This window comes from Fulvivirga sedimenti (assembly GCF_020328055.1).
The window spans coordinates 288,358-403,700 of sequence record NZ_JAIXNE010000003.1 but is presented as its reverse complement, the minus strand read 5'-3'; the positions used below and the strand labels follow the sequence as shown (position 1 = coordinate 403,700).

The 115,343-nt window shown below is 45.2% G+C and carries 90 protein-coding genes and 1 tRNA gene (2 of these 91 only partly in view); 51 read left to right on the top strand and 40 right to left on the bottom strand.

The genetic code is table 11. The features are described from left to right. From LDX50_RS14045 to LDX50_RS14030, 4 genes are all read left to right on the top strand, one after another. A protein-coding gene (locus LDX50_RS14045; RefSeq protein ID WP_225697933.1) for an FG-GAP-like repeat-containing protein crosses the window boundary here: on the top strand, positions 1–418 show its 3' end. 3,179 nt of this gene lie to the left of the window's left edge; only the last 418 of its 3,597 coding nucleotides appear in the window; the start codon falls outside the window, past its left edge; it ends in the stop codon at positions 416–418. Between the two features lie 125 nt (positions 419–543). Further along, the gene (locus LDX50_RS14040; RefSeq protein WP_225697932.1) at positions 544–999 is read left to right on the top strand and encodes a (2Fe-2S)-binding protein; all 456 of its coding nucleotides are present in this window, start codon (positions 544–546) and stop codon (positions 997–999) included. Positions 1,000–1,031: 32 nt separating this feature from the next. Further along, positions 1,032–3,221, top strand: a complete 2,190-nt coding sequence (locus tag LDX50_RS14035) for a xanthine dehydrogenase family protein molybdopterin-binding subunit (protein WP_225697931.1) — start codon at positions 1,032–1,034, stop codon at positions 3,219–3,221. 130 nt (positions 3,222–3,351) lie between these two features. Then, entirely contained in the window at positions 3,352–5,799 is a 2,448-nt protein-coding gene (locus LDX50_RS14030) for an ABC transporter permease (RefSeq protein WP_225697930.1), read from the top strand. A 2-nt stretch (positions 5,800–5,801) separates the two neighbouring features. Here the strand turns inward: LDX50_RS14030 and LDX50_RS14025 are convergent, their stop codons facing one another. From LDX50_RS14025 to LDX50_RS14005, 5 genes are all read right to left on the bottom strand, one after another. After that, a complete protein-coding gene (locus tag LDX50_RS14025) occupies positions 5,802–6,386 on the bottom strand; it encodes a 1-acyl-sn-glycerol-3-phosphate acyltransferase (RefSeq protein WP_225697929.1) in 585 nt (194 codons plus the stop codon). 55 nt (positions 6,387–6,441) lie between these two features. Next, a complete protein-coding gene (locus LDX50_RS14020; protein WP_225697928.1) occupies positions 6,442–8,373 on the bottom strand; it encodes a BamA/TamA family outer membrane protein in 1,932 nt (643 codons plus the stop codon). Positions 8,374–8,400: 27 nt separating this feature from the next. Then, positions 8,401–10,596, bottom strand: coding sequence for a DUF6851 domain-containing protein (locus tag LDX50_RS14015; protein WP_225697927.1), 2,196 nt, complete (start codon positions 10,594–10,596; stop codon positions 8,401–8,403). An 8-nt stretch (positions 10,597–10,604) separates the two neighbouring features. Beyond that, the gene (locus LDX50_RS14010; RefSeq protein WP_225697926.1) at positions 10,605–11,390 is read right to left on the bottom strand and encodes a hypothetical protein; all 786 of its coding nucleotides are present in this window, start codon (positions 11,388–11,390) and stop codon (positions 10,605–10,607) included. Positions 11,391–11,540: 150 nt separating this feature from the next. Continuing rightward, entirely contained in the window at positions 11,541–12,647 is a 1,107-nt protein-coding gene (locus tag LDX50_RS14005) for a transporter family protein (RefSeq protein WP_225697925.1), read from the bottom strand. Positions 12,648–12,781: 134 nt separating this feature from the next. Between LDX50_RS14005 and LDX50_RS14000 the strand changes: the two genes are divergently transcribed. The 5 genes from LDX50_RS14000 (at position 12,782) to LDX50_RS13980 (ending at position 19,120) form a co-directional block, all read left to right on the top strand. Next, positions 12,782–14,044 carry a sensor histidine kinase gene (locus LDX50_RS14000; RefSeq protein WP_225697924.1) on the top strand — a complete coding sequence of 421 codons (1,263 nt, stop codon included), beginning with the start codon at positions 12,782–12,784 and terminating at the stop codon, positions 14,042–14,044. Beyond that, positions 14,041–14,724, top strand: coding sequence for a response regulator transcription factor (locus LDX50_RS13995; RefSeq protein ID WP_225697923.1), 684 nt, complete (start codon positions 14,041–14,043; stop codon positions 14,722–14,724). Before LDX50_RS14000 ends, LDX50_RS13995 begins: the two co-directional genes overlap by 4 nt. A gap of 306 nt (positions 14,725–15,030) precedes the next feature. Beyond that, the gene (gene galK, locus LDX50_RS13990; RefSeq protein WP_225697922.1) at positions 15,031–16,179 is read left to right on the top strand and encodes a galactokinase; all 1,149 of its coding nucleotides are present in this window, start codon (positions 15,031–15,033) and stop codon (positions 16,177–16,179) included. A 3-nt stretch (positions 16,180–16,182) separates the two neighbouring features. Continuing rightward, positions 16,183–17,226 (top strand): UDP-glucose--hexose-1-phosphate uridylyltransferase, encoded by a 1,044-nt coding sequence (locus LDX50_RS13985; RefSeq protein WP_225697921.1) that lies wholly within the window; start codon positions 16,183–16,185, stop codon positions 17,224–17,226. Positions 17,227–17,308: 82 nt separating this feature from the next. Next, positions 17,309–19,120: a sodium:solute symporter family protein gene (locus LDX50_RS13980; protein WP_225697920.1), complete on the top strand. Its 1,812-nt coding sequence runs from the start codon at positions 17,309–17,311 to the stop codon at positions 19,118–19,120. Positions 19,121–19,146: 26 nt separating this feature from the next. Here the strand turns inward: LDX50_RS13980 and LDX50_RS13975 are convergent, their stop codons facing one another. Beyond that, positions 19,147–19,830: an NUDIX hydrolase gene (locus LDX50_RS13975; protein ID WP_225697919.1), complete on the bottom strand. Its 684-nt coding sequence runs from the start codon at positions 19,828–19,830 to the stop codon at positions 19,147–19,149. A gap of 89 nt (positions 19,831–19,919) precedes the next feature. Here LDX50_RS13975 and LDX50_RS13970 point away from each other — a divergent pair, with 89 nt between their 5' ends. The 4 genes from LDX50_RS13970 to LDX50_RS13955 all read left to right on the top strand — a co-directional run bounded on the left by LDX50_RS13970 (position 19,920) and on the right by LDX50_RS13955 (position 26,971). Next, positions 19,920–21,416: a xylulokinase gene (locus LDX50_RS13970; protein WP_225697918.1), complete on the top strand. Its 1,497-nt coding sequence runs from the start codon at positions 19,920–19,922 to the stop codon at positions 21,414–21,416. Then, a complete protein-coding gene (gene xylA, locus LDX50_RS13965) occupies positions 21,413–22,741 on the top strand; it encodes a xylose isomerase (protein ID WP_225697917.1) in 1,329 nt (442 codons plus the stop codon). The genes LDX50_RS13970 and xylA overlap by 4 nt, the downstream gene beginning before the upstream one ends. A gap of 103 nt (positions 22,742–22,844) precedes the next feature. Then, positions 22,845–25,580 carry a pyruvate, phosphate dikinase gene (ppdK, locus tag LDX50_RS13960; RefSeq protein WP_225697916.1) on the top strand — a complete coding sequence of 912 codons (2,736 nt, stop codon included), beginning with the start codon at positions 22,845–22,847 and terminating at the stop codon, positions 25,578–25,580. Positions 25,581–25,669: 89 nt separating this feature from the next. After that, the gene (locus tag LDX50_RS13955; RefSeq protein WP_225697915.1) at positions 25,670–26,971 is read left to right on the top strand and encodes a M20 family metallopeptidase; all 1,302 of its coding nucleotides are present in this window, start codon (positions 25,670–25,672) and stop codon (positions 26,969–26,971) included. A 24-nt stretch (positions 26,972–26,995) separates the two neighbouring features. Here the strand turns inward: LDX50_RS13955 and trxA are convergent, their stop codons facing one another. Both trxA and LDX50_RS13945 read right to left on the bottom strand, forming a co-directional pair. After that, on the bottom strand, positions 26,996–27,319 hold the full coding sequence (gene trxA, locus LDX50_RS13950; RefSeq protein WP_225697914.1) for a thioredoxin: 324 nt from the start codon (positions 27,317–27,319) through the stop codon (positions 26,996–26,998). Between the two features lies 1 nt (position 27,320). Then, entirely contained in the window at positions 27,321–27,608 is a 288-nt protein-coding gene (locus LDX50_RS13945) for a rhodanese-like domain-containing protein (RefSeq protein ID WP_225697913.1), read from the bottom strand. 121 nt (positions 27,609–27,729) lie between these two features. Here LDX50_RS13945 and LDX50_RS13940 point away from each other — a divergent pair, with 121 nt between their 5' ends. Continuing rightward, positions 27,730–27,897: a hypothetical protein gene (locus tag LDX50_RS13940; protein ID WP_225697912.1), complete on the top strand. Its 168-nt coding sequence runs from the start codon at positions 27,730–27,732 to the stop codon at positions 27,895–27,897. Beyond that, entirely contained in the window at positions 27,857–28,102 is a 246-nt protein-coding gene (locus LDX50_RS13935) for a hypothetical protein (RefSeq protein WP_420828561.1), read from the top strand. Before LDX50_RS13940 ends, LDX50_RS13935 begins: the two co-directional genes overlap by 41 nt. Positions 28,103–28,145: 43 nt before the next feature. Here the strand turns inward: LDX50_RS13935 and LDX50_RS13930 are convergent, their stop codons facing one another. Together LDX50_RS13930 and crtD are read right to left on the bottom strand one after the other, a co-directional pair. Beyond that, positions 28,146–28,814 (bottom strand): carotenoid biosynthesis protein, encoded by a 669-nt coding sequence (locus tag LDX50_RS13930; RefSeq protein WP_225697911.1) that lies wholly within the window; start codon positions 28,812–28,814, stop codon positions 28,146–28,148. After that, positions 28,811–30,280, bottom strand: a complete 1,470-nt coding sequence (gene crtD, locus LDX50_RS13925; RefSeq protein WP_225697910.1) for a 1-hydroxycarotenoid 3,4-desaturase CrtD — start codon at positions 30,278–30,280, stop codon at positions 28,811–28,813. Before crtD ends, LDX50_RS13930 begins: the two co-directional genes overlap by 4 nt. A 120-nt stretch (positions 30,281–30,400) precedes the next feature. Here crtD and LDX50_RS13920 point away from each other — a divergent pair, with 120 nt between their 5' ends. Beyond that, the gene (locus LDX50_RS13920; protein WP_225697909.1) at positions 30,401–32,503 is read left to right on the top strand and encodes a c-type cytochrome; all 2,103 of its coding nucleotides are present in this window, start codon (positions 30,401–30,403) and stop codon (positions 32,501–32,503) included. Positions 32,504–32,507: 4 nt separating this feature from the next. Here LDX50_RS13920 and LDX50_RS13915 read toward each other — a convergent pair whose 3' ends face one another. Beyond that, positions 32,508–32,891 (bottom strand): hypothetical protein, encoded by a 384-nt coding sequence (locus LDX50_RS13915; RefSeq protein WP_225697908.1) that lies wholly within the window; start codon positions 32,889–32,891, stop codon positions 32,508–32,510. 246 nt (positions 32,892–33,137) lie between these two features. Between LDX50_RS13915 and LDX50_RS13910 the strand changes: the two genes are divergently transcribed. From LDX50_RS13910 to LDX50_RS13890, 5 genes are all read left to right on the top strand, one after another. Further along, positions 33,138–34,214: a fatty acid desaturase family protein gene (locus tag LDX50_RS13910; RefSeq protein WP_225697907.1), complete on the top strand. Its 1,077-nt coding sequence runs from the start codon at positions 33,138–33,140 to the stop codon at positions 34,212–34,214. Positions 34,215–34,303: 89 nt separating this feature from the next. Beyond that, positions 34,304–34,840, top strand: coding sequence for a P-loop nucleotide/nucleoside kinase family protein (locus LDX50_RS13905; RefSeq protein ID WP_225697906.1), 537 nt, complete (start codon positions 34,304–34,306; stop codon positions 34,838–34,840). A 12-nt stretch (positions 34,841–34,852) separates the two neighbouring features. Then, the gene (locus LDX50_RS13900; RefSeq protein ID WP_225697905.1) at positions 34,853–35,251 is read left to right on the top strand and encodes a hypothetical protein; all 399 of its coding nucleotides are present in this window, start codon (positions 34,853–34,855) and stop codon (positions 35,249–35,251) included. Between the two features lie 262 nt (positions 35,252–35,513). Next, positions 35,514–36,401: a hypothetical protein gene (locus LDX50_RS13895; protein ID WP_225697904.1), complete on the top strand. Its 888-nt coding sequence runs from the start codon at positions 35,514–35,516 to the stop codon at positions 36,399–36,401. A gap of 60 nt (positions 36,402–36,461) precedes the next feature. After that, positions 36,462–39,341 carry a CHAT domain-containing protein gene (locus LDX50_RS13890; protein ID WP_225697903.1) on the top strand — a complete coding sequence of 960 codons (2,880 nt, stop codon included), beginning with the start codon at positions 36,462–36,464 and terminating at the stop codon, positions 39,339–39,341. Here the strand turns inward: LDX50_RS13890 and LDX50_RS13885 are convergent. From LDX50_RS13885 to LDX50_RS13875, 3 genes are read right to left on the bottom strand one after another with little or no spacing between them, the layout of a single operon-like run. Next, positions 39,338–41,701, bottom strand: coding sequence for an OmpA family protein (locus LDX50_RS13885; RefSeq protein ID WP_225697902.1), 2,364 nt, complete (start codon positions 41,699–41,701; stop codon positions 39,338–39,340). The genes LDX50_RS13890 and LDX50_RS13885 overlap by 4 nt on opposite strands. Continuing rightward, complete coding sequence (locus LDX50_RS13880) at positions 41,698–42,726, bottom strand: PorP/SprF family type IX secretion system membrane protein (RefSeq protein ID WP_225697901.1); 1,029 nt, start codon at positions 42,724–42,726, stop codon at positions 41,698–41,700. Before LDX50_RS13880 ends, LDX50_RS13885 begins: the two co-directional genes overlap by 4 nt. Further along, positions 42,726–43,886: a T9SS type B sorting domain-containing protein gene (locus tag LDX50_RS13875; RefSeq protein WP_225697900.1), complete on the bottom strand. Its 1,161-nt coding sequence runs from the start codon at positions 43,884–43,886 to the stop codon at positions 42,726–42,728. Before LDX50_RS13875 ends, LDX50_RS13880 begins: the two co-directional genes overlap by 1 nt. A gap of 208 nt (positions 43,887–44,094) precedes the next feature. Between LDX50_RS13875 and LDX50_RS13870 the strand changes: the two genes are divergently transcribed. The 4 genes from LDX50_RS13870 (at position 44,095) to LDX50_RS13855 (ending at position 47,715) form a co-directional block, all read left to right on the top strand. After that, positions 44,095–45,891: a hypothetical protein gene (locus LDX50_RS13870; protein WP_225697899.1), complete on the top strand. Its 1,797-nt coding sequence runs from the start codon at positions 44,095–44,097 to the stop codon at positions 45,889–45,891. A gap of 109 nt (positions 45,892–46,000) precedes the next feature. Further along, positions 46,001–46,843, top strand: a complete 843-nt coding sequence (locus LDX50_RS13865; RefSeq protein ID WP_225697898.1) for a VOC family protein — start codon at positions 46,001–46,003, stop codon at positions 46,841–46,843. A gap of 11 nt (positions 46,844–46,854) precedes the next feature. Continuing rightward, positions 46,855–47,037: a hypothetical protein gene (locus tag LDX50_RS13860; RefSeq protein WP_225697897.1), complete on the top strand. Its 183-nt coding sequence runs from the start codon at positions 46,855–46,857 to the stop codon at positions 47,035–47,037. An 84-nt stretch (positions 47,038–47,121) separates the two neighbouring features. Further along, entirely contained in the window at positions 47,122–47,715 is a 594-nt protein-coding gene (locus tag LDX50_RS13855; protein ID WP_225697896.1) for a superoxide dismutase family protein, read from the top strand. Positions 47,716–47,766: 51 nt separating this feature from the next. On the opposite strand, the gene LDX50_RS13850 is transcribed toward LDX50_RS13855, so the two are convergent. The 11 genes from LDX50_RS13850 to pdxH form a co-directional block, all read right to left on the bottom strand. Further along, positions 47,767–48,156 carry a tellurite resistance TerB family protein gene (locus LDX50_RS13850; RefSeq protein ID WP_225697895.1) on the bottom strand — a complete coding sequence of 130 codons (390 nt, stop codon included), beginning with the start codon at positions 48,154–48,156 and terminating at the stop codon, positions 47,767–47,769. Between the two features lie 114 nt (positions 48,157–48,270). Further along, positions 48,271–49,146, bottom strand: a complete 876-nt coding sequence (gene dapA, locus LDX50_RS13845; protein ID WP_338030000.1) for a 4-hydroxy-tetrahydrodipicolinate synthase — start codon at positions 49,144–49,146, stop codon at positions 48,271–48,273. Next, the gene (locus LDX50_RS13840; RefSeq protein WP_225697894.1) at positions 49,143–49,655 is read right to left on the bottom strand and encodes a DUF6913 domain-containing protein; all 513 of its coding nucleotides are present in this window, start codon (positions 49,653–49,655) and stop codon (positions 49,143–49,145) included. The genes dapA and LDX50_RS13840 overlap by 4 nt, the downstream gene beginning before the upstream one ends. A 1-nt stretch (position 49,656) precedes the next feature. Beyond that, complete coding sequence (ligA, locus tag LDX50_RS13835) at positions 49,657–51,672, bottom strand: NAD-dependent DNA ligase LigA (protein WP_225697893.1); 2,016 nt, start codon at positions 51,670–51,672, stop codon at positions 49,657–49,659. Further along, a complete protein-coding gene (locus LDX50_RS13830; protein WP_225697892.1) occupies positions 51,672–53,543 on the bottom strand; it encodes a M1 family metallopeptidase in 1,872 nt (623 codons plus the stop codon). Before LDX50_RS13830 ends, ligA begins: the two co-directional genes overlap by 1 nt. 31 nt (positions 53,544–53,574) lie before the next feature. Continuing rightward, a complete protein-coding gene (gene xseB / locus LDX50_RS13825) occupies positions 53,575–53,781 on the bottom strand; it encodes an exodeoxyribonuclease VII small subunit (RefSeq protein WP_225697891.1) in 207 nt (68 codons plus the stop codon). Beyond that, on the bottom strand, positions 53,774–55,018 hold the full coding sequence (gene xseA, locus LDX50_RS13820) for an exodeoxyribonuclease VII large subunit (protein WP_225697890.1): 1,245 nt from the start codon (positions 55,016–55,018) through the stop codon (positions 53,774–53,776). Before xseA ends, xseB begins: the two co-directional genes overlap by 8 nt. Before the next feature lie 66 nt (positions 55,019–55,084). Beyond that, a complete protein-coding gene (locus tag LDX50_RS13815; RefSeq protein ID WP_225697889.1) occupies positions 55,085–56,008 on the bottom strand; it encodes a universal stress protein in 924 nt (307 codons plus the stop codon). 72 nt (positions 56,009–56,080) lie between these two features. After that, on the bottom strand, positions 56,081–57,163 hold the full coding sequence (locus LDX50_RS13810; protein ID WP_225697888.1) for an aminotransferase class V-fold PLP-dependent enzyme: 1,083 nt from the start codon (positions 57,161–57,163) through the stop codon (positions 56,081–56,083). A 169-nt stretch (positions 57,164–57,332) separates the two neighbouring features. Then, a complete protein-coding gene (locus tag LDX50_RS13805) occupies positions 57,333–58,589 on the bottom strand; it encodes a glycosyltransferase family protein (RefSeq protein WP_225697887.1) in 1,257 nt (418 codons plus the stop codon). Next, a complete protein-coding gene (pdxH, locus tag LDX50_RS13800; RefSeq protein ID WP_225697886.1) occupies positions 58,528–59,172 on the bottom strand; it encodes a pyridoxamine 5'-phosphate oxidase in 645 nt (214 codons plus the stop codon). Before pdxH ends, LDX50_RS13805 begins: the two co-directional genes overlap by 62 nt. A gap of 71 nt (positions 59,173–59,243) precedes the next feature. Here pdxH and LDX50_RS13795 point away from each other — a divergent pair, with 71 nt between their 5' ends. From LDX50_RS13795 to LDX50_RS13755, 9 genes are all read left to right on the top strand, one after another. Then, positions 59,244–59,828, top strand: coding sequence for a MiaE family protein (locus LDX50_RS13795; protein WP_225697885.1), 585 nt, complete (start codon positions 59,244–59,246; stop codon positions 59,826–59,828). Between the two features lies 1 nt (position 59,829). Next, complete coding sequence (locus LDX50_RS13790; protein WP_225697884.1) at positions 59,830–60,405, top strand: YqgE/AlgH family protein; 576 nt, start codon at positions 59,830–59,832, stop codon at positions 60,403–60,405. A gap of 44 nt (positions 60,406–60,449) precedes the next feature. Further along, on the top strand, positions 60,450–62,651 hold the full coding sequence (locus LDX50_RS13785) for a DUF349 domain-containing protein (protein ID WP_225697883.1): 2,202 nt from the start codon (positions 60,450–60,452) through the stop codon (positions 62,649–62,651). A gap of 489 nt (positions 62,652–63,140) precedes the next feature. Then, a complete protein-coding gene (gene nagB / locus LDX50_RS13780) occupies positions 63,141–65,063 on the top strand; it encodes a glucosamine-6-phosphate deaminase (RefSeq protein ID WP_225697882.1) in 1,923 nt (640 codons plus the stop codon). Between the two features lie 113 nt (positions 65,064–65,176). Continuing rightward, positions 65,177–65,249 (top strand) — tRNA-Thr (locus LDX50_RS13775). Between the two features lie 505 nt (positions 65,250–65,754). Beyond that, the gene (locus tag LDX50_RS13770; protein WP_225697881.1) at positions 65,755–67,479 is read left to right on the top strand and encodes a WD40/YVTN/BNR-like repeat-containing protein; all 1,725 of its coding nucleotides are present in this window, start codon (positions 65,755–65,757) and stop codon (positions 67,477–67,479) included. 11 nt (positions 67,480–67,490) lie between these two features. Next, positions 67,491–69,011 carry a WD40/YVTN/BNR-like repeat-containing protein gene (locus LDX50_RS13765; protein ID WP_225697880.1) on the top strand — a complete coding sequence of 507 codons (1,521 nt, stop codon included), beginning with the start codon at positions 67,491–67,493 and terminating at the stop codon, positions 69,009–69,011. An 863-nt stretch (positions 69,012–69,874) separates the two neighbouring features. Beyond that, positions 69,875–71,443, top strand: a complete 1,569-nt coding sequence (locus tag LDX50_RS13760; protein ID WP_225697879.1) for a M20 family peptidase — start codon at positions 69,875–69,877, stop codon at positions 71,441–71,443. 60 nt (positions 71,444–71,503) lie between these two features. Continuing rightward, positions 71,504–72,247 (top strand): hypothetical protein, encoded by a 744-nt coding sequence (locus tag LDX50_RS13755; protein ID WP_225697878.1) that lies wholly within the window; start codon positions 71,504–71,506, stop codon positions 72,245–72,247. Positions 72,248–72,332: 85 nt separating this feature from the next. On the opposite strand, the gene LDX50_RS13750 is transcribed toward LDX50_RS13755, so the two are convergent. After that, complete coding sequence (locus LDX50_RS13750; protein WP_225697877.1) at positions 72,333–74,072, bottom strand: glycoside hydrolase family 9 protein; 1,740 nt, start codon at positions 74,070–74,072, stop codon at positions 72,333–72,335. 120 nt (positions 74,073–74,192) lie between these two features. Here LDX50_RS13750 and LDX50_RS13745 point away from each other — a divergent pair, with 120 nt between their 5' ends. After that, the gene (locus LDX50_RS13745; RefSeq protein ID WP_225697876.1) at positions 74,193–76,418 is read left to right on the top strand and encodes a xanthine dehydrogenase family protein molybdopterin-binding subunit; all 2,226 of its coding nucleotides are present in this window, start codon (positions 74,193–74,195) and stop codon (positions 76,416–76,418) included. 35 nt (positions 76,419–76,453) lie between these two features. On the opposite strand, the gene LDX50_RS13740 is transcribed toward LDX50_RS13745, so the two are convergent. Both LDX50_RS13740 and LDX50_RS13735 read right to left on the bottom strand, forming a co-directional pair. After that, positions 76,454–76,849, bottom strand: coding sequence for a hypothetical protein (locus LDX50_RS13740; RefSeq protein WP_225697875.1), 396 nt, complete (start codon positions 76,847–76,849; stop codon positions 76,454–76,456). Between the two features lie 47 nt (positions 76,850–76,896). Further along, positions 76,897–77,466: an RNA polymerase sigma factor gene (locus LDX50_RS13735; RefSeq protein WP_225697874.1), complete on the bottom strand. Its 570-nt coding sequence runs from the start codon at positions 77,464–77,466 to the stop codon at positions 76,897–76,899. Positions 77,467–77,594: 128 nt separating this feature from the next. Here LDX50_RS13735 and LDX50_RS13730 point away from each other — a divergent pair, with 128 nt between their 5' ends. After that, entirely contained in the window at positions 77,595–78,179 is a 585-nt protein-coding gene (locus LDX50_RS13730; RefSeq protein WP_225697873.1) for a hypothetical protein, read from the top strand. 108 nt (positions 78,180–78,287) lie between these two features. On the opposite strand, the gene LDX50_RS13725 is transcribed toward LDX50_RS13730, so the two are convergent. Continuing rightward, a complete protein-coding gene (locus LDX50_RS13725) occupies positions 78,288–78,752 on the bottom strand; it encodes a hypothetical protein (RefSeq protein WP_225697872.1) in 465 nt (154 codons plus the stop codon). Next, entirely contained in the window at positions 78,739–79,692 is a 954-nt protein-coding gene (locus tag LDX50_RS13720) for a TerC/Alx family metal homeostasis membrane protein (RefSeq protein WP_225697871.1), read from the bottom strand. The genes LDX50_RS13725 and LDX50_RS13720 overlap by 14 nt, the downstream gene beginning before the upstream one ends. A gap of 138 nt (positions 79,693–79,830) precedes the next feature. Between LDX50_RS13720 and LDX50_RS13715 the strand changes: the two genes are divergently transcribed. From LDX50_RS13715 to LDX50_RS13690, 6 genes are all read left to right on the top strand, one after another. After that, the gene (locus LDX50_RS13715) at positions 79,831–80,850 is read left to right on the top strand and encodes an inorganic phosphate transporter (RefSeq protein WP_225697870.1); all 1,020 of its coding nucleotides are present in this window, start codon (positions 79,831–79,833) and stop codon (positions 80,848–80,850) included. Between the two features lie 403 nt (positions 80,851–81,253). Continuing rightward, on the top strand, positions 81,254–81,709 hold the full coding sequence (locus tag LDX50_RS13710) for a (2Fe-2S)-binding protein (RefSeq protein WP_225697869.1): 456 nt from the start codon (positions 81,254–81,256) through the stop codon (positions 81,707–81,709). Between the two features lie 11 nt (positions 81,710–81,720). After that, complete coding sequence (locus LDX50_RS13705) at positions 81,721–83,976, top strand: xanthine dehydrogenase family protein molybdopterin-binding subunit (protein ID WP_225697868.1); 2,256 nt, start codon at positions 81,721–81,723, stop codon at positions 83,974–83,976. 191 nt (positions 83,977–84,167) lie between these two features. Next, positions 84,168–85,280, top strand: a complete 1,113-nt coding sequence (locus LDX50_RS13700; RefSeq protein WP_225697867.1) for a serine hydrolase domain-containing protein — start codon at positions 84,168–84,170, stop codon at positions 85,278–85,280. A gap of 160 nt (positions 85,281–85,440) precedes the next feature. Continuing rightward, positions 85,441–89,622: a hybrid sensor histidine kinase/response regulator transcription factor gene (locus LDX50_RS13695; RefSeq protein ID WP_225697866.1), complete on the top strand. Its 4,182-nt coding sequence runs from the start codon at positions 85,441–85,443 to the stop codon at positions 89,620–89,622. Positions 89,623–89,730: 108 nt separating this feature from the next. Continuing rightward, positions 89,731–90,153 carry a lipocalin family protein gene (locus LDX50_RS13690; RefSeq protein WP_225697865.1) on the top strand — a complete coding sequence of 141 codons (423 nt, stop codon included), beginning with the start codon at positions 89,731–89,733 and terminating at the stop codon, positions 90,151–90,153. Positions 90,154–90,159: 6 nt separating this feature from the next. Here the strand turns inward: LDX50_RS13690 and LDX50_RS13685 are convergent, their stop codons facing one another. Further along, on the bottom strand, positions 90,160–91,230 hold the full coding sequence (locus tag LDX50_RS13685) for a DUF4185 domain-containing protein (RefSeq protein WP_225697864.1): 1,071 nt from the start codon (positions 91,228–91,230) through the stop codon (positions 90,160–90,162). Between the two features lie 11 nt (positions 91,231–91,241). Beyond that, a complete protein-coding gene (locus tag LDX50_RS13680; protein ID WP_225697863.1) occupies positions 91,242–92,078 on the bottom strand; it encodes a hypothetical protein in 837 nt (278 codons plus the stop codon). Between the two features lie 291 nt (positions 92,079–92,369). Here LDX50_RS13680 and LDX50_RS13675 point away from each other — a divergent pair, with 291 nt between their 5' ends. Together LDX50_RS13675 and LDX50_RS13670 are read left to right on the top strand one after the other, a co-directional pair. Further along, on the top strand, positions 92,370–94,088 hold the full coding sequence (locus LDX50_RS13675) for a GMC family oxidoreductase (protein WP_225697862.1): 1,719 nt from the start codon (positions 92,370–92,372) through the stop codon (positions 94,086–94,088). Between the two features lie 4 nt (positions 94,089–94,092). After that, positions 94,093–94,797: a gluconate 2-dehydrogenase subunit 3 family protein gene (locus tag LDX50_RS13670; protein WP_225697861.1), complete on the top strand. Its 705-nt coding sequence runs from the start codon at positions 94,093–94,095 to the stop codon at positions 94,795–94,797. A gap of 42 nt (positions 94,798–94,839) precedes the next feature. Here LDX50_RS13670 and LDX50_RS13665 read toward each other — a convergent pair whose 3' ends face one another. The 8 genes from LDX50_RS13665 to LDX50_RS13630 form a co-directional block, all read right to left on the bottom strand. After that, on the bottom strand, positions 94,840–95,730 hold the full coding sequence (locus LDX50_RS13665) for a dienelactone hydrolase family protein (RefSeq protein WP_225697860.1): 891 nt from the start codon (positions 95,728–95,730) through the stop codon (positions 94,840–94,842). Positions 95,731–95,755: 25 nt separating this feature from the next. Beyond that, on the bottom strand, positions 95,756–96,796 hold the full coding sequence (locus tag LDX50_RS13660; protein ID WP_225697859.1) for an NHL repeat-containing protein: 1,041 nt from the start codon (positions 96,794–96,796) through the stop codon (positions 95,756–95,758). 14 nt (positions 96,797–96,810) lie between these two features. After that, complete coding sequence (locus tag LDX50_RS13655; RefSeq protein ID WP_225697858.1) at positions 96,811–98,244, bottom strand: DUF1501 domain-containing protein; 1,434 nt, start codon at positions 98,242–98,244, stop codon at positions 96,811–96,813. A gap of 6 nt (positions 98,245–98,250) precedes the next feature. Then, positions 98,251–101,304 carry a DUF1553 domain-containing protein gene (locus LDX50_RS13650; protein WP_225697857.1) on the bottom strand — a complete coding sequence of 1,018 codons (3,054 nt, stop codon included), beginning with the start codon at positions 101,302–101,304 and terminating at the stop codon, positions 98,251–98,253. Positions 101,305–101,517: 213 nt separating this feature from the next. Then, entirely contained in the window at positions 101,518–102,060 is a 543-nt protein-coding gene (locus LDX50_RS13645; RefSeq protein WP_225697856.1) for a nuclear transport factor 2 family protein, read from the bottom strand. Between the two features lie 97 nt (positions 102,061–102,157). After that, positions 102,158–103,885: an amidohydrolase gene (locus LDX50_RS13640; protein WP_225697855.1), complete on the bottom strand. Its 1,728-nt coding sequence runs from the start codon at positions 103,883–103,885 to the stop codon at positions 102,158–102,160. Between the two features lie 86 nt (positions 103,886–103,971). Further along, complete coding sequence (locus tag LDX50_RS13635; RefSeq protein ID WP_225697854.1) at positions 103,972–104,265, bottom strand: P-II family nitrogen regulator; 294 nt, start codon at positions 104,263–104,265, stop codon at positions 103,972–103,974. Next, positions 104,262–105,239, bottom strand: a complete 978-nt coding sequence (locus LDX50_RS13630) for a sodium-dependent bicarbonate transport family permease (protein WP_225697853.1) — start codon at positions 105,237–105,239, stop codon at positions 104,262–104,264. The genes LDX50_RS13635 and LDX50_RS13630 overlap by 4 nt, the downstream gene beginning before the upstream one ends. An 83-nt stretch (positions 105,240–105,322) precedes the next feature. Between LDX50_RS13630 and LDX50_RS13625 the strand changes: the two genes are divergently transcribed. The 7 genes from LDX50_RS13625 to LDX50_RS13595 form a co-directional block, all read left to right on the top strand. Beyond that, on the top strand, positions 105,323–106,237 hold the full coding sequence (locus LDX50_RS13625; protein ID WP_225697852.1) for a universal stress protein: 915 nt from the start codon (positions 105,323–105,325) through the stop codon (positions 106,235–106,237). Between the two features lie 100 nt (positions 106,238–106,337). Continuing rightward, complete coding sequence (locus LDX50_RS13620) at positions 106,338–107,021, top strand: TetR/AcrR family transcriptional regulator (protein ID WP_225697851.1); 684 nt, start codon at positions 106,338–106,340, stop codon at positions 107,019–107,021. Positions 107,022–107,026: 5 nt separating this feature from the next. Beyond that, positions 107,027–109,207: a peptidase domain-containing ABC transporter gene (locus tag LDX50_RS13615; RefSeq protein WP_225697850.1), complete on the top strand. Its 2,181-nt coding sequence runs from the start codon at positions 107,027–107,029 to the stop codon at positions 109,205–109,207. Positions 109,208–109,210: 3 nt separating this feature from the next. Next, a complete protein-coding gene (locus LDX50_RS13610; RefSeq protein ID WP_225697849.1) occupies positions 109,211–110,599 on the top strand; it encodes an HlyD family secretion protein in 1,389 nt (462 codons plus the stop codon). Beyond that, entirely contained in the window at positions 110,596–112,020 is a 1,425-nt protein-coding gene (locus LDX50_RS13605; protein ID WP_225697848.1) for a TolC family protein, read from the top strand. The genes LDX50_RS13610 and LDX50_RS13605 overlap by 4 nt, the downstream gene beginning before the upstream one ends. Before the next feature lie 73 nt (positions 112,021–112,093). Then, positions 112,094–113,665, top strand: coding sequence for a glycosyltransferase family 39 protein (locus tag LDX50_RS13600; RefSeq protein ID WP_225697847.1), 1,572 nt, complete (start codon positions 112,094–112,096; stop codon positions 113,663–113,665). A 73-nt stretch (positions 113,666–113,738) separates the two neighbouring features. Beyond that, positions 113,739–115,343, top strand: partial view of a S41 family peptidase gene (locus LDX50_RS13595; RefSeq protein WP_225697846.1) — the start only. It continues 1,650 nt past the right edge of the window; only the first 1,605 of its 3,255 coding nucleotides appear in the window; the start codon lies at positions 113,739–113,741; its stop codon lies beyond the right edge, outside the window.

The following is a 115,343-nucleotide window of genomic DNA, read 5'->3' as shown; positions in this document are numbered from 1 at the left end:
GGCCCGGTATCGGGATGCATCAGATCAAAGCAGTATGTCCAGGATTTGGGGCGGCATTCATCCTCCGGAGGATGATATTCCGGGCCGGCGTATTGGAATAGAAATTGGAAAGCAGGCAGTTGACCTGGCCAATAGTATCTTTAACGGGGAGGTTATTACTTCATTGGAAGAACAGGGCTCGTCGGAAGTAATTATCTTTCCCAATCCTTTGCAGGGAAACAAGAAACTGAGTATCAGGAAACCCTCCGGTTACTCGAAGATGACTTTGCTGGATCTGACGGGCCGGCACATTTTTGAAGAATTTCTGGGCACTGAAAATGAAGTAAAGGTGAATATTCCTGTTATTTCTCCCGGGGTATATCTGATATTGATTTCAGGCAGTTGGGGTTCTGAAACACATCGACTCCTGGTGAGGTGATCAGCCTGGCCTGCCAGAACAGCCTTCATTATTGAAATAGGCGGGGTATATATTGCTTTTATGGCTAAAAGTCATGAACTTTAATAGAACTCAATCTTTTAATTTTTCTAATAAATCTCTCCATTATGGCAAATTATACCTTAAATGTAAATGGTAAGAGTCAGTCTGTCGAGGCTGATCCAACCACTCCGATCCTATGGGTATTGCGCGACAATCTCAGGTTGGTGGGCACAAAATTCGGTTGTGGAATTGCGCAATGCGGAGCATGTACCATTCATTTGGATGGAGCCGCTGTTCGATCTTGCTCACTTCCCATATCTGCTGTGGGAGATAAGAAAATCACGACTATCGAGGGACTGTCTGAAGATGGATCCCATCCATTGCAACAGGCATGGCTCGAACATGACGTGCCGCAATGCGGATACTGCCAGGTCGGACAGATCATGAATGCAGCCGCGCTACTCGAACGAAATCCGACACCCTCCGACACGGAGATTGAGGCGGCAATGGCGGGAAATATCTGCAGATGTGGTACTTACGTCCGAATTAAAGCTGCCATTAAAACCGCTTCCAATTCCTGATTTTTCATACTTCTCACTCAACAAACCTGATCATGATCAAAGAAAAAAATAAACTGGACAGAAGAACCTTTCTGAAAGCGTCGGCGATGGCAGGCGGAGGTATGATGATTACATTCAACTGGTTAACGGCTTGTAAGCCTACCCCGGAACAGGTTGCATCATTGCCAAAGGATTGGTTTGACATTAACGCTTATCTGAAAATAGCTGATAACGGACTTGTAACCATATTCTCTCCGAATCCGGAAATTGGACAGAATGTTAAGACATCCATGCCGATGATTATTGCGGAGGAGCTCGACGTAGACTGGGATGATGTGGTGGTGGAACAGGCTGGGCTGGATGTCTCTAAATTCACCCGGCAGCTCGCAGGAGGAAGTCAGTCAATACGTTTTGGATGGCAAAGTTTGCGGATGGCAGGAGCTACTGCCCGCCGTATGCTTATGGACGCAGCTGCTCAAAAGTGGCAGGTTCCCGTTTCGGAGATCAAGACATCAAAGGGTAAACTCATGCACGGGGAGAAGGAGTTGTCCTATGGTGAAGTTGCGTCGGTGGCAGGAACATTGACGGTTCCCGAGGATGTTAAGCTGAAGGATCCAAAGGATTTCAAAATTATTGGGACTTCGCGTAAAAATGTGGACGCACCAAAGATCGTCACAGGACAGCCATTGTATGGTATTGATACCTACAAGGAGGGTATGCTCATGGCGATGATCATACATCCGCCTGCATTTGGAATGAAGATAAAATCTGTGAATGCTGAAAAAGCAAAGGCTATGCCTGGTATCAGGGATGTATTTACAATTAATGCCCGTCCTGAAGGTGCAGAGTTCCAATGGTCTGACGTAAATGCCTTCCCTGAATTGGTGGTTGTTGCGGGGGATGCTACCTGGCAGGTGATGCAAGCCAAAAAAGCGGTTGAAGTTGAATGGGAGAGGACCTCACCTGCTGAAGATACCTCAGGCCATGAAGAAGGACTGTCGAAATTAGTTTCCAATCCGGCAGACGAACCCCAAAGAAAAGACGGCGATCCGGAGGGTGCCTTTAAACGTGCAGCCAAGGTTATCGAACGTACGTATACTGCTCCGTTCCTTGCTCACAATACCATGGAGCCGATGAATTTCTTCGCGGACGTACGGGATGGTAAAGCTGAATTACTTGGCCCGATACAAACGCCGGAATACCTCAGTAAAACGGTTTCTTCAATTCTCAATATTCCGGAAGATAATATTTCCATTATGATGACCCGTCAGGGAGGTGGCTTTGGCCGCAGACTGTATGGAAACTTCGGTGTTGAAGCGGCAGTAATTTCGCATAAATTACAGGCTCCTGTGAAGTTATTATACACCCGTGAGGATGATATGACACAGGGCACCTATCGTCCTGCTTACAAAATTCTCTACAGGGCTGCTCTTGATGAGAATAATAATCTCATTGGATTTCATGCCCGTGGTGCAGGAGTTCAGGGAGGTCCGCTCTTTCCAAACCGTTATCCGGCTGGTGCTGTTGACAATTATATTTGTGAAAACCTCAACCTGGAATCAAATATTTCAACGGGTGCATGGCGTGCGCCCCAATCAAACTTTGTGGCAGGCGCTGAGCAGTCTTTTCTCGATGAGGTCGCTGAAGCGGCAGGAAAAGACCCGATTGCATTCCGACTGGAACTCTTCGATCGTGCAATCAGCAATCCTGTTGGAGAGAATAATGATTATGACGCCGAACGTTATGCCGGTGTGCTGAAACTTGTTCGGGAGAAGTCGGGATGGGGTAAGGAAACACCCGGGGTGTACAGGGGTGTTGCCGCATATTACTGTCATAATTCCTATGTGGCCCAGGTGCTGGATATTGTGCTTGATAATGGTCAGCCTCGTGTGAAAAAGGTATGGTGTGCAGTTGATTGTGGAATTGTTGTGAATCCCGATGCCGCAAGAAACCAGGTGGAAGGAGGTATCATTGATGGTATCGGTCATGCCATGTACAGCGCCATGACCTTCCAGAACGGTGAACCGAGGTCCAATAACTTTAATAGCTACCGGCTCATCCGTCATAACGAAGCACCGCTTGCGGTTGAAACTTTCTTCGTAGATAATGGAATTGATCCTACCGGCCTTGGTGAACCATCACTGCCTCCAGTTATGGGCGCACTGGCAAATGCCATGGCCAGACTCACAGGTGAGCGATTGTATGATCAGCCGTTTGTAAGTCATACGATGAAAATGGGCTAGCCTAACCTGGATAAACAGATTTAAAAAGAGCTGCAATCGCGGCTCTTTTTTTGTTTAACATCTTTTAACAGGAAAAATTTATAGAGCAGGAACCATTTTTGTATAATTGATAGGTCAAACTCAAAAAACAATGCTCAAACATATCATTAAGATTTCTCTTCGAAACCTTTCCCGAACCAGGTTATATTCATTTATCAATATTCTCGGACTTACCCTGGGAATTGCCTGCGCGATCCTGATCATTTTCTTTGTAAAGGATGAACTCACATTTGATCGGTTTCATAGTAAGAAGGAACGCTTGTTCCGTCTTTTTTATGAAGCCGAAAGAATAGATGGGACCTTGAATAAAAGCCCGATGGTACCTATCATCATGGGTGATGAAATTCTGGCTAATTACCCGGAAGCAGAGGCAAAAACAATTTGGTTTGAATTTAACAGTCAGGTTGAAGAAGGCGGCGATACATTTGAGGAGTCACTTCATATGGTTGACTCATCCTTCCTTTCGATGTTTGATTTTAAAGTGATTTCGGGCACCGCAAAAGGGGCGCTGGATGAGCCTGGTGATCTTGTGATCACAAAATCCATGGCTCTCAAAATTTTTGGAAAAGTGGAGGTGGCCGGAAATTCGTTAGCGATCGTCATCGGTCCGGGTAAAAAAGAGTTTATTGTCTCCGCGGTAGTCGAGGATGCGCCGTCCAACTCCTCATTTCATTTCAATTTCTTACTGAATACCAGTCATGCGAAAGATATTATGCCGGAGGAGATGATGAATTCATGGAATTTTGTAGCCTCGGAGACGTATGTACTGCTTCAATCGGAGGCTGAGATGGAAAGCCTTGCTGCCAAGTTACCCGCCTTGGTGGAACGGGCTATTGGAGATGATCTGGAAGGGCGGACTTTCACCATAGGATTACAGTCCATTGGCGATATGCACCTGGATACCGATATGCCCAGCGGTCTCGCTCCTGTTAGTGACCCCAAGTATACATTGATTTTATCTGCGATATGTTTCCTGATACTGGTGATGGCTTGTATTAATTTCATGAATCTTTCACTCGGAAGATCCTTTGGAAGGGCACGTGAAATCGGAGTGAAGAAAGTAGTGGGTGTGCATCGAAGCCAATTGGTTTCTCAATTTCTGGGAGAGGCTATTATCCTTAGCTTGATTTCTTTGGCGATCGCACTGATTGCCGCTTATTTTGCACTGCCATTCTTTAACCAGCTTTCAGGGAAGGAGCTGTCATTCAATCTGAATATTGATGAAATTTTACTTTTTACAGGGCTTGCCATTTTGGTTGGAATTTTAGCAGGTGCTTATCCGGCTATGGTTGTTTCAGGATTTAAACCTGTTAATATTCTGAAAGGCAATTTAATGGTTGGGCAGGGGCGCCAGAATGTGCGAAAGGGTCTTATAACACTTCAATTGATCCTGTCAGTATTTCTCATCACGACGGTTCTTTTCATGAAGAATCAGCTGAATTATCTGCAGTCAAAAAACCTTGGATTCAATCGTGAGCAAGTTGTTGTTCTACCAATAACCGTTAACGATACACGTGGTTTCATGGATGTGATCAGCAAGGGGTGGGATAAGGCTAAAAGAGGTCAGCGTACATTCAAAGGACTATCCACCGTTGAAAGCGTCGGAATTAGCTGTCAGAATTTCGAGGAAGGCACATGGATGGAAGGCAGCTATGTAGACGCGCAGGAAAGCATGCACAGATTCTTTTTTAATGTTGTGGATCCATCTTTCATCGAGACACTTGAGATGGAAATGGTAGCGGGCAGGAATTTTCGGGAGGAGGATCAGGCTGATGAACGACGATCTGTAATCGTGAACGAGGCTTTTGTGAAGGAGTTCAATCTAACGGACCCTGTGGGTAAGAGAATTCCACATGAAGAATTTCAGGATCATGAAATCATTGGCGTTGTTAAGGATTTTAATTTTGCTTCTCTTCACAATAAGGTAGGGCCGCTGGCCCTGGTGATTAACCCGCAGATTTTGCTTGAGGGGATCCATGGCCTGAGCATTCACTCATCCGTTGCACCAAGATTAATGGTGAGGCTTCGTGCCGGACAGACTGCGGATGGATTAGCCGACATCAGGGAAACGTGGAATGAGCTTTTTCCGGAAGACCCAATAAATCTGACTTTTCTGGATGATACAATCCAGGCCCAGTATGAGCGGGAAGGTAATCTGAATACTATTATAGTTACAGCAACGATTATTTCTGTATTGATCGGCTCACTCGGGCTGTTTGGATTGGCTGTTTTGACAATGAATGCCCGCAGAAAGGAAATAGGTATACGCAAGGTGCTTGGAGCGGGGATCGGAAATATGGTTATCGAACTCAGTAAGTCCTATTTGTTGCTGGTTATTATCGCCACATTACTGTCAATTCCGCTGACCTATTATTTTGTAAGCTCCTGGCTGGACAACTTTGAGTTTAAGATTCCCATTGATGGATTTACCTACCTGGGTGGAGGGCTCATACTGTTTGGCGTGGCCTTCATGATCCTTGTATTTCAATCGGCACGGGTTCTCAGGGATAATCCGATTGAAGCGCTCAGATCAGAATAAAGTTACCTGTAGCGATGGTCGAGCGTGAATTTTTCCGGATGGCGGGGTGATTTATCGGCATAAAAATCCATTATGATCCTCATGTCTTCTTCAATATTGCCTGTTGGCATAAAGCAGAGGCCGATGCCGGCTATTTTATCCCTGTAGTCAAGATAGGACAGGCAGAGAGGTACACCTGCTTTCAATGCTGTATGATAAAATCCTGTTTTCCATTTGGTCACTCTTGAACGTGTTCCTTCTGCGGTGACAAGGACGGCGAGTGGCAGGTTTTCTTCATGGTTAAAAAAATCAGCCATAACCTCTGTCATGCTGGGGCGTTCTTCTCCCGCTTTTCGTGGTGAGCGATCGATCCAGAGGGCACCCATAGAGGAGATCATCGGACCCAACGGAAACCGGTTGAATTCTTTTTTAATTGTGAATCTAACCTTGATTCCAAGCATATCAAGTGCGGCTATTGCATAAATAAAATCCCAGTTGGAGGTATGTGGGGCTGCTAGCATAATGCAATTATGTGCGTCCTTAGGGATGCCCGGGGCCAGCTTCCATCCTTTAATTTTAAACAGGAATCGAAAGAATGCTTTTACCATTGGTTAAGAGGTATTCCGAAAGAAGAATCTATTTATCAGGATTTCAAAATGAATATCATAAAAATTTATAGGCTCGGTATGGTAGCACATCTGGCTTTACAGTTGTATTATAATTGAACCGCAGTCGCTGAGAGACTGACAGGTTGAAGTAAATGGTATTACCATCGGGCGGGGTATTCGTGAAATATTTCACTCCTATTTCGAATGAACTCAGAAAAAGGCCCGGATTGGTAATCCTGAAACCAGTGCCCAGGGCCGGATAAAGTTCTTTATAGGAAGTGGAAACCCTGTCTTCACTTACATAGCCAATATCCAAAGTGAAGAACGGAGCAAACCGGAAGCCATACCAGTACCAGGGGGTGAACCATACGGACTCAAAATTTAAAGCAATTGCCTCATTTCCCTGGGTGTAATAGCCTTTAAGACCACGGATGTAATCCCTGAGACGGGCGGAAACCGGAAGGGAAAGATTGATGCCCCTTATATAGTTAAATCTGGCAAACGACCTGAATGTGGACCGTCGTAATTTAAACAATTGGGTCATGTAGGCGAATTCATTGACCCACATGCCGTCAGAAAATTCTTTGGAGTTGAAGAAAGTCCCCAGTTCACTTCTCAAATATATATATCCAAACTTCAGATAATTGCTCCACTGCCATCGCATGCCTGTATACACCTGGTTTTTGAATTCATCAAAATTCCCTCCCAGGGATGCTCCGATATAGTATCCAACCGGCAGATCTTCTGTGATTCCAATGCTTACCACATTGGTAGTTTTGATGAAATTGGTTTTTCGTATGTCAAATGTTCCAATTAATGTATTCCGATTATAAAAAATTGTATTGCTGTCACTTTCCACCGTGGGTCGATCACTAAAATCTACGTAAACATTCCGCAATGCAATATTGACTGTCTTACGGTCATCACTAAAAGTCTGAAATGCCCGTCCCAAAAATATATCGGCATAATTCAGACTTAAATAATTTTCATAAGTCGAATCTTCGATCGCAAAATTAAAATCCCTCGACAGCGTCGCCAGCTCCAGGGAGCCCGCATATTTTATGACAGGGCTGATGTTGTTCTTTTCTGCTTTTACTGAGTAATATTCACGGATGTAGCTGTTTTCTGCCGTTAATGTCAAATTTGTAAATGTATTCTTGTATGGAGCAGAAACGTATTGAACAACGTAGCCATTTTGTGGCTCGTCATTTTTGTTGCGAATGAATCCTGCCGAGAGTTCATTTCCCGTTCCCAGTATGTTTCGTTGCGAAAGTCCTATTTCAAATTTTGATAAACTCGAAATATCCAGATCCAGTCCCCATGGAAACCGGTCCTGGGTAACGATAATAACATCAACACTACCTTCATTATCGATAGAGGGGAGTACATATATCCGGGCGTCATTGATGTATTCAAATAATCGGAGAATTCGTTCTGAATCGGCCATTCGGAAGGGGTCCAGCAGGTCTCCTTCCGTGAAAAGGACATTGTTTCGCACCAGGCGGGTTCGGGTATCTATATGGGATTCATCGAGCTTGTCAATAAATGAATTCGAGGATTCCCTTAAGGTATCGGTTACACTACCTGTTATGAGCTGCACAGGATAATGACGAATCGAATTAATTCTCATTCCGCGGAAGTCCCTGAAATAGGCCTCCGCGCGCACAGGTTTCGTCTTATCAAGTACATTGTAGGTGGTATCCCTGATGACCAGGTCGTATAATTCACGGGACAGGGCACTTTTCTCCTTGTTATTTCTCAGTTTTTCGTAAAAATTCTGACTTTTAAAGTAGGGGTTAGGCTTGATCCTGTATTTGAAACCTTCTGGAACTATGAAAACCGTATCCCTGTCCGGAATATACACTGAGTCCGGAAGGACCAGGATCTTATTCATGGGTAGTCTGATCGTATCTGCCTGTCCGTAGGAAAAGACAGGAATAAGAGCAAGTGCCCACATCAGTAGGAACAGAATCAGCCTGCACTTCATTTATTCTTATTTCGGATACCGTCCGTATTATTTTACTATCAGTCTGAAAGATGATATTTCACCCCGACTATTACTGACTTGTAAGATATACAATCCCGATGATAAAAATCCCTCAATCGTTAAGGAAGAAACGGGGCTGGGGAACGTTAATTCCCGATGGATTTTGCCTTGTAAATCCATTACTTTTATTTCGGATATGTCGCCGGAGGGGTCAGGCTGAATTCTAACCGGGCTTCCTTCCTTTACCGGATTTGGGAATATTTCAGCGGTTGCGGAAAAAGGTTCGTCCAATGATGTAATGACGGCATTATTGAAAATCTTTTCTGCGGTTTGAAATGCAAGCAAACCTATTTTAATTCCCATTTTCCGCCCTGGAATATCATCCGCAGGTGGATGAATTCCTCCCCATATTCTGGAAAGACTGGTTTGATCGGATGCATCCCTGTAGGTTGCCCATTGAAGAATGACATCTTCACTGGGTCCTTCTTCGAAAACAAGGAATTCATTTTTTCTGGCAATAAATTCACCCATCCCACGAGGGAAATACGGATCCCCTGTAATCATGGTGAGCACTTCGGCTGCAGCCCTTGAATATGTTGAATGGCCTGAAACATAACCCGCAAAAGGCGGGGTAACAAATGTAGGCCGTTGGTAAGGCCACCAGTTTTCAGCCAGAATCCAGTCCACATCTGCGTAATCAACCTCAGGATTTGGAATATAATCTGGCCCCTTCCACGCCATCAACTTGATTTTACCGATATTATTTCCTTGCGGACCAGCCAGCGGATCACCTTCCCGAACAAGTTCGATGTAACCTTCGAGCAATGGAATTCCTGCGGGATGGTAACTGAGGTCACCGGGATCAGTTGATTGGCCTTTATCTGCCATATACCGGATAGCGGAAACCGGACGGATGTAATCATACCAGCCTTTTACACCCCACGCGGCAATGGCACAATCATGCATGGCGCCACCAAGGGTGAAATAGGTTTTTATATCCCATTCCAGGTCATCAAGCAAAGGTCCTTCGCCCTTGAAACGCTTCACCAGTTCTGGCTGATCATTGACATAATTAAGAATCGTGAACCAGTGACCAGGGGGTGTTTCAGAATCCGGTCCATCGGCCCAGAATTCAGCAAGAACACGTGTATAATCTCCACGCTTAACCATCTGAGGCTCATAAGGAGCACCGGTATAAGGATTCACTGCATATCCGGTGCCCGGGTCGCCTCCATTAATCAGGTCGTAATATGCCTGCATTTCTTCCGCGGACGACGGGAGTTGCGTGACATTACCCAGGGACCGCGGAGATATATCCCACATTACCCCATCATTGGGCGTTAAATGAGCCGACCAGATGGCTACAAGCGAAAACCCCCATTGGTATTGTTCGCTGGTTCCTTCACCATCTTCCTGAATGAAAGGCGGAGGCCCGGGATCCATATAGGTCCAATAGGTGTCGCCATCACGCTCATTGAACTTCCTGTCCGAAGTTCCCATGGCAAAGGGTGTTACATTACCCCATTCCGGGCTGAGGAAACTAATTTGTCCTACAGGGATCGGATTTCCGGATTGGTCGATAAAATTATCCAGGAAAAGTGGCTGCCAACGGTTGGGATCAATAATTTGCGGATTTCCGCTGCGTGTTGGGACAAGTGGTGGATTAACAGGTGAGTAGTATTGATTTATGTAGTCAAGCTGTTCATTTGAACCATCCGTCAAGCCGAATGCTATATATTGCGAAGCTATATAATTACCCACCTGTGCCGGGTCGCCCGACCTGTAGTCGGTGCCCGTGACATTCGGATCATAACCCAAATCCATCATGAGTGAGAATGCTTCATTACGGATTTTGATAGACCCGGGTGAGAATTCGAATCTGTGCAGAATTAACCTGTAAACAGCATAACTGATAGCCATTTCCCGATCGTTTTCAATATCTGTGGATACGGGGATTCCCGAATAAACAGAAGTGAAATTACCACGTGTATTCCCAAGAAGCCAGGGCGCCGGCTCGTCGGAATAAACCGTCCAGGCATCATACATAGCGGCAGACACATGGAATAAATTTCTGGCGTGTACGGTTGGGCGTGCGAAGTCATTCCGGATTGCATCCAGCAGAACCTCATTCCATTGACGTGCTATGGAATGTTGTACCTGTGCATTATTCTCAAAGGCGAAGGATACTAAAAATAATATTGTTAGAATTAATGATCTGATCATTGAATTAATTAGTTATCAGGTGCCCCATCCTTAATCCAGCACTCTATTTGGAAAATCTCATCGGGAGTTAAGGGAACATCCGGCGGCATCGATTTATCCAGGATGCTGGCGAGAACTGCCTGTGAATTATCCTGTATGCCCTGCAGCGTTGAGAGATTCGGATTAACCGAACCGTCATGGCAACCGGAAGATGCACAGGATGCACTGGTAATATCATTTATGTCATTGGCGAAGGATATGCCACTCAAAAGATCTACATAAATACCGATGAAGCAATCATTTGCATCGCCTACCCAGATACTGTATGAGCCACTGGCGAGATCATAAAATTCGGGGGAATCCTGGTAGTTGCTGTTTTCTCCAAGTTGGTATTTGTACGGTTCCTTGCCGTTTCTTGCAGTGACGATAATACTTCCATTGGTCTCATTACACCCCGAAGCCGTTGTGAATGCAACAGCACGGATGCCTTCATTGCTTCCAACAAAAGTCTCAACTTCAGCCGTACATCCGTTTTTATCGCGCACGATAATGGTGTAATAATCTGTATTCAGATTTTCAAAGACTCCGGTGGTATTGGATTCTCCAGAATTAATACTGAATGAATATGGTTCAGATCCACCACTTCCAACAACCCGAATTCTTCCGGTTGGTATACCGCAATCGGTGTAATCAACCGCTGTAACCTGGATTTTTAAGCCGGTATCAGCACAGTTCACCTGTACATCGTCACCATCGCCACCACAACGCGTGAATAACAGTAAGGCGACGAATCCAATTGTACAAATACCTTTCATGACCGGGTTACTTTTCTATCACTTACTTCCACGTCTAATTTTCAAAATTACTAAATTCCATGGGCGAATGAAATATGTGCTGGTATTACGATTAGTTTTGGGCAAAAAAAAAGGAACCCTTTCGGGCTCCTCCTTATGAAGAAAGCTATTTTAAATATCTGTTATTCTTTTTCCGGGAATCCGTAAACTGACCCCCACATTGATCAGGTAATCGGCAAAAGCAGCATCACCATTCCTCGGATTTCCCGTTTCATCTTCAATTTCTTTATCGGTAAGGCTTTGCGGACGTTCGCGGCGTACCGCCACTGGTACAGAAAGCATTAAATTCCAGTTTCCGACTGTATAATTAATGCCAGGTTCTACCGACAGGACATTACCGGGTCTTCGGAAACCTTCACTCTTGCCGATTACATCGCTTACAGGAATGCCCTCATATCGAACCCCGGCCTGGAGGCTCATATGTGTTCCTGCCACGAACGATAATCCTGCCTGTACAGAAAACTGATCGGTAACAGACATGATTGCTTCATTTTCAAGCAGCGGACTGAGTGTTTCCCGGAAAGTACGGATACCATTGGTGTTTCTCGGATTGAAAAGGTAAAATCCCGCAGCATAGATGCTAGCCCTGGTATTCAGAACGTAATAGCCCTGACCCTGCAATATTAAACCGAACCCACCGTCACCGGGCTGAATACTTTGATCGACAGGTCGGGTTTCGGGAGAACCGTTCGGACCGACATTATAGAAGATATCCGAAGCATTGTAACTTCCGGTAGGTAATTTAACCCCAAATCCGGCCTGAAGATTAAAACTGCTGTTAATGAACGGATCAATAAGCCAGTAATTTGTATTGATGGTTACATCACCCATACCCCTGGAAAAGGTACTGTAGCGTTCCGATCGGCCATGTTCATATAAAGAAGATCTTGAGTTCAGAACAAGCGGAATGGTTACAGCCACCTGCCAGCGATCTGTGATGCCATAGGAGAGGAAATAATCAAACGAATGTGAATGATTGATCACCTCTGTATTATTCGTTACCCTGTCAGGTTCTTCTTCCGTACCTCTGAAATGCCGGAATGATTTGAAGTATCTGTAATTAAGGCCTGTCTGAAAGTCACCGCGGGTAGACGGATTTGATTGTCCATATGTAGGACTGCAGGTTGAAAAATGTCGTATTGCCACGCACCCCTGAGACCATGATTGGGCAGAGATGAGCACGAGTGAAAGTATAAGAAGGAATAACCTGAGACGCATGGAACGTTATGGATTACGATTATTAGACCAAGTTGAAGAGAATTCTGAAGGCGAAGGGTGAATGATAGGTTAATGTTTCTTAATGAAATGTTAATACCTTGAATAACTCGTGAAATAATTCTTACTTTTCTGTTATGCCGTACAGAATTACACGGGAAAAAAGCTATATCATCATGTTGGTGATCATCCTTTCGTTGGTCGGACTGGGTTTCATCCAGTATTTAATGCTACGCAGCAATCTCACTGTGTCTAAAGAAAAATATGATCAGCGTATAGCGGAAACCCTGGCACTCACGGGTGATGAAATTTACAACAGAACGCCTTTCAGTAATTTATTGTCGGCCATCATACGGCAGGACACGGTTACATTTCCTATTGGGTTGGATTCCCTGAAGTCTGCAGGATCTCAGTTTTACAGAATGTATCTTACTGACAGGCTGACAAGGGCGGGGATCTCCTCAACGTTTGAATTCGCAGTGAAGGATCGAATCAATGGAGATATTTACTTTTCTTCTGAACAATTTGAACAGGGGTTTCAGGAAGAAGGAAATTATAAGATACCTATTGAGGGTATTATCGCCTCAGACTGCCGGTGTGCCCCATATCTGAATATCCGGATCGTTGATTACAACCGGCAATTCTGGAATAACGTTTGGTGGTATGTTATTCCGGCAATAATATTTCTGGTGCTACTCACGGCTGGTTTTGTCTTACTCATTCGTATAGTAAGGGAACAACGATTTTTGAATGAGGTAAAGAACGATTTCATCAATCACCTGACGCACGAAATCAAAACCCCGGTTTTTGCGTCCAGTCTCTCGTTGAAGATACTTGAGCAGAAATCAGGTCCGGATCTGATGCCTTATATCCAAACTGCGCGTACCAAGATAGAATTTGTGAAGATGAATGTCGAAAAAATTCTTGAGTTGGCCTCTCTTGAAAATTCAAACAAGGTGTTGAAGCTGGAAACCATAGAAACAGCAAAGCTCGTCGGGGAATCGGTAAAAAACATTCAGGAGTTAAATCCGGAAAGAGAGTTTATAGTACAAAGTGAATGCGATTGCGAGGTCCTGGCAGATTCATACCATTTGAAGAATGCCGTGATTAATTTGCTTGAGAATGCCATCAAATTTAGTAACGACAGGATTGAAATTGGCTGTGAAGCCGCAGATTCAATGGTCCGGATTTCAATTCGGGATTATGGTGAAGGAATTGATCCTGAATTGCGCGATGATATATTTAAAAAGTTTTTTCGGGCCCGAAATGGAGTTCCGGGATTTGGGATTGGTCTGAGCTACGTAAAACAGGTCGTTTCTATGATGGGAGGGAGCATCAGCATTGAGAGCACGCCAGGCAGAGGAAGTTTATTTACCATTCATATTCCAAAATCCAGATGAATTATCACATTATACTGGTAGAAGATGATAAGGATGTCGGGTATATGTTATCTGAATACCTGAAATTAAAGGATTTTAGTGTGAAATGGGTAAGTCACCCGGATGAGGCGATTGCCTGTATTCGTATGAACCCGGTTCATCTGGCAATTTTGGATGTTACCTTGCCGGTAATGGATGGTTTTGAACTGGCAAAAAGGATACGTGCTGCAAAGCCCGCAATCCCGTTGATTTTTCTGACGGCACGATCGCTGAAGGTGGATGTTTTAAAAGGTTTTAACCAGGGTGCAGATGATTATATTGTAAAGCCGGTCGATGAGGAGGAGCTTGTGGCCAGAATACACGCGGTATTAAAGCGGTATGAAAGGGTTTCAGGAAAAGCGGCAGATCAGATTGAATTCAGGGGTGTATCTCTGAACATAGCACGGCAGGAATTGATGATGGGCAATGAAACCGTAAAGCTCACGGGCCGTGAAGTCCAGCTTCTTGAATTGTTTTTTAAATCCCCCGGAGACCTGGTACTAACCGAAGATATATTACGGTCAATTTGGGGGGAAAATGATTTTTTCAACAGACGCAGTATGGATGTCTTCATTTCCCGTCTTCGAAAAAAACTAAAGCCTGCAAATATCCATATTGAAAACATTCACGGGAAAGGGTTTATCCTGAAGCCTCAGGAGTGATTATTTTCTTGGACATTTCTTGCAGTAGCGCCCCTTTTTCTTGAATTTCTTACAACACTTTTTCATCTCACACTCAGAGGAACACATCAGGTTCTCACGGGAAAAAAAACCTTCAAGGGAAGTATCTTCAGGGAAAAATGTATCGTTCATTTTATTTAGACTAAATCTAAATACAATAATAATTCATATTGCCTGAATCCCGAAATGTTTTTTAAATTATTTCGTTTTATAACCTGCATAGTCTTCCGCTTGCTTTATTTCAGGAAACTTGGCAATATTGGTTTTAATCCAATATAAAAAACTCCCTTGAATATCTCAGATCGAATTGCAGAGGAATACAGGTCCAGGTTTGGCGATTCTTCAATTGTCGTAAGTGCACCAGGACGTATCAATCTGATCGGTGAACACACCGATTACAACAACGGATTTGTATTACCGGCTGCGATACATCAATCCGTTTATATTTGTGCGGGATTTTCTGAAGGAGATGAGTGTACACTCGTTGCGCTCGATCTGGACAAGACATATCAGTTCCGCCTTGGTGAATTCGCTTCTGTGGGCGGATGGCAGGATTATATCCTGGGCGTTCTGCATGAATTTATGCAGAAATTTACCATTGATCGTGGTTTTAGTATGGTGATTTCAGGGGATATTCCGCAGGGGGCTGGATTGTCTTCGTCTGCAGCCCTTGAATGTGCCGGACTGATGGCACTTTCCAATCTTTACCAGGTACAATTAGCACCGCTCACAATGGCCCGGATGGCCCTGAATGCGGAACGTTCCTTCGTTGGGCTTGACTGTGGCATCATGGATCAGTATGCATCCGTTTTCGGGAAAAAGGACCATGTTCTTCTTATCGATTGCATGAATGAAACGCACCGCGAGGTTCCTCTTCAATTACGGGAATACTGCTTGCTTTTGTGTAATTCAAATGTGGCTCATGAGCTGGCTGATTCAGCCTACAATGAACGAAGGAAGCAGTGCAGGAACGGTGTGGACATAGTTCGTAGGGAATTTCCACATGTTACTTCTTTGAGGGAAGTTTCTCTGGAAATGCTTGAACGGACCAAAGGAAATATGGATCCTGTGGTTTACAGGCGGTGCGCGTATGTGATCCGTGAAAATAACCGAGTGCTGCGTGTTGTAGATTACCTGCAGGCCGGAGATCTGCCGGATGTCGGACAGCAAATGTATGAAGCACATGATGATATGAAGGTAAACTATGAAGTCACATGTGATGAAACTGATTTCCTGGTTGAACTGGCTCATTCAAGTGGCAAAGTTTTAGGTGCACGGCAGATGGGAGGTGGTTTTGGCGGATGTACGATCAATATTATTAAGAATGAAGATGTGAATGCCTTTAGCGACCTTGTAATTTCTGAATATGTTAAGAAATTTGGTAAAACGCCCACTTTTATAACCGCAGAGACAACAGATGGCACCCGTGAATTGTAAATTATGAGCCAACTCTTTGAAGAACCCCACCGCAGAAAAAATCCCCTGACTAACGAGTGGGTATTGGTATCACCGCAGCGCATGAAACGCCCGTGGCAAGGACGAACCGAAACAATTGCTGCCCAGGGCCCTGTGGCCTATGACAGCACCTGTTATTTATGTCCCCGAAACACCCGGAACAACGGAGAGATCAATCCCGATTATTCCGGCACCTTTATTTTTGATAATGACTTTCCTGCTCTCCTTAACGGTGGATCGGAGGAGCATTGGTCGGACGGACTTTTAGAAGCCACCGGCAACCCGGGAATATGCCGGGTTATCTGTTTTTCGCCGGACCATAGTAAAACGTTGGCGGATATGTCGGTAAATGAGATCAGGAAGATCGTAACGGCATGGATGACTGAATATAAACAGCTTGCAGCTATTCCTGGCATACGAAATATTCAGATCTTCGAGAATAAAGGTGAAATGCTGGGATGCAGTAATCCACATCCGCACGGTCAAATATGGGCGGAATCTTCGGTGCCCGTTGAAATTGAAAAAAGAATTTTTACCCAGGCGCACTATTATAAGGAGAAGGGGCGCTCCATGCTTTCGGATTATCTTCATACCGAATGGGAGAAGGAAGACCGGATCATAACCAGGAATGAACATTTTACGGCGCTGGTTCCTTTTTGGGCTGTCTGGCCGTACGAGGTAATGATTATTCCCCACAGGCACTTTGCCCGGATCACGGATATGGATGAGGCGGAAGGAGACGCATTTGCCTCAATCCTCCAGGAAACCACTGTGCGCTTTGATAATTTATTCCAGACGTCTTTTCCCTATTCCGCAGGAATGATGAATGCTCCTGTTCGTACTGCAGGCACCGACGGATGGCATTTTCACTTTTCATTTTATCCGCCACTTTTACGTTCCGCAACGGTCAGGAAGTTCATGGTGGGCTATGAAATGTTCGCAAATCCCCAGCGGGATATCACAGCTGAGTATGCCGCACAGGTATTACGGGAGCAATCCACTGTTCATTTTAAAACAAAGTCTGTATAAATAAACAACCACTTGTAAAGCGGCCGGTTTAAATAAGATTAAATATTTATATATTGGGCGAGTTTCATCTTAATATTCACATATGGCATTATCAACGATCGACTGGGTAATTGTAGGAATATTTTTCACAATCGTATTGGGAATCGGATGGGTTGCTTCGCGAAGCGCCGGAAAAAGTACGAGTGAATTCTTTCTGGGAGGCAGGGGCATGCCATGGTGGTTGCTGGGTATTTCGATGGTTGCCTGTACGTTTTCGGCTGATACACCTAACCTTGTGACGGGTATGGTTCGTGAAGATGGTGTAGTTAAGAACTGGGCATGGTGGGCGTTCCTGATCACCGGGATGGTCACGGTATTTATCTATGCCCGTCTCTGGCGGAGATCGAATGTGATGACCGACCTGGAATTCTATGAAATACGCTATGGAGGGAAACTTGCTTCGTTTCTGAGAGGTTTCAGATCCCTTTACCTGGGAATATTATTCAACTGCCTTATTATGGGCTCGGTCACGCTGGCTGCCATTAAGATAGGAGGGGTTATGCTGGGTTTAACGCCTGTAACCGTGGTTGTCGGAGCCTCCATTGTGGTTGTCCTTTATGCGGCCCTGGGAGGAATTAAAGGAGTGATCTGGGCTGATTTCTTTCAGTATGGAATGGCTATGCTGGGTGCGGTGATGGCCGCCGTCGTGGCGATTGAACAGCCGGAGATCGGCAGTCTTGAAGCACTGTTCAATCACCCGAATGTTGCCGGAAAACTCGATATTATGCCTGACTTTTCAGATGCTTCGGTGTATATACCATTATTGATCATTCCAATCGCCGTTCAGTGGTGGGCAGTTTGGTATCCGGGTGCAGAACCAGGCGGAGGTGGCTATATCGCCCAGCGGATGTTGTCGGCTAAGGACGAAAAGAATGCCATCGGAGCCACACTACTATTTAATTTCGCGCATTATGCCTTAAGACCCTGGCCATGGATTATCGTGGCGCTGGCTTCACTGATCATATTTCCTGATCTGGCATCCATTAAGGCTGAATTTCCAAATATCACTGACCAATACCTGGGAAATGACGTAGCCTATCCCGCTATGTTAACAAGACTCGGGCCGGGATGGCTCGGACTGGTGGTGGCTTCTTTAATTGCTGCCTACATGTCAACGATTGGGACTCACCTTAACTGGGGTTCCAGCTATGTGGTGAATGATTTTTATAAAAGATTTGTCAATCCGGAAGCCACTGAAAAGCAAATGGTACGGATGGGAAGGATTTCAACTGTTGTGCTGATGATTATCTCGGCGACATTCTCGCTTACCTTCCTGGAAGATGCGACCCAGGCATTTGATATTCTGCTGCTTTCAGGCGCAGGTACCGGCCTGATCTATATCCTTCGGTGGTTCTGGTGGAGGATAAACGCACTTACAGAAATTGTTGCGATGGTAGTTGCCACACTGATGGCCGTGATCATGGTGCTGGTCGTGGAAGATTCGGCTTTTGAAGGGCAGCTGCTGGATCCGTTTACGATCAAGCTGCTGATCACTGTCGGAGTCGTTACCATCACCTGGCTGCTCACCACGCTCTCTTCTCAACCTGAAAACAAAGAAACCCTTCGGACTTTCTACCGACTTACCCATCCTGGCGGACCGGGCTGGAAGCGTGTAATCGAGGAGGCTAAAGCAGAAGGTATCGAAATCAATCAGGCAGAAGAAGGTAAAGCATGGGAAATGCCCAAGCAGATCCTGTTGGTCTTCCTGGGATGTATCGCCATCTATTCGAGTCTTTTCTGTATTGGAGGCATCATCTACAGTGATTTTTCCAGAGCCGGAATTCTTGGAGTAGTTGCGGCTGTGTCGACGGTCTTCCTCTTTAGAATATTGAGAACGCTGCGACTTTCAAAATAGAGTAGTACAGAAATAGGACCTGCATGCTACAGCATGAAGCTGAACCCGTTCTTGCGGTGGTTTTCATAGATGGTCCTGTCAAAAGAATATAGTTGGGCGGCCCTGTGGGGTACGTCCGACTGTTTTTTTTCTGACTTTACAAGTAGATTCATCCGTTTGATCTTCCGCCTGAAATTGGATTTGTCTAATTGTGTCTGAAGCAGCGCCTCGTAGAGTTTTTGTATATCCAGGAGGGTAAACTCTTCGGGAAGAAGGTTGAAACCGATCGGTTCATGTCGTACTTTCTGCCGGAGATGTTCCTTGGCGGCATTGATGATCTTGCTATGATCATACAGCACACCGGGTAATTGATCTATCGGAAACCAACTCGCTTCCGCAGCGGTAAATCCGGGTATGAGCTCATATTCCTGCGGGTTAACCAATGCGAAATATGCGACGGTGATTACGCGCCTGGCAGGATAGCGGTCTACATCTCCGAAGGCACCCAGCTGTTCGAGGAAAATCTCCCGTATGCCTGTAAGTTCCTTCAATATTCGGTATGCCGCATCATCCAGGCCTTCCGATTCCCAAATCCAGCCTCCCGGAAGCCCCCAGTTACCTTTGCCAATCCCATCGGCATGTTTCACCAGCAACAGCTGTAATTGATCATCCCTGAATCCGAAAATCACACAATCAATGGATACAGTTCCGATAATCGCATGATCAGACATTTTTGAAGATTTCTTTTTAAGATTCACAAATAATACTTAACTTGTAGTCAATATGACCATAAGTTATAGAATTTTCCTAAAGAAAAAAAATGAGTGATCAAAAATACCTTCTTGGCATTGACCTGGGGAGCTCATCAGTAAAGGCATCCCTTGTCGATTTGGCAACAGGGAGTGCAGTCGCCTCCTGTTTCGAGCCTTCTGAAGAGATGCCGATTCATTCACCATCATCGGATTGGGCTGAACAGGACCCTGAGATGTGGTGGCAGAATACGGTTCGGGCTATCAGGAGAGTTACCGCGGGGCATCCGGGCAGTGCAGACCGTATTGAAGGCATTGGTATTTCATATCAGATGCATGGCCTGGTTCTGCTGGATAAAGAGGGCAGGGTTCTTCGTCCGGCCATTATCTGGTGTGACAGCCGGGCAGTAGACGCCGGAGATCAGCTCACAGAACAATTGGAGGAATCCTATTGCTTCGACACTTTGCTCAATGTGCCAGGTAATTTCACTGCATCAAAGCTTAAGTGGGTCATCGAAAATGAACCGGAAATTTTTGATCGTGTACATCGTTTCATGCTTCCGGGAGATTACATTGCGTACCGTCTTACTGGCGAATATTCCACCACATCCACAGGTTTATCGGAGGGCATATTCTGGGACTTTGAATCCTGGCAAATATCAGGACCTGTGCTGGATGTTCTGGGGGTAAAACGCGGGCTTGTGCCGGACCTGGTTCCGGAATTTGGTCTTCAGGGACGCATGGGAGAAAGTGCAGCAAAAGAACTCGGCATGCAGGCCGGTGTTCCCATCGGATATCGTGCAGGTGATCAGCCCAACAACGCGCTTTCATTAAAAGTCTCCGAGGCAGGCCAGGTAGCTGCGACAGCCGGTACTTCCGGGGTTATTTACGCGGTTACAGATATTCCTTCAGGTGACAAGCTTTCAAGGGTAAATACATTTTTACACCCATCCCAGGCAGGCAAAAAATATGGAATCTTATTGTGTGTAAACGGAACCGGGATCGCCTACAACTGGATCAGGCGCATCAGTGCAGATTCTGGCAAACCCTACGACGAACTCAATCAGATGGCGGGAGAAATTAATCCCGGATCCGACGGACTCCAATTCTTTCCATTTGGTAATGGGGCAGAGCGGATGCTATCAAATAGAAAGATGGATGCGGCTCTGCTGGGAATTAATTTTAACCGACATTCAAATGCGCATATTTTCAGGGCAGTTCAGGAGGGTGTTTGTTTCGCAATGTACTACGGTTTTGAGGTCTTGGAGTCACTCGGAAGCAAGCCATCTGTCATTCGAGTTGCAGATGCCAATATGTTCAAGAGCCCGATATTTTGCCAGCTGTTTACCGACCTCACCAATTGTCGTGTGGAGTTGTACGATACTGATGGGGCGCGTGGTGCAGCGTTGGCTGCAGGTGTCGGATTGAAATATTATCCTTCGATGCAGGACATACCTCTAAAACTGAAAAAAACTTATTTACCGAGTGATGCAGGCAGGTCTGAATACCTGAATTTATATCAGGCCTGGAAGAAAATACTTATTGAAAAACTAATAAAAACACTATGAATATTGTAACAGGAGACAAAGAGTACTTCAAAGGTATCGGTAAGATCCAGTTTGAAGGCAAAGATTCAGATAACCCCTTCGCATTTAAGTATTATAATCCATCACAGGTTGTGGCAGGCAAAACGCTCGAGGAGCATTTGCGATTTGCTGTGGCTTACTGGCATACCTTCTGTGGTACGGGAGGGGATCCCTTCGGAGCGCCTACAAAAGACTTTCCCTGGAATGTGGGAAGCGATGCCAATGTGATTGCGCGCCAGAAAATGGATGCTGCTTTCGAATTCATTTCTAAAATTGGCATTCCCTTTTACTGTTTCCATGATTATGACCTGGTGGATGAGGCTTCTACACTGAAGGAGTCAGAAGATCGTCTCGATAAGATCACTGCCTATGCTGCAGAGAAGCAGAAGGAATCCGGTATACGATTGTTGTGGGGAACGGCGAATCTTTTCGGTCATCCGCGATACATGAACGGTGCGGCGAGCAATCCGGATTTTCAGGTTGTTACACACGCCGCCTTCCAGGTACGTAATGCAATAGATGCTACCATCAGGCTGGGTGGCGAGAATTATGTATTCTGGGGTGGACGTGAAGGATATATGAGCCTGCTGAACACAGATATGAAACGGGAAAAGGAGCATATCGCCACTTTCTTTACCAAGGCAAGGGATTACGGACGATCACAGGGATTTAAAGGAACCTTCCTGATTGAGCCAAAACCCATGGAGCCCACCAAGCATCAGTATGATTTTGATGCGGCAACCGTGATCGCATTTTTGCAGGAATTTAATCTGATGGATGACTTCAAACTTAATATTGAAGTGAATCATGCGACCCTGGCCAGCCATACCTTCCAACATGAGTTACAGGTTGCGGCAGATGCAGGGGTACTTGGAAGCATTGATGCAAACCGAGGTGATTATCAGAACGGCTGGGATACCGATCAGTTTCCGGTGAATATATATGAGCTGGTTGAAGCGATGCTGGTTATTTTATCCAGCGGAGGGTTCACCACCGGCGGAATTAATTTTGATGCAAAAACCAGGCGAAATTCCACCGATCTGGAAGATATCTTTCATGCGCATATCGGAGGAATGGATGCATTTGCACGGGCTTTGCTCATTGCAAACCGGATACTGACTGAATCACCCTATCCTTCAATGCTTAAAAATCGGTATGCTTCATTTGATTCCGGTCCGGGAAAGGATTTTGAAAATGGAAACCTCGACCTGAAGCAGCTGGCGAATCTGGCAATGGAAATGGGAGAACCCGCAAAAATCAGCGGTCAGCAGGAGCGCTACGAAAACATTCTGAATCAATATATGTAGGTCAGTTCACCGTACCTCAATTATCAGGTATTTCCATGATGATTGTCACGGCATTTGATACAGGTTTTGGGCAACTTCAACCATACTCAAATGCCCAATTATTATGGAAAAATATGTTTATAAATTCGGAAACGGAACCGCTGACGGTCATTCTGGAATGAAAGACCTGCTGGGCGGCAAGGGAGCAAACCTGGCTGAAATGGCCAGAATTGGAATTCCATTGCCTCCCGGATTTACTATTACCACTGATGTATGCAAGCTCTTCCAGCAAAAAGGGAGGGATGCAATACATGATATGATATTCGATCAGGCCCTTGATGGCCTGCATTTCATCCAGGATGTTATGGGCACTGATTTTGGAAGTAGCGAAAATCCATGTTTGCTATCTGTTAGATCCGGTGCCAAACAATCCATGCCTGGAATGATGGATACGGTTCTTGATATTGGTATGAATGATGAGGCAGTTGAAGGTCTTGCCAAACTCACAGGGAAAGACCACTTCGCATGGGATGCGTACCGACGCCTGATTCAGATGTACGGGGATGTTGTAATGAAGGTGGTAGATGAACACGGTGAAAATCCCTATGAAACCGTTCTTGAGGAACAAAAGCGCAAATACGGAAAGCGTTATGACAAGGATCTCACTGTAGATCAGTTGAAAGAGCTTGTTCAGCTTTACAAGGAGACTACTGAAAAGTATGCCGGCAAACCTTTTCCTCAGAATCCCAAGGATCAGATATGGGGCGCTATAATGGCAGTGTTTGAAAGCTGGAATACACCCCGGGCCATCCATTACCGTGAAATTCATGGTATTTCCAATGAAGGAGGAACCGCGGTGAATGTACAGGCTATGGTGTATGGAAATATGGGTGATGAATCTGCTTCCGGCGTGGCATTTACAAGGAATGCAGCGACGGGAGAAAATGTTTTCAATGGTGAATACCTCATTGATGCCCAGGGTGAAGACGTAGTGGCTGGTATCCGTACCCCGCTTCAGATTACATTGAAAGCCTCAAGGAACTGGGCGAAGTTTGCCCACGTAAGTGAAAAGGAACGCGCCGAAGATTATCCTTCATTGGAAGAATATATGCCTGAAATTTTCCATCAGCTGATGGATATCCGTCAATTGCTGGAAGAGCATTTCAGGGATATGCAGGATGTGGAATTCACCATTCAGGAAGGACGTCTCTGGATGCTTCAGACCAGGACCGGTAAGCGAACCGGCAGTGCCATGCTTAAAATTGCCCGTGACATGCGCGAAGAAGGTCTTATCACCGACGAGGAAGCCTTGTTACGCCTGGATCCTGAAAAACTGAATGAGCTCCTCCACCCGGTATTTGAAGCCGGTGCATTGGATAAGGCTACTGTTATTGCCAATGGTTTGCCTGCATCACCCGGTGCAGCCACAGGAAAGATTGTTTTCTTCCAGGAAGATGTTTTTACCTATGTCGAACGTAAGGAACCCGTGATACTGGTTCGGATCGAGACATCTGCAGATGACCTGAAAGGGATGTACGCAGCGAATGGTATTTTAACAGCACGTGGCGGAATGACAAGCCATGCAGCTGTTGTAGCACGCGGATTGGGTAAATGTTGTATTTCCGGAGCAGGAGCCCTCACGATCGATTACCGAAATAAGACGATGACAGTAGGGGATAAGGTATATAAGGAAGGTGACTATATTTCACTGAATGGTTCTACAGGTAATGTTTATGAAGGTAAAATTGATACCGTTGAACCGGAACTTACAGGCGACTTTGAAGAGTTGATGTCACTTGCCGACAGCCATGCACGTATGAAAGTACGGGCGAATGCTGATACTCCGGATGCCGCTTCAGTTGCACGGCATTTTGGCGCTACTGGAATCGGTCTTTGCAGAACAGAGCATATGTTCTTTGAAGGAGACCGGATTGTAGCGATGCGTGAAATGATACTTGCCAACAATGAAGCGGGACGTGAGAAAGCCCTCAAAAAGCTTCTTCCGATGCAGCGGTTTGATTTTGAGGGTATATTCCGTTCAATGAAAGGGTATCCTGTTACCATTCGTTTATTGGATCCGCCACTCCATGAATTCATTCCATTTGAACTGGAAGAACAGACTGAAGTTGCAAAATCACTGAACGTACCTGTGGAAGAAATCACCCGGAAGGCGGAACAACTTCGTGAAGTGAACCCGATGCTGGGACACCGCGGTTGCCGACTGGGTAATACATTTCCTGAAATAACACGCATGCAGACCCGTGCGATTCTGGAGGCGGCACTGAATATTTCCGCCGAAGGGCTCGAAGTAACTCCGGAGATCATGGTGCCATTGGTAGGTGATTATAAAGAGCTGAAAATGCAGCGGGAAATTATTTTGAATGAAGCCAAAGTTGTTTTTGAAGAAAAACACGCTTCAATCAAATTCTCTATCGGAACAATGATAGAGGTGCCAAGAGCAGCAATTACAGCAGATAAAATCGCGCGTTATGCAGATTTCTTCTCCTTTGGAACGAATGACCTCACTCAGATGACCTTTGGATTCTCCCGTGATGATATGGGAACGTTTGTGCCGGAATATCTGAAGAAGGGATTATTGAAGGAAAGTCCGTTCAATGTGCTTGATAATGAAGGTGTTGGATATTTGGTTAAGACGGCTGTTGACCTGGGTCTGAAGACCAATAAAGAGCTGCATTTGGGTATCTGCGGTGAACACGGAGGTGATCCGTCTTCAATCGAGTTTTGCGACAGGACCGGTTTGGATTATGTGAGTTGTTCTCCATTCCGGGTTCCTATTGCCCGATTAGCCGCAGCACAGGCAAATCTGAAGCATTCTAAAAAAGAACTTCAGGATGCCTGACAAATCAGGGTGAAGTTGGGAAGGGCGCTGAGAGGCGCCCTTTTTTTGTTTCCCCCAGCTGGTGTAAATTCGTGCTTTAAGAAATAACTATGAAGTATTTAATTCTGTCAGTATTCATCCTTTTCAATCATTCAGGCCTTGTCCGTGCCCAACTGACCCGTACGGAAAAAAAGATAGTGCAGGAAGTAAATTCCCTGGCTCCGGAACAGCTGGAACTCCTTAAACGAGTGGTCAACATGAACAGCGGCACGATGAATTTCGATGGCGTGCAGGCGGTTGGCAAGGTGCTAATGGAAGAATTTGAGGCACTTGGATTTGAAACATCCTGGGTTGATGGCCAGGAATTTGGAAGGGCCGGTCATCTTCTTGCAACTCATGAAGGAAAACCGGAAAACCTGAAAGTAATGCTGATAGGTCACCTGGATACAGTTTTTGAGCCGGATCATCCATATCAGTCATATACTATTGACGGAGATTCGGTTATGCGCGGACCGGGTGTGGTGGATATGAAAGGAGGGGATGTAATCATTCTTTATGCCCTGCGGGCGATGCGCGAGGCTGGTGCATTGAAGAATATGAATGTCCGGGTTGTAATGACGGGTGACGAAGAAAAAAGTGGAAGTCCGTTATCGTTGTCGAAGCAGCTCCTGGTTGAGACTGCAGAATGGGCTGATGTCGCTATTGGATTTGAAAACGGGGACAGTAATTTCAAAACGGCAGTTATTTCCAGGAGGGGTTCGATACGATGGAAACTTGAAGTTAATGGAAATGCGGCCCATAGTTCCCAGGTTTTTTCGGAGGAGGTGGGTGCCGGAGCGATCTATGAGGCTTCCCGAATTTTGAAGGCATTTTATGACGAACTTTCCCAGGAGCCCTTATTAACCTTTAATCCTGGTGTAATCCTGGGCGGCACGGCAGTTGAATTTGATAATGGAAAGGACGGTGGTACCGCATACGGTAAATCAAATGTGGTTGCCAGTGAAGTGGTGGTTTCCGGTGATATCCGGGCGGTTTCTCCTGAGCAGCTCGCCATGACCAAAGAAACCATGGAAAGAATCGTTTCATCCCATTTGCCGGGAACGGAGGCTGCGATAACCTTTGAAGAAGGGTATCCGCCATTGCCGCCAACACAGGGAAACAGGGAGTTGCTGGATCTGTACAGTACGGTTTCATCTGATCTTGGTTTGGGGCCGGTTTCGGCTGTAGATCCACTCCGTGCAGGAGCGGCGGATGTTTCATTTACTTCCGGACTTGTGGATGCCGCGATGGATGGGATTGGATTGAGCGGCGGAAATGATCATACCGCCAACGAATATGCCGACCTAAACCGTTTGCCTGATCTAACCAAACGGGCTGCGCTTCTGCTATACCGTTTAAATCAAAAAAAATAAGGCCGGATTACACGGCCTTATCACCTATGCCTTTGCGGGCATGTATTGTTTCAGGATATGCTCAAGTGGGGTTACCTGGACAACCCCTGACTGCCCCCACTTCACTTCTCCCTTCTGAAAGACCATCAATGTGGGTACACCCTGGATTCGGTAGTCCATTGCCAGCTTCCTGTTTTTATCAACATCCACTTTTATAATGACCGCATCTTCCCCGACGCGCGTTTTAAGTTCCTTAAGTATGGGAGCCATCATCTGACACGGTCCGCACCATACGGCCGAAAAATCGACCAGGACAGGTTTTTCAGAGTTGATCAACTCATCAAACGAAGCATTTTTGGTTTCAGCCATTTTAACTTGCCTTTTTTGATAATATATAATTCACATCGGTCCATGAACCGGCATTATAACATTCAATTCCCTGCTGTGAAAGATAATATGCCGCCTGTCCACTCCGGTTGCCGCTTCTGCAGCACAATATTAACGGTTGAGGCATGCTTCTTAGTTCCTCAAGCCGCATGGTTACTTCATTCAAGGGTATATTTATACTGCCCGGTGCGTTTGCGCCATTAAATTCCTGTGGAGTTCTCACGTCAATTACCGGAGCACCATTCAAAATATATTCTTCAATTTTATTCATTTCTATTTCGTTTTTTGAAAACATTTATACAAACTAACGAGGATTTAAGGCACTGGTTTGTAACTCATGTTACACAGTAAGGGCCTGTCTTACCGGAACTTTACATTTAAAATATACTGCTATGAAATCGAAGGTTGTACCCGAAAAAGTCTACGAGGAAATTGCGTCAATGATATCAAGCGAGGAAAGTGTTGTAGGAATTGATGCAAAAAAAACACATATCATAATCATTCATAAACTCCAGGAAATTGAAAAACGACTCGACGCAATCGAAAAAAAGCTATCGTAGTTTACTGATGCCATTGCTGGCCAGCCTGACCCTCGGATTAGCGCCATTTGTGCCTGAACCCCATATTGTGGGCAAAATAAGATGGGTCATGGGCGGGGGAACCGGCATGCAAGCCATGGATTATTTCGATCTTTTACTTCATGGAATGCCCTGGGTTTGGCTGTTTTTAGCCATTGGGATCCGGCTCGGAAAAGTGAAGGGGTAATGAAGTCGGCGTGGTTCACTTCGCCATACCTGAAATGAATTACCTATAGACCGTAATAGAAATAGAAGTACGCGAAGAATAACAGCTGGCAGATGTAAACATGCAAGCTGAAAAGAAAATCACCTTCAATTTTAATGTGCTGGAACACTGTGTGAAGGAAGGCAGCTACTACAAACCATCCAATATAATTACTCAAGGGGGCGATACCTCCTTCAAAAACCCAGAAATCAAATACAGGGGCTGGCACCTCCATGAACAAGTCAAAGAGCACCATTAATCCGGCGCCAATCAGGACCTTTAGCCATTTTGAAACTTTGATCCTGTTGGAAATAACCCCTGTGATCAGTACCAATACTGCCCAGTTAATCCCTATAAAAAACGGGACACCGTCGATTTTCGGGCCGAGATTTTCACCATACTCATAAACGCCGAATAATATTCCATAATGAACCCCGAGCCATTCTGCTATCATTCCTCCGGAAAAAAACATTGTAACGGCGAGAATCTTTTTTCCTGAATCAATAGGGAAGAGCCATGCCAGCAGGCAGAAAATCGCAAAAAGATTTAGAGGCGTTTTTTCAATGAACCAGTTTTGATAACCCAGTGTCACGCCAATCAATGCAGAAATATGAAAAAGATAGACCAGGAAAATACCGATGGTCAGCCTGGGTATTGAAATTAATTCCTGCCGTATTTCGAGTCCCCGGATCATGCGTCTGGTATTAAGTCACTTACAATTTTGGCAGATTGAAGGCACAATGGAATGCCGCCTCCCGGATGAACAGAGCCCCCGCAGAAGTATAAATTTTTCAGTCTTCCTGAAAAGTTCGGATGCCTTAAAAAGGCCGAGAATTTAGAATTGCTTGATGCTCCGTACAGCGATCCCCGATGTGAGCTTGTTCTGCTCTCAATCAGAATCGGATCTAAAATTTCTTCCGTTACCAGGTACTTTTCAATATCCGTTTTTAAAATCCTGTTGATCTTTTGGACAATGCGGTCTCTTGATATCTTTTTGAGTGTTTCCCAATCCTGACCATAATTGGCAGGTGCATTGATCATGACAAACCAATTTTCATTTCCTTCAGGCGCATCATCGGTCTCGTCCTTACTTGTGATATTAATATAAACAGTGGGGTCTTCCGAGAATGTTTTTTCTTTGAACAAGCACCTGAACTCCTCCCGGTAATCTTTACTGAAGAATATATTATGAAGGTCAAGTTCCTTAAATGTTCTGCCGACGCCCCAGTAATAAATCAGGGCAGAGCTGGAGCGTTCCTGCCTGAGAATTTTATCTGAACGTTTCAGATCCTTCAACAAAAGATTGTATGTGGAATAGATGTCCATATTGCAAACCAATAAGTCAGAATAATAACTGCCTTGTTCTGTCTGCACACCATTGGCCACCCCACTTTCATGAAGAATTTTCTTTACAGGTTCATTGAGCCTGAATTGAACTTTTTGATCAATGGCCAGCTGATGCAAGCTTTTGGTAATGGCGTGCATCCCGCCTTTTGGAAGAAAACATCCATAATGCATCTCCAAATGAGGAATCAACGACATAACTCCCGGAGTTTGATACGGTGATGAACCATTGTAGGTGGCGTAGCGATTGAACAGTTGAACCAGCCGGGGGTCGGAAAAATATTTTTTATTGGTCGAGTTTAAAGTTGATGTGATGTCCAGTTTATGACTCTGGATGAGTGACTTTAAGGTGTCGAAGGAGAGGTATGTTGAAGCCTTATGAAGTGATTTTTCGAGAAAAACCGATGTTGTCAGGTCATACTTTTCCTTGGCATTCCTCAGGTAATTCTTTAGCGAAACTTCAGATGTATTAAAAGTTCTTGCTGCTTCGCTGATGAATTTGTTGGTATCAGCATGAACACTGAACGTCGTACCATCTTCCCAGAAATAATTACAGACCACTTCTTTCCTTTTGTAATTAAAAAGGGTTCGGGGATCAATATCATGTAACTCAAACAGTTCGTCAACCAGGTGCGGCATTGTGAAGAGCGAAGGACCGGCGTCCCATCGAAAGCCATCCTTTTCGACTACATGCAGTTTTCCACCGACATATGGATTAGCTTCGAAAACAGTTACATCGTATCCTTTTTTCCTTAATCGCAATGCACTTGCAATTCCCGCTATTCCAGAACCGATGATAATGGCGTTTTTTGACATTTCACATAACCTATATCCTATCAAACATTGACATTGAACTTTTGTTAAACCGGCCGTCGTCTTTCTCAATACCCGGAAAGGATTTTTTGTTTCGAAGCGAATGCTCCTTTATATTGAATTATGAATCGATTCTTGTTGTATTTTCTGCTATGTATTTCGGCCGCGTGTTCCACAAGCCCGTCTGCAAACATCGATTGGACCGTAGCGGGGGGGGATCCCGCACGCACACAGTATAGTGGAGCTATTCAGATCGACACTTCCAATGTAAGCCGCCTGCAGGTAGCGTGGGAATATAAAACGGGCGATGCCAGGGAAGGATCTCAAATACAGTGCAATCCAATTGTACTGGATGGTATTCTGTACGCTACGACACCATCATTGCGTTTGTTTGCGCTGGATGCCTCAAATGGCAAAGAAGTCTGGACGTTCAATCCCAGGGATGTTATTGAAGAATTGCCAGAAGCACTGAATACCAACAGGGGGGTAACCTACTGGACAGACGGAGAAAAGAAACGGCTGTTCTATGCTGTGAGTTCCTATTTACTGTCAGTTGATGCACTCACAGGGTTGCCAGATCGCTCATTTGGCACTGAGGGAAGAATTGATTTGCGCAGTGGGCTTGACCGTGATGCAACATCACTATATGTTACGGCCACTTCTCCCGGGGTTATATATAAGGATCTCTTAATTCTAGGCTCCCGGGTATCTGAGTCGAACCCTGCGGCACCGGGACATATCAGGGCATTTGATGTGCGAACGGGAGAAAGAGTTTGGATTTTTCATACGATTCCCCATCCAGGGGAATATGGTTTTGACACCTGGGACGACAGCACTGCCTATATGCGTGCAGGCGGAGCAAACTCATGGTCGGGCATGAGTCTCGATGAAGGACGGGGAGTGGTTTATGCCTCGACGGGTTCAGCAGCGTTTGACTTTTATGGCGGCGACCGGTTAGGGGACAATTTATTTGCCAATTCTATAATCGCTCTGGATGCAGAAAAAGGCACTTATCGCTGGCATTTTCAGACGATTCACCATGATGTCTGGGATCGCGACCTGCCTGCTCCGCCAGTTCTTGCCACGATACCGGTTGATGGTGTTAACAGGGATGTTGCTATTCAGGCAACAAAGACAGGTTTGATATTTGTTCTCGACAGGGATACCGGAGCGCCCGTATTTCCAGTTGAAGAAATGAAAGTTCCGGTCGATGAACATTTACAGGGGGAGGTACTTTCTGTCACCCAGCCGATCCCACAAAAACCAGAGCCCTTTATGAGGCAACGGATGACTGTTGATGATCTCAACGGCCTTATACCAGATTCCTCATTCAAAGCCCTGAAAGAGCAGTTTATGACGTATAATTCAGGTCACCTGTTTACACCGCCTTCAGAAGAGGGAACTGTTTTTTTTCCGGGTTTGGACGGTGGAGCGGAGTGGGGAGGATCATCTTTTGATGCCGAAAGCAGTATGCTTTTTATTAATGCCAACGAAGTTCCGTGGATTATCACGAATATCAGGAAATCCGGAAATGTTGAAAGTCTTACCAAGGGGCAGGTTATTTACCAGGAGCACTGCCTGTCATGTCATGGTCCTGCGCTGGAAGGGGCTGGGAATTATCCCGGTCTGATTGGATTGAAAAATAAGGCAGATGATCGTACCGTGCGTGAACTGCTGAGAGTAGGCCGCGGCATGATGCCAGCTTTAAGTTTTCTGACTGATGAACAGGTTGATGCAGTAACCGATTATGTGCTGAATTATCGGGAGGGAATTACGGAATTGCCTTCAGATTCTTCCTTTTTCCGGGGATATTCAATCCGGGGCTATGAGAAGCTAACGACTCCAGAAGGGCTTCCTGCCATAAGTCCCCCATGGGGTACGCTCAACGCGATCGATCTGGTCTCTGGAAAAATTCGGTGGAAAGTGCCAATTGGGAAGTACCCGGGGCTTGAAACAGGAGGTATCTTAACCGGAACTGAGAATTACGGAGGACCGGTTGCAACCAAAGGGGGTGTGCTGTTCATTGCGGCTACCCCTGATCAAATGTTTCGGGTTTATCGCAAGAGGGACGGAGCACTATTGTTTGAATCAAAGTTACCTGCAGCGGGTTTTGCCACACCCTCGGTTTATGAAATAAATGGGAAACAGTTTGTGGTAATAGCATGTGGAGGAGGCAAGCTTGGATCTCCATCAGGAGATTACTATGTAGCTTTCGCACTGCCCTAGGACGTTACAGGATTTCTTCGACTTTGTATACAAAATATTTTGTATCACCTAGCCAAAACATCCGAACATACTTTTCTTTATAGTACAATTTAACACGTTTGCCATTTTCGATAGCGCGGTCAATATCTTCACGCACCTGGCTTTGGCCATCACGTACAGTAAATTCCCAGGTTGTGGGTATGACACCATCCCCGGAGCTGGTGAGTCCGCCAATATTCATTTCACCTTCCCAGGTCTTGAAGATGGTTCCTTTCCGGCTCACCTTGATGGGCGTACCCGCACGATATCCATCGCTGTAGTTGGCAAAATAGAGGAAGAGAAATATGAGTAAACCCAGTATTCCAAGAGACACGAAAGTCCATCTGATTATCTTCTTTATTAATTCCATTGGGTGTTCTGAATATTGCCTCCGAAAATACAAAAAATCACGGTATTTATCACTGCAAGTTACCAGACGTACCAAATATTACCGAAATGTCCTCAACAATGGAACGTTTAATCACTACCTTTTGTATCTTAGTCAGTCGGCGGAACGCAGGGTGAGTATTTTTAGCTATGGTCCTCTATTTTCTTCTGCACCTAGTGTGGGCTTAATTTTTTAATAATAGGTAGCCCTGTATTTTATTAAATTTATATGATCGTACGATTCAAAAGATCTGATGAATCTTTTCAGAAAAATCTGCAAAAGGCATTGGACAATCACTTCACATCAACGGGAGTTTCCCGTAAGGGTAATTTTAAGATGTATCTTAAATCATTCCTTTTGCTTACCGCATACATTTTGCCGTTTGTGCTCATACTCACCTTACCAATACCCGTTTTCGTCATGTGGCTGGGATGCGTAATAATGGGTTTTGCCTATGCAGGTCTAGGCATGTCATTGATGCACGATGCCTGCCATGGATCTTTTTCAAAGTACAGGATTGTGAATCAGGTACTTGCGTATTCAATGAATTTCCTCGGGGGTAACCGCTTTAACTGGGTTATTCAGCACAATGTAAAACATCATACATTTACGAATATTCACGGCGCAGATGAAGATCTGGAGAACGGGAATGTAATTAGACTTTCACCGCATGCCAAATGGTATAAATTCCATCGCTTTCAGCACATCTATTCATGGTTCCTCTATACACTTGGTACATTAAGCTGGGTGACGTTCAAGGACTTTAAACAATTGATCAAATTGAATGATGATCCCAGGTATGCGAAAAACCTTAACAGGGAATGGGTCATTCTGATCGTTTCAAAAATTCTCTACTATGCCTACATCATTGGAATACCGGCATTGATCCTGAATATTCCATTCTGGTATCTGATTATCGGATTTGTTACCCTCCATATGGTAGGAGGTTTTGTTTTGAGTGTAACTTTCCAGTTGGCGCACGTGGTTGAAGGTGTTGACCATTCCGAGTCTTCTGAATCTCCCGAGAATTCATGGGCGGAACATCAACTGCGTACCACCTCTAATTTTGCGCGTAAAAATTGGTTTCTTACCTGGTATATGGGAGGCCTGAACTTCCAGGTTGAACATCACCTTTTTCCGCATATCTGTCATATTCACTATCCGGATTTATCGCCGATTGTGGCTGAACAGGCTGGTAAAATGGGAATTCCGTATAATGATCAGCCCGGCTTCAGAAATGCGGTTCGTTCTCATTATTTAACGCTGAAAGAATACGGACGTCGTCCTTCCATGCGTGTCGCCTGAGCTGGTTGATGTCTATCACGTGACCGGCTGACCGTCCTCATAGCTTTCGCCAGACTTTTTGCTGATCTTATAAACAAATCAGCAGGGTCATGGTGATAATTGTATTTGGATTACCAGGAACGGGAAAAGTCAAGTTTGCTCAGCGTCTGGCTCAATACCTACAGTTCGATTTTTTAAACACTGCCGCTATTCGGCGTAAATGGATAGCATCACCTTCGTTCAGTAAAAAAGAAAAGGAGGCAGTCTATTTGAATCTTCTCCAGGAAATGTCTGAACATACCCTTGACAAAAAAAACCTGGTTCTTGAAGGCACCTTTTACCTGAAAAGTATCCGACGGGATTTTCATGACGTGGCAGATATTCTGAATACAGAGGTCTACTGGATTGAAATTGTCTCTGATACGTATAATTCAGGCTGGAACCTGTTCCGGCATGACCCGGCTATTTCAGATAAATTTTCAATTTACCGCACTTTGTTGAGTTCATTTGAACCAATGGATTCAAAACACCTCGTACTGGAATACACCCGCGATAGTCGCCTGAATGATTTGATAAGGCTGACCCTCAAATCTATCCCGGGGCTTATGCAAAATGGAAAATCAAGAATGGCTAATCTCACTATTTAAATTTACGTTGAAATGGACAATACTACGCATCTTAACATGCATCGGGAACATGGAATATGGCAGTCCGATATCAAAATGTGGTCCCACGACCTGAAAATGTGGGAACAGGAAATTGAGTCTCAGGAGCAGGTTTTGCAATTTTTCGAAGAGGCGATTGTACAACATAAAATAGCACTTTTAGATCATGTGAGAGTCCTTGCTGAACACCGGAGTAAGCTGGAAAGACACGAGATTGATATAAGTTTGGTAGGTGAAGGCACAAAACTGGACATCGAACTCGCCCGGGAGCACGAAGATGAATATAAACGACATGAGGAACAGCATAAAGCGCATGAACGCTTAAAAAAGTATCATCATAACCTGATTTCCATCACTAAATCATTAAGAAAGGCACTGGAAAGTCCGGTTTAAACAGGATTTTAATAAGAATACAGTAATAAATGGTTGTTACATGGGTGTTATTTGGTTTAAAAGGCCGGAATTATCCGGCCTTTTTATTTAAATGCCGGAGGAGAAAGGACATGGGGTTTATTTGGTTAAACAATTTAGCAATCAGGAATTTGCGCATAGCTTTGTTTCATTGCCAACTTTAACATAATTCATAATGCCCCGGATGGTAGTTACCTTTTATTCATGAATGGGATATATAGCAGATATAACAAACTATAATGTTATGAAACCACTTTTAACCACATTGATTTTGGTTTTCAGCTTTGTCGCTGGAAACGCTCAAATCAACACTTTTAAGATTCTCGTCCAAAATGGTGAATCGGAGATTCAAATTGGAGAGGTCGTAACTCAATTGAAAAAAGGCATGGTCCTTTCCGGAGATTTCACACTTACCGTAAAAGAAGGCGCCTATCTCGGACTTGTTCATAATAGCGGACATGTGCTGGAAATAAAGGAAAGCGGAAAATATGACGCCAATGATCTGTATGGAAAGATTGAGGTGACTGAGACGAATATGATTGTCACCCGCTATACTGATTTCATTCTAAATCGGGAGATCTCTGAAAAAGCAGCCGGAATAAACTATGAAATCATGCGTGATTTCGAGCCTTTCTCTGACTCAGAGGTGAATCTGTACATCCCCGGAGCCACTGAATTGTATGGGGATAAACTAGCACTGGAATGGGCGAATGAAAGTGAATTTTCGATAATCCGTGTTATGAACATGTTTGAAGAGGTTCTGCTTGAGGAACGTGTGGAAGGACAGCGTACTATGCTGAATCTTGAGAATGAAAACCTCAAAAAAGAAGAAATTTTGCTTGTAAAGGTTTATCAGGATAATGATGTAGAGTCAAAGGCAGTTGCGCTTAAGCGTATTGATCATGAGACCAGGACGCAACATACCCAGAACTTGAATTCTTTAACAAGCAATATTTCAAATAGCGCGCTTCTCGAACTGATCAGTGCTGCTTATTTTGAAGATAATAACTTGTTAGCGGATGCCTTCACCAGTTATGTGAATGCGATGTTACTGGCGCCTAATGTGCCGGATTACCGTTCTGCATACAATGAGTTCCTGATACGTCATAAACTGCTCAAATTAAGGCAGTAGCAGAAGAAAATTGTACACTGATAACCAGCCGGAATAATTCCGGCTGGTATTTTTTGTTTTATGGACCATTCCGTAGTCATACATTTTTTAAAACGGAGCCTGGGAGTTTTTTTGCTTCTCAGTGTAACTCCTTGTTTCGGTCAGGATTGGAAGAAATCCTATACGCTCGCTCATGAAAACTGGGGAGTTTCCTGGGATAACACCATTAAATATCTTGAGGAGGCTGAACAACAGGCAAAAGTCGACCGTGGAATCTTTGATCATGACTATCTTGTCATTCTGAATGATTTAGGAATTGCCTACTATGAGTCGGGTAATTTTAGCAAAGCGCGGACTGTCCTCGAAACATCCGAAGCATTCCGCAGTGAAATCCTTGAACCAACTGATAAGGAAAGGATAATATCACAACTCAATCTCGCTCAACTGTACAGGTATACCGACACGGAAAAGGCGATTATCATCTATGAACGTATTTTAAAAACTGCCGGAGGCTCTTCATCTATAAAAGCGCTTCAGAACCTCTATGACATTTATATTGAGTTGGGCGAACACGATCGGGCACTGACCCTGCTTTCAAATTCAGCTTCGTTAAACAATTCTCAGGAGTTTGACTTTATGATTTTGCTTCTTCAGGCTGACGCCCAAAGAAGAGAAGGGAACTTTCAGGAAACCCTTGACCTTCTGAATTTCGTATCGGTTAGAATGGACAGTATTTCGAATCATTTATTACAGAAATCTGTAGAATCGGCCTACTTCGAACAACTGGGAATGCTCTACATGGAGCGACAGGATTTCACCGAGGCTGAAGCAAGCTTCAAGAAAGTTCTGGAATTAAAGGAATACCTGGGTTTACCAAAGGAAGAGACTGTAAATACCCTGAATAATATCGCCAACCTCTATGAGAAGTTCGGTCTTTATGGTCAGTCATTGTCATATATCGATCTCGCCCTGCAAAACTGTACCCATCATTGTGAACGCCTGCTTCAGAACAAAGCTGCACTGTTTTTAAAAACGGGACAGGTCCTGGAATCGGAGATTATTCTTAATGACCTTTTCAACGACTATTCATTCAAATCACCGAATGAGGAGCTTGTATTTCTTCTGAACTATGCCAATACATTCCGGAATTCTCAGGCTATCGGTTCAAATCCGGCTCTTGACAAAGCTGCTGAGCTGGTGGAAAGAAACGGGGAAGTTTTTTCAGATATGGATCTGGCCAATTTCTATGCGGCAAAAGGGGCCTGGGCGATCTACGAAGGCAACATTGATGAGGCCATCCGATCGCTGGAAATTTCAAAGCAGAAATACGTTACGGTTTATGGCAGTGCTGCACCGCAATTGAGGCAGATTGAAAATAACCTGGGGGTTTGCTATATTCTTTCAGGGAGGTTTGAAGAGGGTTCTGAAAATCTCTTTGCTGCGAGTAATAAGGAAGAACAGCTCATCAGATTCATATTTCCCATGTTGTCACGCTCCGAGCAGACGGTCTTCCTTTCAGAAATGAGGAAAGATTTGGATGTCATTTATTCAGCGATCGCTCCGCTGGCAGGTGAACGAACCGATCTTGCGCATATAATGATCAATAAACAGCTGCTCTATAAGGGCCTCACCCTGGAATCGAAGCGCGGCCTGAAAGAAATCCAAAAATTAGATCAGAATGATAAAACGGCCGGGTTATTAGAAGAATTTCTCGCCATTCGTCAGGAATTGACCAGTTCCTTTACCCGAGGTGGATTCGATGGAGAAATCCAGCAATCAATGATACGTCGTCTTAATGAACTTGAATCTGAGATTGCGAGACATACCGGCCGGCAGCTTTCTGCAACAGCTGATTACAATTCCATACGTTCCGCCCTCGATGATGATGAGGCGGTGGTTGAAATTATCCGATATAAAAATCAGAATTTCAGCCGTTTAAATGGAGAAACAGATAGCATCAATTATGTTGGACTTGTGATAAAACCGTCGTTTGAGGATGGGCCTCAGGTGGTCGAACTGGGATCCGGTGATTATCTGGAAAACCGGCAGCTGAAGTTTTATCTGAATGCCATTAAATATGAGGTCGCAGATACAACTTCCTATACTTATTTCTGGAAGCCATTTGAGTCACTGCTTGAAGGCATAAAGACGGCATACCTTGTTGATGACGGGCTGTATTTTAAGATTAATCCGGAGTCACTTATGAACCCTGAAAACAGTAGTTTTTTGGGCTCAACTATGAGGATTCGCCACTTACATAATGCCGGAGAGATCGTGAAGGTAAAGGCCGGACAAGGGGTATTCAATGGATCGCACCAGGCACTGCTCGTGGGTGATCCCGTTTTAAGTGAATCACAGGGCGATTCGAGATTCGCATCCCTTCCAGGCACACGTGAGGAGATTATACAGATTTCAGGCGCGCTGCAAAAGGAAGGGTGGGGTGTTACCTCTCTCACAGGCACGGAGGCAACGAAAGCCCGACTCTACAGTCAGGAGCCATCTGCATTGATGCATTTCGCGACGCACGGATTCTTTTCGAGAAGGGAAGTTAAACAGCGTCAGGATTTGCCTGACCTGGAATTATTCAGGTCTGGACTGGTTTTAACTGCCACAGATTCCAGGCAGGGAGATCTCCTGACTGCGTTTGAGGTTTCTGATATGGATCTGTCAGCAACAGAGTTGGTGGTATTATCGGCCTGTGAAACCGGTCTGGGAGAGTTGAAAAATGGCGATGGGGTATACGGGTTGCAATACGCATTTTTCGTAGCGGGAGCAGAATCAATGATCATAAGTCTGTGGCAGGTAAGTGATAAGGTCACCAAGGAGTACATGTCAAGTTTTTATGCAAAACTGCTGGCATCTGGAAATAAGAGGATTGCCTATGAATACGCAGTTGATGAAATGAAGAAAAAGTATCAGGCACCAAAATATTGGGCGCCCTTCATATACCTGGGTAATTAATTACAATCGAAAATTTCTGTATTAAGCAGGTTGTTGTCCTTAACAAGGATGGGAATATAGGGTCTGTATCGCTCGCTTTCATCGATACCATTTAATCGGATCAGGGTCTCTTCCTTTAAAGCCCGGGTGAGTTCATCACCATTCATGGCTCTGGTTGTGAAACAGTAATGATAGGTTTCTTCAGGCTTGCTCCCCATACCTGAAATAAGAAATTCCACACGACGATTAAGCTGTCTGCCTTTAGGTGATTCATTGTCGGCAACAGGTTCACGAAACCCCTTCGCCCGGATCATCATGGAAAGAGGGGATACCCCTAACCGGAGAAGGGCATCAAATACAGCCTGTCCGCGTTCTCGTGTAAGCAGCAAATTGTAGGCCTCACTTCCGGTGTTATCTGCATGCGCAACAATTTCCAGTTGAAATCCCGGGTTGTTGTTTAGAAAAACAGCCATCTCCTGTAGTACTCCATAGGATTCATGGCGGATTTCACTTTCAGCCAGATCAAAATAAACCGGAGTGTAGGTATATGACCTGTAATCCGGGATAAATAATGTCTGCACATTCGAGAATTGGATCAGGCCATTGAAGGCAGTATCAATTTCAAGGAGAACGCTTTCATTGCCTGTTAAATGGCTAAAACGGAAATTTCCGGATGAATCGGCAATGGTTAATTGTCGACGTTCGCCACTCAGGTCCGACATATAAATTGTTGGGATGTCATCACAATATTCACAATCCAGTGAGCCCGTTATTTCAAAGTGTCCCTCTTCTTCATGATGGTCGAAGTCAACCTGATAACGTCGGCGGTCCAATGCTGCTAATTCAGCCTTGCGCTCTTTAAGCAATGCATCAACCTGAGCCTGTGACAGATCTTTGAATGTACTGGTGACGCCCGGCTTGCCAAGGGCAATATCATTGATGACCGCCTGCTCTGCAAGAGACAGTTTGCTGAAGTCAACATCACCTGTATTTACGATAGTTGTGATTTCTCCTCCCGGATCAGGTAGAATCACAGATCCACTTAATGCATCGTCACGACTTGCATTATGATTCAATGCAGAAATAAGAGAAGTAAGATATAACCTGGATCGGATTGATGAGCTGTACACATCAAAACCCCCTTCTCCATCTGAACGATTAGATGACCAGAATATATAGGACGATGAGGCATTTGGAAACATATCGTCCCTGCTGGAATTAAAAGGGATTCCCGCATTCACCAATACCGTGTCACCATTGAGTAGTCGACGTGCCATAAATATATCCATTCCGCCGAATCCCTGATGACCATCGGAAGAGAACATCAGAATGTTATTCATTATCGGAAAGGGTGAATTCTCGTTCAGTGAAGTATTAACCTTGTTGCCCAGGTTCATGGCGGGTCCCCAGCCGCTGCCTGATTTAACGGACATCCAGATATCATTGCCGCCCTTACCGCCAGGCCGGTCCGATACGAAGAACAATGTATCCCCTGAAATTGAAATACCCGGCTGTTTACTGTTCCTCCCTGGTAAATTAATATTTTCCGACAATAATTCCGGCTCTGAAAATCTTCCTGATTCCAGATGACTTACGTAAATCTGACAATATGGAGCTTTGTACCCGCAAACGGTAAAGTAGTATGCGCCATCCTCATTACAAAAGCTGCCGCTGCCATCATTAAATTTTGTATTCAGTGCATCGATGAGCTTTGTATCATCAACAATATTGATGGCATTTTCTGACAAAGAGAAATAATAATGATCTGAAAAACCCTCGCCAAATCGCTGATCTCTTGCCTGCCTTTTATGTTCAATCCTTGAACTTGTGATCAGAAGTGCTGAATCGGCTAAGGTCACCGGTGCATAATCATTAAAGGGCGTATTCAGGGGTTCAGCCACTTGGCGGATTTTAAACTTCTCCTTTCCATTATAGGATATGGCCATTTGACTTCCCGCTTTTTCCACCCGGGCCTGTTCAATAAGAGCGGGATAGCGACCGGTTGAATCCCAACGGGCAATAAAGGAATCGAAATATGATATGGATGCGCTGTATTTGCCCGTATATTTCTGCATGAGAGCCAGGTAATATTCGCTAAGCGGGTTGGCATTTTCGTCGAGAAAAAACACCTTCTGATACTGAGCGAGCGCCTTTTCATACTGGAATGTCTGCCGGTAGTTTTCGGCAAGTGAAAATACAGCATCGATGTTGTTCTCATCAAATGTGAGCAATTCGTTCAGGGCATCGATAGCTGCGAAATATTGACCGGAGTTTTCCAATTGCCTGATTTCCTCAAACCGAAGCGCTGTTTGTTGTGCCGCCAGGGTCAGGGGTAATGCAGTTAGCATGCTGATGCATAGAAGTAATCGCGAAAACTTCATATGAGTGGCGTTGAGAAATAAACGGACTGGTGTTTTCGGATAATTCTGTATTGAATGGAAAACTCGTAGCTTCCTGAAGTTCCAAAATACCTTTGGAAAGAGGAAACATTATGATCATAGCTGAAGGCGAGTCGGAAATTCTTGATTTCAGTACCTACATGAACGATGAAAGAATCACTCAGGCGATACCATGCTCCCAGGATTACGGCGGCATTCGAGGCATTGGATGCACTTCCCAGCGAATAGGTCAGGTATCCGCCTGCATTCAGCTGAATGTCTGAAAGCTCATACACCGCCAGAGCACTCGGGGTGAGTTTTGCCTGTGCCGAAATGGGGAAACTAATCCCGCCATGAAAACGAAGGCTGAGTGGCAGATTGTCCTGATCATTGATCAGGGACGTATTCGGTTGATTCAGGTGATAGACTGAAATTCCTGCATAGGACGACCAGGATTTTGTACTATACCGCTGCTGTTGCCGGTAATACCACATCATGCCCGCATTGATTACAGCATAGAACCTTTGGTCCTGCAAATTTCCCGGATCAACCTCAATTGTGGGATCAAACCCGCTGAATGCATTGTACTGCGAACCCCATTGTAAATTTTCAATATTCAATGCATTCCTGTAAACGCCGGCCTGTAATCCAAATGTTAAAATGTTGTTTCCATAGGAGGAGAGGTGATAGTTGAAGGCCCCTGAGAAATTGATTCCGGTATTGGAGAGACTGTTATTTCCTGCCTGATCACTCAGGATTGAAACCCCGATTCCCCCTACATGCTTGCTGCGGCCGCCTGGTTTGATCAATGGGTGCATGTAGGTGATCTGAGCGGTCTGATAGGGGGATTCCAGCTGGTTCCACTGTGCCCTGTAATTCATGCCGATCGTGATATCACTTTCAGATCCCACCAATGCCGGGTTCAGATAGAGCGAGGTGGTATAGTACTGAGAAAATACAGGTGACTGCGCCACTGAGAAATTCAGGGTAAAAAATAAAGGAAACAAAACGATCAGGTATTTCAGCATCAGTTAAGAATTGTTAAAGTCCCTGTTCGTTCTATAACTTCATTGCGGCTGTTCCGCGCCCTTAAGGCATATACATAGGCTCCCTGTGGTAATAAGTCGCCGGTGCGGGCAGATGTTCCGTTCCATCCGTTGAATTGCATTCGGGTGAGGCTTTTGCTTTCGAAAACCTGCATCCCCCGCCGGTCATATACCACGAATGAAAAATCCTCTTCTACAAAGTCGCCGAAAACCTTGATGACCCTGTTATCCTGGTCGGCCGCATTCGGAGAGAGGACGTTGGGAATGTAAAATGCCGTTTCATCGCGTATATTTTCTTCCAGTGTTCCAAGTAGCAGAATATGTTCTGAAACGGGTGCATTAGTAGATATCATTTCGTAGAATGAGCCCGTGAAAAAGTCGAGATCGTCATATAACGTAAAATCACCTGAGTTTCGGTCAAGTCCGATAATAACCGCTGATGATCTGTCCAGCTGATCATCATAAAAAGGCAGGCTTACCTCACTGCCGGCAAATGCATCCCGGTAATTACTTCGCTCCCAGAAAAAGTCCCGGCTAACGCTTGTAACCCCTTGTGGTATGTTACCGGAATAATTAGCCCTGGCCTGCAACACGGTAATGGTATTACCGCCTGTAACATCCAGCAATGATACCGGCAGGTAGGTGCCGGAAATACCCACAGGGAATTCCACCAGGCCACGCCCGCCCCTGTGAAGGGGGCCATTTACAAAACTTCCTGGTGATCCGCCTGAAATCAGGGCATCCGTTTCAGTAAATAACGTGTCGATAGACGAGGTAGTGATTTCCCCATCTGTCAGGAGAAGTTGCCGGCGAACGGGTACTTTGCCGCGAATCAATATACCTGCAGGGTTGCCAACATCCAATATGGAAATGAACTGTCCGTTATGGCGGAATGTCTGCGTTTGAGTGCCATCCAGAACTATGGTGCCCGCCCCTTGATATATGCCGTTGCTGGACCAATTCCGACGCACATGGTAGATTCCCTCATTCTGCAGAAAACCCTCATTTGAAACCGCAGCATCAGCGGTTAATATTCCGTTTTCAGAAATAAATAACACTGAACCGTCCTGTATGGTCTGCGCTGCCGACCGATTGGATTGAATCGTAAAAATGAGTAAAAATAGTGCTGCTCTGAGGTACATAAAAAAATAAATCAATTGCCCGGATTCTCTCCAGTAATCTGAATATTAAATAAATATATTTATTTTTGGTAATAAGACCTTATCATCCGCATGCTTTACGTATGTAATTTTAGATAGTCTATTGCTACAAAAATGTAAGGTCGATTTATCATATTACTGATATTTTTTGGGTGAAATACATTTTTAGAATGCCAACTTAAATGTGGCCATGACATTCAGTACTATTAAAAACTACTTTTTAGCCATTCTCATATTGCTGATCATTCCGTGTGTGATGCCGGAAGTAATGGCGCAGTCTGTCGGTGTCGGAACCACCAATCCCAATTCCAATGCGGCACTGGATGTGGTTGCACCGGGAAACAACCAGGGGGTTTTGCTCCCGAGGCTTACGGGCGGTCAGCGCACGAGCATGAGTTTGGGTTCAACTGAAAGGGGTTTGATTGTGTATGACACTACCGATAACCTTTTCTATTATTGGGATGGCGCACAGTGGATCGCCGGACTAGGGGATTCATCCGGTACATTTCAGAACCTTGCCTTTAATCAGGCAACGGCGCTTCTTTCCATCGAAAACGGTAACAGTGTTGATTTGAGTTCACTGATCAACGACGCGGATTCCGACCCTTCCAATGAATTGATTACAGATGTTCGCCTTAACGGCAACATACTTGAAATAGAAGAAAACGGCCTGATCTATACCCTCGATCTGACGCCCGTAATAAACATTGGCACTGATGACCAGCAGTTAAGCCTGGCTGGAAGTGTGTTAACACTCGAAGACGGTGGGGCTCCGATAGATCTGGCGTCGCTGGGTTATGTCACTACATCGGATGATGCGGATGCCGACCCAACTAATGAAGCGATCACTGATTTTCGCATAACGGCTACCGATATTGAAATCGAGGAAAATGGTGTCCTGGCGGGAAGTATTCCCTTATCAGGATTACCGACGGGCACAGATGATCAGCAGATAAGCCTGGCAGGCAGTGTGTTGACACTCGAAGACGGTGGGGCTCCGATAGATCTGGCGTCGCTGGGTTATGTTACTACATCGGATGATGCGGATGCCGACCCGTCCAATGAGGCGATCACTGATTTTCGCATAACAGCAACTGATATTGAGATCGAGGAAAATGGTGTGCTGGCAGGAAGTATCCCGTTGTCAGGGCTGCCAACCGGAACCGATGATCAGGAGGTAACTGAATTTGTATTAAGCGGCGTAAACAGTTCGATCCTTCAGCTAACCCTTGAGGGGGATGGCACCGGACAGAAAACAGTTGATTTGCACAACATATCATTCCCGGCAGCAAGTGATCTTTCCGGTACTATTGGAACGGCCGTTGTAAAGGACGGGGCGATTAACAGTCAGAAAATTCTGGATGGAAGTATTGAAACTGCAGACATTCAGGACGGTGCGGTTTCCAATGTTAAAATCAGTGATTTGGATCCGTCGAAGCTCAACCAGGCCGGGGCATCCGTTGGAGATCTCCTACGTTGGGATGGTACGCAATGGGCACCTGCCACCACAGCCGTCGTACCCGTAGCAAGCTATTACAGTATTGACCCTTCAGATTTCACAGGCGTTTACAGACAGAATTTTGCCAATTCGGAAAATAATGTGTTGATCTTTGAGAGTGATAATAGTCTTGTCACGATCAAGGATGAGACACTGGGCAGATCCATTTATGCCCCTGTACATTTGCCGCACGGTTCGGTCGTTCAATCCATCACAATGTATTTCATGGATATGCACGGCCCACCCGTTAAATTAGGCCTGTTTGAAAGGTCATTTGGCAGCGGCCAGGTCGATCTTGGCGGCGGTTTAAATGCCAATGAAAATGGGCCTGGAATATTCACTGCCACATTGAACGGACCTTTTGTGATCGACAATCAGAATCATACATATATGATCGGTATCGATTTCAATATAGCAGGAATTACAAATCAGCTAAGTGATGCTGAGCAGGGGATATACGGGATCGTTATCGAATATATTACGCCTTAATTGTTCCAAATTGATCAAATCAAAGGATTTGGTACAAACAAAATTAGCGAAGCTCTGGACATTTGTTCCAATTTTTGTATTATAGGTTGCAATCTACAACCTCTTAATAATGAAATATTTATGTTTGCCGGTAAGCCTGTTCTTCATGATGATACTGGCTTCCTGTTCAGCCGATAATTACCCGCCAATTGTTGATGTTCCTACTTATAATTACCGTTATGGTCAGTTTGTCTGGCATGAACTTGGTACATCCAATGTGGATGCTTCCAGGGAATTTTACGGGCAATTATTCAATTGGGAATTTGAATCAATTCCAACGACCGATGGAAACTATACACTGATCCGGCAGGGAAATAAGTATCTGGGAGGAATGATTGAGACCAAATCTCAACAGAATTTGTGGATAGGAGCGATATCTGTCGAGGATACTGAAAAGGCACTTGATTTTCTTAGCTCTATGGGCGCATCGACCGTCATCGGAACAACCAGAATCACCGGACGTGGAAGCATGGCTTTACTGAAGGATCCACAGGGTGCTGCTGTGAGTATAATTCATTCTTCCGCAGGGGACCCGCCATTGCTGGAAGCAGATGCAAATGAATGGTTATGGATGGAGCTATGGTCTGACCAGCCTGAGTCCTCTGCTGAATTTTACGGTAAGACGTTAGGTTATGATATCACTGAGCAGGTTGCTAATGGAAAACCGTATTGGATCTTCGGTAAGCAGGAACTTAAAATAGCGGGGATAAGTCCGAACCCGATCTCAAATATGACAACACAATGGGTGCCTTATATTAAAGTTACGGATCCGGAGGAAACCGTGAATCGAGCCAAATCACTGGGTGCGACCATTTTGATGGCACCGAATCAGGCAATAAGAAATGGTTCTGTCGCCGTTCTTACCGACCCCAATGGAGCAATTTTCTGTATTCAAAAGTGGCCGTTCAATTAAATTCGATCAAAATGAAAACATTTGTTAAAAAATTATCATTCTGCCTCCTCATGATTGCGGCTATCGGAACACTGGAGAGCTGTTCAAATGCACATTGGGGCACCAGCATGGGAATGAATATGTCTTTCGGTCCTGGTGGACCCAGGGTCACGCCTTCTTTTAATGTGGGGGTGTACAGTGGCGGGCGTTATTGACGGATTAGCTGCGGCACCGCTATTTTTTGGTTAGGCAGTCAGGTATTAGTAATTTTGCGAAAATTAGATAAAGCAAAATTAACTATGAAATACCTATCAAGATCAATCTATGTATTGGGCTTTTTAATTGTCTTTGGTGCATGTTCAACTTCTACAAAGGAAGAGGCGGCAGCTACGGATGATATGACCACAGAATTAGCTGAAGAAATGGAAGTTCCTGCCGCGCCGATGGCGATGGCATCAATGTCACCGGCCAGTGGCAGCAACGTTACTGGTACGATCACTTTCACCCAGACAGGCGACAATACCGTTCAGATGGATATCGAAATCAATCATCTTGTACCAGGCTCACATGCGATACATTTGCATGAAAAGGGTGATTGCAGCGCCGACGATGCCAGTTCAGCCGGAGGTCACTGGAATCCATCCGGTGTGGATCATGGCAACCGTATGGGTGATGGAATGCATCATGCCGGCGACATTATAAACCTTGAAGCCGGAGCAGACAGTACGGCAACAAATTCACTTGAAATTACAGGATGGACGATTGGCGGAGATTCAGCTACCAATATCCTGAATCATGCAGTAATCATTCACGCTGGTGCGGATGATTTTACCTCCCAGCCATCAGGTGCTGCCGGGGGAAGAGTATCCTGCGGAGTGATCCGTGAGCAATAGAGAAGAGCGTAATAATATAAAAACCCGCCATCGAGCGGGTTTTTTTATGGTTTAATGATTAGTAAGTGCACATATTTCATCGATGATGATTTCGGGATCCTTATCTTCCCGGATAAGCTGGAGCATCCTGGCCAGCATATCTGTGATTATCCTGGGATGTATACTCAGTTTTTCAGCCAATTTTCGACATATCAATAGTTCTTCCTGATCAACCCGACCATCGGCAATCATCACCTCAACCAATTCATAGATTTGGAAGATTTTATCCCGATGGGATGCAGGAGCAACAAATTTAATGGTTTCAGCCTCTTCACGTATCTGATGGAGTTCCTCCTGGCTTACGCCTCTGTTTGCGGCAATTGTAGCCAGACGATCCCACTCAGTCTGATCCAGAGTGCCATCTGCTAGTGCTACAGCAATGAGGTTGTTTAAATGACTCATCACCTGTCCGTGCCGATTTGATCTGAATAAATTGAACATTATTACTTCTTTACTGATAAATTCCTATCCTTTCGATGTGGTAACCCACTATTCACTTTAAACGGGATGTTTTCCTTACATTTTATGCAAAATCTCCCGTATACGCGCTTTAAGCGATTCAGAGGCCTCGAATAGCGGTAACCGTACATGAGGTTCACAAATTCCAAGTTCCGATAAAACGAATTTTACTCCCACGGGATTAGATTCTTCATACATAAGAGGGTTCAGGTCCAGCATTTCATATGAAGTTAGTGCTGCTCCCTGTACATTGCCAGCCCGGAATTCAGTCATCATTCTTTGGAATGTATTCGGAATGGCATTTGCCAGAACTGAAATCACTCCTGTACCACCAACACTCATCATGGGAAGCGTTAAAAGATCATCGCCTGAGATAAGAAGAAAGTCTTCCGGTTTATCGCGCGCTATGCGCATCACCTGATCCATATCACCAGCAGCTTCCTTAATACCAATTATGTTCGGGTGATGGGCAAGAATCAGTGTAGATGCTGCTGTTACATTACTGGCAGTCCTTCCGGGAACGTTGTAGAGAATAACTGGGATCGGTGCCTCATTTGCCAGTTGCTCATAATGCGCAACGATTCCCCGTTGTGAAGGCTTATTGTAGTATGGGCTTACAGACAGAAGTGCATCAATTCCACTGAGTTCGGTATTTTTTAATTCTGAAAGGAGTGCAGCCGTGTTGTTTCCTCCCAATCCGTAAACGATGGGTAAGTTTGCCCGGTTGTTTTCCCTGACAAAATTTAATACGGCTGCTTTTTCAGCGGGAGAGAGGGTGGCGGTTTCACCGGTAGTGCCCATTACGACATAATAGTCGACACCATTCGATTGGGTATAATCCATCAGCCTTCCAAGGGCTTCGAAATCAATTTCAAGCGACCTTGTGAAGGGCGTAACCAACGCTACTCCGGTTCCGGATAACCTATTCATCATGAAAGGACTTTTGTATACTTATACATCTCATGAGCAAGACTTTTGTAATTGGGTTGCTGTGGGGCCACCATCAGATCACAGAAAGGCCGGTTGATTTCTTCGAAAAACCCTACGCGGCACTGTGCACGGCTCATCGATAATAAATATCGCATGATTGGGTCTCCCTCGAAATCTACATAAAGAAGGTAATTAAAGGGTTTGTTAACGAAGGTATGCACATCTTCCGAGTTTACATTCCCGAAAAAGCCGATCTCCTTGTCGGTGAAGAAATTATACCGGAATTCGAAGTTCTGAACGTCCTTAGGAAGGAATGACATCACGCTCACTTTTTTACCATCACTCTCAAACTTCTTTGCAAGGTCCTTGATGATGTCATGTTTGGTAAGATCTTCAGCTGTGTAAAGGATGCCAACGTTTTTCGCATCTTCATACAGCACGCTTCCGCGGAAAGCGTTATTGCGTTTTAACTGCGCATTCGTTCTGTACTTTACAAACAAATCTCTGAACATCTTATTGACTGATCATTCCTTCAAAATCAGATTCCGAAATAATTTGAATCCCGAGCTTTTCGGCCTTTTCCTTTTTTGAAGGACCCATATTGTCACCTGCAAGTAAAAAATCCAATTTACCCGAAATAGACGAAAGAACCTTGCCGCCATGAGCAACAATCAATTCTTTAAGTTCATCGCGTTCATGCCTTTCGAATACTCCCGAAATTACAAAAGTTTTTCCTTCCAGTTGATTTCCAAGTTTAATTTCCTCCTTTTCTTCGATAACCATCTGAACACCGGCATTTTTTAATCGATTGATTTCATCAATATGCTGCTCATTTCCAAGGAATTCAATTACGCTATGGGCAATGCGTTCCCCGATTTCCGGAACGGCGATCAGGTCTTCATAGGAAGCGTTCATAAGGGCATCAATTGATTTGAATGCCTGGGCGAGTTTTTCGGCAACCGTTTTTCCCACAAACCGGATTCCCAAACCAAAAAGAACATTCTCAAATGGTACTGATTTTGACTTCTGAATTCCCGTTAACAGGTTGTTTGTGCCCTTTTCCTTAAAACCTTCCAGAGAAATGATATTCTCATAGGTTAGGTCGTACAGATCGGCAGGCGACTTAACAAGATTTTTATCAAATAACATTTCAATCGTTTTTTCTCCAAGGCTGTCGATATCCATGGCTTTGCGCTGGATGAAATGGACTATACGACCTTTTATCTGTGGCGGACAACCGTCCTGGTTCGGACAATAATGAACTGCTTCACCTTCCATTCGTTGCAGTTCTGTGCCACATTCAGGGCAATGGGTAATATAAGTTACGGGTTCGAGGCCTTCCTTTCTTGCCGACAAATCAACCCCGGTTATTTTCGGGATAATCTCGCCGCCTTTTTCAACAAAAACCTGATCTCCTATACGAAGGTCGAGCCGCTCGATTTCATTGGCATTGTGTAAGGAAGCGCGCTTTACAGTTGTGCCTGCCAGGAAGACTGGTTTGAGTTCTGCCACAGGAGTGATTGCGCCTGTTCGGCCAACCTGATATGTTATATCCTTAAGGGTGGTTATGGCATCTTCGGCTTTATACTTGTAAGCGATTGCCCAGCGCGGGCTTTTGGCAGTGAAGCCAAGTTGTTCCTGCTGGTCGAGACGATTTACTTTTACTACGATACCATCTGTTTCCAATGGTAACGAACGACGCTTATCTTCCCATTCTGCGATATAATCAAATACTTCTTCCAGGGTTTTGCACAATCGGTACGTCGGTGAAACGTTGAATCCCAGGCGCTCCAGCAGTTGAATGCCTTCTGCGTGTGTTTCTACGGGTAGGTCATCACCCATAATAGAATAAAGATAGCAGTCGAGTTTACGCTGCGCAACAATCGATGAATCCTGCATTTTTAGCGTACCTGAAGTGGTATTCCGTGCATTGGCATACACTTCTTCACCAATGTCCTCACGCTCCTTATTCAAGGCTATGAATGTCTGACGGGGCATGAATGCTTCACCACGCGCTTCGAAAAAAGGCGGACTGTCCTTGATGTGCTTCACCTTTAACGGAATGGTACGGATGGTCTTCACGTTTGCTGTGATATCATCACCCCGGGTGCCATCGCCCCGTGTTACCCCGCGTGACAAATATCCATTTTCATAGGTCAGGCTTAGTGCTACGCCGTCAAACTTAAGTTCGCAGAAGTATTCATAGGGTTCGTCGCCAAGGCCCTTTTTTACCCGGTTATCAAACTCTTCCAATTCTTCCCGGGAATAGGTATTACCGAGTGAAAGCATGGGATACTTGTGATATACCGTTTTGAAAGACTTGGTTACCGTTCCTCCAACACGCTGGGTGGGAGAGTCGGGTTGCCTTAGCTCAGGATATTCCTCTTCCAGTGCTATGAGTTGTTCAAGCAGTTTGTCAAATTCGAAGTCACTTATTTCGGATCGGTTATTCTGGTAATACTGCTCGTTGTAATAATCGATTTTTTCCGAAAGGGATTCGATCTTCTTTTTCGCCTCTTCGCGATTCATTACCGGGTTGGGTCTTTGTAGATTTTAATTGAATTAACTCCTTCAAATGTATTGTTGTTCCGATCAATATCGGCCATTCTTTCAGTCGGATCAATTTCTATCGACTTAATTTCTGTGATCGGACGGTTAATTTTCAGCGAATAGGTTGGATACGTCCACGGCCACGCTTCTTTGGTGATTCTTGACACTTCCAGGTTTTCCACCGGCTTTTCTCCGCGCATGATACGCAGCGGAATATAAAGTATTTCTGAAGAGCCATCGGTATACTCAATGTAAAGGTCTACGGGCATCATCATAGCTTCGACACGCTCCAGGGTCACGATGGTTTCATCATTCACGCCTGTTACGTCGCTGATACCGTAATCAATTCTGTTGGTTGTGTATGCGAAATTTTCCAGGTACCAGTCCAGCTGCATGCCTGAGGTTTTTTCCATAACCCTGATCAGGTCGATTGATGTGGGATGTTTAAATTTCCAGGTGTTGTAGTACCTGCGCATTCCCTTCATCAGGTTTTCTTCACCAATTACATATCCCAGCTGTGCAAGGAATACCGCGCCTTTCGAATAGGCATTGATGCCATACGACCGGTTCGTGTGATACATATCTGAGTGTGTGGTGAGGGGTTCTTCGTTGCCGCTGTTGGCCATGAAGAAATATCCCTGGTAAGATCCCCGGAAAGGATTGCCGCCCGTTTCACCTGAAAGATGCTGCATTGTAAGGGCTGAAGCGAAGGAAGTGAATCCTTCGTCCATCCACGGGTACAGGCTTTCGTTCGTGGCAAGGACACCCTGAAACCAGCTGTGGATCATCTCATGCACAGAAACACCTACCAGGCTTCCCTGGCTTCGGTTTCCAGTGATGAGCGTTGCCATGGGATATTCCATTCCGCCGTCTCCTCCCTGGATGAAGGAATATTGTTCGTAGGGATACACTCCAAAAGTTTTGTTCATGTATTGCATGGCTTTAACCATGGTCCCGGGCAATGCTTCCCATGCGGCTTGGTTTTCCTCGTTAGCCTGGTAGAAAAAATGGAGCATGGGACCGTCCGGTACCTGGATCCTGGTATGCGTGTAATCCGGGTCTGCGGCCCACATGAAATCATGTACATTGGGGGCAATAAAATGCCATGTAAGAGGTTTTTCTGAGGCAGCCACTTCTTTACCTTCTGATTCATAGCCATGTCCGATTTTATCAGGATTCTGGAGATAACCTGTTCCGCCAATCGTGTACGATGGGTCGATCGTTATCTTCACATCAAAATCACCCCATACACCATGGAATTCACGTCCGATATAAGGATTTGTATGCCATCCGCGGTGATCATATTCACACACTTTTGGGTACCATTGTGACATTGAGTAGGAGATGCCTTCAGCATTGTCACGGCCGGATCGGCGGATCTGGACAGGCACCTGGCCTTCGAAACTCAGTGTGAAGACGCTTTTTCCCCCGGGCAGTATCGGTTCATTCAACGTAACTTCCAGAATCGTGCCTGAAACCTTGAATGCGAGGTCCGTTCCTTTCTGTTTGAGGGAGTTGATATGCTGATAACCAATCTCGTCGGCAGACAGTTGAGATATTCTGCTCCCCACTCTCCGGTCGGGGTCTTCAATAGTGAGTGACCGCATGTCCATCATACTTCCCGGCTGGAATGCATTGAAGTAAAGGTGATAGTATATTTGGGTAAGTGTATCGGGTGAATTATTATAATAGGTCAGTTTTTGATCTCCTGTGAAGCGATGTGTCTCCACATTCATGTTCACATCCATTTCGTATTCCACACGTTGTTGCCAATATCCCACAGGTGTTTCCTGGGCAATGGATATTTGTGCGGTGAGAATTGATAAAATAAGTAAATACAAGCTTTTCATATATTGTTATATCCTGATTTTTAAAAATACATTATTGATCCAGTTCACCCAGTGAATTCTCCAGGTCGTCTTCCGTTTTTCGTAAAAACTCACGGCATTTCTTCAGTATTTCGGCGGCTTTATCCACCTGGCTGGTGAGATCATCTATATCCAGCTCTCCTTTTTCAATCCGTTCCACGATTTGCTCCACTTGTTGCAGTGAATCTTCAAACCTGAAATCTTCTTTCTTCTCACTCATTTTTGTTGTTGTTTATGGTTGTAATCTGACTGTTGATTTTTTTGTTGATCGTATAGGTTGTAATCGTATCGCCTTCCTTTAATTCAACCTGATGAATGGATTTCCCATTCAGCGTTGTTAACGTATATCCCCGCTTCAGGATGTTATCGGGATGCACAAGTTCCAGGGATTTGGATGCGATGCGCAGTCGCTCCATTTTCATGGATAGGAATTTCCTGGCTGCCGCTTTCAATTGACCGCTTCTTTTTTCTAGCAACAGATCCTGTTGGGAAGTAACTTTTCGAACCCCGCTTTTAAGACGGTATTCCAGGTTTTTCAGACGCTGGTTCTCATATTTCAATCGCTGTTGGGCGTGATAGGCGATTGTTTCAAAATGATTGATCATTCTTTCCTCATAGCTCCGCACCCCACCAATGAGGAATTCAGCAACCGCTGTAGGGGTCTTTAGCCGGGTATGCGCAACGAGGTCGAGTATCGTTTCGTCACGCTCATGGCCAATTCCGGTGAGTACAGGCAACGGAAATTGGGCAACATGGTTGGCGAGGTCGTAGGTGTCAAAGCAATCAAGATCTACCTGCGCACCACCGCCCCGGATGATAACGACTACGTCAAAGGAGTTGATACTGTTGTGAATACGGTTCAGTGCATCTATGATCGATGGAGGCGCCTCATCACCCTGCATCACTGCTTTAAAGAGACGGGTACGGAAGGCGTATCCGTACAAATTATTTTTTAGCTGGTCGGAAAAATCGCCAAACCCCGCAGCCGTTGGTGAGCTGATCACTGCGATCCTCAGTGGCGCAACCGGCAAGGCAACTGATTTATTCATGTCCACCACGCCTTCCCGTGTAAGCCTTTCAATGATTTCCTGTCGCTTGCGGGCCCGCTCTCCGAGGGTAAACCGCGGGTCAATCTCCCGGATATTCAGTGACATCCCGTATAACTCATGGTACTCAACACTTACGTTGCAGAGCACGGTCATCCCGTTCTGGAGGGGTTTTCCAGTTATTGATTCAAACCATGCAGAAAGTCCGCGAAAGGTATAGGCCCAGATAGTCGCCCGGATACGGGCCACCAGCCTATCGTCCTCTTTCTCGATCAGGTCAAGGTAGCAATGGCCCTTCTGATTCAGCCGAAGCTCAGCGACTTCAGCCACCACCCAATAAGAAGGCTCGAGATTGTTGTCGAGTGTGCTTCGTATAAGCTGATTGAGTTCAAGTAAACGCAGGTGTTCCATCAGTCGTCCAAAAATATTTAAATATTCCCGGACTCATGATGTCGTATCGTGATTTTATATGGGTGGTTAATTAATATCCCGGAAGGTTTCCAGCAGTCCGGCTGCCTTGCCACGCGGACGAACAATGAGGAGGGGACAATCGAGATTGGTATTCAGTAATCTCTCTGCCATACTTCCCAAAAACAGCGAAGCTGCAGCAGTTCTTCCCTTGGCACCGATGACAATTCCATCTGGCTTGATTTCCGTTGCAAGATCACGGATATCGCTCGAAAGATCCTCATTCACATCCAGGGAATAAACCGGAGTTACCTGGACGTCCTTCATGTCGACCTTACTGATGAGTTTATTGAAATCCTTTTCTGCGTTTTTGCGCATTATCTCTGCAAATTCCTCATAGGTCTTCCCTGTATAATGATAGCCTGCCGGGACGGAGTATACATTCTGGCAGTAGACTTCAATCGGCTGGGTGCGGTGCTGGCTCAATTCCACTACTGTTTCCAGCGCCAGTTTTGAATACTTTGAAAAGTCAACCGGTACGAGGATTTTACGGACACTGGGGGTGGCTCCCTCAGGTATGATGAGCAGATTACAGCTGGCGCGTCTGGCTAAACGCTGAGCCAGAATTCCTGTGCCCTGCATGGTCTTTTTCTGACCAATAATTATTAAGTCGGCATTGCCCCGGATAGCCATGTCCAGGAGGGAGGCAACACTGCCTTCTTTAACATTGTATTCAAATTTGATTTCCCGGTCGATCCGGAAGTATTTGGCAACCTTATCCTTTATCTTCGCGGTGCGTTCTGCAACCAGTCGTTCCGACATATCCGGAAATTCAAGTTTCACGTCTGCCGGTATTTTCTCCCCGCGTACAATGTGCCAGAACTGGACCCGCTGCACAAAGCCGCGTCGCGCGATGAATGCCGAAAATTCGATAAGTGTCTTATCCATCTCCGACATATCCAGCCCTACAATAATATCTTTAATTGGCTCCATTATACTAACATTGGATTTTGATGCAAAAATAGAGCATTTCCCTCAAAATGAAACATTTACTTTGCTAAATACTTATTGTTTCCAGGCCGACAGGTAATCTGCCAGCATTTCGATCTGCTCCTTCGAATGGGTGGGAAAGTTGGCGATTCGGATGTGATCGGATTTATATTTTCCATAGCCGCTTCCAACGATAAAACCCCTGGATGACAGATAGCTGATCAATTCCGGACTCCCTGAATCGACATGTGCAACGGTGGTGGTACGTGAACGCTGTTCCGGATTGGTGACAAATGCCCTCAGGCGTGGGTGGTTTTCGTAGGTATGATAAAGCATCGCCGACTTGTATGCAGTCTCGCGCCGGATTTGATCCAGTCCCTTTTCCAGCATATCGCCGGCAACCCGCCCCAACAGATATATGCCCAGTACATTGGGTGTCTCCGGCGTCTGGTTTTTAACCGCTTTTTCAAGCATTGCTGAGATTGAGTGGTAGCTGCCTGTGATGGTTCCGCTTTCCTGCAGTTGGGCTGATTTTTCTATGCAACGGTCGTTGACTATCCAGACACCCAGTCCGGCAGGAAGTCCGAACGCCTTCTGAACACTGAAGTATGCTGTATCCACGTGGTTATAATTGATTTCCGCATCCGGTACGGAAGAAACGACATCCAGTGCGATCAGTTGATTGGGGAAGGCTTTCCTGATGCTTTCAACATCCTTTTCAGGTTGGCGGGCGCCGGTGCTTGTTTCGTTGTGTGTAATGGCGATAAGCTCGGTGGATTCTGGGATCAGTAATGATGACATTTCAACCACCGAGCCCTCAGCCGCTTCAGCGGAAAGGGCAGTACGCCCTAATTGCTGTGATATTTCATGAAAACGGGCGGAAAACGCGCCGTTAACCAGGTGAAAACTCTCCCGTTCCACGAGGTTCTGTATGATCCGTTCCCAGGCTTCCGTTGCGCTGGCGGTGAACAGGATCTTATAACCAGAAGGCAGATTCAGCAATGCGGAAATATTATCAACCGCTTCCGCATAGATGTTCTGGAATTTGGTGGAACGGTGTGAAATGGAAGGGATGTCTTCTCTTAAAGCTCTTCGCAGGTGTTCCTGAACGGTGAAGTAAAGTTGTGAGGGACCGGGGGTGAAATAAATCTTTGGCATAGGTCAAAATTAGTTAACCAAATTCATATTGAAATAACATAGCTGTAAATAATAGTGATTGTTTGGTAACGACCCCTTTACAGGGGGTTAATTCAATGATACTAGATTTGCAGGGTATGGTTAAGATGAAGGTGCTCCGGCAGGCACTGTTCCGTGCCGGAGTCCTTTTTTAAATCCGCTGAATTTGCCGGTATTTCAATAACAGATCAAGGCTGCTTCCGTCAAAATCAATATTATGATACACCTTCAGCAACCAGGTCCCGGCATCATCCACCGGCACATCCGGGGTGAGGTTATCCCGTAAGAAGTGGAGTGCTTTCATGAGTTGAAAGCCATCAAACCAGGCATAAAAATGCTTGTGATAGGCAGTGAGATCGGATGAATTCCGTCGTATCCGCTGAAAGTTTTCTTCAGCATTCATATATTCAAGTAATTGTTTATTTATTGAATTTAACTTATTAATATTCAGGACTTTGTTATAAATATTATTGAGCATATTCTTAATAATCATAATATTTTCCGGGGCATAGGTCGCGGGATCCCGCTTGCTTGCTATAAGGTCCTGGACTGCTCTGCCAGTACCAAATGGGACCCGATCGGATGACCGGGCTGAGGGGTAAACGGCGGTGGTATTGATTTCACCAAAACCCCGGGGGATGATCTTGTGCAGGAAATAGAAATCTTCACCCGCTTTACGCCTGTTCATTCCACCTGCTTTGGCATATGCCATAGGCCGCACTGCCATTGACGAACCTACCGTATGGTAAGCATAAGGTAATTTCAGCATGCGCTGGGCTTCGATGAAATACCGCAAGTGAAGCTCATAGGCTATGATGGCATCGCGTTGTAATCCGGATTCGGGAATGGCATGTTCAAACCAGATGGAAGCTCCGTGTATTTCAGGATGAAGGAGGAAATGTTTTTCAATCTCACTGACATAATTTGGTGAAACAAGGCAATCAGCATCCAGACCGATGATTACGCCTGTATCCGGATCCAAACGGCGTGCTGCCTCATCCATCAGTATTTTTCTCGCAAGTCCTACGCCGGCGTGTTTATGGGGCAGCTCCCTTAGGAGAAAATGGAGGGCTACGTTGTCCATGTGCTTCTCCTCATACCTGTTACGCAGGTGTTCCAGGTCGCGGTGATGGGCATCCCTGATAGCCTGTGGGCTGTTTTCGCTGTAATTCAGCAGCACCAGGATTTCGCTTGGGCGGTTGAATTCACAATCCAACAATGAATCGATCGTGTGCGCGATGTTCTCTTCCCGGTGAGCAGGGATGGTAAAGATCAGTTCCGGAGGTGTTTCAGGAGGCGGCAATAATGCCGGTCCGGCTGCATACCGTTCAAAATATATTTTCAGATCAGGGTGCAAGCCGTGAGATCTTCCAGGAATCTTTCGTTTGCGTGTAGAGGACCCGGTCATGAAGCCTGCTGGGGCGTCCCTGCCAGAACTCCATCAGAAATGGAGCCACATGATACCCGCCCCACTGGTTTGGAAGGGGAAGCACCTCAGCGTCACTGTATTTTTTCTCGAGAGCTTGTTGACGTTCCTCGAGGATCGACCGGTTTTTGATCGGTGTACTCTGAGGGGAGGTCCATGCACCAATCTGACTCGCTTTTGGCCGGCTTTTGAAATAGGCTTCGCTTACTTCACGGGGCACTTTTGTAGCGGTTCCCTGTATTCTGACCTGTCGTTCTAGTTCCGGCCAGAAAAATGTGAGGGAGACGACGGCATTATTCTCCATATCCCTGCCCTTGGAGCTTTGATAATTTGTATAGAACACGAGCCCATTATTCTCGATTCCTTTCAGAAGAACGACCCTTCCTGAGGGGAACCCATTTTCACTGACTGTAGAAAGTGTCATGGCATTGGGTTCCATGATTTCAGAGGCGAGGGCCTCTTCGAACCATTGGGAAAACTGACGGATCGGATCCTTGTCAACATGGGACTCGTCGAGAATTTTTTTTGAATATTCCTTCCTTAGGTCGGCAATCGAAGATTTCATGGCGTTATTTTTTCTACTCAAATATACCGATAAATTTTCCTTTCAGTGGTGGATTTACTAAGATTGATACCATGAAATTAAGCATTGAACTTGAGAGTGAAAGTTCACCCCAATGGGTGGAAACGGTCATATCCGATTTTGATAATTTCCTTTTGGACCATGCACACTGTGAACGAAAAGCAAGTGCAATGGCCATGAGCCTGGTGGCAAAATATCCCGACAGGCTTGAGATAATCCCGGAACTGATCGACACGGCAGTTGAGGAACTGGAACATTTCAGGTCGGTCTATGAGATCATGGAATCCCGGGGCTTGTCACTTCCCCACGAAATTCCGGGAGATCCCTATGTGAAAGCATTGGTTGACTTTTGCCGGAGCGGGAGGGAAGAGCGATTTCTTGACAGACTGCTGGTGGCTTCGGTGGTGGAATGCAGGGGAGCTGAAAGGTTCCGTTTGATCTATGAAGCGCTTCCGGAGGGTGATCTAAAGAAATTCTACCATGATTTATGGGCTTCCGAAGCGAAGCACGGCCATATTTTTGTAAAAATGGCTCTTAATTATTTTGATGAAAAGGAGGTTTATAGTAGGTTGAAGGAAATAAACCACCAGGAATCGCTGATTCTGGCCGAATTACCACTCAAAGCTGCCTTACACTGATATGGATTATTTCAAGTTCAATAATGAAGTTCCACCGCAAAAAGGATCCCTTTTGATCTCGGAGCCTTTTCTGCCGGATCCTAATTTTGAACGGACGGTCATACTGTTATGCGAACATAATGAAGACGGCTCCTTTGGCTTCGTATTGAATAAACCTTCCCAGGTAAAAGTGAGTGAGATCATGGAAGATCTTGACATGATTGAAACACCGGTGTATGTGGGTGGTCCGGTTCAGCAGAATACATTGCATTTTGTTCACCGGTCGGACAAGATTGAAGGTGGCACGGAGATATCCCCGGGCCTGTTCTGGGGAGGAAATTTTGATCAACTCACCTTTCTGGGGCAGGAAGGATTGATAGATATTAACAATTTTCGATTTTTTGCAGGTTATTCCGGCTGGTCGGAAGGACAGCTCGAAGAAGAGCTAACCGCCAACTCCTGGATCGTCACTCCTCCGGTAAGTCCGGAGCTTATCTTTGACTCCGACGTGAACAGTTTATGGAAAACTGTGTTAAAACAGCTGGGAGGCCGTTTTTATGTATATTCAAATTATCCCACCGACCCAAGACTTAATTGAATGATTTTAGTATTTTTACAGTTATAGAGGTGTAATAAAATGTTATGGCGCAGGATAAGGATTTAGAAGAGAAAGAAGTGCGGGCCGCGTTGGATGGAGCCGATCAGACAAACGGCACACCAAAGTCCACTACAGAGACAGAAGAAAAGCCTCTGGATGAAAAGCCTGTGCCTTCTGAGGACACAAAAGCACCTATAGATAAATCTGACCCTGTTGCAACAACCGATTCTCCGGAAACGGAAGAAGTTGTTGAGGAATCGCCTGTTTCTGAAGATAAAATTGAAGTCACAGGTGATGAGGCCGAACAGTCGGAGGCTGAAACTGCTGAAGTTACCAATGAAGATATTACAGCCAACGAAGCCGAAGAAGATGCATCGAAGAACGAAGGCCAGGGGGCTCACCAAGATGAACCTTCTGCAGGTGTTGTTGCTGAAAAGCCTGAATCTTCCGGGGATAACGAAAAAACAAAAACTGAGCTGGAGTCTGAACATGATCTGAAGGAAAAGGATGATGATGAAGACCATGAGGATGAAGATATTGATTACAGTGTCTACTCGAGGAAGGAACTCGTTGAAGTAATCAAAGAGCTGGCGAAGGCGGATAATGTGATTCAGGCGGAGAAGAAAGCACGCGAGATCAAGCATTTCTTTGATGAGTTCAGGGCGCATGAGCGGCAGGAAGCACTCGACAGGTTTATTGCTGAAGGCGGGGAAGAAGGAGATTTTTCCTATCGGCCGGATGAATTAACACTTCGTTTCGATGCGAATTATCAGCTGATCCGTGACAGAAAACACGACTACACGAAGAACAGGGAGCGTCAGAAAGACGAAAACCTGAAGAAGAAGGAAGATATACTGGAGCGGCTTCGTGAGTTCGTCGACTCTGAAGAAACAAACATTAGTTTCGACACATTTAAGAAATTCCAGGAGGAATGGAAAAACGTCGGACCGGTGCCGGGTTCATATGCTCGTACGATGTGGGCAAATTATAATGCTTTGATCGACCGGTTCTATGATAACCGGAGTATTTATTATGAGCTGAAGGAGCTCGACCGGAGGAAAAACCTTGAGTCTAAGCTTGAGCTTTGTGATAAGGCAGAAGCGCTGTTAGATAGGAATCAGATTTCTGATGCGGTTAAGGAGCTGAATGAACTTCATCACGAATTCAAGCACATTGGCCCCGTCCCGAAGGATGAGCAGGAACCGCTTTGGCATCGTTTCAAGGCCGCTTCTGATGCGGTATATGAACGCAGAAAGGAATTTGTCGATAAGCTGAAGGGTGAGCTTGAGGCGAATCTCGCGGTTAAAGCTGCGCTGGCAGACGAGGTAGAGGCATTTGAGAAATTTGATTCCGACCGGATCAAGGCCTGGAATGAAAAGACCAAAGAAATTCTTGCGATACAAAAGAAATGGGAGAATACAGGCGGATTGCCGCGTGCCCAGGCTAAAGAGGTGAATAAGAAATTCTGGTCGGCATTCAAGACATTTTTCAGCAATAAAAATCATTTCTTCAAGAAACTGGATGCGGAACGTGAGGCCAACCTGGAGAAAAAGCAGGCTATGGTACAACAAGCCCTCGCACTGAAGGATAGTGAGGATTTTCAGGATACAGCAGAGAAGCTTAAGGAATTACAGCGCCAATGGCGTGAGATAGGCCCGGTGCCGGGAAAATTCCGTGAGTCTGTTTATAAGGAATTCAAGGAAGCATGTGATGCATTTTTTGAAAGGAAGCGGGCTTCGCGTGATGACGCCTCCAAGGAATACGTAGAGAACCTGGAAAAGAAGAAGGAGATTTGCAAGAAGATCCAGGAATTGGCAAAGGGCGATGGCGATCACGTCGAGAAGTTCAAGAAGTACCAGGAAGAGTATAATGAAACCGGCTTCGTTCCGAAAAAGGATATTAGTAAGATTCGGGATATGTATACGAAGGCGGTTGATACCTACATCAAGAGCCTGGAGACCCTCGATGAGGATCAGAAGGAAAAGCTTCGTATTGAAAACGAAGTAAGTGACATTCTTCACAGTCCGAACGCCGATCAAAAGCTCTACCGCAAGGAACAGTCCCTGCGTAAGCAGATCAGTTCCATAGAGAACGATATAGCGGTCTGGAAGAATAATCTGGAGTTTTTTGCCGACAGCAAGAAGGCCAATAAGCTGAAGGATGAGTTCCAGTCAAAGATTGATTCCGCCGCTGATGAGCTTCAGCACCTGAAAAAACAGTTGCGTATTATTCGTACGGCCGGGTAAATCCCTTATCATTATCTACACATGGAGCGTACCTTTCCCGAAGGGACTCCTTCGGAGCGGCACGCCTTCTTTTTAACATTGTCATTTTCTACACATGGAGCGTACCGTTGGCACGCCCAATGCCTGATCGTGGGTTCCCATATCCAGGTCGTAGGTTCCTACCTACGACCTAATGATCTGCATTGCAGTGTCGTAGAAGGGATTCTACGACCAGAATTTAGGGTACCGCCGGTCTTTATCCATCGTCATCCCTGCCTTCCGGCAGGCAGGCTGAGCTTGTCCCAAAGGGACCCCTTTGGGGTCTCAGGATCCCCTGATTCATTGCACAAAAAAGATTCCCACCTCTGCTCTACCCAGGGTTATTCACGATTTCAATTAAAAATTTCAGACTTTACTGTCAAAATTGAAAAATATTGCAAAAATTGCCATTTCGCTTTAACCACTATTCGAAAAACCTTAATTGTCCCAATATCCAATCAACCAAAATTCATGAAGAGACTTAATTTACTGGAAGAAACACGGTACGAAAAGCTGCCGGTCACGGTATTTGAAAATAAGGAAATTGCCTCAAGAAAAGTTGCGGAACGCATTGCCGCGATCATCCGCAGGAAGCAGGAAGCCGGGGAGATGGCAGTTCTCGGACTTGCAACGGGAGCAACGCCTATCGGCGTGTATGAAGAGCTGGTCCGCATGCATAAGGAGGAAGGGCTGAGTTTTCAGAATGTGATCACCTTCAACCTGGATGAGTATTATCCGATGAAGCCGAAATCGGTGCAAAGTTATGTCTACTTCATGAAGGAACACCTTTTTGATCATGTAGATATCAAAAAGGAGAATATCAACATCCCGGATGGAACCCTGCCGAAAGACGAGATCCATGACTACTGCCTGCGCTATGAACAGAAGATCACGGATGCGGGGGGACTGGATTTCCAGGTGCTTGGTATTGGTCGGACCGGTCACATAGGGTTTAACGAACCTGGTTCCGCTCCGAATTCAGGAACACGCCTGGTAACATTGGATGATCTCACCCGACGGGATGCATCGCGCGACTTTGGTGGAAAGGAAAATGTGCCCACCAAGGCGATTACCATGGGTATTGGTACGATATTCAAGGCCCGTGAGATTGTTCTAATGGCGTGGAGTGGTAAGAAGGCACCCATCATCAAAAAGGCGGTTGAGGGCAGTATGTCAAGCGATGTACCGGCCACTTTCCTGCAAAATTCGGAGAATGTGGAATTCGTGCTTGACAAGGATGCGGCTTCGGAACTTACCCGTTTCGACACGCCATGGCTGGTGAAGGACTGTCAGTGGGAGCCCGCGCTTGTGAAGAAGGCGGTGATCTGGTTATCAAAGACCGTGAATAAGCCCATCCTGAAGCTTACTGACGAAGATTATAACAATCATGGCATGGCGCAGCTGGCGGTTGATCAGGGACCGGCCTATGATATTAACATCCATATTTTCAATAAGATCCAGCATACAATTACCGGCTGGCCGGGTGGTAAGCCGAATGCCGATGATTCACAGCGGCCGGAGCGGGCAGAGCCTGCCAAGAAGCGTGTCATTATATTCTCACCCCATCCTGACGATGATGTGATCTCCATGGGAGGGACATTTATCCGCCTGGTCGACCAGGGGCATGACGTTCATGTGGCGTACCAGACATCGGGGAATACGGCGATCTGGGATCATGATGTGTTACGGTATGTGGAATTTACCATTGATTTCAAGGAAAGCATTGGAGAGGATACTACCAGGTTACGTGAGACCTATGAGCGGATGCGTGTCTTCCTGGAGACAAAGGAGCCTAATCAGCTGGACCTGAAGGAGATCCTGGATGTGAAAGGATTTATCCGAAAAAGCGAAGCCATCGCGGGCGCCCGATATGCGGGACTGGAGGACGACCATATCCATTTTCAGAATTTGCCGTTCTATGAACGTGGTAAGACGGAGAAAAACCCGGACACGGAAGACGATATTGTGCTCACCATGGAATTACTTCAGAAAGTGAAGCCGCACCAGGTATTTGCCGCGGGCGATTTTGCCGATCCTCATGGTACGCATATCAAGTGTTTCAATATTGTGCATGAGGCATTGGTTCGATTACGGAAAACCGAAAAGTGGACGAAGGATTGCTGGTTATGGCTTTACAGAGGGGCATGGCATGAATTTGAAACGCATGAGATTGAGATGGCCGTTCCGTTGTCGCCCCAGGAAGTGGAGCGTAAGCGCATGGCGATCTTCCAGCATCAGTCACAAAAGGATACGCCTGTATTCCCGGGTGAAGACCAGCGTGAATTCTGGGTACGTGCCGAGGAACGGAATCGTGAAACCGCATTGAATTATCACGACCTGGGTCTGGCGGAATATGAGGCGATGGAAGCGTTTGTGCGCTGGAAGTTCGACTAGAGTGCTCAATTAAAAACTTTTTGCAAAAATTTCGGGTAAGCGCTTGGAATTAATTCAGGCAACTCTATTTTTGCATCTCCATTTACAAATCGGATCTGATCCGGTTGTAAATTGCCTCCTTAGCTCAGCTGGTAGAGCAACTGACTTGTAATCAGTAGGTCGCTGGTTCGATCCCGGCAGGGGGCTCGCAAAAACAGTTTGGGTTTGAGGATACCGGATACGGTAGACTAAAACCCAAATTTTTTTTGCCCCTGTATCCCGTATCCCGTATCCTACTTTGATCTGGATACAGTATTCTCACACTCAAATTGTTTATACCTGTATCCTGTATCCCGTATCCTTCACTTTCCCGGATACGGTATACTTGAACCCAAATTTTTTTGCCCCTGTATCCCGTATGCTACATATAACCGGATACGGTATACTTGAACCCAAATTTTTTTGCCCCTGCTTTGCCCGCCGGAGCCCAAAGGCGTAGGAGGGTATCCTGCTCCTGTATCCTTCTCTTGACCTGGACACAGTAGAATCACACTCAAATTGTTTATACCTGTATCCTGTATCCCGTATCCTGTTCCTACTTTACCTGGATACAGTAGCATCGATTATGGCCATTTAATTCAGCACAATTTGTATCGGGGCTTTACATGTATACACTTTTATTTATACTTTTAATTAAAGTCGGAACTTACCTATGAAACATACCTTTACCCTCCTCATCTTCACTTTATTAATTGGTTTTTCAATCACCTCGGAAGCGCAGCGGAAAAGATCCGTTGAAACTTCCCCAAAACCATATGACAGCGAACTGTTTGACAACCTGAAATTCCGGAATATCGGACCGGCATTTATGTCGGGCCGGATTGCAGATCTGGCGATTGATCCTACGAATGAAAGTGTCTGGTATGTCGCCGTCGGTTCAGGCGGAGTATGGAAAACCGTCAACGCAGGGACTACCTTCAAACCTGTTTTTGATGATCAGCCCGTCTATTCCATCGGTTGTGTAACAATCGATCCGAATAATCCCTATACCATTTGGGTAGGAACAGGTGAGAATGTTGGAGGACGCCATGCCGGATTCGGCGACGGCGTGTACCGAAGTACAGACGGAGGTGCTTCATGGACAAACATGGGCCTGAAAGACTCGGAACATATCTCAAAGATCATAGTACATCCTGATGATTCAGATGTTATCATGGTAGCGTCCCAGGGACCGCTCTGGAGTCCTGGGGGCGACAGGGGTTTCTTCAAATCGACAGATGGAGGCAATACATGGACAAAAACACTCGGCGATGAATTCTATACAGGAGTCACGGATATGGTGATCGACCCTCGTGATCCCAACCGTGTGTATGCGGTAACCTGGGAACATCATCGCACTGTAGCTGCCTGGATGGGAGGGGGAAAGAAGTCAAGACTTTACCTGAGTGAAGACGGGGGTGATACCTGGACGCAGCTGAAAACGGGCCTGCCCGAAGGTAACTGGGGAAAAACCGGATTGGCCATCTCGCCGATCAATCCTGATGTTCTTTACGCTGCGATTGAGCTCGACCGCACCAAAGGAGGCGTGTGGCGGTCAGCCGACAGAGGCGGCAGCTGGACAAAAATGTCTGATGCTGTAGCTGGTGCGACAGGTCCGCATTATTATCAGGAAATCTATGCTTCACCGCATAAATTCGACCGTCTTTACATGATGAATAACACGTTGATGAAATCGGAAGACGGCGGCAAGACGTTTGAAAATATGGATGAAACCGCTAAGCATGGCGATAATCATGCCGTAGCGTTTAAAATTTCTGATCCGAATTATCTGCTGGTGGGCACTGATGGCGGAGTGTATGAAAGCTTCGACCTGGGCGCTTCCTGGAGATACATGGAAAACTTGCCGGTAACGCAGTTCTACAAGGTTGCCGTTGACGATGCGGAGCCTTTTTATAATGTTTACGGGGGAACACAGGACAACAGCACGCAGGGCGGTCCCTCAAGGACCGACAACCATCACGGCATCCGGAATGCCGACTGGAAGGTGGTACTTGACTGGGACGGACATCAGCCCGCAACAGAACCCGGCAATCCCAATATCATGTACGGTCAGCGCCAGCAGGGAACGCTTTCACGAATGGATCTTGCCACCGGGGAAGTGATTGATATCATGCCACAACCTGGTCCCGATGAGGACTTTGAGCGCTATAACTGGGATGCGCCCATACTGGTTTCACCCCATGATCCGGCAACAATCTACCATGGATCACAGCGCCTCTGGAAGTCTTCCAATCGCGGCGACAGCTGGACCTCGCTCTCCGGTGATCTTACCCGTAACCAGGAACGTCTCGCACTCCCGATCATGGGCCGTACGCAAAGCTGGGATTCACCATGGGATGTGGGTGCCATGTCAAATTTCAATACCATCACATCATAGCCGTTTCTCCCGTGAATGAAAAGGTAATCTTCATCGGGACGGACGATGGATTGATCCAGGTTACAGAAAATGAAGGTCAGAGTTGGAAAAAAATTGAAGTAAGTGCGCTGGGTGTCCCTGCACGTTCCTATGTGAATGATATTAAGGCTGATCTTTTCGACGAGAGCACTATGTATGTCGCCCTCGATAATCATAAGGAAGGGGATTTTAAACCATATTTGCTGAAGAGTACGGATAACGGTTCCAGCTGGACGAGGATTGATAACGGGCTGGGGGAGAAGAACCTGGTCTGGAGGATCGTACAGGATCATGTTGATAAAGACCTGATGTTTGCAGCGACCGAATTTGGCGTTTATGTAACCTTCGATGGCGGTGGAAGCTGGACAAAGCTGAAGTCGGGCATACCGACAATATCATTCCGGGATCTTGCGATTCAGCGAAGAGAGAATGACCTGGTCGCGGCTTCGTTCGGAAGAGGTTTTTATATTCTCGATGATTATTCAGCATTGAGAAATATAAGCCGCGAACAGCTCGATGCGGAAGCCGTGTTATTTGAACCCAGGAAGGCCTGGTGGTATATCGAACGCTCGATCATGGATTTTGAGAATGCAAGAGGATCACAGGGCACGCAGCTCTACCTCGCGCCTAATCCCGATTTTGGCGCTGTATTCACCTATTACCTCAAGGATGGGATTGAAAGCCTGAAAAAGGAGCGTCAGACCGGTGAAAAAGATGTTACTGGAAATATTCCATTTCCTGGTTGGGCAGCACTGGAAGATGAGACACGGGAGATTGAACCTTTCATCTATATTGAGATCAGGGATCAGGAAGGTCATCTGATCAACCGCCTCAAGGCAGAGAATAAAAAGGGCTTCAATCGTGTGGCCTGGAATCTTCGGGTGGGAGGGAATGCAGCGCTTACCCTCGAAGGTGACCAGGATGAGATTCAGGGACTACTCTGTGCACCAGGAACCTATACGGCAACCCTGAATAAATACGAAAAAGGTAAGTTCACTCAGCTGGCGGGGCCGGTCAATGTTCTCGTTGAGCCGATGATGAAAGGTACCCTGGAAGGCAGTCCGATGGAAGAGGTTGTTGCGTTCTGGAGAACTTATGAGGAAATGAACCGCGATCTGGGCGCCCTAGGCATATCGCTTCAAAATGAGCAGAAAAAGATTGATAAAATAGGAATGGCTGCCTTGAAGGCTGATGTCGATAATGCTTTACTTGAAGAGATCGAACAAGTAAGGGATCAGTTAAATGAGCTCGACTCCGAGTTCAATGGAAATGCGGCGAAAAATCAGATCGGGGAGCGAAATAAACCCTTGCTGAGTGAACGGGCGTTTGCCTTGTCACGTGGGATCACAACATCAACATACGGTCCTACGGAAACGCATAAGCAGACGATGAAGATCATCACAGATCAGATGAATGCCATGGAAGGTCGGCTGAATTCGATTAAAGCCAGAGTGAGGGAGATAAGTGAAAAGGTTGTCGCTGCCGGCGGCTCACGTGTGGAAGGAATGGATTGATTGATTGATGGGCTTTAATCTATTTGGTATAGCAAAATCCAGAGGCATAACTTCCTGACGCTCATCTGTTCAAATACGTTTCGTGCACTTACTAGTATACTTGAACCCAAATTTTTTTGCCCCTGCTTTGCCCGCCGGAGCCCAAAGGCGTAGGAGGGTATCCTGCTCCCTGTCTGCCTGCCGTATCCGCCTGAGGCGGAGAAGGTAGGTATCCTTCACTTTAACTGGATACAGTAGATGCACACCCTTATTGTTTTACACCTGTTCCTGTATCCTGTTCCTACTTTTACCTGGATACAGTAGCATCGAATTGTTTTTGTTTTTACCTGTCTGTCCTCCGTATCCGCCTGAGGCGGAGAAGAGAGGTATGCTTCTCTTGAAGCACCTTCCTGGTTTAATTGAAGTTTATCCTTAATACCCGATGATTATTGGATTACCGCCGATGGTTCACCAAGTGCGAGCGTAACTGCCGGCCAGTATTTTTATACCATTAACCTGAAAGAGGGATGGCAAATCACTGCATCCCCTACGTATGCCTACAATCACAATGGGTCTGATGGAAATAAGTTTACGTTCCCTATCGGAACCGGAGTTCAGAAAGTCCTCAGGGCTGGTAAAATACCCCTGCGTCTGGGCGTTCAATATTGGTATTATCTTGCAGCCCCGGATGCTTTCGGACCTGCGCATCAACTACGGTTCACCGTAGCGCCTGTGATTCCGTTGCTATGGTGACAGTGCATCAAATAGACTAAAGTATAGATTATTAAAGCCCTTTTGCGTTTAGGCATTTCAGCAACTTTTACAATGAAATATTTTTTATTATTGAGTTTACTTATCTAATATCTCGTCTTAAAGGAAATCCCATGAAATCACAATTCAATTACTCTCTCTGTTTCGTGTTTGGTTTGATATTTTTATTTAGTGGTTGTAATAAAAATTCAGAAGAACGCTCAGAAGACAAAAAATCAGACCAGGCTATCAACCTGGATGAATTTACGTCGATGCAAATGACCGGGATTGAACAAGTTTCAATTGAGGTGGATCTGGAGGGTGCGGTGCAACGCTTATCAAAGGCAGTAACTTTCCCGACAATCTCGAATCAGGACAGAAATGAGTTTGACAGCAAAGCATTTACCGATTACCATAAGTTTTTAGAACAAGCTTACCCACTGGTACACAAGACGCTGAAAAAAGAGGTCCTCGGTGACCCCCGGCCTTATAGCCTGCTATTTACCTGGGAAGGAAAAGACCCAGGTTTACAGCCTGCACTTTTTTATGCACATCAGGATGTCGTGCCTGTGCCGGAAGATTCCAGAGATCAATGGGAAGTCGATCCTTTTGCCGGAACTGTAAAAGATGGGTATATCTGGGGTCGTGGTGTGTTGGATGATAAAAATCAAATCCATGCCATTTTAGAAGCTGCCGAAATGAAAATTAAAGAAGGCTGGCAGCCATCGCGAACCATCTATTTTGTATTTGGCCAGGACGAAGAAGTAGGAGGGCCGGAAGGTGCTAAACATATTGCGGATGTACTCGAGCAACGAGGTATTAAACGCTTTGCGTATGTGATGGACGAATCCGCGCCATTAGCACCTGGTATTTTTCCAGGAATTGAAGGGAATACAGCGCTTATAGGTATTGCTCAAAAGGGCTTCATTAGTCTTGAATTGAAAATGGAAGGGGTTGGCGGACATTCGTCTCAGCCACCGGCAGAAACGAATATTGGAATTTTGGCCAAGGCCATTACCAAACTGGAAGCGGCGCAGTTTCCTTATAAAATTCACCCGGCTGTCCGTTCACAATACCGTTATATGGGTCCGGAATTACCAGAAGAGCAACAGCCATTGTACGCTGCCGTTGCCTTTGGTGAAGATGATGAGATTACTCCGATGGAACAGAAATTTATCGATGTGATGTCGCAAAATCAGGTAACAAGGGCCATGTTGCATACAACCATTGCCGTTTCTATGTTTAATGCAGGAGTTAAGGACAATGTATTGCCTCCTGCAGCTACGGCGGTAGTGAATTTCCGTCCTATGCCGGGCGATACTCCTGAAGTGATTATCCAACACGTAAAAGATGCCATCCAGGACGATCGGATTACGGTAAAGGATATTTCTGCTTCTACGCCTGCGACCAACATTGCTGAGGTTGGGAATCCCTCTTATAATATGCTGGAAAAAACCATTCGCCAAATCTGGGGAAATGACCTCATGGTCTCTCCATTCTTTGTGATTGGTGGATCAGACTCCAAGCATTTTCAGGCACGCCCGTTTGCTCCGGATGTATATACCATTACTGCTTTGCAACTGGAAAACACCAAAGAATTTGAAGGTTTTCATGGGGTAAATGAGCGCATACTGGTTGATGAGTATGGTAAGTCTATTGGTTTCTTTTACCAAATATTTGATAATCTGGAGGAATTGAAATGAGAGAAAATGTATCTACTTTCAAGAAAAAAATTGAAATGACTTTAGCTTACATTTGCACCAATGTTAAAATCCTTTTTGTGGCTTATTGCCTTAACCCTCATGCCGATAACCGGGGTATGGGCACAACAATTCGCAGGAGATAATCAATGGGTAGCTCCCCACGGTGTTGTGACGTTAGTTGGAACCGTAGGTCAGGATTACTCTCAATTTTATCTGGTCGGTGCTATTATTCCGAACTGGGAGTTGAATATACAGTTAACTCATTATTACGATGATCCAAGGACGAATTCCGATTCGTATACATCACCTTCGATTTATCTGAAACATAGAATTACACAAAATGAAGCCGAAACAGCCGGATACGCATTTCTGGCCGGAGTTGGTCTCTTTCCTCAGCACTTGGACCAGGGAGAGGTCACGAGCAGCTTTCGATCCTGGTGGGCTATGGGGGTGGCGACATATGCATTTGCCAATAATACTATATTGTGGGATATTCTCCCGGGCGCCACGGTGAATTTGAATCATAAACAATCAGGGAATACAAAGTGGGGCTTTACCTATAGCTCCAGGCTGGCCATTTATAAAATCATTCCACAGTCGGCCATTGTGAGTGAAATATTCGGAACGGCAGGGGGAGCTTATTCTCCACTGAGTTACCGGGCGGGCATCCGATGGGAACATACGAATTTGATTGTTGCTGGCACCTATAGCAGGGCCTTCAATAAATCATATGGGGCAGGCTTCGAGATTGGTATACTGTTTTTAACCGAACCGCTCTTCGGACCTAATCGAAAAAATAAATGATATTATGAAGGGCATACATTCCCTTTTCAAGAGGAATGAACTTCTTTGACTGATTCCAGGTAAAAGTCTGATAACTTAGCTGCAATTATTCACTCAATGAATTCTGAATCGACGCCGATACGTATACCAACGGAGCATTCCAGTTGATAGCTACCTCATTGGTTGAATAACTGCATTCAATGTCTGCAAAGGCCATTGCAGGATGGTGATCGGGATATTGATCCTTGCCGCAATCCTGCTCCATATTATTTGGGTTCGGACCGCCGGCGAGCATTCCTGGAATGGGTTCGGCGATGTCATCCGAGGCAGACGGGCGGTGATGAACATTCATGGGGTAAACGTTTCCGAATCCGGTGACGAAGCAATATCCTGTAGCGTTTCTTCCAAGAACATAATCGAGTCCGGAAGATGCCGCTGTTAAATATTCTTCATTTCCTGTGAGGTCATAAGCGGCAATTAAAACCATGCCCTGGTTCAGGATATCCGAATTGCTGCCCCACCGGTAGGAGTTTAACGTGATGTGAACAGGAGAGGCATTGTATGCATCCATCTGTTGATCTGCAAGTTTTTGTAATTGGGCAGATGCCAATGCTTTCAGTTCATCACTGGCCTTATCGCTTGTCACCAAAGTGATCAGGCCAAGCGTTTCGACATTCGGCCAGGCAGGGACTCCGAAGTCCCCGTATTCCTCTATTTGGATGCTATCGGCATAGGTTTGATCTCCCGTTGCCAGGTACAGCTCGGTTGCTGCCCAAAAGAATTCATCCTTCACTTGTACGTTCCCGTATTCCCCAGTGTTCACGGCAGGGCCATCCGGACCGCTTTCCTTCGGGTTTTTGAAAATCTCGTTCGGATGCTGTATTGCCCATTCCCAGGCCTTTTCAGCTTGAAGCAATGCCGAATTGCTGAATTCGGGGTCATAATCGGCGTATACCACTGAAGCCTTTGCCATAACGGCTGCAAAATCCAGAGTGGCGGCCGTGCTTTTTGCCGTGACATATCGTTTCGACTGTGCTTCTTCGGGTTTCACAAATCCCTCAAAGTTAGCGGTCGTATTTTTATGGTAAACCCCGCCATCATCAGGGTCCTGCATCGAGCGCATCCATTCCAGGTTCCACCGAACCTCATCGAGAATGTCCGGTACATCATTGCCGCTTTCCGGAATATTCCATGTTAATCCGCTTAACAAAGCTTTATTCCTGAGGAATGCCTGCATCAGTGTCCAGGTCGTAATCCCGGAATTGACAATGTATTTATTGTAATCCCCTGCATCATACCAGCCGTATGGTGTGGATATGACCGATCCGGCAGGCTTCTCGTTACTTGCCGCTGTAGCATGAATATAGGAGAGGGTATCGGGGTGTGCTGCAGGCCGTTGGTATGGTCCGGCAAACTGTTCATCCAGGGAAGTGGAAGCACGGTTAAAATAGTAATATTTGGCTGAGGCCTTAACAAGTTCGGTATAGGCATCCGGTGAAATAACAACATCAACAGGAGCGGCGCTGCCCGATTTAAGAATATAATTCCCGGCTTCCCGGACAGAGGAGAAATCTGCCAGTCTTACACGCTGACCGGAATCTTCCCATTCCTTTTCGTCCGACAGCTTGCCTGAAAGAACCTCTTGTCCGGAGGCTGTTTCAATGGTGAAATCATCGCCGTCAGCATCAATCACCATCGCGGGTTTTGTCGATTCTGGCAGGAATCCAACCTGGTTGATGTGTATGACAGCGGAGGCGGCGGCTTCTGATGGAGGTTGATTTGAACAACTGGTGATGCCCGATAAAAAAGTAAATCCAGCGAATAACAGAATGATCAATTTCTTCATTTGGTTGATTTTGTTTGCTCTACAAGATAGTAGATTGATGGTGATTTTAGAATTGTTCATTTCTTTATAAAATATTATGTATTTTACTCAAAAGGTTCATGCGCTAAATAAACCTATCCAATGACCTTAGTTAAGACAAAAATCGGCAGACGTTCCTTCCTCAAGGGGAGTGCACTGGCAGGAGGGGGCTTGATGATCAGCTTTAGCTGGCTGGCATCCTGTGCCAGGGTGACCGACGAAGCCGCCAAACCTGAAGAATGGTTCGATATCAATGCCTTCCTGAAAATTGGAAGTAACGGGACGGTGACGATTATTTCTCCCAACCCCGAGGGCGGACAAAATGTAAAAACCTCCATGCCCATGATCGTGGCTGAGGAACTGGACGTTGCCTGGGAAGATGTGATCGTCGAACAGGCTCCGCTGAATACCGAATTATATTCAAGGCAGTTTATTGGCGGCAGTCAGGCAATTCGCCGGGGATGGCCAGGCCTGCGAATGGCGGGTGCATCCGCACGGTTCATGCTCAGAAAGGCGGCATCCGAACAATGGAAGGTGCCTGTTGAGGAGGTTACAACCAACGCCGGAATGCTCCATCATGGGAACAGCGGAAAATCGGGAAGCTACGGAGAAATGGCAGCTCTTGCGGCAGAAATCACTGTTCCGGAAGAAGTGGAGCTCAAATCCATGGAGGACTTTAGGATTATCGGTCGCTCACAGAAAAATGTTGACGGCAAAAAAATCGTAACAGGGCAGCCGCTCTTCGGAATGGATTATTACAGGGAAGGCATGCTTTACGCGATGATTGTGCATCCTCCGGCGTTCGGACTGAAAATTGCATCAATCGATGACAGCGCTGTGAAGTCCATGCCGGGCATTCGTGATGTATTTACCATCAAGGTACTTGAAGATGATTTCAGAAGGGAATATTTTGATACGCTTTCTTTTCCGGAAGTTGCAGTAATAGTTGGCAATTCAACATGGGAAGTGATGAATGCAAAGAAGGAACTGAAGATCGAGTGTGAGCCCATTGAATCCCGTGAGGAAAAACGGAGTCGTTTCGGAAGTGAATATGCCCAGTTTGTTCCGTCCGGACTGGAAAGTTCGGAAGAACATTTGCGGCAGATGAAGGAACTTTCAGACAAACCCGCAAACCTCAGAAGAAAAGATGGTGATCCTGAAGCGGCGTTTCGGGGCGCAGCCAACGTCATAGAACGTTCCTATACCGCACCATTCCTCGCGCACAATTGCATGGAGCCTATGAACTTCTTTGCGGATGTAACACCCGAAAGGGCAGAGCTGGCAGGTCCCCTGCAAAAGCCTGAGCTTACCGAACTCACACTTTCGGAAAGGATCGGACTGCCGGTAGAAAAGATCAATATTGAAATGACACGGCTTGGGGGCGGATATGGAAGACGATCCTATGCACACTGGCTTATCGAGGCCGCGATTATTTCTCAAAAAATGAATGCCCCTGTAAAGCTTATCTACACACGTGAAGACGATATGACCTCAGGGATTTACCGACCTGCCTACTATGGAAAATTCAGGGCGGCATTCGATGAAAACAGGAATATGGTTGCCTATCATGTGAACATCGGGGGTATACCCCAAAGTCCGCTTTCACCGGATCGTTTCCCCGCGGGTGCCGTTGAGCACTATTTCGCAGAAGACTGGACCATCGGCAGCAATATAACTGTAGGCTCTTTCCGGGCACCACATTCCAATTTTATGGCCGCGTCTGAACAGTCATTTCTGGATGAAGTTGCCGAAGCGGCAGGGAAGGACCCTATAGATTTCCGACTGGAATTACTCGACTATGCCATCAGGAATCCCGTGGAAGACCAAACCAATGATTATGATCCGGAGCGTTATGCCGGGGTGTTGAAATTAGTAAGGGAAAAATCTGACTGGGATAATTCAAACGTTCCTAAAGGGGTTTCTGCTTACTTTTGCCATAATTCCTATGCGGCCCTTGTTTTTGAGATGACTGAAAAGAATGGAAAACCTGCGGTCGACCGGGTGGTTTGTGCAGTGGATTGCGGTATAGTCGTCAACCCGGATGCCGCTTCAAACCTGGTGGAAGGCGCCATCGTGGATGCGATTGGTAATGCGCTCTACGGATCCCTGGAATTCAAAGAAGGCGTCCCCTCGAAGAAGAATTTTGATACGTACCGGATGATACGTATGTCGGAAGCACCCAGGAAGATCGAGGTTTATTTCGTGGAAAATAATATTGATCCGACAGGGTTGGGTGAACCGGCGTTTCCGCCAGCCTTTGCAGCCCTTGCCAATGCGCTTTACCAGTCAATGGGAAAGAGATTTTATAAGCAGCCCTATGTGATTTGAAAATTCGTTTGACCCTGTTTTTTGGGAGACTGTGATTATAATATCCTTTCCTCAATCATAACTCCCAGATCGTCAATCAAAATCATAAATCTCTCTCCGGCTGAATTACGGTAAATTACCTCATAGAGAATTTCATTGCCCCGGTTCAGGATCACCCGGTTCATGATCTCACCTTTGCTCAGTATCATTTCCCGGATCTTCAGGGGAAGAAATCCCTCACGTAAATTTCGCCGGTATTCAATCAATTCGCCGGCAGGTGAAAACCTGGCAATGTACTCAAGATGTTCGCGGTAAAATACAACCTCGATGTACGCCTTGCTTATAAACCACTCGACATGTTTTGCCCCGGGGAACTTCAACTCAAAAGCATTCAAACAGTTTGAAGGCGGCGTATGCTTTGCCTGGAATATCGATTTCAGCGTATCTGACATAATAGCTTTTTGTTATTGGACGGAATAGCTTGAATTTGTAACACGGGTTATTTTAAATATTTTTTTGAGTATAGATAGAGCAAACGGGTCCGGGCTCTTTTCAATCTCATTTTACAGGCACTTTCGGTGATTCGCAATGCTTCCGACATCAGTTTTAACGGGATATCATCCAGGTATTTCATTTTGATCAGTGCGAGTTCCTCGGGGTGCAGTTCTTCCATAACGGTTTTGAGCCTTTCGTAGTCTATTTCATTCTCAACATCTTCGAGGTTATCCGGTATTTCCGACATTTCATGTTCCTTATTCCATTTCGGGTAATGACTACTTCGTTTATTCCTCAGATAATCGATACAGTGATTATAGGTAATGGAATAAATCCAGGTAGAAAACATAGCGGTGGCTTTGAATGAAACCAGATTCTCGAAAATCTTCACCATAATATCTTCGGCAAGGTCATTGGCAGTTTCACGATCCTTTACCAATGAATAGCATTTCCCTCTTACCTTATCGAAATACCGACTGTAAATTATGTCGTAATATCGATTGTTTTCACGACCTGCCCTGATCAGGTCAATGATATCTTTATCTGATAGTTTATCTTTTCCGGGGTCTTTCATATGGAACAAGGAATACTACTAAAAAATTAGGAATAAATTTCGTGTTACCTTCAACATTCTTGCCGTCACAATGCTATAAAGCAGGTCTGCTTTATGGACATAAGGTGATGAAATCTAATAGATTAATTATGACTGCTGTCATACCAGGTATGATGGTGTTTGCGGGATGTCAGGAAGTTCCGCAGGAACAAATAGAGAATACAATAGCTATTGTGGATAGTTTGGAACTGAAAGGAGCAAATGTCTTTGCACCGGAAAGTTTTCAGAAACTCCGCGATTCGCTGAACAATACCATTGCACAGGTAGAGATGGAAAAGGCAAAGTTTCTGGAAGACTATACTTCAGAGATAAAGCAGCTGGAGGGAGTTGCTTCATTCGCTGAAGAGGTGAACCTGGAGACAGCTGAAAAGAAAGAAGAGGTAAGGAATGAGGTATTAACGACTGTTGAAGAAGTCCGTTCTCTGCTTGAAGAAAATAATCAGATGATCCTCCAGGTTTCCCAGTCTTCAAATGTAATGAACCTGAATAACGATCTTGAAAGTCTGAACCAGGAGCAAATGGAACTTGATTCAACATTGAGTGAGACTGCCGAGTTGCTGAGCCAGGGTGAATTGCAGCTTTCTAAGGAAAGGGCAGTGTTGGCCAGGGACAAAGCAGTAACGCTTAATAATGTTATCAAGGAGAAATATGGTGCAAAAGTAATGATTCAATAAGATCGGTTTGCACTGAGTGTATTGTGAAAAGGCCGTCTGCGCAAGACGGCCTTTTTTTATTCTACTCTCCTGATGCCTGCTATGTAAAGGCCCTTCCCGAAGTTCCGATCAGGCGGCTCTCCTTGGGTTGATGTCGATTTTACTTCCTAAAAAGGCTGCCCATTTGTTTGCCAGGTTTTCATGAAACCGCTCATCATGCTGAGAGTCAATGGCAGCGTTGTAGATTTCAATATCCGTCGATTGATTACGTCCGCTAAACCGCAGGACAATACGCTGAGGGTCGGGAAGGATCATCCGCACAGATTGTACATTCATCAGGTAAATGGTCTCCTGTTTTATCTCGGTTTTATCAATTGACAAATATACGATGGATCGGTGTGCGGCGTCGTAGCCAATAATCCTGTCTCCCCATGCCTCCTTAACAGAAAAGTTGAGTCCGAGGCTTTTACCAGCCCGCTCAAGTTCACGTGTGACATTGAGCTGTCGTTTCCTGCCGAGGTAATAGAGGTAACAGAATGGTCCGAAGATCAAAACAGTAAATGTGATACTAAGGATAATTTCAGGTGTTTTCATTTGATTTAAGATAATTAACTGTGTTTGGCGCAGGTTTGATTAGAAATGATAATAAAAGGCTACCTGCGAATATGGTGAGGATCACTGCCAGCGATACCATAATATCAATCTGTACATAGTGCTCCAGTAAGATTTTTAACCCAATGAAGATCAGGATGAGTCCCAACCCGTATTTAAGAAGGTGAAACATCGACATCACCCCGGCCAGGGCGAAATACAGTGCCCTTAGTCCGAGTATAGCGAAAATGTTGGAGGTGTAAACAATGAATGGGTCTCTGCTGATACCCAGAACCGCAGGCACGGAGTCCAGCGCAAAAACGATATCGGTACTCTCAATAACAACCAGTACAATGAAAAGGGGCGTTATGAACAATTTACCTTGTCTGAGGATCAGGTACCTCGTTCCGCTGTAATTTTTCATTACCGGAAATATTCTGCGGGTAAGCTTCACAGCGAAATTGTTCTTTGGATCGGCCTTGAACTCTTTATTGCGCAGAAACTGAATTCCTGCGTAGATAATGATCAGACCCATTAAATAAAGGATGTATTCAAACCGTTCAATCAGTTCAATCCCAAGAAAAATAAATACGGCCCTCATCACAATGGACCCGATGATGCCCCAGAACAATACTCCGTGCTGTAATTTATCAGGAACGCGGTAATAGGAGAAAATGATCATGAACACGAACAGATTGTCTATGCTCAAGGACTTTTCGATGAGGTAGGCAGTCGTGAATTCAATCGCTTTTACTGTACCCATCTGGTAATAGATGAGAAGGTTGAAAGCCAGTGAAACGATTATCCAGCCTGCCGTTTCAAGGAGTGCGTATTTGAGGGTTACAGTCCTGTTTTTCCGGTACACAACAAACAGGTCGATGATTAACAGAAAAGTGATCAGTCCGAAGAAAAACAGCCACCAATATATACCCGTATCTTTCATATGCTGAAGTATTAGACGGAGGATACATAAAAAGTCACTTAAAGAATTAATGTGACCAGTTAGGGTGCTTTGCGTCAAACTGATATCGCGGCCAGTTTATTTATAGCTGTGATGCAGACTTCATCTATAATCGAATAAATGTCGGAACTCTACAATTTTCTAACGATACCTTTTTTGCTTGCAATGTTTCTTGCGCTGAATATGGGGGCGAGCGGAACTTCTCCGTCGTTTTCAGCGGCCTATGGTGCAAATGTCATTAAAAGATCTATGATTCCAGGCCTATTTGGCATCATGGTGCTGGCAGGTGCGCTTCTGGCTGGGAAAGAAGTAACGCTAACACTAGGGTCAGGATTGATTGATCAGACATTTTTTACGCCTGTTAATACATCGATTGTGCTTTTGGCTATTGGATTATCACTGCTGATCTCCAATCTTTTGGGAGTTCCTCAATCGACCAGTCAGTCGACCGTTCTATCGATTGCTGGTGCGGCTACTGCTGTGGGCGGACTTAACACACACAAACTTTTTTACGAGATCATTCCGGCCTGGTTTATCCTTCCGGTTATTTCATTTCTCCTCATGCTCACACTCACGAAATGGATATTCCCATTGATTAAAAGCAAGGTTTACTCCTACGACTATTCACACATGAAAAGTCATGCAGGCTTTAAATTGATACTGATCCTTGCTTCCTGTTATGTGGCATTTTCCATCGGGGCGAACAACGTAGCCAATGCCGCAGCGCCCATTTCATCGCTAACGATCAACGCACTGGGGAGTGAATCCATACAGAACTTTCTTCCGATCACCATCCTGTCGGTCCTGATCATCGCTCCCTGTTTTGGAATAGGCAGTTCCCTGCTGGGTCACAAGGTAACTGAAAGTCAGGGTAGAAACATGGTGCACGTAACACCGTTTAATGCCACTGTTATTGCCATTATCGTGGCCAGTTTGTTGCTGATCGCTTCCGTATCGAAGGGAATTCCCACTTCACTTGTGCAACTTAACGGAGCGGCATTCATCGCTTTGAGTATTTCCTCAAATGGGTGGAGTCCGACTTTCAGTAACAAAACTGTAAAACGGTTTTTCCTGGTATGGGCCATTGCCCCGGTTTTTGCTTTTATTCTGACCTACATTTTAATCAAAATGGTTTCCTGAAGGGATTTATATAAATTTCACTGCATACACCATTGGCAGGTTTCCGGCGAGCTGATCCCATGAATCGCCAAGATCATTGGAGTAATAAACGTTGCCGGTGGTAGTCCCAAAAGCAAGTTCATCATGGTAATTGGCCAGCGCATGCCGGTAGACAATGTCATAGGCATGGCTCTGTGTAAAGTGTTAATTTCCTTTATTGAGATCCATTCCATCCTTTAATATTTTACTTGAATTTGCGTTTGGTGAAATACTGTTGATGAAGCGCTGTCTGTATAATGGCGGAGTTCGTGGGCAGACTGTTTGATTTTCGTAATCATATGGTTGAAATCTGTAAGATCATACTGTGAGTATTTCGTATATTTACTTGATATAAAATGCATCAATCAATCGTAACAGATACATCATGGCAAAATTTAATCTGAAAGTAAACGGACAGGAAAAACAGGTGGATGTGGATCCTTCAACACCTATGTTGTGGGTATTGCGTGATCACCTGCAGCTAACAGGAACCAAATTCGGATGCGGGATCGCACAGTGCGGTGCGTGCACGGTTCACCTTGACGGCGTTGCTGTTCGTTCCTGCCAGCTTCCTGTTTCTGCGGTGGCAGATAAGCCCATAACTACCATTGAAGGACTTTCGGAAAATGGAGATCATCCGGTACAGAAGGCATGGCTCGAAATCGATGTCCCCCAGTGTGGCTATTGTCAGGCCGGTCAGATCATGAATGCAGTGTCACTGCTAAAACAAAATCCGTCACCCACGGATGATCAGATTGAAGCAGCTATGGCAGGAAATATCTGCCGCTGCGGAACATATGTCCGTATCAAACAAGCTATAAAGAACGCATCAAACGCTTAAAAAAACTCAACATGACGAATTTAAAAACACCCATAGACAGAAGGTCCTTTATGAAAGTTTCCGCCCTGGCAGGTGGTGGTATGATGCTGAGCTTCAGCTGGCTTGCCGGTTGCTCACCTAAGGAGCAGGAGGCGCTCGGACTCCCGGATGAGTGGTATGAATTGAACAGCTACATTAAGATCGGAAATAATGGTCGAATCAACCTGATGTCGCCCAATCCTGAGTTCGGATCCAATGTAAAAACCTCCATGCCGATGATACTTGCCGAGGAGCTGGATGTCGACTGGGAAAACGTGATGGTAGAGCAGGCCGATTTCTTTCCGGAGCGCTTCGATCGTCAGTTTACCGGCGGCAGTATGGGAATTTTACTTGGATGGAAACCGCTTCGCACTGCGGGAGCAACTGCACGCCAGATGCTGGTGAATGCCGCGGCACAAACCTGGAATGTTCCAGCCAATGAGATAACTACTTCAGAAGGGGTGCTTACCCATACAGCCAGTGGTAAAAAGGCAGGCTACGGTGAAGTAGCCTCACTCGCTGCTACACTTGAAGTGCCGGAAGAAGTAGAACTCAAGGAAATAAGTGATTTTAAGATTGTCGGAACTTCACGTAAAAACGTGGAGGCAAAAAATATTGTCACCGGAAAACCCATGTTTTCCATTGACCACTTTGAGGACGGGATGCTTGTGGCTATGGTCGCCCATCCGCCAGCTTTCGGTTTGAAGGTTAAATCTGTGGATGCAGAATCAGTCAAAAACATGCCGGGTATCCGTGATGTGTTTGTATTTGAAACACTTAAGGACGACTACGAACGAAACGGCTTCGATACCACATCGTTTACCGAGTTGGTCGCAATCGTTGGTGAAACAACCTGGCAGGTGATGAATGCCAGGAAACAGCTGAAGGTTGAATGGGAGGGAACGACCGACAAGAAAGTGGTTGTTGCCGGATGGGGAGGTAAGCAGGAAGTTACGATTCCCGGTGGAACCGAAAGCACAGCCGGGCATAAGTCAAGGATGGAGGAGATGGCTCAAAAGCCTGCACAGGTATTACGAAAAGACGGAGATCCGGAAACTGCCTTTAAAAACGCTGCCAAGGTGATTGAGAGAACCTATTATGCACCATACCTCGCCCATAACTGCATGGAGCCGGTGAATTGCTTTGCCAGTGTTAAGGGAGACAAGGCAGAATTGTACGGACCAATTCAGGCACCTGAACTCATTATGCAAACATTGTCGGCCTGTTTGGGTATGCCCAAGGAAAATATTCATCTCAGGCTGTCCCGTATGGGCGGTGGTTTCGGCCAACGGGCCTACGGTCACCACATGGTGGAGGCCGCAATGATCTCACAAAAGATTCAGGCTCCTGTAAAGATGGTCTATTCCCGCGAAGATGATATGTCCTACGGTATTTACAGGCCTACGTATACGGCTACGTACCGGGCCGGGCTTGATGAGAATAATAATCTAATTGCATTCCATGTAAAAGGGGGAGGAATTCCGGAACACCCGGTAGCAGCCAACCGCTTTCCGGCTGGAGCTGTAGATAATTACCTCGCTGAAGGTTGGTTTATTAATTCCAACATCACGATTGGTGCCTTCCGTGCTCCAAGATCGAACTTTATCGGTGGGGCAGAACAGTCATTCCTTGACGAGGTGGCCGAACTTGCTGGTAAGGATCCAATCGAATTCCGACTCGAATTATTTGACCGTGCAAAGAACAATCCTGTAGGAGAAAATAATGATTATGATCCGGATCGGTATGCAGGCGTATTGAAGCTGGTGAGGGATAAGGCAAAATGGAATGAGTCGGATAATTCAAACCGGGGCGTTGCAGCATATTTCTGTCATAATACCTACGTAGCCGAAATCCTTGAGCTGGAGATGAAAAATAATACGCCAGTCATTCCCAAGGTCATCGCTGCCGTGGATTGCGGAATTGTGATCAATCCGGATGCCGCCGCCAATATGGGGGAAGGCGCAATCGTGGATGGTATAGGAAACGCGCTGTTCGGGGAAATGACGTTTGAAGACGGTGTGCCCCAGAAACAAAACTTCAACACATACCGGATGATTCGGCAGACGGAAGCGCCAAAATCCATTGAAGTGCACTTTGTGGAGAATGACAAAGACCCAACGGGCCTTGGCGAACCTTTATTCCCGCCTGTGTTTGCAGCATTGGCAAATGCCATGTACAAGGTGACTGGTAAGCGATTCTACAATCAGCCTTTTGGCAAAGAATTGCAGAGTGCCGGAACAAGGATGTAGCATTAACCTTTTAAATCTGCATTTTACCTGATGTCAGGTCGGAATTGATAATTCCTTGAAATTTGCACATATTCAGCCGTTAGTAGCTGCTGGATATGTGCATTTCTTTTTAATTAATGGATTAATTCAATGCTGACCATACTGGGTGTTCTTACAATCGGTTGAGACATAACCATTGCAAATTGACTTATATGAAATATTGTTTCCTTTTTTTGGTTTTTCCGCTGTTTTGCCATGCACAGGACAAAGCAATCCAGGCGGAAGTTGACAGTATTATTGCCCAGGGTAAATATCCGGGTATAGTGTTCAGTGTTGCTTATCCCAATGGTGAAGCAACGTCTTTTACAGCAGGTTGGGCTGATGTAGAATCGGGAACCCCAATGACACCCGGGAATCGTCTTTTAAGTGGCAGTACGGGGAAGACTTTTGTCGCAGCGGTTCTGATGCAGTTAATCGAAGAGAACAAATTGCAGTTGGAAGATAGGGCCTCCAAATGGCTCGGTGATGAAGAGTGGTACAGTCGTTTGCCGAATAGTGAAGAACTAACCATCATGAATCTACTGAGGCATCAGTCCGGTATGGAGCGCTATGAATTCAAACCGGAATTTTCCGAAGAAGTACTGAAGAACCCGGATCGGGTATGGAAACCGGCTGAATTGATTGCTTATGTCCTGGACGATGCGCCATTATTCAGTGCAGGAGAGGGTTTCGCCTATTCAGATACGAATTACATTCTCCTTGGAATGATCATAGAGGAAATTGAGGGGGAAGAATATTATACTGTTTTGAAGGATCGTTTGCTGAAACCACTGGATCTTACCGGAATTTTACCCACTAATACGCGTAAGATTGAAAAGTTGGCGCAGGGATATATGGATAAGGAATCTCCGCTGGGATTTAATGATCATTTGCTTGAAGATGGGATTTCAAGGTACAACCTCCAGTTTGAGTGGACAGGAGGCGGACTGGCATTTGAGACGCGCGACTATGCGCGGTGGCTGAAATTGCTCTTCGAGGGAAATGCGTTTGACATGGAAAAGATGGGGGAGACTTATTTCCAGGATATTCCCTCTCCGGAGATCGGCGGAAGTTACGGGATGGGCTATCAAAAACTGGTAATTCCTGAAGTAGGTGAAGCATATGGTCATAGCGGATTTTTCCCTGGTTATTATACCATTGGTGTCTATCTTCCGGAATATTCCATTGCGGTAGCCATGCAGGTAAATACGACTGAAATGGCCAAATTGAGAAGTTTCTTTCGTGATTTCGTGAAGCTGACCAGGATCGTCATATCAAATCAATAACAGCATTTTATCAATTTCTTTAAGGGGTGTAACTCCTTTAATTCCTTTTATTCTCATTTCCATTGAGACGAGGAATTTAAAAAGGATTCTATCCTGAAAAAATCATTCCATTAATTCTGAAAGAATAACTATCTTTTCCTGACTTAATGGAATGCATTTAATGAACAAGTTAATTGCCTGTATTATTTTGTTCTTTATTCCTTTCGCACAAAATGCCCAAGAGTTTCCTCCCCATGCCCGGAATTACACATATAAATTTGATCATTTCGATCTTGAATCAGGGCTTTCACAAGCGACAGTGCAATGTATTTTTCAGGATAGCAGGGGCTTTCTCTGGATTGGCACCGAAGATGGGTTAAACCGTTTTGACGGCTATGAATTCAAGGTATTTCGGAACAATCCCTTTGACTCCACTTCTCTTAGTTACAATGATATTTCGTCGATCGAGGAAGATCAGGAAGGCAATTTGTGGATTGGCACATACGGTGGCGGATTGAACCAGTTTGATCCATTTCAAGAGAAGTTTACTGTTTACCGGCAAAATGGTGATGATCAAAACTCAATCAGTAGCAATGTAATTCTTAAGATTTTTAAAGATGAGAATGAAAGGTTATGGATCACCACAGCAAATACAAATGAAGGTCAGGGAATGCTGCATCAGTTTTTGAAGGATGAAAATAGGTTTCAGCAATATTCGATCACTTTTGACGGCATTACAACCAATAACTCCAGGGCACTAGCTCAGGATATGTACGGAAATTTATGGGTGGGAACTGCTGAAGGGATTTTCGTTTTTAACCCGGACCAGGAAAAGTTTATTACTAATATCAGGCATGACCCATTAGAGAAGAACACCATTGGAAATAATAGTGTTATGTCAATCCTGGTCACAGAGAATGGTAAAATTTGGATTGCACGGTCAGGATTTCCCGGCGGTGGTATTTCCCGGATCGATGTGTTGAATAATGAATATGAATTACGCGTAAGGAATTATTACCAGGACCTGAACAAGGTAATCACTGATCAGAGCAGTCTTATCGATAATAACACCAGGGATTTGGTTAAGTCGGCTGATGGTAAAATTTGGATTGCGACCGGATGGGGTATAAGTGTGTATGATCCCGTGAAGGACAATTTCGAAAATATTAAGTACAATTCACTGAATACTTCAAGTATCATGGAAAATGATATTCGAAGTATTTTAAAAGACCGATCAGGAACCATTTGGATAGGATATGCTTCCAAGGGCCTGAGCAAACTTTCCAGCAATAAAGGTTTTTTACATATTGGTAAATCTGATATTGATGGACAGAGTCTCATCACAAACAACGTATTTGCTATTCAACAGGATGATGCTGGTAATATATGGGTAGGTAGTCTGGAAGGCGGACTTAATAAAGTTGTTTTTGATCGTAATAATTTTGCCGGACCGTACTCAATTACTCAATACCGCCAGGGAACCAGCAGGAAGACCATGGCCCATCCTGATATTTTTTCAATATCTGACGGCTCGGATGGCTCATTATGGATAGGAACCCTGGGAGGAGGGTTATACCATTTTGATCCAACCACGGAAGAATTTGACATTTATGGATTTGATCCATCAAATCCTTACAGTCTTCAGAATAATGGAGTAAGAACAACGTTCGTAGCTGCGGACCAGTCACTTTGGACAGGGACAAATGATGGACTTTTTAAGTCAGATGTTGACCAGGGAGGTAATCGAAAGTTTTTAAAACTGATCCCTGCAGCCGACAATCCATCGTCTTACAAACATGCCTCCATCGCGTCGATCACAGAGGATAAAATGGGCCATCTGTGGGTTTCATCTCAGTCAGGAGCTGTTTATTACATGAATGCTGAAAATAAGTTTAGCATGGTTCTGCAGCCGGATCGTCCAATGAAGTTATTTTCATCAAAATTCGATAGCAAGGGACTACTGTGGTTATGCACCAATGTTGGACTGTTTTCTTATCAGATTGAACCGGATGCATCATTGGGAGTTCGTCTTACCCTTTTGAAATTTTATGATTCGAATAATAGCGCGTTGCCAAATTCATCGATTTATAAAATCCTCGAGGACATTCATGGCGATCTCTGGTTATCGCATGTTAAAGGTATATCCCGGTTGAGCCGGGAGGATAATTCGTTTATCAATTATTCTGTGGAAGACGGTCTTCAGAGTAATGAATTCAATTCTAATGCCGGATGTAATCTTGAGAATGGTTATTTGTGTTTTGGCGGGATCAATGGGATTAATATTTTTCATCCAGATAGTCTGAAACATAATCTGACCGTTCCTCCGGTGGTTATCACTCAATTCAATATCCTCAATGAACCACGTGAATTAATGAAGAATGGCTATACTCTTTCATATTTGGAAAATACATTATCCTTTGAGTTTGCTTCACTCGATTTCACGGCGCCACAAAAAAACAGGTATAGCTATCAGATGGTTGGATTTGATAAGGATTGGATTGATTCCGGATCAAGAAGAAATATTTCATATACAAATCTTGATCCCGGCACGTATACTTTTCGGGTCAGAGGCACCAATAATGATGGGGTATGGAATGAACAAGGTGCCTCGATGGAGATAATCATTTTACCACCACCATGGAGAACCTGGTGGGCCTATTCTCTTTATGGATTAGGCATAATTCTGTTATTATTGGCCGTGAGAAGGCAAATTATAAGTCGCGAAAGGTTAAAAGCCAGGATTAAACTAGAGCAGCTGGAAATTTCAAAATACCAGGAACTTGACCTGATGAAGTCCCGTTTTTTTGCCAATATTTCCCACGAATTCCGTACCCCATTAACATTGCTACTTGGTCCAATTGATAAAAGAATCCAGGCGGCTAAGGATCCGGCCGAAAAGTCGGAGCTTCAGCAAATGTACAGAAACGCATCCCGACTCCTGAATTTGGTAAACCAGCTTCTTGATCTTTCCAAAAAGGAAGCTTCGGCTATGAAACTATCATGCGTTTACGGGGAACTGCAAACGGCTGTTTCATTAATCTCAAGTCAGTTTTTTTCAATTGCAGCCTCAAAAGAAATTACTTTCAAAATATCGGAAGATGTCCGGGTCATAATGTATTATGATCAGGATAAGTTGGAGAAGATAGTGGGTAATTTGCTTTCGAACTCATTCAAATATACGCCGGAGGGTGGCCAGATTGCTATTGAAATATTGAAGGCAGCACCTGACGCTCAGTTTCCGGATGGTTGTGCGATTTTAAACGTAAGTGATTCCGGGATTGGAATATCAGAGGAGGAGTTGGGTAAAATATTCGACTTATTTTATCAGGTAGATCTTTCCAGTACAAGGGAATTTGAAGGAAGTGGTGTTGGTCTTTCACTTACAAAGGAACTTGTTGAGCTGCATCATGGTACGATTGAAGTACAAAGTGTACCTGGAAAGGGATCAACCTTTACAGTTCGTCTTCCGCTTGGCAGATCTCATTTAAATGATGATGAAATCAGCGTTCAGATTAGTGAGGACGTGGTTGGATCTCCTGAGAATGCAGGAGATCAAATAAATGATTCCGGGCATCTCCCTGTCGGTAGCCTGCAGCAGGATACCATTCTGATAATTGAAGATAATTTGGATCTCCGGCATTATATCAGATCTGAGCTATCAGATACATATGCCATGCTTGAAGCCAAGGATGGGCAGGAGGGAATTGCTGCAGCCATCAGGGAATTACCTACCCTCATCATTACAGATCTTATGATGCCTTTGAAGGATGGTCTTACAGTTTGCCAGGAGTTAAAAGCAGATGAACGCACCTGCCATATACCAATTATATTACTTACTGCAAAAGTTGATATTGAAACAAAATTAAAGGGATACCAGTTTGGGGCTGATGAATATATTCCTAAGCCATTCAAGGTTAATGAACTCCTGATCCGGATTGAAAATTTGCTATTTAACAGAAAGCTGGTTCGTGAGAAATATACCAGGGAAATTACGATCAATCCAACCTCGGTTATTGTGGAGTCAATGGATGAACGTTTCATTCAGAAAACAATGGAAATCATTGAGGAAAGACTAGCTGAAACTGACTTTGGAGTGGAAGATCTTGCTCGTGACCTGGGAGTAAGTTACACTCAACTATATCGTAAAATGGATGCAACTACAGGATTCAGTCCGAATGAATTAATACGGCATATGCGACTTCTGCGTGCGGCCGATTTGATGCGGCAGCAGGCAGGGAATGTGGGTGACATTGCATTCCTGGTTGGATTTAATAATCTGTCCTACTTTTCGAAAGTCTTTAAGGAGAAATTCGGATTAACGCCCATTGAATATCTTAAAAACCCTCCGCCCGCTGGACATTAACAGTCCCGTAATTCCATGTCTCTTCACAGTATTATAAATGTGTTAGAAATCGCAAGATTAGTGCTAACGATGCCCGCATCATTATGATGATCTTGCATAAAAAACACCATGAAAAATCTTATAATCTCTATTTTGCTTCTATTATCGGTTCTTTTTACATTTTCCTCCTGTAATAAGGATGATGATGAAACCACACCGGATGCCCCCCTTGTAAATACATGGAAAGTAACTTCTGAAGTGTACTCCAGCTGTGATGATCCATCGAACAATAGCAACAGTACGTATAGCTGTTCTGATACAGAATGTTTCACCTTTACTTTTAGAAAAGATAATACCGTTCGACTTGTCTTGATTTTTGCCGGAGCGACTTTTCTTGATATTGAAGGAACCTACACCGTTTCAGGAGATAAAGTGAACATTTGTCAGTTTGACTTATGCCAGGAAATGCGTTATCAAATCACGGGTAATACACTGACCTTAACGGGTAATGACGAAGATGGATGCGATTTTAAGTACACCCTGGTGAAGTAATTAAGGTTATCTTGAAGAAGGGTAATTAATGTGGATCGCTCTTGGATGATATATTGAAAGGTCATTAATCAGGCTATCGATGCTGGATGAATTGCAGTCATAAGTTATTACAATCATATCTTCATGATTGAACTGATTCTGTTCATGTGCTCCATAACAGAAATTAGTTGATTTGAATCGATGTGTTCCCGGAGTATTTTCCTCGGTTTCAAGTAATACATAAGGATCAGACCACGGGCCTGTGAGGTCCGTGGCAGTCCTGTACATGATACGGTTGCTCAGGAAGTTTGGACCGTAAATAAGGATCCATTCTTTTTTCTCTGAGTGATATGTGAGACTTCCTCCGACTTTGTCAGTAAATAAGACAGCCGCATCTGTTTTATTGAAACCTCTTTTCCAGGAAAGATCTTCTGACCAGTATTCCAGTCGTTCTTCGTAGTCATTGATGAACAACCTGCTGAGAAGAATCCGGTCATTATCAGAATAAAAGACATAATAATAACCTTCGTGCATTATACCTTGTACCCATTCTTTGGGCACGAAATCTTCTTCCCATGGCGAGTATTCAATGAGCCAATCAGAGATAGGATCGCCATAGTTTTCTATTTTCGCGATCGTCGTTCCGTAGTGTTTGAAATCGAATAGATCATCTGAGGTAGCTTCTGGTTTAGGGCCAATATCAGATAAAATTACCCATAACGTATTATCGGAAATGAATACATCTGCTGGCCAGTATTTATGGGATGGATCGTTATGTAAAAAAATCGCTTGCGGCTCATCGGGCTTCTTTCTATTCCAATCATACCGGATATTCCATTTATCTTCATTGCAACTTGAAACGGCCATGGTGTTGGCAATCATTACCGCATTTTTGCGTGAATTTTCACCGATGGGGGCTATGAATGTATCAGAAAATAACCATAACGTTCGTTCATCGGGGAGAAGCACAGATATGGCATAATCCCCACCCATCCATCCATCCTTGTATGGGAAATTTGGAATGCATTGCGCAGATAAATGAGATTTGAATAAGACAGATAAACAAATAATTGATGTAGCGAATGTCAAATTTTTCATCAGAACAGGGGTTATTTATTGCGGGATGCATATTTAGTAACGTATGAATCACTTTCCTTAATAAATATTATGGTTGCTGTATCTCTTCCTTTCGAATCTGTATTCCGATGTATGGCATATGACCCAAGGGAATTTCTGCTGAGGAGGTAATCGTTAACTACCGTGATATGGTCTTTTTCAACGCTGAAAGCAAGGGCACCATTTAGTCTGTTATATTCTGTTTTCAGAATTGCCGCATTCTTTTCTGAGTCTAATCCATGGTCAGAAATGTAGTTGAATACAAACATGTCAATCTCAGCCTCCGGTCCGCCGAATGATTTGATAAGATCATTTACATATTGGAGATATTTCCCGGGATTTCTATGTATCTGATCTGGTTTTTTCATATGAAAAAGATGCCCAATGATGTGAGGAAACATTTTATGCTTTTTATCATTTGTATGTGCATATGTATCTCCCAGGCGATGGGCAGCTGTCCCTTTTTGCCTGGCGGATTTAGCTTCCGCTAACATGATCCTGGAAATTACCAGTTCCTCTTCGGGCAAGCCGCCGGTAAGTGCATGAACTTTTTTCTGGGACTTTGGAAGCAGGTAGGTCATCCGGCTTTTAACGATATACCCGTCTTGGTTCATTACATTGTCCGGATATTCTGCGGCATAGGCAATCGCTTCAGCCTCAGGAATGCCCAGCTGTTTACAAACAAGTAAAACTGTCCAGTAATGACCATCGGTTTCGTAAAACATCATTTGCTGATGTGCCAGGGTATTTACTGACGATGTGATTTGGAAAAGAGTAATTAGCGCGAACAAGCTGCAGGAATTCCTCGCAGAGTTTTTCAATGATTTCATAGTCCTCAAATTTTCGATTCTATAGCAGCGGTACTAAATACCACATATCAAAATTCGATGGATTTGACTGATTCTATTAACAGCTATCAACCAATGATTGACGCTTTTATGATACCTGTTTTTGGGAATTTTAACAGATTAACATAATTCTTTCAAATACTCACATATATCTTCCAATACTACCTAATTATTCCATCTTGGATCTGAACCTATTCAAAGATTAATTACAAATCTGTCACTGCCATTCCTTCAGAATTTTACTATCTTATAGTCTGACTCATCCATGTATCTATGCAAATCAAAGAATCACCCGACGTTTATGATGTCATCATTGTAGGATCCGGTGCCGGTGGAGGAATGGCAACGAAAGTACTTTCTGAATCAGGTCTCAAAGTGGCTGTGGTAGAAGCCGGTCCGTATTACGACCCGGCAGCCCCGGAACAGCGAACCCAACTTAAATGGCCCTGGGAATCTCCGAGAAGGGGAGCTTCGAGTGTTCGGCCTTTCGGCGACTTTGACAGCGCCTATGGAGGCTGGGAAATTGAAGGCCAGCCGTATACCAATGCGCCCGGGACACGGTTCGACTGGTTCAGGTCCCAGATGCTGGGCGGACGAACGAATCACTGGGGAAGAATATCATTGCGGTTTGGCCCCAATGATTTCAAACATAAAAGCATCGACGGATTGGGTGAGGACTGGCCGATCGGATATGAGGATGTTAAGCCATATTACGACCGGGTAGACAAACTGATAGGCGTATTCGGTTCCAAAGAGAATATACCCAATGAACCGGATGGGTTTTTTCTACCGCCCCCAAAGCCTCGGCTGCATGAATTGTATTTCATTAAAGGCGCCAAAAAAGCAGGAGTTACGGTCATTCCAAACCGGCTGTCAATTTTAACCAAGCGGATCAATGAAGAACGTGGAGTGTGCTTTTATTGCAGTCAGTGCAACCGGGCCTGTTCCGTATATGCCGATTTTTCCTCTGGAACCTGTCTGATTTTCCCGGCACAAAAAGCAGGGGGTCAGATCGACCTCTATGTGAACAGCATGGTGCGGGAAGTACTTACCGATAATGAGGGAAAAGCAACCGGAGTGTCATACGTGAATAAAGAAGATAGACAGGAGTATGCGTTGAGGGGGAAAGTGGTTGTTCTTGCCGCATCAGCCTGTAGCTCTGCACGTATTCTGCTTAATTCAAAAAGCGCCCAGCATCCTGCAGGTTTAGGAAACAGCAGTGGTGTTGTGGGTAAGTATTTACATGACTCAACAGGTGCCAGCAGGGCAGCGTTTATACCCGACCTGATGAACCGTAAAACTTATAACGAAGATGGTGTAGGCGGTGCCCATATATACTTCCCGTGGTGGCTTGATAATAAAGAGCTCGATTTTCCTCGCGGGTACCACATGGAGGTCTGGGGTGGCATGGGAATGCCGTCCTATGGATTCGGATTTAATCCCAATGACCTTAACCAATATATCGGTGAGAAAGTCGGAGGGTATGGAAATCAGCTTCGGGATGACGTGAAGAAATTCTACGGCTCTGTAGTTGGGCTTTCGGGCCGGGGAGAATGTATCGCGCGGGAGGATAATTACTGTGAGATCGACCCCAATGTGGTCGATGAGTTCGGTATACCGGTTTTGCGTTTTAATTATACCTGGTCTGATCATGAACGCAACCAGGCCCGGCACATGCATGATACATTTGAAGAGGTATTTGACGGAATGGGAGGAGTTGTGCTGGGTTCGAAACCCGGGAAGGATCAGGACTACGGACTGGCTGCGCCGGGCAGGATCATTCATGAAGTTGGAACCACACGGATGGGAGACGACCGCAGGAAATCGGTAGTGAACCGGTATCAGCAGCTTCATGACGCGAAGAATGTATTTATCGTGGATGGCGGTCCGTTCGTGTCACAGGCTGATAAAAACCCTACCTGGACCATTCTGGCGTTATCATGGCGCACTTCAGATTACATTGTTGAACAGATTAAGCAACGGAATATTTAATATCATGGACAGAAGAGAAACCATAAAGTCATTACTTGCCGGTGGAATAGGAGGCGGACTGATCCTCACTTCATGTGAACCGGCAACCAATGTGAGCACGCCACCGTTGCTTCCTGAAGCGCCTGCATATGGGCGAACAGATAAGGAAAAAGCACACGATGCCAAATTAATGGATCAGACTTTTTTCAATGACAGTGAAATTGATACAATCGCAGTACTTTGTGATTTGATTCTTCCGGCATCCGATACGGCCGGCTCCGCCACTGAGGCGGGAGTGCCTGAATTCATTGAATTTATTGTGAAGGATATTACTTACCATCAAACACCCATGCGGGGTGGATTGATGTGGCTTGATAATTATTCAAACCGATTATTCAAAACTAATTTCAGTTCGTCTACAGCAGCCCAACAAAAGCAAATACTGGATCAAATTGCTTACCCCGATGATGCCGCTCCAGAGCTGGCACAGGGAGTAGCTTTCTTTTCCAGGATTCGGAATCTTGTGCTGACGGGATACTATACCACTCGAATGGGCCTGGATGACCTCGGCTATAAGGGCAATACCCCGAATGTCTGGGATGGTGTTCCACAGGAGGTATTGGATCAGCATGGGGTGGCCTATGATCCCGCCTGGCTGGCCAAGTGCGTGGATCAGGACAAACGCGCAGACATTGCCCAGTGGGATGATGAAGGTAATTTGATTAGTTAGAAAGTTCTAATCAAATTTCTGAGAAGTATTGGTTAATAGGATTCACTTAGTCAGTTTCTCTTTAAAGAATGCCACCGTACGTTCCCACGCAAGCCTGGCCGAATCAGCATCAAATCTTCCTGTGGTGTCGTTGTGAAAACCATGGTTCACATCGGGATAAATGTAGGTCGTGAACTCTTTCTTATTTTCTTCAAGGGCTTTTTTGTAATCAGGCCATCCGGCATTCACACGTTCATCCAATCCGGCATAATGGATGAGGAGCGGAGCCTGGATGTTCGGTATCTCATCGGCAGAGGGCTGTCCGCCATAAAAAGGAACGGCTGCACCCAGGTCAGGGATTCGAACCGCCATCATGTTGGAAATCCATCCGCCAAAACAGAAACCAACCACACCGATTTTACCTGTACATCCGGGGTGGTTTTTGAGATATTCAAAAGCTGCGATAAAATCCTCCAGCATCTCATCGCGGTCACGTTCACGCTGCATGGTACGGCCATCATCATCATTGCCCGGATAACCTCCGAGAGGGGACAGGGCATCGGGTGAAACGGAGATAAATCCGGCAAGCGCAGCTCTTCTTCCTACGTCGGCGATGTGCGGGTTTAATCCGCGGTTTTCGTGAACCACCACGATGCCGGGCAATTTCCCGGAGCTGCTGACAGGCCTTGATAATTGTGCTTTTATCTTTCCGCCACCCTTGGGAGAATCGTATTCAATAGTCTCAGTTTTCAGCCGTGGATCGTTGGCAGGCACCTGTATCCTGTCCTGGTAATTCGGCATAACAAAACTCAGCAATGATGGCAGTGTAATTCCGCCAACTGCATAGGCCGACAGCCTTTCCATAAATTGCCGGCGCTCAATACGATTATGTGCATAATCATCATACAAGTCAAAAACTTCCTGTTTTACATCTTCCTTTCGTAATTCTCCCATGGTACTTATTTCGTTTTAATTTTTTCTAAACTCTTTCCAGCATAATCGGATATGTTCTGCCCGAATACCATTGGGGAACATAGATATTCAGATCATTATCAATACAGACGTCGTGCGGGTTCATAAAGGTCACATCATCAGATATAGGCGGAACCAGCATGCCGTTTTCATACCCAGGCTCGCTTCCTCCGGGTAATGAAACTACTTTGTTATTTTTATCAAGGATGGCCAGCATACCGTCGTAGCTGAACCACTCTTTGCTAACGATTACTGCAAAGTAAAGCTCATCGCCCTTAATAACCGGCCTGCAGATCCAGCAACCCGGAAGGCTGATTGTTTCCAGGTGCTCACCCTCCAGGCTGAACCGTTTGAATTCATTTTTCGTCCGCGATGTAATGAGCAATTCATTTCTTCCGAAACGCGTGTCCAATGTTACACCATGGCAACACTGGAATTCCGTATCCCCATCTCCCTGACCGCCAAAATGCCGTATATATTCTCCTTGTGGAGAATATTGAACGATGTAGTTGAGGCCATAGCCATCTGCCACATAAAAGTCTCCATTCTGTGCAACGGCCACTTCTGTTGGCTTCCATTTAGCCGCTTCGGTATACGCCGGGATCATGGTTGGATAATCCAGTTTGAGCAAAACACGGCCGTCAAGGGTGGTTTTGTAAACTTTATTTATCCGTTCATCTGTAATGAAGAGGAATTGCTCACCCCCTTCATCAACGATGGTTAATCCATGCGCTCCAGGAGTTTCAAGTGTCCACGTATCTGTAACCTTACCGCTTCGGTCGTAAATAATAATGTTATTCTTCACATGGTTGGTAAGAAGAATCAATCTTCCTGAACGGTCCTGAACCATTTCGTGGCAATCACGAACCGGAATTTTAGCAGGGTCCTGATCACCCCATGATTTGTGTACACGGTAGGTATGAGCGCCATGTCCAACAACCGGAGCATTTTTGGAATGCCGGATCTTAGCAATTGAAAATGCCGGAGTTGATGATGCCAATGCCAGTGCAGCGGCACTTCCCTTGATGAATTTTCTTCTTGTCGGCATTTTGCTTGTATTATTTATGAAAGAATATCCTTTACCACTTTGCCATGCACATCGGTTAACCGGAATCTCCGTCCCTGGTATTTAAAGGTGAGCCTTTCATGGTCAACACCCAACAGATGCATGAGGGTTGCCTGAAAGTCGTGAATGTGCACTCCGTCGCTTGCAACATTATATCCGAACTCATCCGTAGTTCCATAGCTGATTCCTGGTTTCACTCCCGCACCTGCCATGAAAATAGTAAAGCACTTTGGATGGTGATCCCTTCCAAAACTTGTTGCATTTAGTGTGCCCTGTGAGTAGTTTGTCCGTCCGAATTCTCCTCCCCAGATCACAAGTGTGTCTTCGAGTAGCCCGCGCTGCTTCAGATCCTGAATCAATGCGGCAGTTGGCTGATCGGTTTCCTTGCATTGAATTCTTATATTTTCGGGCAAGGCATAATGCTGATCCCAGCCCTGATGGTAGAGCTGAACAAATTTTACATCCTTTTCAATTAACCGTCTTGCCAGCAGGCAATTGGCGGCGAATGTACCTGGTTTCCTGCTGTCCTCACCGTAAAGATTGTAGATATACTCAGGCTCTCCGGAAACATCCATGATCTCGGGGACTGAGGTTTGCATGCGGTAGGCCATTTCATACTGTGACATGCGCGCCAGAATTTCCGGGTCACCTTCCTTATCGAACTGGATTTGCTGTACATCCCCTAACGCGTCAAGTTGGCGCCGGCGTGCAGTTTCTGTAACCCCCGGAGGATTACTCAGATAAAGTACAGGATTTTTACCCGCACGGAACTGTACCCCCTGGTATTCAGAAGGAAGAAAGCCATTACCCCATAACCGTGAATATAGTGGCTGTCCGAATTTGTTTTTTGTCACCAACACCACGAAGGCAGGCAGATTTTCATTATCACTTCCCAGGCCATAGTTCACCCAGGAGCCAATCGATGGTCGTCCGGGGAACTGGGATCCCGTCTGAATAAAGGTTATAGCAGGATCGTGATTAATTGCTTCGGTATACATCGATTTGATGAAGGTGAGATCATCTGCGATCTGTGCTGTATAAGGCATCAGACTGCTGATCCATGCGCCACTTTCACCATGCTGCTTAAAATCAAAAATGGAGCCTACCAGTGGGAAGGATGACTGACCCGCTGTCATATTCGTGAGACGCTGTCCCTTTCGAATACTTTCAGGGAGTTGTTCGCCATTCATCTTAATAAGCTGGGGCTTGTAATCAAACAAGTCTAACTGCGAAGGTGCACCACTCTGGAATAGGTAAATGACCCGTTTCACACGTGCAGGAAAATGGGGTGGGGCATTATCCTGCCATAGTGAGTTGCCAAATGCGCCGGTACCATTGAGCAGCGAACCCAGCGATAACGCTCCAAGACCCAATGAGGTGCGGGTAAGAAAGTCTCTTCGTGTGTAATTGCTGTGTTGATTATGACACATAGTACTTCATCGTTTCATATAGGATTCATCCATGTTGTAAAGCGTGCTTGAGACCAGTGTGAGTGCTGCTAATTCAGCATTTTGCCATTCGTCGGGAATCTCAAAGTCGCCCACTGCCAACAGTTCTTTTACACTTTGCTGATCTTCACGGAAAGCATTCAGTTCACTTTCATACAGCCGCGTAAGTACCGCTAATTCATCACGGTTCGGTTTTCGACACAAGACGAGACGGAATCCGTTTTCAATTTGCGATTCAACATCTTCAGAATTGGGCATGGTTCTTATCCTGTAGGCTAATGCCTTACTGGCCTCAACATATTGTTGATCATTGAGCAACACCAATGCCTGCAGCGGTGTATTCGTGCGTTCTCTCGATACAGTGCAAACCTCCCTGTTTGTTGCATCGAAAATGATCATGTTGGGTGGCGGAGATGTCCGGCGGATAAACGTATACATGCTTCGGCGGTACTGCTGATCATCATGATCCTGTCTATAGTAAAGGAGGAAGTGTGAAAAATTTCCCAGTTCAATCCATAGACTGTCGGGTTGATATGGTTTAGCACTGGGACCGCCAATTTTCCGATTTAATAATCCACTGGAAGCCAGAGCATTATCACGTATCATTTCAGCCTGAAGTCGATAACTGGGTCCCCTGGCCAGGAATATATTTTCGGGGTCTGCTTCAAATTTATCCCTGGAATCCTGGCTTGATTGCTGATAGGTCGCACTCATTACCATCTTTTTCAGTAATGCCTTCACATCCCAGCCGTTTTCAATAAAATCTACAGCAAGCCAGTCAAGCAACGTTGGATGGGAGGGGAGTGCACCCTGACTGCCGAAATCATTCACGGTTGAAACAATACCCCTTCCGAAGATCATCTGCCAGTAACGATTTACGGCAACACGGGCGGTAAGCGGATTATTTCTGTCGAACAGCCATTTGCTGAGTCCGAGTCTGTTTCTCGTGTAGCTTTCATCAAATGGGAGGACTTTATCGATCGTAGCAGGCTGGACCTTTTCTGTAGGTTTGTCATATTCGCCCCTTGTCAGAATAAAAGTTGGCCTCTTATCCTCCATTTCCTCCATGACCATAAGTTCAGGTATGGTATCCAGGGTGTAGATTTTTTTCTTTCGTAGTTCCTGAAGCTTCCGTTCCTCTTGTGAAATTCTCCTGGTTACACCTGCCACGGAACCATTCCTTGTCGATTCATAAATGGATTTAAACTCCATCGGGTCGACTGCAAAATCGTAGACTGCGAGTTCATCAATAGAGCCTTTCAGAATACCATTGTCACCAGTAAAGCTTCTGTAACTCTTACCGAGAACGACGCCCCGCTTGTCGCGGGTCCTTGAAACGTTGGTTGGAAGGATGTTTTTATAAAGACGATCGTACAGAATATTAGTTTTTACCTGGTCACCGTTAATTCCCATTTTAACTCCGGAAGCTTTTAATGACCCGTCATAGGATACCAAAACCTGAGTCCATTGGCCCAGTTTAATCGTATCTGCGGATCTGACGTGAATCATGTTGTGAGGGAGGGTATTGATGAGCCTGAAACTCAGGTGATTTGTGGAGTCGAGGTAAACATCCCAGCCGCGCCATAGATTATTCTTTTCACCGGCATTCCCAATAATCACTTTGGTCTTCCCTGTTTCCTTGTCTGCGCGTACCCATGCGCTTACCGTAAAAGGTTCAAATGCCTCGAACTGTCCAAAATTATTGATATAGAGGCGGGCGTCCTGGTTATTGAATAAAACAGCTTTTCCATTTACACCGTCGATGAGTTCCACGGGACCTTGCGCATAGACATTGGGATTGCGGTCCATGAATTTTGTAGAATCTGTAGGAGTGATCTTATCAAGTTGCTGCCGAAGAACGGGTTCCTGTCTTTTGGTAGTTTTTGAAACAGAGGATTGTCCCGTTTCCAGGCTAGATATCTCCTCATTCAGGTAGGCAATGATGCTGTCGGTTTGAGAACTGGGCAATGGCAGCATAGGGCCAAAATCGCCATCGTCACCAGTCATGCCCAGCTCGCGCATATTGTTGAAAAAGGCACTTACCTGGTAATATTCCTTCTGTGTGATCGGATCGAATTTGTGGTCGTGGCATCGTGCGCATTCCAGTGTTAGCCCGAGGAATGCTGTACCCAGGGTATTGGTTCGGTTGGCCACATACTCCAGCCTGAATTCTTCATCCACCACACCCCCTTCAGCAGTCATGGGATGATTTCGGTTAAATGCAGTGGCCACGATCTGCTCCCGTTTTGCATCAGGGATGAGATCTCCGGCTAGCTGTTCGGTTACGAAGGTATCATAAGGCATATTCTGATCGAATGCTTCGATCACCCAGTCCCTCCAGGGCCACATGGTGCGGGCCCCGTCTGCATGAAACCCGTGTGAATCTGCATACCTCGCCACATCCAGCCATTCCAAAGTCATCCTTTCCGCGTAGGCTTTTGACGCCAGCAGCCTGTCCACCACCTTTTCATAGGCATTTTCATCTGAATCAGCCAGAAAAGCATCCTGCTCTTCAATGGTTGGCGGCAGCCCTGTCAAGTCGAGGGTTACCCTTCTGAGCAGCCGTTCCTTATCAGCCTGAAGTGCCGGCTCGAGATTCCGCAACTTCAGTTTTTCCTGAATGAACAGATCGATTTCGTTGTTGGCATTCCATCCGGAAATCCGAGCCGGTGGATTGGCTTTTTCCGGTGAAATATAGGCCCAATGCTCCTTCCATTGAGCTCCGCTTTCCACCCATTTAATCAGAATTGCTTTTTCACGGTCAGATAAGAACCTGTTCGACTCCCGAGGGGGCATCATTAACTCCGGATCGGTGTGCAGGATGCGCCCGATGGCTGCGCTCCTGGACAATTTTCCCGGTACAAAGGCTTTCTCCCCATTTTCGAGGGCTTCGAAAAGTCCGTCACGCGTGTCGAGCCGTAACTTTCCCTTGCGCTTATTTTTATCCGGACCATGGCAGTGATAACAACGGTCGGATAGTATGGGCTTTACATCAAGGTTGAAGTCAATTTCTTCGGGAAGAGAAGAAAACGAAGTTTCCACTCCCTCAGGAATATTCGGGCCACAGCTTGTCAGTATTATAAAAAAACTGGCCGGAAGCCAAAGAATTGATCGAAAACCAGGTAACCTCATATGGAAGCAAAAATCATCTCATAATATAATGATTGATCCCCAAATTTCTAAGGGTGGTATCTAATTGGTTGAAGTATATAATGTAAAAGTCCCGTCTATTTCCAGACGGGACCTTTATATTAATTACTGACTGCTCGCCTGCATTATTGCGGCACGATCAAGGTATTGAATTACCCTATCAACTTTTCCTGAACCATTAAAATGATACAAGGTATGAATATTTTGCGTCATACTTTTGCCCGTGGCTTTGTAGGAGGCTGTTGTTAAGAACCAGCCCATTACCCAGTCTCCGGGAGCAACGTTATAATTGTTGGAAGCGTCTACTGTTACGGACAGCCATACGCTATTGGAGAAATTAATATCCTCGATGGCGTTTTCACGACGATCCTTCCAGTATTCCAGAACTGCTGTTTTGCCAACAAGGCTGTCTCCATAGGCAAACTGATATACTACATTATCGGTAAAGTCAGATACAAATCGCTCCATATCACCACTGGACATGGCTGCCAGTCCATCTTTACAGATAGCTACATATTTTTCATCTGCATTTACAGTTACGGGTCCTGCAGGTTCTTCAACAGGTGGGGGTGGTGGGGGTGCCTGCTCTTGCTGACCGCAAGCAAAAAACATTGATGCTGCAAACAGCACTAGGGTTAATTTTCTCATAGTTTTGATTGGTTGATTGTCAATCAAAATACAAAAAATAAACCGAAATAATAGAATTATCTTCTGATCATCAGACAGATAATTCTATTTAATGTGTCTACATCGCAGAATAAACGGTCTTACCACCCTTGATGGTTTGGAGCACTTTTATTTCCTTGAGTTTCATCGGATCAACTTTCAGCGGATTTTGGTCAAGTATCACCATATCAGCTAGTTTTCCTGCTTTTAAGCTTCCCTTCTCATTCTCCTCAAAGAACTGATATGCGCCTCCAATGGTAAATGACTGAAGTGCTTCGTAAGGTGTAAGTCGTTCAGCGGGCCCCATAATTTTACCGCTGCGGCTCACACGGTTTACGGTGGTCCACATGATCATCATAAGGTTCGGGAGTGCCACCGGGGCGTCGGTGTGACTGGTAACGCGTACACCTTTGTTCAATGCAGATTTGATCGGACTGATTTGTTGTGCCTTATCCGGGCCGATGATCTCGTCATACCAGTCGCCCCAGTAGAATGTATGCATGGGGAAAAGTGAGGCGATAAGATCATATTTTTTAAGGCTGTCTATTTGATCCGGCCGGATCAGTTGTCCGTGAACTAATGTATTTCTTCGGTTCTGGTTCCCATATTTGGCTACAGCAGGACCCAATGCCCGGCATAACTGATCAAATGCAGCGTCGCCGTTGCAATGTGTTTTGAGCTGCCAGTTATTTGCAAATGCGAGATCAACGATCTCCATCACTTTCTCGTCTTCAGGTATGGCAGGGTATCCGCTATATCCATCCTTCTGCCCGTCAGGAGGGATCAGGTAGGGGATGGTTCTCCAGGCTGTCCTTCCCTGGGGTGATCCGTCCAGTGTCAGTTTAAGTCCGGCAATGCGATAATGATTTTTATATTCCTTGCTATACCATTCCGTTTCCATGTACCGGGGGAACATGTAATCGATATACGACAAAATATCAATGTTTAGCTTTCCCCGGCTGGCATAATCAGCAATTTGCTCATGATTGCTCATGGCACGACCTTCCACAGCAGTTGTGTAACCATATCGTACCGCCATTTCCTGACCTTTGTCCATGTAATAATCGATCATTTCGGGTTCGGTCGGACTGATTTTATCGATCATGGCAGGAATGGCAGCGAGTTCTTCAAGCACGCCGTTGGGTTCGTTGGACCCTTCCATACGACGAATCACGCCACCTTCGGGGTTCATTGTTTCAGAAGTGATGTTGAGCAGTTCAAGACCTTTGGAATTCACAACTGAGAAGTGTCCTGAGATATGGATGACCATAATTGGTATTTCTGTTGAGACCTGATCCAAATCCTCTTTTGTTGGAAAGCGTTTTTCAGCCAGCACTGCATCGTCGAATCCCATCCCGACGATCCAACCCTTGGTCTTGTCGGTTCCGTTAGCGGCATGCCATTCTTTCAATGTGGTAATAAGGGCGGGAATACTGTCACAGTTTCCGTCGGGACTTGCCAGGAGATTTGCCATTACCGCCTGAGCACCGAAACCGTAGAAATGGGCGTGGCCATCAATAAAACCGGGAACAAGTGTCTTGCCCTTCAGGTCAATCTCTGCATAATTCGTTCCGGCCTTTTCACGTGCTTCTTCCTCAGTACCTACGAATAAAATTTTCCCACTTTGTTCAACCAGGGCTTCTGCATATTCGGGTGAGTCGCCTTCCATAGTGATGATATCACCGTTAAAGTACAAGGAAGACTGACCAGGCTTCGTGTTTTCGATGTTGTCATTATTTTCCGACGTACAGGAGGCGAATAGCGCAAACGTCAAAACGAGGATATACAAGTAGGTGAAATTTTTCATTCTATGAGCGTAAACCGATGAGTGATAAAATTAATAAAAATGTATACAGCTGCCTAACTCCGATTGTATGAACAGGAGTTGATTCATCAGTGCATAAGCCACTGAGCGTCACTGATGAGGCAGACCCCACCGGAAGTTTTAAGCAGCTTCCGAAGCGGTTCGGTTATTTTATTCAGCTCTTCTTCAGAACATGCCACAAGGAAATATGTGTTTTGAAAAGCATTATGCAGTCCTTCGCCATCCTGTTCACCTTTGTCTCCGCGTCCCAGGACATTTTTAATCAGGGTGTATCCGTTGATTTGATTTTGATCCAGGATTCTGATGACCTTGGAAGATTCCAGGGATCCGGTGATAATCTCTACACGTTTCAGTGCTTTCATGTATGTAAATTTAAATATTCCAGAATGTGATAATAAACGGGAATCCCCAGTATGATATTAAATGGGAATGTGATTGCAAGCGACATCGGTACATATAATCCGGGATTAGCTTCAGGAACTGTAATCCGGATTGCTGCCGGAACGGCGATATAGGAGGCACTTGCAAGCAGCACAACCAGCAGAAGGGAATCACCTATATTGATATGGAAAAGCTGACAAAGAGCAATTCCAATAGCCGCGTTAATAACCGGGATGATAAGGCTGAAAAGAATAAGAAAAGATCCGGCCTTACGCAGTGATCGGATTCGTTTACCCGCGAGAAGGCCCATATCCAGGAGAAAGAAGGCCAGCATACCTTTGAAAATATCGCCGGTAAAGGGTTCCAGCGCCTGTTCGGTTCGTTCTCCTCCCAATAGTCCGATAATAAGACTTCCCAGGATCAGTACGACAGAGCCGTTTGTAAGCGCTTCTTTGATAATGCTTCCATAGGACGTTTCTTCATCGTTTTTATCCTTTCGGTAAATATTAATGAGCAAAACGCCCACAATAATCGCAGGGGATTCCATCAGAGCCATGGCTGCAACCATATGTCCGCCATATTCAATATTAAGATCCTTCAAGAAAGAAGTTGCAGTAATAAATGTTACGGCGCTGATCGATCCATAGGTCGCGGCGATGGCGCCGGCGTCATAAATACTTACCCGTTTCTTCAGAATGTAGAATGAATAGAGCGGTACCAGGAGCGACATGAAGACCGCAATCCCCAGGGTGGTCATCACATGGCTCGTTATGCCGCTGTGGGACAACTCTACTCCGCCCTTCACACCAATTGACAGCAGCAGATAGAGGGAAAGAAACTTCGGGATGGGTTGGGGGATTTCAAGGTCTGAACGTATAAATACTGCCAGTAATCCAAGGAAGAAAAAAAGAACTGCAGGGTTCAGCAGATTTTGTATGAGGATATCTGATGACATGAATAATCAGTTTTTTTTATAACATTGCGAAAATATGATTGTTAATCTATCTATAATAAAAGTATTACTATTATTTAATATATATGAACTTCTATAAAAATTGGTTAATCGCATTGGACATGTCTGATACAGATCAGTACATTTTTTCCAACCTGGTTAAACTTGAAAAGGAACTTAAGCCTGAAAGGTTAACATTTTTACATGTAGTTCATCCAGCCGACCTGCCCCGGGAAGTACTGTCTGATATTCCGGACCTCAATGAACCCGAATTACGATTCTATGAAAACAGGATTCAGCAATATATAAATGAATCGGGTATAACCACACCTTATGATATAGAAGTTCGTGAAGGGCATGCACTAACTGTTATTTTACAACTTACCCAGGATCTGGAAAATGACCTGGTCGTTGTTGGTAAAAAAGGAAATGAGGGGTTGGTGGAAAGGAAAATAGCACGAAAGTCGGGCATCAGTATTCTGTTCGTTCCTGAGAAGGAGATGGAATTTCAACATGTACTGGTGCCGGTCGATTTTTCTGAGCACAGTTTGCAGGCCATGCATGTTGCAGAAAGTCTTCATAAACATACCAGTTGCCTGACGGTTTACCGTGATTCATCCAAATACATCAATCAGGTCGCAGAAACTGTCGATGAGGTGGAAGAAATTCTCGTCAAGAGAAACCTGCTTGATCAGAAGCTGGCTACTTACACAGAGCACAAACTAAAGGAATTCGTGGAGCCTTTCCGTGCGATCAATCCTGACTGCTTCATCGAAGGCATCAATAAATCGACGGATATCGGTCAGTCCATCCTGAAATGGGCATCAAATCACCCTGCCGATATGATTATAATCGGGGCACGTGGAAAAACAGCAGCAGCTGCTGCATTACTTGGCAGTGTTTCCGAACGGGTTTATTCAGGCTTAACAGACAGGTACCTGCTGGTAGTAAAGAAGCCAGGTGAAAATGTCGGCCTGATAAAGGCACTTCTCGGAAAATAATTCACTTCAGTATAACCTTATTTCATTTTTTGCGTTAGAGGAATATCATATATGATAGTATTACTATTTTATAATTGAGTAATTATATTATTTTTGGAAGATGGCTACGCTGCAATTATTAATGAATGAGAACTTATTCGTGCGGGACCCGCAGGAAACAGAACTCGGAAGGAAGATCATTGAGGAGAGTATCCGAATGATCGATGAATTGGGTTTCGAAAAGTTTACATTCAAAAAACTGGCTTTAAAGATCGATTCTACCGAAGCATCGGTATACAGGTATTTTGAAAATAAGCATCGTTTACTTGTTTATCTGATCGCCTGGTACTGGAATTGGCTTGAATACCGCATTGATTTCGGTACGCAGAATATTTCTGATCCACGCAAGAAACTGCAGATAGCACTGGCGCTCGTAACAGAGAAAAAAGACAGGGATCCCCTTTTTCCGGAGGTCGACGAGGAGGCGCTGTATCGGATTGTCATTTGGGAATCTGATAAGACCTATCTGACCAAACAGGTGGATGACGACAACCGGGAAGGATTATTCAGGGGCTTCAAGTCATTATGCGCGAAAATTGCTTCCTATATCACAGAAATCAATCCAGCGTATAAATACCCACATTCGCTGATCAGCACCGTGCTTCAAATGGCGCATCAGCAACTTTTCTATGCTGAGCATTTGCCATCATTAACGGATATTAAAAAGAAGAAGGGTAACTTACAGGCTCAGAATGAAGCATTTCTTGGGGAAATGATTTTCAATACCATAACACCTAAAAAATAAAGACCATGCGGATGAACAGCAGCCAGATTATTCAGGTAATCAGGGAGGCTTCAACATATTTGGGGCAGGACTTCGATGGTTTTACCTTAAGGGAAATGGAAGCCTCACCCCGTTACTACGACCGGGAAGACGCTCCTGAGTTCCGGAGAGATCTGATTGAGGCCGCTACCAAACAGCGGATCATTTTTCTTGAAAATCAATTAGCCCCTGAAGAGATCAGGTCGTTTCTGGATGACGTGGAGATTCCGATATTTGCCTTTGAGGAAACAGAGGATGATCTTATTCCTATTATTATTTTTAAGGAAAAGCGTAAGCTCAAAGTGTCAAGAATTCGCATCAGTGATTCGGAAACACTGAGCTGTGATGCTGATTACTTTCCCAACCTGATGCTGGAAGACGGCAAGGTAAGCTTCATGGGTATTTTTGGTTATAAAAGTTTGGTAAGTGATGATCCTGAAAATGGGGAGAACCTTAAAAAACTGAATCCTCTTCAGCGGTTAATGCGTCTGCTTTCGGAGGAAAAGAAAGATATATTTTACATATACATCTACGCAGTACTGATCGGTCTGATCAGCTTAACCTTACCCCTGGGTATTCAGGCAACAGTATCACTGATTTCGGGCGGGGTTGTTTTCAGCTCTGTCTATGTTTTAATCGCATTAGTGATCATCGGGGTATTTGCTGCAGGGGGTCTGCAGGTGATGCAGATCACCCTGGTGGAATTTTTACAGCGCAGGGTATTCACAAAAGCGGCCTTTGAATTTGCCTTCAGGATACCCAGAATTAAGAACGAAGCGCTCTTAAATTATTATGCACCGGAGTTAATGAACCGGTTTTTCGATGTTCTTACCTTACAAAAGGGACTTCCTAAGCTGTTGATCGACCTGTCGGCAGGTGTGATACAAATTTTATTCGGTTTGATCCTCCTGTCGCTCTATCATCCGTTCTTTGTATTTTTCAGTCTGCTGCTGGTGGGTATGCTCGTGCTTATTTTCTACTTTACGGGCCCGAAGGGTTTGAGCTCTTCCATCAAGGAATCGAAGTATAAATATAAAGTTGTGTATTGGCTGGAAGAATTGGCGAGAACAATCAATTCCTTCAAAATATCTGGAAATACACCGCTGCCAATCCGGAAGACTGATTATAACGTAAACAATTATTTGAAGAACAGGAAGGTGCATTTCGGTGTGCTGGTTAATCAATATATTTTTATTCTCCTTTTTAAGGGACTTGTAACGGGTGGCCTGTTGATTATCGGTACTATCCTGGTTGTACAGCGTGAAATTACATTGGGCCAGTTTGTAGCATCAGAAGTGATCATCATTCTAACACTGAATTCTGTTGAGAAGATCATCATGTACATGGATGTGGTTTATGATATGCTTACGGCAGTGGACAAAATTTCGCAGGTAACAGACTTGCCGCTGGAAAAAAGCGGAGGTATTGATATTCCCAAGCACCTGCTGGAGCGGGGTATGGAAGTTAGGGTTAAAAAGCTATCATATAAATTTCCTGGTAGTACGGATTATGTACTCAAGGATGTGGAAACGCATATCCGGAGTGGTGAACGCATTTGTATATCGGGTGGTGCGGGATCTGGAAGAACGGTATTTACAAAAGTGCTTACCGGCCTTCACCAGGGTTATGAAGGAATCATCACCATGGATGGTTATTCTCTGCGCGACCTGGATCTTACGAATTTACGGGATAAAATAGGCAAGAATGTTTCCCAGGAGGATATCTTCGAAGGGACTATCTTTGAGAACGTTTTGCTTTCCAAGCCGAATTCCAAGGCTGAAGATGCGCTCTGGGCACTGGACAAGGTGAATGTTGGAGACACCATCAATGCGATGCCGGAAGGGTTGGATACGCCTATGCTTAGCGGTGGCAAGGGGTTGTCACGCGGTGTTGTAAACAAAATTATTCTGGCCCGATGCCTGGCTAAAAGGCCAAGTCTACTGGTCCTGAATGACTTCTTTAAGGATTTCATCCAGTCGGAACGGCTCTCACTTATTCAGATGCTAACAGCAAAGGAACATAACTGGACACTTATTGTGGTATCAAATGATCCGTTTATTATGGCGGCTTGTGACCGGGTACTTCTTTTTGAAGAAGGAAGGATCACAGGTAACGGAAAGTTCGACGAATTGGTTAAATCAGGTGCACTCAATAAAATAGTGAGGTAGGTTATGAAGGAGTTAAAGAAAGTAATTAGCGACCATCAGCTCTACACACTAAAGACGCTGAAAACACCCAGTGCTGGCCGCAGGCTGGCAAAAATCCTTATGGGACTGGGAGCGGTGTTTTTCGTCATGCTGTTTGTTCCCTGGCAGCAGAACATACGCGGTACTGGCAAGATGACTGCCTTCACGCCCGGCAACCGACCGCAGTCGGTCGAGTCTGCCATTGCGGGCAGAATTTCCAGCTGGCGGGTTCGGGAAGGACAGTTCGTGAATAAAGGAGATACCATTCTTACACTTTCGGAAATTAAATCCGACTACTTTGATCCACAATTGCTTACACGACTTTCTGAACAGGTGGAGGCGAAGGAAAGCAGCATCGACTCTAAACAAAGCAAGGCTGATGCACTTCGCGTTCAGATCACAGCCCTGCGACAGTCACTCGATGTGAAGTATGAACAGGCTGTGAACAAACTTCGCCAGACCGAATTGAAACTTGTTAGTGACAGCGTGGATTATGAGGCGGAAAAAATCAGATTCAACAACTTCCGGAATCAGTATGAACGGAATAAAACGTTATACGAGGCTGGAAACATTGCGCTGACTAAATTCCAGGACATTGAATCGAAATATCAGGAGTCCCGTATGAAGGTAGTTTCCTCGGAGAACAAATTTCTTCAGACAAAGGCTGAATTGATCAATGCCCGTGTAAATCTTTCAGGTGTTCGAGCTGAGTACCAGGACAAGATCTCAAAGGCAGAATCTGATCTGAATGCAACGTTGTCTGAACTTTATGATGCGGAGGTATCCCGGGCCAAGCTGAGGAATGAGTATGCCAACATGGAGATTCGTAATGAGCAGTACCAGATTATTTCACCCCAGAATGGTTATATCGTAAAGGCGATGCGTGCCGGAATCGGTGAAACCATCAAGGAAGGGGAAGCGGTTGTTACTATCGCACCAACCAATCCGGATATGGCAGTGGAAATGTATGTCCGCGCCATGGATGTTCCCTTGATCTCCAAGGGCAGGAAAGTACGGATTGAATTTGACGGCTGGCCTGCGCTGCAGTTTTCGGGATGGCCAAGCGTCTCTGTGGGAACTTTTGGCGGAGTCGTTCAGGTGATCGATTACGTTAATTCAAGCGGTGGAATGTTCCGTATTTTGGTAACCCCGGATCCGGAAGATGAACCGTGGCCTGAGCTGCTCCGAATCGGATCAGGAACGAAGGGATGGGTAATGCTCGACGATGTTCCGGTGTGGTATGAAATATGGCGACAGCTTAACGGTTTCCCGCCAAGTCTATACGAGGATCCGAATAACCAGGGTTTGCTGGGAAAAGAGGATGAGAAAACATCTGATAAGAATGAAGAAACTTCTGAAGAGAAGAAGAAATGAGAGCAATCTGGATCATAATATTTGCTTGCTTCTTTTATGGGGTTAAGGCTCAGTCTGTTTCGATGGACAGTTCGTCGATCCTTAAATTCGATGATTTTTATGCCGTCGTACTCGCATACCATCCCATAGTCCAGCAGGCAAACCTGCTTACCGACCAGGCGATTCAGGAAGTCAGGCTTGCGCGGGGAGCATTTGATCCGAAATTGCAGGGTAGCTGGAATCAAAAAAGATTCAGCGACACGGAATATTATAATTTGCTGGATGTCTCTCTGAAAATTCCAGTCTGGTTCCCGGTGAATCCCGAGGTGGGATTCATGCAAAATCGCGGGGCATATCTGAATCCTGAGAATTTCATTTCTGATGCCACCAATAATCAGCAGTTGTATGCGGGTGTATCGGTGCCCATTGGTCAGGGCCTTTTCATCGATCAGCGCAGAGCTACGGTCAGGCAAGCGTTGATTTTTCAGGATATGGCTGAGGCAGAGCAAATCAAGGAGATCAACAAGGTGCTTTTAACGGCTGCCAAGGATTACTGGGAATGGTATTATGCCTATAACAATTATATACTGATGCAGCAGAATATTGCCATCACTCAGGATATCTTTAATCGAACCAAAATGGGATTTGAATATGGGGAGGTTGCGGCAATAGATACGATACAAGCAAAAATCACCCTGCTGAACCGTATTACAGATTTTCAGCAGGCTAATATCGACCGGATCAAAGCTGCCTTATCCTTGTCGAATCACCTGTGGAGCCCGGAAGGCCTTCCTTTGGAGCTTAAGGATTACATCCGTCCGGAGGCGTTGCCCGTAACAGAATTAGGCGACTCGGTACTCCTGGATCTTGTGACTCTGGCCCGTGCAAACCACCCGGAATTACAAAAGTTGCGGTTGAAGAATGAAGCGTTGATCGTTGAAAGAAGTTTGGCCCGCGAAAATCTGAAGCCCAGAATTGATCTTAAATATCAGTTCCTGGATCAGCCCTTTACCCCGGAGGGTGAAAATAATGGCTGGACTTTCGATAATAATTACAGGGTAGGAATTGATTTTGCTTTTCCTATTTTCCTTCGAAAAGAGCGCGCAAAAATCGGGCAGACCAATCTGAAGATCAGGGATAACAATCTTGAACAGGATTTCGTGGAACGTGAGATCGTTAACGAAATTAATGCGCAGTATACAGCAGTAGTAAATACCGGGGCGATCCTGACGCAGCTTGATCAAATGGTGACTAGTTATCAGCAAATCCTGGCAGCGGAACGGATAAACCTGGAAAATGGTGAAAGTGATCTATTCAAGATCAATATTCAGCTCGAAAAGCTTATCGAAGCACAGACGAAACTCCTGAAGTTGCGCGCAGATTATCAGAAATCTGTGGCGACTCTCTACTGGTCGGCCGGTATACAAAACCTGGGATACTAATTTAAGAAGAGCCGGCGTTCGTTTAATTTTTTGAATCCGATTCAGGATTTCTAATATTGCACAAAATTTGACTATGGCTCTGATTCAACGTCTTTGGAATGAACGTCCGCTGCTGCTGATCATTCTGCTTGCCCTTACCGTACGATTGATTGGTGTATTTTTTTCCGGAGGTTATGGATATCACGATGATCATTTTTTAGTAATTGAACCTGCTCAAAGCTGGCTGGAAGGACGTGATAAAGGCAATATGATTACGGATTCTCCGGAAGAAAATACCAGTGGACGAAGTCTTTTGTATCCTGCCGCAAATTATGTGATTCTCGGAACTGCCGAATTTCTGGGGATGTCTGACCCTTCGCTCAAAATGGTTTTTAACCGCCTGATTCATGCCTTGTATTCCTTATTGATCATTTACTTTGGATACAAGCTGACATGGGAGTTGGGCGATCGGAATAAAGCACGCGTTGTGGGTCTTTTGCTTGCACTTTTTTGGATGTTTCCCCAGATGTCGGTGCGCAATCTGGTTGAAGTCATTCCAATTCCTCTTCTTCTGCTGGTTTCCTATTGGGTGGTTCGCTTTTTGAAAGGTGATCTCCCGCTGCGATATATATTATTATCAGGACTGTTGCTGGGTATTTGCTTTTCGCTGCGTTATCAAACAATTCTTTTTGCCGGGGGGATTGGTCTGGGCTTAATGTGGAGTCGAAAATGGAAGGAATCGATCTATCTGGGAGCTGTATTTGTTGGAGCAATAGTGCTCATTCATGGTGTGGGGGACTACTATTTATGCGGATCGCCGTTCTGCAAGCTGCAGTATTACTTCCTTTTCAATGTAGAACATGCAAATGATTATACTACGGAACCATGGCATTTTTATCTTGGAATATTATTGGGAGTATTCATTCCGCCACTAAGTATTTTGCTGATGTTTGGATTTGCCCGATCCTATAAAGTAAGCACAACAGTATGGCTGGCAGCACTTTTATTCTTTGTTTTCCATTCCGTTTTTCCAAATAAGCAGGAGCGATTCATTTTTACGATCATGCCCCATATTATTATCCTTGGGTATCTCGGGTGGTCAAATTTTGTTGAGCGAAGGAACATGGGCAAAGTCTTATCTTCTTTTGTCAGATTCAGCTGGGTCTTTTTTTGGATTTTAAATATCCCGCTGGTTATTCTTTATTCCGCCTATGATAACAAAAGAGCCCGTGTGGAAGGCATGCGGTTCCTTGGTGAGCAGGAGGATCTGAAAGGTTTTGTTTTAATGGATCCTACCCATAAAAGAATTAAGGATGCGCCGTTGTACTATGGAGGATTTTATGAGGCCTATCCGCACATAGGGTCGACTGTTACACCCGACAGCGTGATGCAAATCATGGAAAGAATGCCAGACAGCCAATATCCAAATTACCTGGTTCTCTGTGTGGGGCGCGACGAAGACCTGTCGGACAATGAGACGTTTGCGCGAAGTTTTTTCCCGGATATTGAGTATGTCACTACCAGGGAGATGGGTTGGATCGATGCGCTTCGAAATCGGATAAACAAGGGTATCGCACTGGATGACTGGGCTATTTATAAAATTAAAGGTGAGCGCATAGCACCCTATGACCCTGATTCGGAGCCGCTACCAAATATTTATAAATAAGCTACATTGTTATAATCGGTAAGGGATTATTTCCAATTAATGACTATTTTCATTTGTCACTAATCAGAACCCTATGCGAACCCTATTTACTCTACTATTTCTTATTTCGATTTTACCTGTTAACGGGCAGGGTACCCAGCTTCTTCGGGAGCCAACCCTTTCTGCCAACAGCATTGTATTTGTTTATGCCGATGATCTTTGGAAAGTTTCCCGAGCAGGTGGAGACGCCGTTCGTTTAACGAGTCACGAAGGATCAGAATCGTTGCCGCACTTTTCTCCCGATGAAAAGTGGATTGCTTTCAGTGCAGAGTATGATGGCAACACAGATGTCTATGTGATTCCATCGGAGGGAGGAACCCCGCTGCGCCTTACCTGGCACCCGGGCGGTGATTTTGTGCAGGGATGGACTCCGGATGGCGAGGTAATGTTCCGTTCCGGCAGAGTAGGGCACCCTACACAGACCAGTACTTTTTTTAAGGTTAACCGGAAGGGTGGAATGCCGGAACCCGTGGGGCTTCCAAGGGCAGCCTTTGGTGAAATGTCGCCGGATGGTAAACATATTGCCTATGTACCCATTACCTTCTGGGATCCTGAATGGCGTAATTACCGGGGCGGACAGGCCATGCCGATCTGGATCGTCGATATGGAAACAATGGACCTTATCCGAACGCCTCAGCCAACGCAAGAGCGTCATCTTGACCCTGTCTGGTATAATGGCTCAGTATATTATCTTTCCGAAAGGGACTATGCCAGTAATATCTGGTCATTCAATCCGGCTACCAAAGCTGAAGCCCAAATCACTTTTCATAAACAATTTGATGTTAAGAGTCTTGATGCCGGTCCGAACGGAATTGTCTATGAACAAGGAGGATACCTTCATCTTTTGGATCCGGCAAATGGAAATACCCAGCAGCTGGTGATTAATGTTCGGGGGGACATGAATTTTTCCCGCCCCCGATGGGAATCCGTTTCAGCGGGCGATTTAAACAATCCGGCAATATCTCCAACCGGAAAGCGCGCAATCTTTGAGGTACGCGGAGAAATATTCACTTTTCCTAAGGAGGAAGGGACCTGGCGAAACCTCACCAATTCACCGGGCGTGGCGGATCGTGCGCCAGTATGGTCACCGAAAGGAGATAAAGTAGCATGGTTCTCGGATAAGTCTGGAGAGTATGCACTCATGGTGGCAGATCAGGATGGAGGCAATGTGAGGGAAATTAAAATGCCTGATCCAACTTTTTATTTCCAGCCCGACTGGTCACCGGACGGAAAATATATTGCCTTTACGGATACAGACTATAATATTTGGATTGTTGACCTGCAAAGCGGGACAATGAAAATCGCTGATACAGATCGCTATGCCCATCCAAACAGGGCCATGAATCCGGTGTGGTCACCCGACAGCAAATGGATCGCCTATTCCCGACAGCTGGAAAGTCATTTCAAGGCTATTTTTGTTTACAATGTCTCAACGGGTGCCCGCCATCAGCTCACCGATGGAATGGCTGATGCAATTACGCCTGTTTGGGATGAGAGCGGGGCCTATCTGTATACACTGGCCAGTACGAACTATGGTCTTCAGTCGGGCTGGCTGGATATGAGCAGCTATGACCCGTCCGTAACACGCAGTTTATACTGCATCGTTTTAGCAAAGGATGGCAAAGCTCCGGCACTTCCG

Bases quoted from the DNA above. Each gene is read 5' to 3' on its own strand.
- LDX50_RS13875 (WP_225697900.1), bottom strand. From the start codon at position 43,886: ATGTACCTCAGAGCAGCACTATTTTTACTCATTTTTACGATTCAATCC.
- LDX50_RS13760 (WP_225697879.1), top strand. From the start codon at position 69,875: ATGAAATCACAATTCAATTACTCTCTCTGTTTCGTGTTTGGTTTGATA.
- crtD (WP_225697910.1), bottom strand. From the start codon at position 30,280: ATGTCAAAAAACGCCATTATCATCGGTTCTGGAATAGCGGGAATTGCA.
- LDX50_RS13705 (WP_225697868.1), top strand. From the start codon at position 81,721: ATGACGAATTTAAAAACACCCATAGACAGAAGGTCCTTTATGAAAGTT.
- LDX50_RS13675 (WP_225697862.1), top strand. From the start codon at position 92,370: ATGCAAATCAAAGAATCACCCGACGTTTATGATGTCATCATTGTAGGA.
- LDX50_RS13795 (WP_225697885.1), top strand. From the start codon at position 59,244: ATGAAATTAAGCATTGAACTTGAGAGTGAAAGTTCACCCCAATGGGTG.
- nagB (WP_225697882.1), top strand. From the start codon at position 63,141: ATGAAGAGACTTAATTTACTGGAAGAAACACGGTACGAAAAGCTGCCG.
- LDX50_RS13945 (WP_225697913.1), bottom strand. From the start codon at position 27,608: ATGAATAAAATTGAAGAATATATTTTGAATGGTGCTCCGGTAATTGAC.
- LDX50_RS13745 (WP_225697876.1), top strand. From the start codon at position 74,193: ATGACCTTAGTTAAGACAAAAATCGGCAGACGTTCCTTCCTCAAGGGG.
- LDX50_RS13955 (WP_225697915.1), top strand. From the start codon at position 25,670: ATGAAGTATTTAATTCTGTCAGTATTCATCCTTTTCAATCATTCAGGC.
- LDX50_RS13810 (WP_225697888.1), bottom strand. From the start codon at position 57,163: ATGCCAAAGATTTATTTCACCCCCGGTCCCTCACAACTTTACTTCACC.
- LDX50_RS13665 (WP_225697860.1), bottom strand. From the start codon at position 95,730: ATGGGAGAATTACGAAAGGAAGATGTAAAACAGGAAGTTTTTGACTTG.
- LDX50_RS14030 (WP_225697930.1), top strand. From the start codon at position 3,352: ATGCTCAAACATATCATTAAGATTTCTCTTCGAAACCTTTCCCGAACC.
- LDX50_RS13790 (WP_225697884.1), top strand. From the start codon at position 59,830: ATGGATTATTTCAAGTTCAATAATGAAGTTCCACCGCAAAAAGGATCC.
- xseA (WP_225697890.1), bottom strand. From the start codon at position 55,018: ATGGAACACCTGCGTTTACTTGAACTCAATCAGCTTATACGAAGCACA.
- LDX50_RS13995 (WP_225697923.1), top strand. From the start codon at position 14,041: ATGAATTATCACATTATACTGGTAGAAGATGATAAGGATGTCGGGTAT.
- ligA (WP_225697893.1), bottom strand. From the start codon at position 51,672: ATGAATCGCGAAGAGGCGAAAAAGAAGATCGAATCCCTTTCGGAAAAA.
- LDX50_RS13855 (WP_225697896.1), top strand. From the start codon at position 47,122: ATGAAATACCTATCAAGATCAATCTATGTATTGGGCTTTTTAATTGTC.
- LDX50_RS13695 (WP_225697866.1), top strand. From the start codon at position 85,441: ATGAACAAGTTAATTGCCTGTATTATTTTGTTCTTTATTCCTTTCGCA.
- LDX50_RS13600 (WP_225697847.1), top strand. From the start codon at position 112,094: ATGGCTCTGATTCAACGTCTTTGGAATGAACGTCCGCTGCTGCTGATC.
- LDX50_RS13915 (WP_225697908.1), bottom strand. From the start codon at position 32,891: ATGGAATTAATAAAGAAGATAATCAGATGGACTTTCGTGTCTCTTGGA.
- LDX50_RS13920 (WP_225697909.1), top strand. From the start codon at position 30,401: ATGAATCGATTCTTGTTGTATTTTCTGCTATGTATTTCGGCCGCGTGT.
- LDX50_RS13985 (WP_225697921.1), top strand. From the start codon at position 16,183: ATGAGCCAACTCTTTGAAGAACCCCACCGCAGAAAAAATCCCCTGACT.
- LDX50_RS13980 (WP_225697920.1), top strand. From the start codon at position 17,309: ATGGCATTATCAACGATCGACTGGGTAATTGTAGGAATATTTTTCACA.
- LDX50_RS14005 (WP_225697925.1), bottom strand. From the start codon at position 12,647: ATGCGTCTCAGGTTATTCCTTCTTATACTTTCACTCGTGCTCATCTCT.
- LDX50_RS13620 (WP_225697851.1), top strand. From the start codon at position 106,338: ATGGCTACGCTGCAATTATTAATGAATGAGAACTTATTCGTGCGGGAC.
- LDX50_RS13880 (WP_225697901.1), bottom strand. From the start codon at position 42,726: ATGCTGAAATACCTGATCGTTTTGTTTCCTTTATTTTTTACCCTGAAT.
- LDX50_RS13660 (WP_225697859.1), bottom strand. From the start codon at position 96,796: ATGCCGACAAGAAGAAAATTCATCAAGGGAAGTGCCGCTGCACTGGCA.
- LDX50_RS13865 (WP_225697898.1), top strand. From the start codon at position 46,001: ATGAAATATTTATGTTTGCCGGTAAGCCTGTTCTTCATGATGATACTG.
- LDX50_RS13610 (WP_225697849.1), top strand. From the start codon at position 109,211: ATGAAGGAGTTAAAGAAAGTAATTAGCGACCATCAGCTCTACACACTA.
- LDX50_RS13690 (WP_225697865.1), top strand. From the start codon at position 89,731: ATGAAAAATCTTATAATCTCTATTTTGCTTCTATTATCGGTTCTTTTT.
- LDX50_RS13715 (WP_225697870.1), top strand. From the start codon at position 79,831: ATGTCGGAACTCTACAATTTTCTAACGATACCTTTTTTGCTTGCAATG.
- LDX50_RS13720 (WP_225697871.1), bottom strand. From the start codon at position 79,692: ATGAAAGATACGGGTATATATTGGTGGCTGTTTTTCTTCGGACTGATC.
- LDX50_RS13940 (WP_225697912.1), top strand. From the start codon at position 27,730: ATGAAATCGAAGGTTGTACCCGAAAAAGTCTACGAGGAAATTGCGTCA.
- LDX50_RS13805 (WP_225697887.1), bottom strand. From the start codon at position 58,589: ATGACCGGGTCCTCTACACGCAAACGAAAGATTCCTGGAAGATCTCAC.
- LDX50_RS13900 (WP_225697905.1), top strand. From the start codon at position 34,853: ATGGACAATACTACGCATCTTAACATGCATCGGGAACATGGAATATGG.
- LDX50_RS13640 (WP_225697855.1), bottom strand. From the start codon at position 103,885: ATGAAAAATTTCACCTACTTGTATATCCTCGTTTTGACGTTTGCGCTA.
- LDX50_RS13785 (WP_225697883.1), top strand. From the start codon at position 60,450: ATGGCGCAGGATAAGGATTTAGAAGAGAAAGAAGTGCGGGCCGCGTTG.
- LDX50_RS14040 (WP_225697932.1), top strand. From the start codon at position 544: ATGGCAAATTATACCTTAAATGTAAATGGTAAGAGTCAGTCTGTCGAG.
- LDX50_RS13770 (WP_225697881.1), top strand. From the start codon at position 65,755: ATGAAACATACCTTTACCCTCCTCATCTTCACTTTATTAATTGGTTTT.
- LDX50_RS14000 (WP_225697924.1), top strand. From the start codon at position 12,782: ATGCCGTACAGAATTACACGGGAAAAAAGCTATATCATCATGTTGGTG.
- LDX50_RS13740 (WP_225697875.1), bottom strand. From the start codon at position 76,849: ATGTCAGATACGCTGAAATCGATATTCCAGGCAAAGCATACGCCGCCT.
- LDX50_RS14020 (WP_225697928.1), bottom strand. From the start codon at position 8,373: ATGAAGTGCAGGCTGATTCTGTTCCTACTGATGTGGGCACTTGCTCTT.
- LDX50_RS13815 (WP_225697889.1), bottom strand. From the start codon at position 56,008: ATGGAGCCAATTAAAGATATTATTGTAGGGCTGGATATGTCGGAGATG.
- LDX50_RS13860 (WP_225697897.1), top strand. From the start codon at position 46,855: ATGAAAACATTTGTTAAAAAATTATCATTCTGCCTCCTCATGATTGCG.
- LDX50_RS14015 (WP_225697927.1), bottom strand. From the start codon at position 10,596: ATGATCAGATCATTAATTCTAACAATATTATTTTTAGTATCCTTCGCC.
- LDX50_RS13905 (WP_225697906.1), top strand. From the start codon at position 34,304: ATGGTGATAATTGTATTTGGATTACCAGGAACGGGAAAAGTCAAGTTT.
- LDX50_RS13895 (WP_225697904.1), top strand. From the start codon at position 35,514: ATGAAACCACTTTTAACCACATTGATTTTGGTTTTCAGCTTTGTCGCT.
- LDX50_RS13830 (WP_225697892.1), bottom strand. From the start codon at position 53,543: ATGAAAAGCTTGTATTTACTTATTTTATCAATTCTCACCGCACAAATA.
- LDX50_RS13910 (WP_225697907.1), top strand. From the start codon at position 33,138: ATGATCGTACGATTCAAAAGATCTGATGAATCTTTTCAGAAAAATCTG.
- LDX50_RS13670 (WP_225697861.1), top strand. From the start codon at position 94,093: ATGGACAGAAGAGAAACCATAAAGTCATTACTTGCCGGTGGAATAGGA.
- LDX50_RS13605 (WP_225697848.1), top strand. From the start codon at position 110,596: ATGAGAGCAATCTGGATCATAATATTTGCTTGCTTCTTTTATGGGGTT.
- LDX50_RS13870 (WP_225697899.1), top strand. From the start codon at position 44,095: ATGACATTCAGTACTATTAAAAACTACTTTTTAGCCATTCTCATATTG.
- trxA (WP_225697914.1), bottom strand. From the start codon at position 27,319: ATGGCTGAAACCAAAAATGCTTCGTTTGATGAGTTGATCAACTCTGAA.
- LDX50_RS13615 (WP_225697850.1), top strand. From the start codon at position 107,027: ATGCGGATGAACAGCAGCCAGATTATTCAGGTAATCAGGGAGGCTTCA.
- LDX50_RS13750 (WP_225697877.1), bottom strand. From the start codon at position 74,072: ATGAAGAAATTGATCATTCTGTTATTCGCTGGATTTACTTTTTTATCG.
- LDX50_RS13630 (WP_225697853.1), bottom strand. From the start codon at position 105,239: ATGTCATCAGATATCCTCATACAAAATCTGCTGAACCCTGCAGTTCTT.
- LDX50_RS13625 (WP_225697852.1), top strand. From the start codon at position 105,323: ATGAACTTCTATAAAAATTGGTTAATCGCATTGGACATGTCTGATACA.
- LDX50_RS13885 (WP_225697902.1), bottom strand. From the start codon at position 41,701: ATGAAGTTTTCGCGATTACTTCTATGCATCAGCATGCTAACTGCATTA.
- LDX50_RS13635 (WP_225697854.1), bottom strand. From the start codon at position 104,265: ATGAAAGCACTGAAACGTGTAGAGATTATCACCGGATCCCTGGAATCT.
- xseB (WP_225697891.1), bottom strand. From the start codon at position 53,781: ATGAGTGAGAAGAAAGAAGATTTCAGGTTTGAAGATTCACTGCAACAA.
- LDX50_RS13850 (WP_225697895.1), bottom strand. From the start codon at position 48,156: ATGAGTCATTTAAACAACCTCATTGCTGTAGCACTAGCAGATGGCACT.
- LDX50_RS13700 (WP_225697867.1), top strand. From the start codon at position 84,168: ATGAAATATTGTTTCCTTTTTTTGGTTTTTCCGCTGTTTTGCCATGCA.
- LDX50_RS14035 (WP_225697931.1), top strand. From the start codon at position 1,032: ATGATCAAAGAAAAAAATAAACTGGACAGAAGAACCTTTCTGAAAGCG.
- xylA (WP_225697917.1), top strand. From the start codon at position 21,413: ATGAATATTGTAACAGGAGACAAAGAGTACTTCAAAGGTATCGGTAAG.
- LDX50_RS13970 (WP_225697918.1), top strand. From the start codon at position 19,920: ATGAGTGATCAAAAATACCTTCTTGGCATTGACCTGGGGAGCTCATCA.
- LDX50_RS14010 (WP_225697926.1), bottom strand. From the start codon at position 11,390: ATGAAAGGTATTTGTACAATTGGATTCGTCGCCTTACTGTTATTCACG.
- LDX50_RS14025 (WP_225697929.1), bottom strand. From the start codon at position 6,386: ATGGTAAAAGCATTCTTTCGATTCCTGTTTAAAATTAAAGGATGGAAG.
- LDX50_RS13725 (WP_225697872.1), bottom strand. From the start codon at position 78,752: ATGAAAACACCTGAAATTATCCTTAGTATCACATTTACTGTTTTGATC.
- LDX50_RS13755 (WP_225697878.1), top strand. From the start codon at position 71,504: ATGTTAAAATCCTTTTTGTGGCTTATTGCCTTAACCCTCATGCCGATA.
- LDX50_RS13890 (WP_225697903.1), top strand. From the start codon at position 36,462: ATGGACCATTCCGTAGTCATACATTTTTTAAAACGGAGCCTGGGAGTT.
- LDX50_RS13655 (WP_225697858.1), bottom strand. From the start codon at position 98,244: ATGTGTCATAATCAACACAGCAATTACACACGAAGAGACTTTCTTACC.
- LDX50_RS13680 (WP_225697863.1), bottom strand. From the start codon at position 92,078: ATGAAATCATTGAAAAACTCTGCGAGGAATTCCTGCAGCTTGTTCGCG.
- LDX50_RS13975 (WP_225697919.1), bottom strand. From the start codon at position 19,830: ATGTCTGATCATGCGATTATCGGAACTGTATCCATTGATTGTGTGATT.
- pdxH (WP_225697886.1), bottom strand. From the start codon at position 59,172: ATGAAATCTTCGATTGCCGACCTAAGGAAGGAATATTCAAAAAAAATT.
- ppdK (WP_225697916.1), top strand. From the start codon at position 22,845: ATGGAAAAATATGTTTATAAATTCGGAAACGGAACCGCTGACGGTCAT.
- LDX50_RS13645 (WP_225697856.1), bottom strand. From the start codon at position 102,060: ATGAGAAAATTAACCCTAGTGCTGTTTGCAGCATCAATGTTTTTTGCT.
- LDX50_RS13735 (WP_225697874.1), bottom strand. From the start codon at position 77,466: ATGAAAGACCCCGGAAAAGATAAACTATCAGATAAAGATATCATTGAC.
- LDX50_RS13930 (WP_225697911.1), bottom strand. From the start codon at position 28,814: ATGATCCGGGGACTCGAAATACGGCAGGAATTAATTTCAATACCCAGG.
- LDX50_RS13710 (WP_225697869.1), top strand. From the start codon at position 81,254: ATGGCAAAATTTAATCTGAAAGTAAACGGACAGGAAAAACAGGTGGAT.
- dapA (WP_338030000.1), bottom strand. From the start codon at position 49,146: ATGATGAATAGGTTATCCGGAACCGGAGTAGCGTTGGTTACGCCCTTC.
- LDX50_RS13685 (WP_225697864.1), bottom strand. From the start codon at position 91,230: ATGAAAAATTTGACATTCGCTACATCAATTATTTGTTTATCTGTCTTA.
- LDX50_RS13840 (WP_225697894.1), bottom strand. From the start codon at position 49,655: ATGTTCAGAGATTTGTTTGTAAAGTACAGAACGAATGCGCAGTTAAAA.
- LDX50_RS13730 (WP_225697873.1), top strand. From the start codon at position 77,595: ATGACTGCTGTCATACCAGGTATGATGGTGTTTGCGGGATGTCAGGAA.